The sequence below is a fragment of the Clostridium sp. LS genome (assembly GCF_002760435.1).
GTDB lineage: Bacteria > Bacillota > Clostridia > Clostridiales > Clostridiaceae > Clostridium.
In genome coordinates this window covers 1-89307 of the sequence record NZ_AUUU01000073.1, presented here as the reverse complement: position 1 = coordinate 89307, position 89307 = coordinate 1, and the positions used below count along the sequence as shown (strand labels likewise).

At 30.4% G+C, this 89307-nt stretch carries 63 protein-coding genes; 62 read left to right on the top strand and 1 reads right to left on the bottom strand.

The features are described 5' to 3' along the window. Positions 1-355: 355 nt before the first annotated feature. The 3 genes from COL3_RS17175 (at position 356) to rsmI (ending at position 3368) form a co-directional block, all read left to right on the top strand. Positions 356-1594: a C40 family peptidase gene (locus COL3_RS17175; protein ID WP_008429460.1), complete on the top strand. Its 1239-nt coding sequence runs from the start codon at positions 356-358 to the stop codon at positions 1592-1594. A gap of 177 nt (positions 1595-1771) precedes the next feature. Then, a complete protein-coding gene (locus COL3_RS17170; RefSeq protein ID WP_008429459.1) occupies positions 1772-2521 on the top strand; it encodes a tRNA1(Val) (adenine(37)-N6)-methyltransferase in 750 nt (249 codons plus the stop codon). 1 nt (position 2522) lies between these two features. Further along, positions 2523-3368: a 16S rRNA (cytidine(1402)-2'-O)-methyltransferase gene (rsmI, locus tag COL3_RS17165; protein WP_008429458.1), complete on the top strand. Its 846-nt coding sequence runs from the start codon at positions 2523-2525 to the stop codon at positions 3366-3368. 148 nt (positions 3369-3516) lie between these two features. Here the strand turns inward: rsmI and COL3_RS17160 are convergent, their stop codons facing one another. Further along, the gene (locus tag COL3_RS17160) at positions 3517-3762 is read right to left on the bottom strand and encodes an AbrB/MazE/SpoVT family DNA-binding domain-containing protein (RefSeq protein WP_008429457.1); all 246 of its coding nucleotides are present in this window, start codon (positions 3760-3762) and stop codon (positions 3517-3519) included. A 558-nt stretch (positions 3763-4320) separates the two neighbouring features. Here COL3_RS17160 and COL3_RS17155 point away from each other — a divergent pair. The 59 genes from COL3_RS17155 to COL3_RS16865 all read left to right on the top strand — a co-directional run bounded on the left by COL3_RS17155 (position 4321) and on the right by COL3_RS16865 (position 89237). Beyond that, entirely contained in the window at positions 4321-4911 is a 591-nt protein-coding gene (locus COL3_RS17155; protein WP_008429456.1) for a DUF1836 domain-containing protein, read from the top strand. 159 nt (positions 4912-5070) lie between these two features. Further along, entirely contained in the window at positions 5071-7356 is a 2286-nt protein-coding gene (locus COL3_RS17150; protein ID WP_008429454.1) for an ATP-dependent DNA helicase, read from the top strand. Positions 7357-7577: 221 nt separating this feature from the next. Then, positions 7578-8759 carry a DegT/DnrJ/EryC1/StrS family aminotransferase gene (locus COL3_RS17145; protein ID WP_008429453.1) on the top strand — a complete coding sequence of 394 codons (1182 nt, stop codon included), beginning with the start codon at positions 7578-7580 and terminating at the stop codon, positions 8757-8759. A 71-nt stretch (positions 8760-8830) separates the two neighbouring features. Then, positions 8831-9403: an acyltransferase gene (locus COL3_RS17140; RefSeq protein WP_008429452.1), complete on the top strand. Its 573-nt coding sequence runs from the start codon at positions 8831-8833 to the stop codon at positions 9401-9403. Positions 9404-9589: 186 nt separating this feature from the next. Next, entirely contained in the window at positions 9590-10906 is a 1317-nt protein-coding gene (locus tag COL3_RS17135) for a nucleotide sugar dehydrogenase (protein ID WP_008429451.1), read from the top strand. Positions 10907-11144: 238 nt separating this feature from the next. Then, positions 11145-12329 (top strand): D-alanyl-lipoteichoic acid biosynthesis protein DltD, encoded by a 1185-nt coding sequence (gene dltD, locus COL3_RS17130; protein ID WP_008429450.1) that lies wholly within the window; start codon positions 11145-11147, stop codon positions 12327-12329. 170 nt (positions 12330-12499) lie between these two features. After that, positions 12500-13666: a D-alanyl-lipoteichoic acid biosynthesis protein DltB gene (gene dltB / locus COL3_RS17125; protein ID WP_008429448.1), complete on the top strand. Its 1167-nt coding sequence runs from the start codon at positions 12500-12502 to the stop codon at positions 13664-13666. A gap of 218 nt (positions 13667-13884) precedes the next feature. After that, positions 13885-14730, top strand: coding sequence for a YihY/virulence factor BrkB family protein (locus COL3_RS17120; RefSeq protein WP_008429447.1), 846 nt, complete (start codon positions 13885-13887; stop codon positions 14728-14730). Between the two features lie 95 nt (positions 14731-14825). Further along, positions 14826-15173: a single-stranded DNA-binding protein gene (locus COL3_RS17115; RefSeq protein WP_008429446.1), complete on the top strand. Its 348-nt coding sequence runs from the start codon at positions 14826-14828 to the stop codon at positions 15171-15173. A gap of 698 nt (positions 15174-15871) precedes the next feature. Next, the gene (locus COL3_RS17110; RefSeq protein ID WP_008429445.1) at positions 15872-16201 is read left to right on the top strand and encodes a DUF6514 family protein; all 330 of its coding nucleotides are present in this window, start codon (positions 15872-15874) and stop codon (positions 16199-16201) included. 77 nt (positions 16202-16278) lie between these two features. Continuing rightward, the gene (gene acpS / locus COL3_RS17105) at positions 16279-16650 is read left to right on the top strand and encodes a holo-ACP synthase (protein ID WP_008429444.1); all 372 of its coding nucleotides are present in this window, start codon (positions 16279-16281) and stop codon (positions 16648-16650) included. Then, on the top strand, positions 16650-18155 hold the full coding sequence (locus COL3_RS17100; RefSeq protein ID WP_008429443.1) for a bifunctional ADP-dependent NAD(P)H-hydrate dehydratase/NAD(P)H-hydrate epimerase: 1506 nt from the start codon (positions 16650-16652) through the stop codon (positions 18153-18155). Before acpS ends, COL3_RS17100 begins: the two co-directional genes overlap by 1 nt. A 65-nt stretch (positions 18156-18220) precedes the next feature. Beyond that, on the top strand, positions 18221-18850 hold the full coding sequence (locus COL3_RS17095; protein ID WP_008429442.1) for a germination lipoprotein GerS-related protein: 630 nt from the start codon (positions 18221-18223) through the stop codon (positions 18848-18850). A gap of 239 nt (positions 18851-19089) precedes the next feature. Next, a complete protein-coding gene (locus COL3_RS17090; RefSeq protein WP_008429440.1) occupies positions 19090-19347 on the top strand; it encodes a hypothetical protein in 258 nt (85 codons plus the stop codon). A 10-nt stretch (positions 19348-19357) separates the two neighbouring features. Then, positions 19358-19711: a type II toxin-antitoxin system PemK/MazF family toxin gene (locus COL3_RS17085; RefSeq protein WP_035284546.1), complete on the top strand. Its 354-nt coding sequence runs from the start codon at positions 19358-19360 to the stop codon at positions 19709-19711. Between the two features lie 268 nt (positions 19712-19979). After that, entirely contained in the window at positions 19980-20801 is an 822-nt protein-coding gene (locus COL3_RS17080) for a transketolase (RefSeq protein ID WP_008429435.1), read from the top strand. Continuing rightward, positions 20801-21745 carry a transketolase family protein gene (locus tag COL3_RS17075; RefSeq protein WP_008429431.1) on the top strand — a complete coding sequence of 315 codons (945 nt, stop codon included), beginning with the start codon at positions 20801-20803 and terminating at the stop codon, positions 21743-21745. Before COL3_RS17080 ends, COL3_RS17075 begins: the two co-directional genes overlap by 1 nt. A 183-nt stretch (positions 21746-21928) precedes the next feature. After that, positions 21929-22777 (top strand): YitT family protein, encoded by an 849-nt coding sequence (locus COL3_RS17070; RefSeq protein ID WP_008429429.1) that lies wholly within the window; start codon positions 21929-21931, stop codon positions 22775-22777. 131 nt (positions 22778-22908) lie between these two features. After that, positions 22909-23595 carry a cell division ATP-binding protein FtsE gene (gene ftsE, locus COL3_RS17065; protein ID WP_008429427.1) on the top strand — a complete coding sequence of 229 codons (687 nt, stop codon included), beginning with the start codon at positions 22909-22911 and terminating at the stop codon, positions 23593-23595. After that, positions 23585-24475, top strand: coding sequence for a permease-like cell division protein FtsX (ftsX, locus tag COL3_RS17060; protein ID WP_008429425.1), 891 nt, complete (start codon positions 23585-23587; stop codon positions 24473-24475). Before ftsE ends, ftsX begins: the two co-directional genes overlap by 11 nt. A 158-nt stretch (positions 24476-24633) precedes the next feature. Continuing rightward, complete coding sequence (locus COL3_RS17055) at positions 24634-25899, top strand: S41 family peptidase (protein WP_008429424.1); 1266 nt, start codon at positions 24634-24636, stop codon at positions 25897-25899. A gap of 11 nt (positions 25900-25910) precedes the next feature. Beyond that, positions 25911-27230, top strand: a complete 1320-nt coding sequence (locus COL3_RS17050) for a hypothetical protein (protein WP_008429421.1) — start codon at positions 25911-25913, stop codon at positions 27228-27230. Between the two features lie 296 nt (positions 27231-27526). Continuing rightward, positions 27527-29494, top strand: coding sequence for an excinuclease ABC subunit UvrB (uvrB, locus tag COL3_RS17045; protein WP_008429420.1), 1968 nt, complete (start codon positions 27527-27529; stop codon positions 29492-29494). Positions 29495-29844: 350 nt separating this feature from the next. Beyond that, positions 29845-32670: an excinuclease ABC subunit UvrA gene (gene uvrA / locus COL3_RS17040; protein WP_008429418.1), complete on the top strand. Its 2826-nt coding sequence runs from the start codon at positions 29845-29847 to the stop codon at positions 32668-32670. Positions 32671-32983: 313 nt separating this feature from the next. Beyond that, positions 32984-33427 carry an FHA domain-containing protein gene (locus tag COL3_RS17035; RefSeq protein ID WP_008429416.1) on the top strand — a complete coding sequence of 148 codons (444 nt, stop codon included), beginning with the start codon at positions 32984-32986 and terminating at the stop codon, positions 33425-33427. A 247-nt stretch (positions 33428-33674) separates the two neighbouring features. After that, positions 33675-34895: an FtsW/RodA/SpoVE family cell cycle protein gene (locus COL3_RS17030; RefSeq protein WP_008429415.1), complete on the top strand. Its 1221-nt coding sequence runs from the start codon at positions 33675-33677 to the stop codon at positions 34893-34895. Positions 34896-34898: 3 nt separating this feature from the next. Further along, positions 34899-36374, top strand: a complete 1476-nt coding sequence (locus COL3_RS17025; protein WP_008429412.1) for a penicillin-binding protein 2 — start codon at positions 34899-34901, stop codon at positions 36372-36374. Positions 36375-36500: 126 nt separating this feature from the next. Continuing rightward, complete coding sequence (gene uvrC, locus COL3_RS17020; RefSeq protein WP_008429411.1) at positions 36501-38375, top strand: excinuclease ABC subunit UvrC; 1875 nt, start codon at positions 36501-36503, stop codon at positions 38373-38375. A 142-nt stretch (positions 38376-38517) separates the two neighbouring features. Further along, positions 38518-39432, top strand: a complete 915-nt coding sequence (murB, locus tag COL3_RS17015; RefSeq protein ID WP_008429409.1) for a UDP-N-acetylmuramate dehydrogenase — start codon at positions 38518-38520, stop codon at positions 39430-39432. Positions 39433-39622: 190 nt separating this feature from the next. After that, positions 39623-40507, top strand: a complete 885-nt coding sequence (rapZ, locus tag COL3_RS17010; protein ID WP_008429406.1) for an RNase adapter RapZ — start codon at positions 39623-39625, stop codon at positions 40505-40507. Continuing rightward, a complete protein-coding gene (locus COL3_RS17005) occupies positions 40504-41856 on the top strand; it encodes a YvcK family protein (protein ID WP_008429404.1) in 1353 nt (450 codons plus the stop codon). The genes rapZ and COL3_RS17005 overlap by 4 nt, the downstream gene beginning before the upstream one ends. Positions 41857-41891: 35 nt before the next feature. Continuing rightward, positions 41892-42839 (top strand): DNA-binding protein WhiA, encoded by a 948-nt coding sequence (gene whiA / locus COL3_RS17000; RefSeq protein ID WP_008429402.1) that lies wholly within the window; start codon positions 41892-41894, stop codon positions 42837-42839. Between the two features lie 173 nt (positions 42840-43012). Beyond that, positions 43013-43297 (top strand): Dabb family protein, encoded by a 285-nt coding sequence (locus COL3_RS16995; protein WP_008429400.1) that lies wholly within the window; start codon positions 43013-43015, stop codon positions 43295-43297. 158 nt (positions 43298-43455) lie between these two features. Further along, complete coding sequence (locus COL3_RS16990; protein ID WP_008429399.1) at positions 43456-47031, top strand: DNA polymerase III subunit alpha; 3576 nt, start codon at positions 43456-43458, stop codon at positions 47029-47031. 439 nt (positions 47032-47470) lie between these two features. Then, positions 47471-48427, top strand: a complete 957-nt coding sequence (gene pfkA, locus COL3_RS16985; protein WP_008429397.1) for a 6-phosphofructokinase — start codon at positions 47471-47473, stop codon at positions 48425-48427. 67 nt (positions 48428-48494) lie between these two features. Further along, the gene (pyk, locus tag COL3_RS16980; protein ID WP_008429395.1) at positions 48495-49916 is read left to right on the top strand and encodes a pyruvate kinase; all 1422 of its coding nucleotides are present in this window, start codon (positions 48495-48497) and stop codon (positions 49914-49916) included. Between the two features lie 296 nt (positions 49917-50212). Beyond that, positions 50213-51586, top strand: a complete 1374-nt coding sequence (gene rlmD / locus COL3_RS16975; protein WP_008429393.1) for a 23S rRNA (uracil(1939)-C(5))-methyltransferase RlmD — start codon at positions 50213-50215, stop codon at positions 51584-51586. Between the two features lie 495 nt (positions 51587-52081). Further along, the gene (locus COL3_RS16970; RefSeq protein WP_008429390.1) at positions 52082-53716 is read left to right on the top strand and encodes an extracellular solute-binding protein; all 1635 of its coding nucleotides are present in this window, start codon (positions 52082-52084) and stop codon (positions 53714-53716) included. Positions 53717-53737: 21 nt separating this feature from the next. Further along, on the top strand, positions 53738-55618 hold the full coding sequence (locus COL3_RS16965) for a histidine kinase (RefSeq protein ID WP_008429388.1): 1881 nt from the start codon (positions 53738-53740) through the stop codon (positions 55616-55618). Positions 55619-55639: 21 nt separating this feature from the next. Then, on the top strand, positions 55640-57241 hold the full coding sequence (locus COL3_RS16960; RefSeq protein WP_035284541.1) for a response regulator: 1602 nt from the start codon (positions 55640-55642) through the stop codon (positions 57239-57241). A gap of 157 nt (positions 57242-57398) precedes the next feature. After that, positions 57399-58127: a glycoside hydrolase family 16 protein gene (locus tag COL3_RS16955; protein WP_008429384.1), complete on the top strand. Its 729-nt coding sequence runs from the start codon at positions 57399-57401 to the stop codon at positions 58125-58127. 489 nt (positions 58128-58616) lie between these two features. Beyond that, the gene (locus COL3_RS16950; protein ID WP_008429382.1) at positions 58617-59969 is read left to right on the top strand and encodes an ABC transporter substrate-binding protein; all 1353 of its coding nucleotides are present in this window, start codon (positions 58617-58619) and stop codon (positions 59967-59969) included. A gap of 302 nt (positions 59970-60271) precedes the next feature. Next, positions 60272-61177: a sugar ABC transporter permease gene (locus tag COL3_RS16945; RefSeq protein ID WP_008429381.1), complete on the top strand. Its 906-nt coding sequence runs from the start codon at positions 60272-60274 to the stop codon at positions 61175-61177. 16 nt (positions 61178-61193) lie between these two features. Continuing rightward, positions 61194-62045 carry a carbohydrate ABC transporter permease gene (locus COL3_RS16940; RefSeq protein ID WP_008429379.1) on the top strand — a complete coding sequence of 284 codons (852 nt, stop codon included), beginning with the start codon at positions 61194-61196 and terminating at the stop codon, positions 62043-62045. A gap of 53 nt (positions 62046-62098) precedes the next feature. Beyond that, a complete protein-coding gene (locus COL3_RS16935; RefSeq protein WP_008429376.1) occupies positions 62099-63916 on the top strand; it encodes a methyl-accepting chemotaxis protein in 1818 nt (605 codons plus the stop codon). Positions 63917-64009: 93 nt separating this feature from the next. Then, positions 64010-64720: a DUF624 domain-containing protein gene (locus COL3_RS16930; protein WP_008429375.1), complete on the top strand. Its 711-nt coding sequence runs from the start codon at positions 64010-64012 to the stop codon at positions 64718-64720. Positions 64721-64785: 65 nt separating this feature from the next. After that, entirely contained in the window at positions 64786-67755 is a 2970-nt protein-coding gene (locus COL3_RS16925; protein ID WP_008429373.1) for an amylo-alpha-1,6-glucosidase, read from the top strand. 140 nt (positions 67756-67895) lie between these two features. Continuing rightward, positions 67896-71054, top strand: coding sequence for a hypothetical protein (locus COL3_RS16920; protein ID WP_008429370.1), 3159 nt, complete (start codon positions 67896-67898; stop codon positions 71052-71054). Positions 71055-71144: 90 nt separating this feature from the next. Beyond that, positions 71145-72182 (top strand): LacI family DNA-binding transcriptional regulator, encoded by a 1038-nt coding sequence (locus tag COL3_RS16915; protein WP_008429369.1) that lies wholly within the window; start codon positions 71145-71147, stop codon positions 72180-72182. Positions 72183-72223: 41 nt separating this feature from the next. Further along, entirely contained in the window at positions 72224-74926 is a 2703-nt protein-coding gene (locus tag COL3_RS16910) for a cellobiose phosphorylase (RefSeq protein WP_008429367.1), read from the top strand. A 106-nt stretch (positions 74927-75032) separates the two neighbouring features. Beyond that, positions 75033-78467: a carbohydrate binding domain-containing protein gene (locus COL3_RS16905; RefSeq protein WP_008429364.1), complete on the top strand. Its 3435-nt coding sequence runs from the start codon at positions 75033-75035 to the stop codon at positions 78465-78467. Positions 78468-78759: 292 nt separating this feature from the next. Beyond that, complete coding sequence (locus COL3_RS16900; protein WP_008429363.1) at positions 78760-79446, top strand: manganese catalase family protein; 687 nt, start codon at positions 78760-78762, stop codon at positions 79444-79446. Between the two features lie 369 nt (positions 79447-79815). Then, positions 79816-81258: a glycoside hydrolase family 1 protein gene (locus tag COL3_RS16895; RefSeq protein WP_008429360.1), complete on the top strand. Its 1443-nt coding sequence runs from the start codon at positions 79816-79818 to the stop codon at positions 81256-81258. Positions 81259-81544: 286 nt separating this feature from the next. Continuing rightward, positions 81545-82330, top strand: a complete 786-nt coding sequence (gene motA, locus COL3_RS16890; RefSeq protein ID WP_008429358.1) for a flagellar motor stator protein MotA — start codon at positions 81545-81547, stop codon at positions 82328-82330. A gap of 17 nt (positions 82331-82347) precedes the next feature. Beyond that, positions 82348-83100 (top strand): flagellar motor protein MotB, encoded by a 753-nt coding sequence (locus COL3_RS16885; RefSeq protein WP_008429357.1) that lies wholly within the window; start codon positions 82348-82350, stop codon positions 83098-83100. A gap of 391 nt (positions 83101-83491) precedes the next feature. Then, positions 83492-85552, top strand: coding sequence for a chemotaxis protein CheA (locus COL3_RS16880; protein ID WP_008429354.1), 2061 nt, complete (start codon positions 83492-83494; stop codon positions 85550-85552). A gap of 56 nt (positions 85553-85608) precedes the next feature. After that, positions 85609-87330 (top strand): methyl-accepting chemotaxis protein, encoded by a 1722-nt coding sequence (locus COL3_RS16875; RefSeq protein ID WP_008429352.1) that lies wholly within the window; start codon positions 85609-85611, stop codon positions 87328-87330. 17 nt (positions 87331-87347) lie between these two features. Continuing rightward, complete coding sequence (locus COL3_RS16870; protein WP_008429349.1) at positions 87348-88163, top strand: protein-glutamate O-methyltransferase CheR; 816 nt, start codon at positions 87348-87350, stop codon at positions 88161-88163. A gap of 42 nt (positions 88164-88205) precedes the next feature. Continuing rightward, positions 88206-89237, top strand: coding sequence for a chemotaxis response regulator protein-glutamate methylesterase (locus COL3_RS16865; RefSeq protein ID WP_008429347.1), 1032 nt, complete (start codon positions 88206-88208; stop codon positions 89235-89237). Positions 89238-89307: the final 70 nt, after the last annotated feature.

Below are 89307 nucleotides of genomic sequence, written 5' to 3'. Positions count from 1 at the left end.
GAACCTGCGACCTCATGGTCCCAAACCACGCGCGCTCCCATCTGCGCCACACCCCGAGAACATATTTAATTATATATATAAGTGCAATGAATGTCAATATTTTTTGATATACGATAGTTCAAATAATATTATGATTAGGAGGTTAATACAATGTGTGTAAAGGTTTAAAATGGCTAAAATAAGAAATTTAAAGAATAAGTTAGAAAAAGAGGGGATTTTGGACGATATATATAGATTATTAGGATAAATTAAATATTCGCCCAATAACCGAATTGTCCATATTTACTTAAAGTGATATAATTATGTAGTAATTTAGAATAATGGAGGAGGGAAGGTTTTCAAAGACCGATTATTAATGAGAAGTAGAATTCTAGCTGTTACATTAGCAACAGTAATCGTTATAGGTAGTTCAGTACCAGCGTTTGCCACGCCAGATAATCAGCAATTAAGTGATTCGAGACAGAAATATGCAGAAATTGAAAACAAGATATCAGACATCCAGAGTAAAATTTACGATTTAGATATGCAGATAGAGCCGTTACAAACAACAGTAGATAAAAATAAAAAAGAAATAACAAATATTAATAAGGTTATTGATAGCACTACTAAAGATATTGAACAATGCAAAAAAGATATTAATACATTAGATTTGGCTTTAGGACAAAGAGTTAAGTCAATGTATCAATCAGGTGATTTAGAATTCAAATATTTAGATTTTTTACTTGAATCAGAGTCAACAAGTGATTTCTTTTCTAGGGCAGAGGCAGTAAGTAAAATTGTTGGAAAAGATAAATCTGCTATAGAAGATATTGTGAATAAAAAAGATGAATTAAATAATAAGATTCAATCCTTACAAGACAAAAAATCTGACATAGACAAGCTTAATCAAGAAATAAAAACTAGTTTGGATGAATTAGATGGAAAGAAAAAAGAAGAAGAGGCATTAATAAGCCAAGTTAAGGATGAAAAGAAGAACTTTGACACACAATATTTATCGCAACTAGAAAGACAAACTGTACAATCTCAGTTTGATATTATTAGTAATTCTAATAGTTCAACTACAGATCTTCAATCAGCAATTACTCAATTAAGAAGTATTAGAGATAATCAAATTAAGAGTGATATTGTTACCGCAGAAATTAATGATAAAATTGAGAAAGCTAAAGCAATTATATCTTCAAGGAAAGCAGCTGAAGCTAGAGCGGCAACACCAAGTAGAGGTAGAACAGGCTCAGTAGCCGTACCATCAGCTGGAAATGCACAAGCTATTTTAAATGAAGCATATGCACAATTAGGAAAGCCTTACGTATGGGGTGCAACAGGCTCAGACAGCTTTGATTGCTCAGGATTTACTCAATATGTATATTCACACGCAGCAGGAATTGATATATCAAGAACAACATATTCACAAATAAATGTTGGACAACCAGTTAGCCAAGATCAACTTCAACCAGGAGATTTAGTGTTTACACATCCAGGCCATGTTGGAATATATGTTGGTAATGGTCAAATGATTAATGCACCACAAACAGGTGATGTGGTTAAGGTAGCGCCGGTATATAGTTTTTATGCAGCAAGAAGAGTTCTTAATTAGTAAACATAAGAAATTAGTTGTTAATATCTGATTCGAATTTTAGTCCTTTTGTACTCATACAGAAGGGCTTTTTTTATTTAATTTGTGATGTTATAATGTGAAATATGTGATTAAGGATAAAATTTATTGAATTATAAGGAATGTTGTTTAATACATTAAAAGTAAAGGAAGAATAATATGAGTAGCGGACTGGAATATATAAAAGAAGATGAAACATTAGATGATTTGCAACTTAAAGGCTTGAACTTGATTCAAAAAAAGGATGGATTCAAGTTTGGAATAGATGCTGTTTTATTATCTGATTTTGCTTCTATAAAAAATAAACATAAAGTAATAGATTTATGCACAGGAACAGGAATAATTCCATTTCTTATCTATGGTAAATATGAGCCTCAAAGCATATATGGATTAGAAATACAAGAGGATATGGTCGATATGGCTAAAAGGAGCGCAAAATTAAATTCATTAGAAGAAAGAATTCATTTTTTGCATGAAGACCTAAAAAATAAAGATTTTTTAAAACAACTCGATAAATTTGATGTAGTTACGGTAAATCCTCCATATAAGCTAAATAGTTCTGGAATTATTAATCCAAATGACAAGCTGGCTATAGCTAGGCATGAAATATTATGCAATCTAGAGGATGTAATATCTGCTTCGAGAATTTTGCTAAAAGACAATGGGAGGATTTTTATGGTACACAGACCCGAGCGGCTAGCAGATATAATTACTTTAATGAGAAAATATAGAATAGAACCTAAAAGGATAAGAATGATTCACCCTAAGGTGGGAAAGGCTCCTAATATTGTGTTGGTCGAAGGCCAGCGAGATGGCGGGGCTTATTTAAAATGGGAGGCGCCATTATATGTTTATGATGATAATGGACAGTATACCAGGGAAATAGACTCAATATATTGGAGGATATAATATGAATAGTGGAAAATTATATTTAGTACCAACTCCTATTGGAAACCTAAAAGATATTACATTAAGAGCATTAGAGACATTAGAGGAAGTTGATATTATAGCAGCTGAAGATACCAGACAAACACTGAAATTACTAAATCATTTTGGAATAAAAAAGCCTCTATTAAGTTACCATAAATTTAATGAACAAATTAGAAGTGATAAAATTATAGATTTACTCATGGAGGGAAAAAATATTGCGTTGGTATCTGATGCTGGAACACCCGGAATTTCGGATCCTGGAAGTATCATAGTACAAAGATGTATCGAACAAATGATTGACTTTGAAGTATTGCCTGGAGCAACGGCAATAACTACAGCTTTAGTTTATTCAGGCTTAGATACTACAAAGTTTTTATTTAGAGGATTTTTGCCTAGAGAAAATAAAGAAAGAAAAATTATAATAAATGATCTTATGATGAGTCAAGAAACTATTATAATATATGAAGCACCGCATAGGTTATTAGATACTTTAACATTTTTGATGGAATCTTTTGGTGACAGAAAAATAGCCGTGTGCAGGGAATTAACTAAGATGTATCAGGAAATATATAGAGGAACGCTGAAGGAGGCAATAGGATATTTTCTGAAAAATAAGCCAAGAGGTGAATTTGTACTTGTATTGGAAGGAAAAAACATTGAAGAAATAAAAGAAGAACAAAAGGAAATATGGGTTAATTTATCTATTGAAGAGCATATATTGAAGTATATAAATGATGGTATTAATAAGAAAGAAGCAATAAAACTTGTAGCTAAAGATAGAGAATTACCGAAGAGTGAAATTTATAAGTTTTCAACAAACATTTAGCTAACATAAAATCGTGAAAGTTGTTTCTGAGAAACAACTGATATGCATGGGATGCAATAGAGCTTATTTTAAATAGACTATCTCAAATTAACTCTTGAGATAGTCTATTTAAATTTATTTGATAATAGGGAATTTAAGTGTGTAAATTCTATTTATTAGTCTTAATTTCGTCTAGACACTTAGTGCAAATGTTTTTACCTTTGTAGTTTATTACGTCTCTTGCATCTCCACAGAAAATACAAGCTGGTTCATATTTCTTTAAAATTATTTGCTCGCCGTCTACATAAATTTCTAATGCATCCTTCTCAGCAATATCTAAAGTTCTTCTAAGTTCTATAGGAATAACAATTCTTCCTAATTCGTCTACTCTTCTAACTACACCTGTTGATTTCATAAAAAATTCCTCCTAATTCCATGATTCGACATTCTACTATGATATATTACCAAGTATGTAATATAAAGTCAATGGATATTTCGCTTTTATTTATAAGAAATTACAAATTTCAACTTTAATAAACATCTTACATAAAATATACTACCATATTTTAGAAAAGTCAAGAGGATTTATTTTTAAAAGTATAATATTAACTTAAATAAATTAATTAATAAATTATTACTAATCTCAAGGGTTACGTAAGGATATATCAATTTTTAATTTCAAAATGTATTCAATATTTTGAAATTAAATTTACAAGAATAAGAATATAAGTAAATTTTGAACTTTTAAAAAAATAGAGATAATGTAAGTGATAATGTCGACCAATTACATAAATTAGATATTTTTTTATGAGAATTATTTTTTGTAATTAAATATATCGTATAATTTTAGTAACTTTAGGAGAGCTTAAAATTACAAAAGACAAATTTTATGTAATGGTGTTTAAAATAACTTGTAACCAGTTGCTAGTTACTATATAATTTATTTAAAATGGGAAAGTATAGGTGCATAGAAATGGAAAAGAGTTTTGATTCAAATTATATAAAAGAATTAGCAGAGGAAATGTCTAAGAATAGTTCAATATCTTATGAAGATTTTCCAAAGTATGATTTGTTTTTATCTCAAGTAATTGATTATTTGAATGATAAATTTATAGATGAAAAGTTCACTAATAATATAGTTCAAAATTATACCAAAAGTGAAGTTATAACTAAGCCAGAGGACGGTAAAAAAAGAGGATATACTAAGATGCACTTAATACAACTAGTGTTGCTTAGTTATATGAGACCTCTTTTAACTACGGAAGAAATTAAAAAGGTTTTCAGGCTTGCGTTTAATGAAATCAATGATAGAAGCGATGATATTTTATCATGGGAGGAAACATATAAAACCTTTATACAAATTCAAAAAGAAAGTTTTGATGATTATTTAGCTACATCATTGGCTCATGAAAACAAGTTAGAGGAATTAATAAAGAATTTTGATTTAAAAGAAAAAGATAAAGAAAGAATAAAAATATTCCTATTAGTTTTATCCTTAATAGCAGAAGCTAGTGTTATAAAAAAACTAGTTCAAAGGATAGTTAATGAGTATGAGACTGAATAAAAAATAAATCCTATAGATGAATGTAGAATTAAAAACACTTACTTTGTAAGCAATTGAGTTTTCGATGCTTGCTAAGGTAAGTGTTTTAAGGTATAAAGAATTAAAGAATACTAATATACTAAAATGATTGTTAAGATTGATTACAGAGAGGAATAAATTATGGATAAGATTGTTATAAAAGAATCTGTAAGAAATTTAGTAGAATTCTGTTTAAAAAATGGTGATATAGATAATGGGTTTTCAGGAAGTGCAAGAGCAGTAGAGGGCATTAAGGCCCATCAAAAGCTCCAAGATGATAATGATAGAATTTATGAGAACTATGAAAGAGAAGTATATTTAACTTATGAATTTGAACTAGATAAAAGTTTGATTAGCATAGAAGGTCGAGCAGATGGAATAATAATTCAGGCGGATAGAATTATTATTGAGGAAATAAAATCTACATATAAGAGTTTTACATACATAGATGATAGTAATGAAGTGCATTGGGCACAGGCGAAAGTATATGCGTTAATTTATGGGAAGCAGAATGGGTTTCAGGAAATTTATATAAGATTATCTTACATGCAGCTTGAAACCAGTGAAGTGAAAAGTTTTGAAAGGAAATTTACTATAGAGGAATTAGAAGTGTTTACGCTAGGTATATTAAAGGAATACGAGGAATTTAGTATTTTGCTTTTGGAACAAAAGAATATGAGAGATGATTCTATAAGGAAGCTTCAATTTCCTTTTGAAAGTTATAGAGAAGGGCAGAGAAAATTAATTAATATATCGTATCAAACTATAAGAGAAAAAGAAATGTTATTTACCCAAGCTCCTACGGGAATAGGAAAGACTATATCGACGATATTCCCATCAGTAAAAGCTTTAGGAGAAGAAATGGGAAATAGAATACTATATCTTACTGCTAAGACTGTAAATAGAGAAGTAGCTGAAGAAACTTTTAATAAGTTAAGAGAAAGTGGATTGAAGTTTAGGAGCATTGTAATTACTGCAAAAGAAAAAATATGCACTAATAATACTTTTGATTGCAATCCTGAGAAATGTATATATGCCCAAAAGTATTATAGTAAAGTGAAAGATGCAATATTATGTATTATTAAAAATGAAGATAGGATTTCCTCGGAAATATTGCAAAAATATGCTGAAAGATATAAAGTATGTCCATTTGAACTTTCTTTAGATCTAAGCCTTTATTGTGACGGGATTATAGGTGATTATAATTATATGTTTGATCCTAGAGTTTCATTGGGTAGGATTTTAGATAGTAAAGGAAATATTGTATTAATTGATGAGGCTCATAATTTAATAGATAGGGCAAGAAAGATGTATTCTGCATCTATTTCTAAAGATCAAATACTGAAATGTAAGAAGTTAACTAAAGGTAAAATTAATAAGATACATTCTATATTAGGAAAGATTAATAATTATCTTATTGACTTGAGAAATGAATGTGATCATAAAGGTGTGGAATGGTTTTATGAGGAAGAAGCGCCTAAAGAATTAAATAAGTATTTACAACTTTACTTAAAAGAAAGCGAAGAAATACTAGTAAGGGGAAACAAGTTTGATGGATATGAAGATATACTGCAATTATATTTTGATATAAATACGTTTACGTCTACAATGCAATTATATGATGAAAATTACCGAACCTGCATAGAAAAAGAATTACAAGAGCTTAAAGTAACATTATATTGTGTAAATCCGGCAAAGAATCTAAAAGAATATTTAGAAAAATGTTATTCGGTGATTTTCTTTTCGGCGACTATATCACCAATAAAATATTATATAAATATGCTTGGAGGACATGATGAAACATATAGATTAAGGCTTGCATCTCCATTTTCAAAAGAAAATCTAAAAGTTTATATGAGTCCAATTAATATTAGGTATTCTTACAGACAAAAAACATTAAATATAGTGAAGAATAAAATCTGCGAGTTTGTGAGAGAGAGGATTGGAAATTATATAATTTTTTCTCCTTCCTATGCATATTTGGAATCTTTATATGAAGAAATAAATAATTCCAATATAAAAGATTTTGAGATCGTTAAACAAAAATCCAATATGAGTGAAGAAGAAAAAAGTGAATTTTTGAGCAAGTTTAAAGTTAGCAATAATTTATTAATGTTTTGCGTTTTGGGAGGTATGTTTTCAGAAGGGATAGATCTGCCAGGAGAACAATTGATAGGTAGTATAATAATAGGCGTAGGATATCCTATGATAGATATGAAAAACGAAATTATTAAAGAATTCTATGAAGAAAATGGCTATGATTATGCATATGTTTTTCCAGGTATAAATAAAGTCCAGCAAGCAGTAGGAAGAGTTATAAGAACCGAAACTGATGTAGGAAGGGTTTTACTTATTGATGATCGATATTCAACAAATAAGTACAAAATGCTATTACCCAATGAATGGTTGCCTATAAGCAAATATTAATATATTTCGTGTGCTTAAAACAAAAAGTTTATTTATCCATTTAAGTATGTTAAAATATTCATGTTAGTTTTTAGAATAAGGAATATCTAAGTTAATAAATATATAATAATTCTTAGGCTTAACTTGATTAAAAGAATCAATATTCAATCGATAACGTGAAAAAGTAATTATTATGTATAAATAAAAATAATATTTTTAAGTAGAATTAAGGAGCGAGGAAAATGAATATTCCATTAATTGATTTAAAAGCTCAATATAAGTCTATTGCTGAAGATTTAGATAGAGTAACTAAAGAGGTATTGTCTTCTGCAAATTATATTATGGGTAAGAATGTAATAGAGTTCGAAAAAGAATTTGCGGAATATATAGGAGTTAAGCATGCAGTTTCAGTAGGAAATGGAACTGATGCATTGGTTATTGCATTAAAATCTTTAGGCATAGGAATTGGAGATGAAGTAATAACTTCAACATTTACTTATTTTGCTTCAGCAGAAGCTATTTCAGCAGTGGGTGCTACTCCTGTTTTTGTCGATGTTGAAAAAGAAACATTTAATATAGATGCAACTAAAATAGAAGAGAAAATTACTAGCAAAACTAAAGCTATTATACCAGTTCACATATTTGGTCAAAGTGCTAGAATGGATGAGATAAATGAAATTGCAAAAAAATACGATTTAAAAGTAGTAGAAGATGCAGCTCAGGCGGTGGGTTCTAAGTATAAAGGAAGAATGGTTGGAACTTTAGGAAATGCGGCTTGTTTCTCGTTTTTTCCAACAAAAAATCTTTCGTGTGCGGGCGATGGTGGTATGATAGTAACAAATGATGATAATATTGCAACTATAGCGAAGGCACTAAGAACACATGGAAGTGGAGAAACAGGGCAAAAAGCTTATAATCTATTAAATAATATAACAGAAGAAATAGAAACCTTTAAAGGTGGGGATGATACTGTATATAACCCTTTAAAGTATTATAATTATTTAATAGGATTTAATTCAAGATTAGATGCTATTCAAGCAGCAATTTTGAGAGTTAAGCTTCCACATTTAGATAAATGGAATTCAAGAAGAAGAGAAATAGCGGAGATATATGATGAAGAATTAAAAAATTCTAATGTAGTGGTACCTGCTATTGATTCGGAAAACGAGACTATATATCATCAATATGTTCTGCAATGTGATGATAGAGAAGCTATGTTAACTAAACTTAAGGAAAAAGGGGTAGCAACAGGAGTATATTATCCAATTCCGTTACATTTACAAAAGGTATATAAGAATCTTGGATATAAAGAAGGTGATATGCCGGTTGCGGAATATTTATCACATAGAACATTTGCGATCCCAGTTTATCCAGAATTAACAAGAAGTGAAATAAATTATATAGTTGAAAGTATAAAAGCATAATATTAAGATTGTAGTATAAGAGATATTATTTTTAATAAATAAAAAATGCTGAAAAGTGTGAGGATTAATTTATGGATAGAAATTATTTTGTGCATGAGTCAAGTTATGTAGATGATAATGTTAAAGTAGGTGATGGAACGAAGATATGGCATTTTTCTCATGTAATGAGCAATAGTGAGATTGGAGAAAAGTGCAATATTGGACAAAATGTCGTAATATCGCCTGGTGTAAAGATTGGAAACAGAGTTAAAATACAAAACAATGTATCTGTCTATACTGGAGTTATTTGCGAAGATGATGTTTTTTTAGGTCCTTCGTGTGTATTTACTAACGTAGTGAACCCAAGAAGTTTTATTGAAAGAAAAAATGAGTATAAGGATACTATAATTGGTAAAGGTGCATCTATTGGTGCTAATGTAACCATAGTATGTGGTCATAATATAGGTAAATATGCATTAGTAGGAGCTGGAGCAGTAGTTACTAAACATATACCTGATTATGCTTTAGTAGTAGGAAATCCAGCAAGTATGTTAGGATATGTATGCCAATGTGGGGAAAAACTAAGATTTAAAGATGGTCATGCAACTTGTAGTATTTGTGGGAAAAATTATAGTAAAGACAAAGACAAAGTTGAACGTATTTAAATCAGTTAAGAGTTAAGAGTTAAGAGTTAAGAGTTAAGAGTTAAGAGTTGTAGATAAAAATTCTAGAGAATTTTTAAAATTAATTTTGATAAATAACAACATATTTAAAGAAATTCTGTAAGAATTTCATCATTAACTGTTAACTATGCACTGTTACCTGTTAACTGAAAAAAGTGGAGGTATAAGATGTCAATATTAAAACAACAATTATTGGATAAGATAAATAATAAGACAGCAAAGGTTGGTGTAGTTGGATTAGGATATGTTGGATTGCCATTAGCTGTAGAGAAAGCCAATGCCGGTTACCAAACTACGGGATTCGATGTTCAGGAACAAAAAGTAAAGATGGTTAATGAAGGCAAGAATTATATTGGTGATGTTGTAGATGAGAATTTAAAAAAGATAGTAGAAGGAAAAATGTTAAGAGCTACTACAGATTTTAGCTTTGTTAAAGATGTAGATACTATTTGTATTTGTGTACCTACGCCGCTAGATTTATATAAGCAGCCAGACTTATCATATGTTGTAGATTCAACAAAAAGTGTTGCACAATATCTACATAAGGGTATGCTTATAATTCTTGAAAGTACAACATATCCAGGAACAACTGAAGAAGTTCTTAAGCCAATTTTAGAAGAGAGCGGACTCAAGTGCGGTGAAGACTTTTTCTTAGCATTCTCGCCTGAAAGAGTTGATCCAGGTAACAAAGAGTTCAATACTAAAAACACTCCAAAGGTAGTTGGAGGGTGTACAGAAGAATGTACTGAAGTTGCAGCGGCATTATATAGAAATATATTAGAAGGAGATATACATACTGTATCATCACCAGCTGTAGCGGAAATGGAAAAAATATTAGAAAATACTTTTAGAAATATAAATATTGGATTGGCTAATGAAATGGCTATTCTTTGCAATAGAATGGGAATAGATGTGTGGGAAGTTATAGATGCAGCAAAAACTAAGCCGTATGGTTTCATGCCGTTTTATCCAGGACCAGGATTAGGTGGTCACTGTATTCCACTTGATCCATTCTATTTAGAGTGGAAAGCAAAAGAATATGATTATCATACAAGATTAATTGAGACTTCAGGTGAAATTAATGATTCTATGCCTGAATTTGTATTAGATAATGTGATGAAAATTCTAAATAAGAATAAAAAAGCATTAAATGGAGCTAAAGTTCTTTTACTAGGTGTTGCATATAAAAATGATATAGATGATTATAGAGAATCACCAGCGTTCAAAGTAATAGAGTTGTTAGAAAAGAATGGTGCGGATCTTATAGTAAATGATCCTTATTGTCCAATATCTAAATATAAAGGAAAAGTTTATAATTCTGTAGATTGGACGGAAGTTATAGACGATGCGGATATAGTAATTATAACAACAAATCATAGCTGTTATGATTATGAGTCTATTGTTGCTAGGGCGAAGGTGGTATATGATACGAGAAATGCCACTAAAAATGTAGTTAATAATAGGGAAAGAATCTACAAGTTATAGAATAATTAATTTGTTCTGCAAAAGAAGGTATATTACGATGTTTTATTCAAAAATATGCCTTCTTTATTTTTATGGGGAAAATTATATATAATTAGAGGTTTATACAAATTGATGAATGCTTTTATTGACACATATAATAATGAATAATATTATAAGTATAGGACAATTTGCTTTATTGTGAAATTGATTCATAATATAGCGACAATAAGTAATTTAACGACAAAGAGGTTGTTACGTGATGAAAAAAATAATTAGTATATTAACACCAGTAATAATTACTGTTTTTGTAATAGTTGTATTAAATTCGCTTTTGGATAGTAAAATACAGCAATTAACTAATGAAAAAGATATAAGTATGATGGGGAAGCTACCTTTCGATACAGTAAAAGATAAAAGCTCATTAGCTAAAAAAATGTTATCTGATAAGGGAGATATGTTTTTGCTTGGTTCTTCTGAAATTGGGATAAGCGTTCCACAGAATCCATTGGGATTTTTCCCTTTTAAAGGCGGGGAGTATAATTTTAGCTGCTTTGGAAGACCATTTACTCAAGATTTGCAGCAAGCTGCGTATTTAGGTGGTGGAAATGTAAAAGATAATCAAAAAGTGGTTTACATTCTTTCCATTCAGTGGTTTGAAGATGCAAATGGACTTGAACCAGATCAGTATGCAGCTAACTTTTCGGAAGTGCAGTTTTATAACTTTTTTAAAAATCCTAAGATAAGTGAAGAAAATAAACGGTATTATGCAGAAAGAGTGTATGACTTTTTAACAAAAGCTAAAAAAAATCAACCAGAAGCTTATTATGCAAAACTCTATTTAGATTCAAGTGCATTCTCAAATGCACAGAAGATCGTGCTTAAGCCATACTATGAAATTAAACAGTATTTATTAAGTATTCAAGATAAAGCGTTGATTTATGAAAAATTAAAGGGGTTACCAAATAAAAGTTCTGGACAATCATTAAGTGTTATAAATTGGAATGATGAGTATGCCAAAGTTGAAAAAGATAATGAAGCAATTGTATCAACAAACCAATTTAACTTAGATGATAAAAAATATAATCTTAGTCTAAAAAATGAGCTTAATAAACATGAGGGAGAATCAAAAAATGAAAACCTCATTGAATCCAAGGAAATGGGTGATTATAAGTTTTTCTTAAGTGTATGTAAGGATATAGGTATAAAACCATATATAGTTATACCGCCAGTTAATGGATGGTATTACGATTTTGCAGGTCTCGCTAAAAATCAAAGAGATGAATGGAATGAGCAAGTAAAAAAAATTGCAGAAGATAATGGTCTTGAGTTTTTAGACTTGCATGATTATGATTACAAAAAGTATTTTCTAATAGATACGAAACATTTGGGAGAAGAGGGGTGGCTTAAAGTAGATGAAGGAATTTATACACATTTTAATAAGTAATAAAGATTTAAAGAGGGGTGCAATGTTAACAATTGCATTGATAGTAATATTAATAGTATATTTTTTTGAGTCATCATCAGATTTGCCATTTGTTTATAGTCAATTTTAAGTAGCTAAGATTGAAATAAATATATTATATAAGATTGTCAGAAACTTATGGAGGAATTAGAATGACATTAGTTGAATATGGGGATTACTTTTACTTATATATACTTGCGATTGCATTGATACCGGCTATTATTTTAGGTATTCTAGAAAAGAATATTAAATATTATGGGATTTTTATATCGATTTTAATGGCGTTAGCAATAATTGGAGCTGGGTGGGAGTTCCCACTATTTCTGGTTGGTGAGATTACTTTAATTAAGATATATTCTATTTTAAGAACAAAAACGGATAATAAATATTTATATTGTATAATTTTATTTTGTTCGGTTCTACCATTAATTATTCTTAAAGTTAGTGGTGTTCTTACTTTAAAAAGTATTGGATTTATAGGGCTTTCATATATGAATTTTAAGGCAATTCAAATGATTATTGAAATATATGATGAAAATATAAAAGAAGTTAGTATATTAAATACAATATATTTCTTTATATTTTTTACAACATTAACCTCTGGCCCCATAGATAGATCTAGAAGATTTGAAAGGGATTTGGATAAAAAAATAAGTAGAAGTGAATACATAAATGACTATTTAGGCTTTGGTGTAAAAAGAATAATTGTAGGTATAATATATAAATTTGTTATAGCAAATCTAATTAATTCGTTATGGATGAGCCAAATTCCATCACTTGAATTGATTCATGCGAAATCAGTAATTCTTAAGTATTCTATAAACTATATGTATTCATATAGCTTATATTTATTTTTTGATTTTGCAGGATACACAGCTTTTGCCGTGGGGACAAGCTATATTTTGGGAATTAAAATGCCAGAAAACTTTAATAAGCCATTTTTGAGCAAAGACATGAAAGAATTCTGGACCAGATGGCATATATCTTTATCTAAATGGTTTGGGGATTACATATACTCGAGATTTGTATTAAATAGTATGAGAAAGAAAATATTTAAAAATAGATTTATTGCTTCTCATCTAGGGCAATTATTAACTATGTTTATTATGGGGTTGTGGCATGGTCTAAAATGGTACTATATAATATATGGAGTATATCAAGGATTAGCATTAGTAGGTACTGATATATATCAGAGAAAATCAAAATTTTATAAAGCTCATAAAAAGGAAAAATGGTTTCAATATGCTCAAGTTATTGTAACGTTTCACGTAGCGTGTTTTGGACTGCTGTTATTTTCAGGATATTTGTTCAATACCTAGTTTTTAAACAGTTTGTTTTAAGACATAGGTTATATATATAATTTATTTTAATTTCTAAATTTGATTGTAGAATATGATATTACTAATGGTTATCTTGAAATATTAAGATAATCATTTTTTATTGCCGCTTGTAAATTACATATAATTTTTATAAAGGGAATAAATATTAATATAATAAAAATAATAAGTAAAGATAATAAATAGGAAATGGTGATAATATGATAGCTACAAGTTTAAAACAGAAGTTAAAATTATTAATACATCTTATAGTGAAGGTTAAGAAAGATGATGTATTTGCATTAGCATCTCAATTAGCATACTATTTAGTATTATCTTTTTTTCCTTTTATGTTGTTTCTAATGACATTAGTAGGATTTAGTAAGCTAAGTTCAAGAGACATATTGGAACAACTAAATGTCATGCTGCCTAAAAGCGTAATAGAGCTAACACAATCTACTATTAAAGAAGTATTTGATAATCAATATACAGGGTTATTAGGTATATCAGTATTATTAATGGTATGGACAGCTTCATCTGCTTTCAAGGCTGTAATTAAAAGTGTAAATAAGGCTTATAACTTTAGAGAAGATAGATCATTTATTAAGCTTTCACTCATTTCAATGATTGGAATACTGGCTCTTGCCGTAATTATTATATTAACTTTAACAATGCTTGTGTTTGGAAATGTAATAGGTGACCATATTAAGCGTACTTATACATTTTATAAATTAATATTAATTTTTTGGAATGTATTTAGGTACGCATTTATAGTTGTTATCATGGCTATTATTTTTATTTCTATATATAAACTGACTCCAGCAAAGAAGCTTACATGGAGGGAAGTTGTTCCGGGATCTATATTTAGTACAATTGGCTGGATAGTAGTATCTTTTGGATTTTCCTTTTACATTGATAATTTTAGTAATTACTCTAGATTTTATGGAAGTCTTGGGGCGGTATTTATACTTATGACATGGCTGTTTCTTATATCTATTATATTCATTGTAGGTATAGAAATAAACTGTGTGTTAACTGGGATTAAGATTAAAAATCGTAATTATTAATCGAAGGTTATAATTTAAAAGTATTTTTTGTTTTCATGAATATAAATCACTGAAGTGGGTATAACTTTAGAAGAAAAATATTCAGGAGGTAAGATATGAATAAAATAATATTATTAGGAAGATTAGTTAAGGACCCTGAACTTAGGCACACTGAAAATGGGGATAAGATTTACACTAAATTTACAATTGCTGTACAAAGAAATTTTAGATTGCCTGATGGGATTAGAGAAGCTGATTTTATACCAATAAAGGTTTGGGGTAAAAAAGCTGAAGTTATAGTTAAATATGTTAAAAAGGGAAGTCTTATTACTTTAAGTGGAAGACTTAGAACAGGTAGTTATGAAGATAAGGAGGGAAATAGAAAATATATAGCAGAAGTTGTAGCGGAAGACTTTAAATTCCTAGAAAATAAGAAAAATCAAACTCAAGTGCTAGAAAATTAATAAGCTATACATTGGGGTATGTTAGTTTGTTCTAAAAAAATTGTAATTTTATATATTATCAGAGGGTTTATCTAATATGGAATTAATTTTAATTATTAGATAAGCTTTCTATTTGTTAAAAATACATTTTAAGAGCTAAGGGTTTAATAACTTTTATTTAGTAATAGCATGTGCAAAACATTTGATATACAACTAGTAATTTTATAATATTAAATCAATATTACTGGTACAAGTGTATAAGTAGCCATTTGATAAATAAAAAAATATTTATATAAAAAGTGTTGTATTTATATGAGAATGTGTTATAATAATAATGTAAACGATATCTATAATATATTTTTCAATTATGGTGAAACAAAAAAAGAGATTATGAGGTAAAAAAAGAGCGGGTAGCTCTTTTTTTATTTATAAAATAATAATGAATTGTTTCTGTAAAAAAATACCATATTATATGATGCTAATAATGTTTAGATGAATAACAATTAAGCATTAAATTTCTAGGTTTCGACAAAACATGTTTATAATAAGAAGAAATTGAAGCATCTATATGTTGTAAAAACGCATCGAAGAAGTTTTATTGTCAATAAAAAAGTTTTAATTTTTTAAAACATGGACAGGCTTTGACAATTTATTAATATATTATGTGATAGTATTAGGTATGTAAATAAGAATTATTATTTGAGGGAGCTGAAGTGATTATGAATTTAGTTGAGGAATACACATCTATTAATAGCGATTCAGAGGTGGAATTTCGATATGCCTATAGACTTACAAAAAAGAATTATAAAGGAATAACTGCTTATGGAATTGAAATAGAAAGAAAAGACTATGTGGGACTAAAAAATGTTAATTTGGAGAGAGAAAGTATAGATATTATTTCAATTCATAGACACAAAGTAAAACAATTACTTATGAAATTATATAATAATCAAGTATCTCCAATACATTTAATTGATATTGCAGGAAGTTATGCTGATGAACATGTTTATGAATTTGATATTGCAGAGGAAGAAAAAGTAATAAATTAGAGAAAAGTGTAGCAATAATTATACTTTTGCGCTAGTATCATGGTATGAGGTTACTAAGAAAGGCGCGTGATTGGATTATGATTATTGGAATAGGCACAGATATAATTGAAATCAGTAGAATAGAAAAAGTAATGAAGAGAACAAATAATTTTATTGAAAAGGCATTCACACGTAATGAAATTGAGTACTTTAAGTCAAAAGGGTTAAAGGGAAATGTAGTAGCTGGGAATTTTGCTGCAAAGGAAGCTATAAGTAAAGCCATAGGTACGGGATTTAAAGGCTTTGGATTAAATGATATTGAGGTATTGAGAGATGAACTAGGAAAACCGGTTGTGAATTTAAGTGAAAAAATTTATGAATTCTTAGGAGAAAAAGAATTCAAAATGCATGTTAGTATTTCACATAATAAAGAAAATGCAATAGCTTATGCAGTAATGGAGGTAATATAATGTTTGAAATTTTTTCGGCTGCTCAGTGTAGAGAAATGGATAAACAGAGTATTAATGATGTGGGTATTCCTGGGATTGTACTAATGGAGAATGCTGCAATACGCATATTTAGAGAATTAGTGGATAAAGGTGAATCTTTTTTGATATTGTGTGGAAAAGGTAATAATGGAGGGGATGCCTTAGCATTATGCAGGCATCTAATAGCAGAAGGTAAAAAGGTAAAGGTTTATATCGTAAGCAAGGATGAAAATTATACAGACGATTTTAGGGTTAACTATAACATTCTGAAAAAGTTAATTAATATAAAGGATTTTTTGTTCATTAGGTCGGAAAATGATATAAACGAGAGCATTATTTATGATTTAGAAAGTTATGATATTGTAGTAGACGGATTATTTGGTGTTGGGCTCAACAAGGATTTAACGGGGACGTTCGTTAAAATAATAAAATATGTAAACCTCTACTCGAAATTCATAGTATCAATAGATGTTCCTTCGGGTTTGGATTGCGATTTGGGTATTGAGAGAGGAATTGCAGTGCATGCCGATGTTACTTATACATTTGAGGTTATTAAGAAAGGATTTTTGAATTATGGGGCAATCGATTGTGTTGGTAATTTAAAAGTATTAAAAATAGGAATTCCTCAATGTATAAAAAAGAAGAATAGCGGGAAGTTTTACATTCTTGAAAAGGAAGAATATAAAACACTACTTTCTAAAAGAAAGGTTTATGGTCATAAAGGAAACTATGGGAGAGCATTAGTTTTAGCGGGAAGAATAGGGTTTACTGGAGCAGCTTTCATTACTACGGAATGCACAGTTCGATCAGGCGCAGGTCTAACTACATTAATATGTAATGAAGAAGTTCAAAAAGTATTATCAGGCAAGTTTATAGAAGCTATGACGGTAACTTGTAATGATAGTAATGCGATAGAACTTATAAAAAATGCGAGTTCTATTGCTTTTGGTCCTGGAATTGGAATTGGAGAGAGCGAAAAAAAATTATTAGAGAAAGTTATTTATAACAGTAAATGTCCAGTTGTAATTGATGCTGATGGGATAACTTTATTAGGTAAAAATAAAAGCCTATTTGAAAAAATAAAGGGAAGAGCAATAATTACACCGCATCCAGGGGAAATGGCACATTTTTTGGGAATAACTGTTGAAGAGGTGGAATCAGATAGAGTCAATATAACAAAGGAAGTTGCTAGGAAGTATGGAGTAGTAGTTTTATTAAAGGGTTATAATACTGTAATTTCAAATGGGAAAGATATTTATATTAATCCAACTGGGAACAGCAAGATGGCTTCAGGAGGCATGGGGGATGCGCTGACAGGAATAATAAATGCATTTCTTTCCCAAGGAGTTAATTTAGAAGATGCTGCTCTTTTGGGGGCATATGTTCATGGGAATATAGCTGATAGATTAAGCAAACAAGTTTACATAGTAAATGCAAGAGATATTATTAATGAATTACCTAAAGAAATTAACAGCATTATTATTTAATTAAGAATAAAATTCCTAAGATTTTCATAAATAGTATTAAGTATCAATAAATCTTGGGAGGACTTATGAATATAGAAAGAAGTTTATTTAATAAAATGTTATTAATGGGTATTATAATACTAATTCCGATATTAGTAATTTCATTAGTAATCTTATGTAGGCATGCGATTACCCCCTCAAACGAAGACATAGTGAAAGAATTAAAGAATACAAAATGTTATAGCAGTGAAGTTGAATATGTATTCAAAAATTTAAAATCTCAATTTCAGGAAAATACAATGCAATACTACAGTTTTGACAAAGGATCAAGAATAGAATTTCAAGATTCAAGTAATCGGGTTAAGGTTTATAAAGGTGGAGAAATTAAGGTAGAAGGAGATGACAATGAAGATTATACTCTTGATAAAAATATAGATGTGATTTATCCATTAGCATTTATAGAAAATATATTATCAAATTATCAGGTTGATGATGTTAAAGAAGTAAAATCTGAATGGGGAGAAGGAGTGTATTTACAAGTAAATATAGAATATAATAGCAAAAATAAACATTTAAATAAAGCTGAATTCTATATAGATAAAAGTAAAAGAGTACCAGTTCTTCTGAAAATCTTAGATGATAATGATAAAGAAAGAATAGTAATAACTTATAAAAATTTTAAGGAAGAAAAAAATTTGAGTAATGATTTATTTTAAATTAAAACTATTAAATTAAAATCAGGCCAACATTAACATTAGAAAACGATATACTAAAATTTAAGAGATATAGGTAAAGTACATATTTACATTGTGGAAGATTATAGCTAAAGTTAAGATAAAAAATGAGCGGTTTATCTATAACGTGGCAAATAAGTAATACAAATCCTTTGACAAATTGACATAATTTGCAATATAATCATAGTAACAAAATCTTTTTACTGCTATGGAGGAAAAGTATGTCAATGATTAATCTAAACAATATGAGAAACAAAAAAATTAAAGATATTAAAATAAATAAATTTAAAAAAAGTAGTGGAATTATGGAGAAATCGTTAATACAATATATTAACGAGGGATTTTCAGCTGATTTTGAAAGGTTAATGAAAGCTGGTTATGAAGAAATGGCTGAAATAAACTTGGAATATTCCAAATTAGGTTTTGAATATATGTTAGATGATGTTAATGAGTATGAGGCATGGATTTGCGGAGTGTGATTATTTAAAAATGGCGAACATTGTGGTAAAAAGAGGGGAAATTTTCTATGCGGATTTAAGTCCAGTTATAGGATCTGAACAGGGAGGTATACGACCTGTTATTATAATACAAAATGATATTGGTAATAGATATAGTCCTACTGTTATTGTTGCGGCAATAACATCTCAAATAAATAAAGCTAAGCTTCCTATTCATGTTGAAATTTCATCAGAAGAGTATGGATTAAATAGAGACTCTGTTGTCTTATTAGAACAAATAAGAACTTTAGATAAGAGAAGGTTGAAAGAAAAAATTGGACATATGACTGAATCGGACATGAAAAAGGTTGATAAGGCTTTAGCGGTGAGTTTAAATTTAAGTTAGTTAGAAAGACAAAATTAATATAGACATCTAGGTTATGATGACTCAAAAAAGTGAGTATTTTGTATTAATATAAAAGAGTAGCATAAGTATAATAATATTTATGCTACTCTTTTTGTGTTGATATGTATTCTATATAGAAAATCGCAATACAAAAGTATAGCACATTTAGAAATAGTATATACAAATAATATTTTCTATGTTAGAATAATTATGTAAAAAATAAAACATACTATAAAGGAATAATTGAATAAATATAGGGGGTTGTATAATGAATAATGAATACAAACTTGAAGAAGTTTCAAAGCTGATAAGAAAAGATATAGTTTCTATGTTAACAGAATCAGCATCAGGCCATCCAGGAGGCTCTTTGTCAATAGCTGATATTATGGCAGTATTATTTTTTAAAGAAATGAATATAGATGTATCTAGGGCAAATGACCCTAATAGAGATAGATTTGTTTTATCAAAAGGTCATGCAGCACCAGCACTTTATAGTGCTTTAGCTAGAAAAGGATATTTTGAAGTTGAAGAATTAAATACATTAAGAAAAACTGGTTCAAGATTACAAGGTCATCCTAATATGAATGATTTGCCAGGGATTGATATGTCAACAGGATCTTTAGGTCAAGGGATTTCGGCAGCTGTAGGAATGGCTTTAGCAGGAAAACTTGATAAAAAAGATTATAGAGTTTACACAATTTTAGGAGATGGCGAACTTGAAGAAGGTCAAGTTTGGGAAGCATCAATGTCAGCAGCCCACTATAAATTAGATAATTTAACTGCATTTGTAGATAATAATGGATTACAAATTGATGGTAATATAGCAGACGTAATGAATCCAGGCCCTATAGATAAAAAATTTGAAGCTTTCGGCTGGAATGTTTTAGCTATTAATGGTCATGATTATGATGAAATTATAGATGCAATAGCTAAAGCAAAAGAATTTAAAGGAAGACCAACTGTAATTATATGCAACACAATAAAAGGTAAGGGTGTTTCATTTATGGAAAACAACGCAGGATGGCATGGAACAGCTCCAAATAAAGAGCAATGTGAGCAAGCATTAAAGGAAATTGGAGGGGAAAACTAATGGGGAATAAAATTGCAACTAGAGAGGCTTATGGTAAAGCGTTAGTAAAACTTTCAAATTTAAATAATGATGTTGTTGTGCTGGATGCGGATTTATCAAAATCTACTAAAACAGCGGACTTTAAAGCTGTTTCACCAGAAAGATTTATAAATATGGGAATCGCAGAATCAAATATGATGGGAGTTGCAGCAGGTCTTTCGACTTGTGGAAAAATTCCATTTGCTAGTACTTTTGCAATGTTTGCAGCAGGAAGAGCTTTTGAGCAAATTAGAAATTCAATATGTTATCCGAATTTAAATGTTAAAATCTGTGCGACTCATGCAGGACTAACCGTTGGAGAAGATGGAGCTACTCATCAGTCTATTGAAGATATCTCGTTAATGAGAAGTATTCCTAATATGACAGTAATTAATCCAGCAGATGCGGTAGAAACAGAAGCTGCAATATTAGCAATAGCGGAATATAACGGACCTTGTTATGTAAGATTAGGAAGATTAGCAGTAAGCGTAATAAATGATTCAGATAACTATAAATTTGAAATCGGTAAAGGTGTAACATTGGCTCAAGGAAATGACGTTACTATAGTCGCGACAGGAATGATGGTTGAATTAGCATTAGAAGCTAAAGATGAACTAGCTAAAGAAGGCATTAATGCTAGAGTAATAAATATTCACACAATTAAACCAATTGATAAAGAACTTTTAGTAGATGCTGCTAAAGAAACTGGAGCAATAGTTACTGCTGAAGAGCATAGTGTAATTGGAGGTCTGGGTTCAGCAGTCGCAGAAGTTGTAACAGAAGAATATCCAGTGCCAGTATTAAAGGTTGGAATAAAGGATACTTTTGGTGAGAGTGGTAAACCAAATGAACTTTTAAAAGCTTACGGCTTGACAGTTGAATCAATAGTGGAGAATAGTAAAAAGGCTGTTTCATTAAAGAAGTAAATAATATCTTAAATTTATAGCAAAAGTGAAATGATTTAAGATTTAGTGGTAAAATACGGGGTATAGAGCATATAAAACGCTTAATATCCCGTATTTTTTATTTCTGAATAATGAAAAGTAAAGAGAGAAAACTATTAAGGCATAATAAAAGAAATATAATGTAAGTAAAGAGGAGATGATAGCATGAAAGCTGCTAGATTAAAGGAATACGTCATAATAACATTTGGGATAGTTTTAGTTGCACTTGCAATAGAATATTTTTTTGCTCCTAACAATATTGCTGCAGGTGGCGTGACAGGAATAGCGATCATATTAAACGCTCTTGTACCTAGTTTATCTATAGGTATCGTTAGTCTTGTATTAAATATCCTATTATTTATAGTAGCTCTTATTTTCATAGATGGAAAATTTGGTGTGAAAACAATTTATGCGAGTTTAGGGCTATCTGCAATAATATGGGGGATAGAAAAGTTCATGAAGCCTGTAGCAATTACTGATGATTTAATTATAGCAACAATTTTTGGAGCGTTACTATCGGCTTTGGGGCTAGCTCTTGTGTTTAATGAAAATGCATCAACTGGTGGGACAGATATACTGGCTAAGATGTTAAATATATTTTTTCATTTGGAAATGGGAAAATCTTTATTAACAGTTGATTTTGTTATAACATTAGCAAGTGTATTTGTTTTTGGTATAAATGTAGCACTGTATTCTCTTCTTAGTATAATCTTGCTTGGATTAATAGTAGATAGAGTAATAGAAGGGTTTAATGTATGTAAAAGTGTATTTATTGTTAGTAAAAATAATGAAGAAATAAGTAAATATATAATAGATACATTAGATCGTGGCTGCACATTTTTAAAAGGTGTAGGGGCATATTCAGGTGAAGAGAGCGATATACTCTATGCAGTTCTGAGCAGGAATCAATTTATTAAATTGAAAAAATATATTAAAGAAATTGATCCTAAAGCATTTATAACAGTAGGGGAAGTTCATGAAGTGCTAGGTGAAGGTTTTGGTGACATTAAATAACATTATTGTATATTATATTCATAATATTTAATAAATTTGTATAACATTAAGATGTATTCTTATGTTATAATTAATTCTGTAGGTTTTGCAAACAATTTGTAAAATATACAATAATAAAGGAGTGTTTGAGTATGATCGAATTTAGAGGAATATCTAAAATTTATGATAATAATGTAAAAGCCTTGTCAGATATTAATGTTGAAATAGAATCAGGGGAGTTTGTTTTCTTAGTTGGACCAAGTGGTTCTGGTAAATCTACTTTTATAAAGATGCTTTTAAAAGAAATTGAACCTACTAATGGTAAGGTTTTAGTTGGAGATAAAGATTTATCTTCTATTACCAGAAAACAAGTACCTTATTATAGAAGGAAGATAGGAATGGTATTCCAAGACTTTAGGTTAATACCAACTCTTAATGTTTATGAAAATGTTGCTTTCGCAATGAGAGTTGTAGAAGCACCTCCAAAGGAAATAAGAAGAAGGGTTCCAATGGTACTGTCTTTGGTTGGTTTATCACATAAATATAAGATGTTTCCGAATGAATTATCAGGGGGAGAGCAGCAAAGAGTTTCTTTAGCAAGAGCATTGGTTAATAATCCATCTGTTTTAATTGCGGACGAGCCTACCGGAAATTTAGATCCAGATACAGCAAGAGAAATAATGTCATTACTTGAAGATATAAATAAATCGGGAACTACTATATTAATGGCTACTCATGCTAAAGAAATTGTTGATTACATGAAAAAGAGAGTTATAGCTATAGAAAAAGGAGAAATCGTCAGAGACGAGAAAAGAGGTAAGTACCAAGATGAAAATTAATACTATTACACATTTTATTAAGGATGCGTTTACAAGTTTAAGAAGAAATAAAACTATTAGTATTGCTTCAATAATTACTGTTCTTATTACTTTTTTTGTTCTAGGAATCTTTTTGCTAGTTGCCACTAATATAAATAAAGGAATTAATACTGTTCAAAGTAAGGTTGAACTTAAGATATTTCTTAAAGATGATATAAAACTCATTGACCAGAGAGAAATTGAAATAAAATTAAGAGAGATGGACGGAGTTAAGGATGTAGTATATCAATCAAAGGAAGATGAATTTAAGAACTTTCAAAATACAACAAATGAAAATGAAGGATTACTAAAAGGCTATACATTACAAAATAATCCGTTCAATGCATCGTTTACAGTAAAGTTAGAATCGCCTGAATACGCGGCTGCTGTAACCGAAGGAGTTAAAGAACTTGATGGCATAGAAACTATTGGTGGTCAACAAGAATTAGTTGACAGAATAATAGGTATTGTGAATGGCATAAAAGTAGTTGGTGGCGTATTATTTGTAATATTGGTAGGAGTCTCTGTTTTCTTAATAATGAATACAACTAAATTAACTGTATATTCAAGAAGAAGAGAAATTGGAATTATGAAATTTGTAGGGGCTACGGATTGGTTTATTAGATGGCCATTTGTTATAGAGGGAATGGTTATAGGATTGGTAGGAGCAATGTTGGCTTGCGGTGCATTATTCTTTGCATATAATGGATTAGTTGGATGGATTACTGGGCAGTTAGTATTTATCAGTCTTGTTCCGGCAACTTATATTTTAACAACGCTGTTATGGCAATTTATGATTGGTGGGATTTTTGTAGGTGGAATTGCTAGTATAATTGCACTAAGAAAGTTTTTAGTGGTATAATTTTTGCAAATAAGTATAAATATAATTACAGTAAGAATTAAGGCATAATCTAACACCATAGAATCTTGAAAGAGCTTACATAATAATCCATTTTGATCTATAAAGATATTATTTTAGGATTATGTGTATAATGCATATATGAAAGGAAGTCTTTATAGGTGAAGGAATCAAGAAAATATATATTTGCAAATAAAAAAGAAAAGAGAAAAGTATTTTTAATATTACCTTTAATTTGTTTTACACTCATTATTGCTTGTGTGGGAATATTAGCTGGAAATTATATGGCGACAAAAGGTATATTTTTGATGAAAACATCTCCCGAAGTTGCTAATACAGCAGAGCAAATTAACGATACTAGTAAGTATTCAGCGCTTTTTACAGTAAGAAATAAACTAATAGAAAAATTTGATGGTGATATTGATGATAACGCACTTTTGGAAGGTGCAATTAAAGGGATGACTAATGCGTTAGATGATAAATACACCGTGTTTATGAATGAAAAAGAATTTGATGATTTAATGAAACAAAGTAGTGGGAGTATTACAGGTATAGGTGTTACTGTAACATTAAAAGATCAAAAGGTAACAATAATAGAAACGATTAAAGGAGCGCCTGCGGATAGAGCTGGACTTCAAGAAAATGATATAATAGAAAAGATTAATGATGTAGATGTATCGGGTGATGATTTAAAGAAGGCAACATCAATGATAGCTGAAGCAAATGGCTCAGAATTAAAATTAACAATTAAAAGAGCTGGAACTGAAGATTTTGATGTGAAAGTTGTTCCTGAGAAAGTTAAGGTTGAGTCGGTAAAAGGTAGTATGTTAAATTCTTCTATAGGATATATTCGCATTACAACTTTTATGAATGAAAATACTACAGAGGATTTTAAAGCAGCTATAGGAACACTTAAGGATCAAGGCATGAAGGGGCTTGTGCTAGATTTAAGAGAAAATCCTGGCGGGCTGTTAACGGAAGCAGTAGGAGTTGCATCTCAGTTTATACCAAAGGGAAATATAGTAACATATACTATTGATAAATATAATAATAGAAATGACTCATTATCGGTTGGTGGGGTGGCAGAAGGAATGCCACTAGTTATTTTAGTTAATGAAAATAGTGCTAGTGCGTCAGAGGTTGTTACTGGGGCGTTAAGAGACTATGGTGTGGCTACAATTGTAGGTAAAACCACTTTCGGAAAAGGAATAGTTCAACAATCAATCAAGTTTAATGATGGCATCGGCGGTCTTAAAGTAACAATTTCTAAGTATTACACACCAAATGGTGAAAATATTCATAAAAAAGGTATAACACCAGATTTTGAAGTTGCCACACCTGTAGGAATAGATCAAAATGGATATGACAAAAATACAGATGAGCAGTTAAAAACAGCGATACAGAAAATAGAGGGAAAAGTTCAGTAGGGGGAAATAAAATGAGTTTGTTTATATATACACTAAGGAATGTTGCAGGTGCAATAGTAACACCCCCACTAACATTCTTATTGATTACTCTAGGGATAATATTATATTTCAAAAATAAAAAAGTAATGATAATGCAGAAAATAATCGTAGGAGGTAGTGTGAATTCGTCTATTGAACTCACTCTATCTCAACTTGTTTTAGGGATTATAGGGGGGAGCATAGGTAGTTTAATCCTTACTAGTTTAGGTGTGGTCTTTAGTGAGAATTCAGGTATTGTATATTTATTTATCATATCTATATTATTAATGTTCATTAAACCCAGATTAATATGTTTTGCATATTCAGGAGCTATATTAGGTGCTGTTAGTATTATTATTAGATTTATCAGCAAATTCATGCCACAAATTTTAAATAGTACAATCTTAGATGTTGATATACTTTATCTAATAGTTTTTATAGGTGTCTTTCATATCATTGAGGGTTTTTTGGTGATAATCGATGGTGATAGAGGAGCGGTTCCAGTATTCACTAATAGGGACAGAAAAATTTTAGGTGGATATGCCTTAAAAAGATATTGGGTATTACCAATAGCTATTATGCTAGCCTTAAATATAAATAATACAGATACAAGCTATTCAACAGCATTTATACAGAGCCCGGATTGGTGGCCATTAATTAGTTCACTTTCAGGACTTAGTTTAATAGGTAGCAGTATAATTTCCATTTTTCCGTTTTATACAATTTTAGGCTATTCCTCGATTACTTTTACGAGAACTAAAAGAGAAAAAGCTATCTCGTCAGGATGTCATATACTTGTTTATGGAATTACTCTAATTATAGCAGCTCAAATTGCTAGACTTGGAACTTTAGGTGAATTATTTGCTGTAGGATTTATGCCTCTTTGTCACGAATTTATGTTGAAAATTCAAGCAAAGGGTGAAGAAAAAAGAATGCCTAAGTTTGTTAGTGATGAAGAAGGATTAGCCATTTTGGAAGTTTCGCCAAATTCAAAGGTAAGAGAATTTAATGTAAGAATTAAAGATAAACTTGTATCAGTTAATAATAAAAGTGTTAATTCAGAAGCAGAAGTATATTCAATTCTAAAAGAAAACTTGTACAATGCTGTTTTAAAAATTAAGGATTCAAAAGGAAATATTAAAGACATTGAGTTTAGACATAATAAAAGTACTAGGCTTGGCCTTCTATTAGTACCTAGAAACGTAAATGAGGAAGACATAATACCTGTTGAAGATAACAATTTTAAAAGTGTTTTGAATACACTTAGAAACTCAGGATCCAAAGAAGAAGACAATAAGAATAATAAATTGTAATTTATAGAAGGTGGCATAGCCACTTTTTTCTTTAAGTTAAAGAGAAAAGCAGCTTGTTGAAGCTAGCTTCTTCGAATATTTGAGAAATCTCCTCTGTGATCTATTGTGTATGCTTGGTTTATAGTTTTTATAAAAGATTCTAAATTGTTGGATTATAAACTATGGATTTATTGGAAAGTATTAATAAGATAATAGTTAATTGGAAAAATTAAATAAGATAATTTATTGACTTAACTCTTAATGAAAAGTAAAATATACATATAATGCGAATGTCTGTTCGGAATGGAGGTAGTATAATGGGAGAATTTAAAATACGTTCTAAATTTAAGCCTACTGGTGATCAGCCAAAAGCTATAAGCAAGTTGGTTGATTCAATAAAACATAATAATAAAGGGCAAACTTTGCTTGGGGTAACTGGCTCGGGAAAAACATTTACTATGGCAAATATTATAGAGAAATTACAAAGGCCAACTTTGATTTTGGCTCATAATAAAACACTGGCAGCACAATTATGTTCAGAATTTAAGGAGTTTTTTCCTGATAATATAGTTGAATATTTTGTATCATACTATGACTATTACCAACCAGAAGCATATGTGCCCCAAACGGATACATTCATAGAAAAAGATGCATCTATTAACGATGAAATAGATAAATTAAGGCATTCAGCCACTTCAGCTCTTTTCGAAAGAAGAGATGTGATAATTGTTGCATCTGTTTCCTGCATATATGGTCTTGGTAATCCAGATGAATATAAAAAGCTAACTATAAGCTTAAGAACTGGTATGGAAAAAGAAAGAGATGAAATTATAAAAAAACTCATAGAAATTCAATATGAGAGAAATGATATAGATTTTTCAAGGGGAACCTTTAGAGTTCGCGGGGATTCTTTAGATATAATTCCAGCTTCATATTCTAATAAGGGAATTAGAATTGAATTCTTTGGTGATGAAATTGATAGAATAAGAGAATTTGATGTACTAACAGGAACAATACTTGGTGAAAGAAATCATGTGGCAATTACACCTGCATCTCACTTTGCAACTTCCAGAGAAACTGTTGATAAGGCAATTGGCATTATAGAAGGCGAATTAGAGGAGAGATTAAAAGAGCTTAATGCTCAAGATAAGCTTCTTGAAGCTCAGAGATTAAGACAAAGAACAAATTTTGACATTGAAATGATAAAAGAGATGGGATATTGCAGTGGAATAGAAAATTATTCAAGAATATTAGACGGTAGAGATCCTGGAACACCACCTAAAACATTAATTGACTATTTTCCAGAAGACTTTTTAATGTTTATTGATGAAAGCCATGTGACTTTGCCACAGGTTAGAGCAATGTACGCAGGAGATAGATCTAGAAAAAATACATTAGTTGATTATGGTTTTAGATTGCCATGCGCATATGATAATAGACCTTTAAGATTTGAAGAATTTGAGAAAAAAATTAATCAAATAGTTTTCGTAAGCGCGACTCCAGCTGCTTATGAAATAGATAATTCAGAGGTAATAGCAGAGCAAATTATAAGGCCAACAGGATTATTAGATCCCGAGATTATTATAAGGCCAATTAAAGGGCAAATAGATGATTTATATGGAGAAATTAATAAAACTATAGAACGTGGATTTAGGACATTAATAACAACATTAACCAAGCGTATGGCAGAAGATTTAACAAAGTATTTGACTGAACTTGGAATTAAAGTGACCTATATGCATTCAGATATTGATACAATTGAGAGAATGAAAATTATAAGAGATTTAAGACTTGGAGAGTATGATGTATTAGTAGGAATAAACCTTTTAAGAGAAGGTTTAGATATACCAGAAGTTGCATTAGTTGCAATTTTAGATGCAGATAAAGAAGGCTTTTTAAGATCAGAAACATCATTAATCCAAACAATAGGAAGAGCAGCTAGAAATTCAGAGAGTAAGGTTATAATGTATGCAGATAATATAACAAAATCAATGGATAAAGCAATAAAAGAAACCGAAAGAAGACGAACTGTTCAAAAGGAGTATAACGAAAAAAATGGAATAGTACCAACAACGATAATTAAGGATGTAAGAGAAGTAATAGAAGCTACAAAGGTTGCGGAAGAGATTGAAGAATATAAAACTTCTGATAAGAAAAAGCTTACTAAGAAAGAAAAAGATAAGTTAATTAAAGACCTTACAGAAGAAATGCTTTTAGCTGCTAAAAACCTGCAATTTGAAAGAGCTGCAGAACTTAGAGACATTATTAAATCAGTCAACAGTTAACGATGCACAATTAACAGTTAAGGAGGAAAAGTTCTGGCGAATTTTTCTTATGATTATATTATGCATAGAAGAATTTATGCGACTTAATATAAGTAATATGTATGAAATAGTGAGAAATTTTTGTGAATTTTATTACAGTTTTTTTGAAAGCTGCTAGCAAGTGGAGGGTGATAATTTATTAAAGTATATAGATTGTATGTTAGAATATTAGAATCAATAAATGTAAAAAATTAAGAATAAAAAGGCTAAAACTTTAAAATATAATTTTTAGAAATTTCGTAAGAAATTTCATCATAAAACTGTTAACTGTTACCTGCTAACTGTTAACTGAGTTGATCGGGGGTAATGTAATGAACGATAAAATAGTAATCAGAGGTGCGAAAGTAAATAATTTAAAAAATGTTAGTTTGGAAATACCAAGAGATAAATTAGTTATACTTACAGGTCTATCAGGTTCAGGTAAGTCATCTTTGGCCTTTGATACATTATATGCAGAAGGGCAAAGAAGGTACGTAGAATCTTTATCTTCTTATGCACGACAATTTTTAGGACAAATGGATAAGCCAAATGTTGAGTATATTGAAGGTTTGTCACCAGCTATATCAATAGACCAGAAAACAACAAGTAAGAATCCAAGATCTACAGTTGGTACAATAACTGAAATATATGATTATTTAAGATTGCTATATGCAAGAGTTGGAGTTCCGCATTGCCCAAAGTGTGGAAAAGAAATTACTCAACAATCTGTCGATCAAATTGTTGATAAGATTATGGGCTATGGGGATAAAACTAAGCTTCAAATATTATCTCCTGTGATTAAGGGGCGAAAAGGAACTCATGAAAAGATATTAGAAAACATAAAGAAGAATGGGTACGTTAGGGCTAGAATTGACGGAGAAATTTATGATTTAACAGAAGAAGAAGTGAAATTAGATAAAAATAAAAAACATAATATTGAAGCTGTTATAGATAGAATTGTTATAAAAGAGGGAATAGAAGGAAGACTTACAGAATCCATAGAAGCATCTCTAAAAATGGGGGAAGGATTAGTAATAGCTAGTGTTATAGGAGGAGAAGAGACTCTATTTAGTGAAAATTTTGCTTGTGCTGATTGTGGTATAAGCATTGATGAATTATCACCAAGATTATTTTCATTTAATGCTCCGTATGGAAAATGTGATCATTGCGATGGCCTTGGAAGCTTGATGGAAATTGATGAGAAACTAGTTATACCTAACAAAGAATTAAGTGTTATGGATGGAGCTATAGCAAGCTGGGGCAGTGGAAGACTTAAAGAGGACTCTTGGACATATGCAATACTTCAAGCGTTAACTAAAGAATATGGACTGGATTTAAATACTCCTATAAAAGATTTAGATAAAAAACACGTTGATTTATTATTATATGGAACAGAAGGAAAAAAACTTAAAGTTGAATATGTTAAAGATGGAATCAAAGCTACATATAACTATGCATTTGAAGGAGAAATCAACGCGCTAGGGAGAAGGTATAGAGAAAGTAATTCGGATCTTATTAAAGGTGAAATAGAACAGTATATGAGTAATGATTTCTGTCCTAAGTGCAAGGGTGCTAGATTGAAAAAGGAAGTGTTAGGAGTTACTGTCGGTGGAAAAAACATATATGAATTTACAAGTATGTCAATAAAAGAAGAACTTGAATTTATAAATGGAATAGAATTTTCAGAAAAGAATAGAATTATTAGTGAGCAAATTGTAAAGGAAATTAAAAATAGATTACAATTTTTATTGGATGTTGGTCTTGATTACTTAAGCCTATCCAGAAATTCAGGAACTTTATCGGGAGGGGAATCTCAAAGAATAAGACTTGCGACTCAAATAGGTTCAGCATTAATGGGAGTTTTATATATTTTGGATGAACCTAGTATTGGTCTGCATCAAAGAGATAATGATAGATTAATACATACATTAAAAAACTTAAGAGATGTTGGAAATACTGTAGTTGTTGTTGAGCACGATGAGGATACTATGAGAGAAGCGGATTTTATTGTTGATATTGGACCAGGTGCAGGTGAACATGGAGGAGAAGTAGTAATTGCGGGAACTCTTGATGAGGTTAAGGCTTGTGAACAGTCTATAACTGGGCAATATTTAACTGGGAAAAAATCAATACCTATTCCAAGTATAAGAAGAAAAGGAAACGGGCAAAACATAAAAATTATAGGTGCTAAGGAAAATAATTTAAAGAACATAAACATAACAATTCCACTTGGTACTCTAACAATGGTTACAGGGGTTTCTGGGTCCGGTAAGAGTACTTTAGTAAATGAAATACTTTATAAGGGTTTAAATAGACTGGTAAATAGGAGTAAAAATCCTGTAGGAAATCATAAAGAGATAGTTGGATACGAGAATATTGATAAAATAATAGATATAAACCAAAGTCCAATAGGAAGAACTCCTCGATCTAATCCAGCTACTTACACAGGTACATTTGATATGATAAGAGAACTCTTCTCACAAACTACAGAAGCTAAAATGAGAGGATACAAGCAAGGGCGCTTCAGTTTTAATGTTAAAGGTGGAAGATGTGAAGCTTGCTCTGGAGATGGAATAATTAAAATCGAAATGCAATTTTTATCAGATGTGTATGTACCATGTGAAGTTTGTAAAGGAAAGAGATATAATAGAGAAACGTTAGAAGTTAAGTACAAAGGTAAGAATATAGATGATGTATTAAACATGACAGTTGAAGAAGCATTGAAGTTCTTTGAGAATATCCCAAGAATTGAAAACAAACTAAGAACATTAAATGATGTAGGTCTTGGGTATATAAGATTAGGTCAGCCATCAACTCAATTGTCAGGAGGAGAAGCTCAAAGAATTAAATTGGCATATGAATTGTCTAAGAGAAGTACAGGAAAGACATTGTATATATTAGATGAGCCAACTACAGGGTTACATGTAGATGATGTTAGCAGGTTGATAGAGATACTTCAAAGTTTAGTTGAAGCAGGAAATACTGTTGTTGTAATCGAGCATAATTTAGATATGATAAAATGTGCTGATCATCTAATTGATTTAGGGCCAGAAGGCGGAGATAAGGGAGGAACCATTATTAAAACAGGAACTCCAGAAGAACTGTGTAAAGTTGAAGAATCATATACGGGAAAATATTTAAAGAATATTCTTAAATAAAAATAAGTGTATAAGGTTTGTTATATTAATAAATTAGATTAAAAATATATATAACTTAGTGAAATTGCCCAATTGTCAATAATTGAAAATTGACAATTGGGGTGTTATATAACAAAATATAAAAAGCAGATATTTTAAAATTAATTAAATAAATATTAATTAATAATTAATAAGTAGCACTTTTATATGTAATACTTGTTTTTTTGTTGTATAATCATAATTAATGAGATGTACACGAATATAGTTAATAAATCTTTTAGAAATTTTGTTTTCATATTGATTATAATACGGGAATAAATATTGAGGTGAAAATATGAGTTTTTCAAAAATAATTGCTGGAGTTTTTGGTGTTGTATTTATTATTATTCTATATGTAATAATATATTATGCACTTAAGATAATGTATAGAGATGTTAAAAATGGCGGGAAAAAGAGAAGACCATCTACCCCAAAAGGAAATTTGGGATTAGAAATTATTAATTCAGGTGAAGGTAAAGACTTAAAAGATGGATCAATTATTCCAATAAGATCAGATCTCACAATAGGTAGAAAAGATGGTAATTCAATTGTTTTAAGTGATCCTCACGTATCTGGGAATCACGCAAAAATTATTGTGAGAAATGATTCACTGTATATAGAGGACTTAAATAGCACAAATGGTACTTATGTAAATGGAAATAAAATAAATAATAAAACGAAATTAGCCAATAAAGATGAAATAAAGATTGGAACTTCAGTTTTTAAAATATTAAAATAAAGAATACAGCACATGATGAATGATTATTATAACTACTATAAATATAGTTAATCAGGTATTATAAATTAAGGATTTAAATCAATTAGGCTCAGTAGGAGGTAAAAATAGAAATACCTTCAGCTGAGCCTTACAATAAGCTGTTCAATGCAAATGCAATTAATATTAAATTCATTTAAAAAATTAGTTCTAACATAATTATAATAGTTAGTTACTAGAAGACGAAATGAGAACAATGAGGTGGTACAGATTGAAGATTAAAATGGATGAGGTAAAATTGTTAATTTTAACTTATCTTTTATGTATAGTTCTTTTTGCAGATTTAGCTATTTTAAAGGATCCCATGGATATGGGAGCAATATATATGGGACTAATAGTGTGCGTATTAATAACATTAACGCAAATTCTAATTAGAAAATTTTATCCTCATGGAGATAAGTTTCTAATTACTTTTGCGTGCATATTATCAGTTATTGGAATGGCGGTCTTATATAGATTGGATACTGCTGTTGCTATAAAACAATTAATCTGGTTTACAGCGGGAATAGTTATTTTTATTGTTTTAGTAGCAGCTATTCCAGATTTACGAGACTATGCAAAATATAAAAAGGTGTATTTGGTTATTACCTTAATTTTTATGCCAATGGCATTAGTATTTGGTACAGAAGTTTATGGAGCAACCAACTGGGTAATGATAGGGGGAATGGGATTTCAACCATCTGAATTTGGTAAAGTAGCTTTTGTGATATATCTTGCATCTGCATTAAAAGATTATGAAGATAAAAGTAATATTAAAGAAGATTTTAATCAACTTTGGCAACCAGCATTAGTAGTTATGTTTTCGTTAGGATGTTTGGTCTTACAAAAAGATTTAGGATCTGCTTTAATATTCTTTGGTATAGCCATAACAATGCTTTATGTTGCTACAGGAAAGAAAAAGTATGTAGCAATTACATTTGTATTATTTATAGTTGGTTCATTTCTTGCATTTAAACTATTTCCACATGTAAGGCAAAGAATAGTAATTTGGCAAAACCCATGGGAGTATAAGGATACAGGTGGATATCAAATTATTCAAGGATTATATTCTATTTCATCAGGTGGTATGTTTGGTTCAGGATTGGGTCAAGGATATCCTGGTTTTGTTCCTGTAAATACATCAGATTTAATTTTTGCAGTAATTTGTGAAGAATTAGGGATGGTTTTTGGGCTTGGGATTATGATAATATATTTCTTGTTTTTCTATAGAGGTATGCGAGCCGCTTTTAGGGTCCAAGATAAATTTTCACAGCTTGGAACTATAGGAATGAGCGCTATGATAGCCTGCCAGGTTTTAGTTATAATCGGAGGTGTTTTTGCTGTGATACCACTTACAGGAATTACATTACCACTTATAAGCGCTGGTGGATCATCTATAATAAGTATGTTCTTTGCGCTAGCAGTACTTCAGAAGATATCAGAGGAGGGCTAAAAATTGAAAAATGTTTCTAATAGTATAAAACAAGTAATGGTAGTTTTTCTATTTTGCTTTGTAGCTCTTATCTCATACATTGCATATTTTCAGGTTTTCTCAGCACCAACACTAGCTGAGCAGCAAGGAAATCAAAGACTTTGGGCAAAAAGAAATGAAGTTTTAAGAGGAACTATCTACGATAGGAATAAAAATCCACTTACAACAAGTGCAAGAGTAAATGCTCTTACACAAAAAAGAACCTATGTTAATGGAGACTTGTATGTTCATGCATTAGGATATGTGGATCCTAAATATGGGCTTACAGGATTAGAAGCTGATTATGATAGTGAATTAAGGTCTTATAATAAGATTACTAATGATTTTCTTAACTTAACCAAGGATTTTAGTTTAGATAAGTTAAAAGCTATGTTTCAAAATAGAAAAGAAGATGACGTTAAAATTGGTAATGGAGTCATAACAACGTTAGATCCAACACTTCAAAAGATAGCATATGATGCACTTGGAAATAATAAAGGTGCTGTAGTTGCTTTAAATCCTAAAACAGGAGAGGTATTAGCGATGGTTTCTAAGCCGACTTATAATCCAAATGATTTAGATGCTTCAATGAAGGCGGCAAATGAAGGAACATCAGAAGATAGTCCATTAATAAATAGAGCGGTATCAGGATTGTATCCACCAGGATCAACCTTTAAAACAGTTACGCTTAGCAGTGCTTTAGAAAATATGCCAGGTGTTACAAGCAGAACATTCGATGATACAGGAAAAATTGTATTTAATGATAAGCAATCTCTAAGTAATGATAACGGAGAAGTTAATGGAACAATAAATTTAAAAGATGCATTTAAATTATCAAGTAATTTTGTATTTGGTACACTTGCCATGGAGCTTGGAAATGATAAATTGAAAGAGACTGCTGAAAGATACGGATTTAATAATAGTATTGATTCAGAAGGATTTAAGATAACTAAAAGTCAATTTCCAAAGCTTTCAAAAGCTGAAATAGGAAGTATAGCACAGTCAGGTATTGGTCAAAGCAGTATCTTAGCAACTCCAATGCAAATGGCTTTAGTAGCAAGCACCATAGCAAATGACGGAAAGATGATGGAACCTAGGCTTGTTAATCAAGTAATTGATAAAGATAATAATGTAGTTAAGACAGTAGATCCTAAAGTATATAAACAGGTAATTAGTGCATCTAATGCAGCTATCATAAAAGATTATATGAAGTATTTGGTTGATTCAAAAGTAGATTCGTCATGGGGATATTTCCAAGGAACTGAGGCAGCAGGTAAAACGGGTACAGCTGATTATAATTTAGCTAATGGTCAAAGTGCAAAACCACATTCATGGTTTATTGGGTTTGCACCAGCAAGTAATCCTAAGATTGCAGTTGCAGTTATTGTTGAAAATGGTGGATATGGGGCAAGTGCGGCAGCACCAATAGCAGGCAGTGTAATTAAGCAAGCGTTAAATTAGTTATAAGTTAAGGAAGAAAACCTTGCAGGTTTTCCAAATTTAAAGAGCTAAGAAATCATTTCATGATTTCCTCCTTAACTGTAAATTGTAAACTGTTAACTGTAAACTGAATAAAGGGGGGATATTATGTTTGATTTTAAGGCTCAATTAAAAATTTTACCTGATAAACCAGGGGTTTATTTAATGAAAAATTCTCTTGGGGAGATAATATATGTAGGTAAAGCAAAGATATTGAAAAATAGAGTAAGGCAATATTTTCAAAATTCAAAAAATCATTCAGAGAAAGTAAGAGCAATGGTTAAAAATATTTCAGAATTTGAATATATAGTTACTGACTCTGAAATGGAAGCATTAATTTTAGAATGCAACCTAATAAAGAAATATAGTCCTAAGTATAATATTTCATTGAAAGATGATAAATTCTATCCTTTTATAAAAGTAACCACTAATGAGGATTTTCCTAAAGTATTTATAACAAGAAATCATGCGAGGGATGGTAATAAATACTTTGGGCCATATCCAAATGCAGGAGCTGTACACGAAACAATAAACTTAATTAGAAAAATTTTTCCACTAAGAACCTGCAAAAAGCTAATTGTTGAGGGAGGCAAGCCAACAAGAGCATGTTTGAATTATCATATAAAGAAATGTAATGCTCCATGTGAAGGGCATATTTCAAAGGCTGAGTATGGTGTTATGATAAGTGAGATTATGGATGTCCTAAGTGGTCGGGATAAAACTATTGTAAATAAGTTAAAAAAAGAAATGCAGGAAGCTTCATCAAATTTAGAGTTTGAGGAGGCGGCATCATTAAGAGATAAGATTTTATCAATAGAAAATATAGCTGAAAAGCAGAAAGTATTTAAATCCCAAGAAAGTGATGAAGATTTCATAAATATATATAAGGACGAGAAAGATTGTTGTATTCAAATATTCTTTTTGAGAGATGGGAAAATAACCGGAAGAGAGCATTTTATGATTGAGGATAGTGCTCATGAAGATGATAAAACAATAGTTTCACAATTTATGATCTCATTTTATAGAGGGACACCTAAAGTACCTAAAAATATTTATATTCCTGAAAGCGATGAAATAGAAGCTCTCGAGGAATTTTTGAGTATAAAACGAGGCTCGAAGGTTTATGTTAAAGTTCCAATAAAAGGTGAGAAAAAAGAAATGTTAGAATTGGTAAAAAATAATGCAAAGATTACTTTAGATCAATTTAAGGATAAAATGTTAAAAGACAAAGAAATAAATAGAATATCTCTAGAAAATATACAAGAGTTATTGGAACTTGATACCTTACCATATAGAATAGAGGCCTATGATATATCTAATATACAAGGGGTGGATTCTGTAGGGTCTATGATTGTATTTGAAGATGGCAAAGCCAAAAATAGTGATTATAGAAGATTTCGCATAAAAACCGTAAAAAATGCCAATGATTATGATAGCATGAGAGAAATATTGGAAAGAAGATTTACTCATGGGTTAAGAGAAATAGAAGAAATTCAAGAGAAAAAAATAAATTTCTCTAATGGAAAGTTTTCTAATTTTCCAGATTTGATAATGATGGATGGTGGAAAAGGGCAAGTAAATATAGCTCTTGAGGTATTAGATAAGTTAGGCATAGATATACCTGTATGCGGATTAGTCAAAGATGATCATCATGCAACTCGTGGAATAATCTATAATAATAATGAGTTAATAATAAATAGAAATTCTAATCTGATGCAGTTAATTAGACGGATTCAAGATGAAGTTCATAGATTTGCAATTACTTATCATAGGAGTTTAAGAGATAAGAGAACATTACATTCAATATTAGATGATATACCTAATATAGGACAGAAAAGGAGAATGGCACTTCTTGTGAAATTTGGAAGCATTGAGAATATTAAAAGAGCCACATTGGATGAACTTCTAGAAACTGAGTCAATTGATAATAAGGCTGCAAATAGTATTCTTGCATATTTCAAAAAACATGAACAAAATACATAAATTATGCTATAATAATACGGAATAAAAATTTACTTGATTAAATCTAGTGTGAATAAAAATTTACTTGTTTTCGATTAGCATATGGATTATTCTATATCATGTAAGTTTATGTGATTAATAAAAATATTTGAGGAGTTTTGGCATGAAGCATTATAAAGAATATAAGAATTTGTTCAGTACAATATACGAAGAGTCACAAATTCAATTAGATGCGAGAATGAGCGAACATATATACTTTAAGGTTGGGGGACCTGTTGATATACTTTTAATTCCAAATAGTGTAAAGCAGATTAGGGAAACTATAACCGTTTGTAAAGAAAATGAAATTCCATATTATGTAATAGGTAATGGGTCAAATCTTTTGGTTAAAGATGGCGGCATTAGAGGCGTAGTTATAAAGTTATGTGAGCTTAATAAAATAGAGCGAGTAGGAAATAAAATTATTGCAGAATGTGGTGTATTGCTTAAAGATGTTTCCAAAGAAGCAACGGCAGGGTCTTTAGCAGGTTTCCAGTTTGCATGTGGTATTCCAGGTAGTGTAGGTGGAGCTGTTTTTATGAATGCGGGAGCTTATGACGGAGAAATATCATTTGTTATTGAGAGTGCGGAAGTATTGGACGATAAACAAGAAGTTAAAGTGCTTTCTAAAGAAGAACTGAATTTAGGTTACAGGCAGTCTGTAGTTATGCAAAAGGGATATATAGTACTAAGTGCAACATTTGCGTTAACGCCTGGAGATAAAGAGAAGATTCAAGCTAGAGTTGATGAGTTGACTAAAAGGAGGGAGGAAAGACAGCCTTTAGAATATCCTTCAGCAGGAAGTACTTTTAAAAGACCTGAGGGTTATTTTGCTGGAAAATTAATTGAAGATGCAGGATTAAAAGGCTTTACTATTGGCGGGGCCTGTGTTTCAGAGAAACATGCTGGATTTGTTATTAATAAGGATAATGGAACAGCGAAAGATGTATTAGGTGTAATATGTTATGTTAAGGAAGAAGTAAAAAAGCAATATGGAGTAGATTTATATCCAGAAGTTAGAATACTAGGGGAAGATTAGGTGAGTGAAAATAATAACTATATCATAGTATGCAATAGATAATTTAAATTTATAAAACTCAAGAGTTTTGAGACTTTTGGGTTTTTTATGATTTAATCATAATAGTATGATATAATTTTAATATTAATGAACATAAAAAAAGCAGCTTATGTGTTTTAAAAGTATCTTTGGCAAAAGGGGAGTGTGTAATATGAGATTTGTTATAGTTACAGGATTATCAGGAGCAGGAAAAACACAAGCAACAAGAACACTAGAAGATTTAGGGTATTTTTGTGTAGATAACCTTCCACCAAAGTTAATATCAAAGTTTGCAGAAGTGTGTACCCAAAGTGGTGGGAATATTGAAAAAGTTGCATTGGTTATAGATATTAGAGGTGGAGTTTTTTTTGATGATTTTTTTGAAGCTTTAAATTATTTAAAGCAAAATGAATTTAAATATGAAATATTATTTTTGGAGGCAACAGATGAAGTCCTTATAAAGAGATTTAAAGAAACAAGAAGAAGTCATCCATTGTCACCAGATGGAAGAGTTTTAACTGGGATTACTCAAGAACGTGAAAGATTAAGAGAAGTTAAGAATGTAGCAGACATTATTATCGATACATCAAAATATGAAATAAGGCACTTAAGAGAAAAAATAAATACGGCTTATGGAGATCATACTTATCCAGAAAAGCAATTATCAGTTACAGTATTAAGTTTTGGATTTAAATACGGAATACCTGTAGATTCAGATTTGGTTTTTGATGTTAGATTCATTCCAAATCCGTTTTATATACCAGAATTAAAGCAATATTCAGGTAACGATGAACCAGTTAGAGAATATGTACTAAAACAAGAAGAAACAGTTAATTTCATAGAGAAATTAGTGGATATGTTAAAATATTTAATTCCTAATTACATTAAAGAAGGAAAAAGACAATTAATTATATCTATAGGATGTACAGGTGGTAGACATCGATCTGTTGCAATTGCGAATGAAGTATATGAGAGATTAAATAAGGAAAATTATAATTCTAAAATAGAGCATAGAGATGTAGCAGAAGATCTTCATAAAGGGGAAAAGAAACTATGAGGATACGAGATTGGCTTAAAGCAGGAATTAAGGTGAAAAGGTGGCTATCTTTTGGAGTCTTCGGAATTTTACTAATAGCCTTTGGTTTTACAGAACTTGTAAATCATAGAGTATATAATTGGTATTACCTAATTTTTTATGTATCTTTAAATATTACTGGAATATTTGTTTTATATATATCAGTAACTGAGACTATGAAATCTATAATTGCACTAGTCAATAGAGGTTATATTAAGGTTTCATTAGATAGTAGAAAAATGGAAAGCTTAATATATGAAAAAAGGCTACTTGTAAAAGGTCCTAAAATAGTTGTAATTGGTGGAGGAACTGGTCTCTCAACAATGCTTAGAGGATTAAAGTATTATACATCCAATATTACTGCAATTGTAACAGTTGGAGATGATGGCGGCGGTTCTGGTGATTTAAGAGAAGATTTAGGCATGCTTCCGCCAGGAGATATAAGAAACTGTATCTTAGCATTAGCTGATACAGAGCCTATAATGGAAGATTTACTTCAATATAGATTCCCAGATGGAAGATTAAAGAATCAAAGTTTTGGAAATTTATTTTTGGCAGCTATGGCTGGAATTTCTGATAATTTCGAAGAAGCTGTTCAGAAAATGAGTTCAGTACTTGCAGTAACAGGTAAGGTGATTCCAGTTACCCTAGATAATATGCAGTTAGTTGCAAAACTTCAAAACGGCAATATAGTAGAAGGGGAATCTCAAATCCCTGAAGAAGCAGTTAAACAAAATTCTCGAATAGAAGAATTAAAAATAGTTCCAGAGAGTGCAAAAGCATTACCTGAAGCATTAGAGGCTATAAAAGAGGCGGATGCTATAGTAATGGGGCCAGGAAGTTTATATACAAGTATAACTTCAAATCTGCTTGTTAAGGAGATTTCAAAAGAAGTTAGAAAAAGTGATGCTGTTAAAATCTATATATCAAATATAATGACTCAGCCTGGTGAAACCACAGGATTTAAGGTATCAGATCACCTAAAAGTTTTATTTAAGTATGGTGGAAAAGATATAGTTGATTATGTAATTGCAAACACGGGTGAAATTACCGATGAGTTAAAAGAAAAATATAAAAAAGATGGCGCAGAACTTGTAAAGTTGGATAGAGAAGTTATAAATAGTTTAGGTGTAAAGATAGTAGGAGAAGATTTAGTTAAAATTAAAAATGGATTAGTAAAGCATGACTCAGATAAATTAGCGGAAGTATTAGCAGATACAATAATGGAGAAGAAGCTTTTATATGATAAGAAAAAAATTATAGAATATATGTATTTATCACAACGTATAAAGAAAAGAGTAATAGAAGAAAAAGGTCAAGTAATTGATTAAACAATTATATTATTTAAAGTAAGGAAGGAAACAAAATGTCATTTTCATCTAAAGTTAAAGGAGAAATATGCAGGTATATAGATATTTCAAAGGAAGAAGCATTGGCAGAAATATCAGCAATAATGAAGGTTAGTGGCACATTAGCTTTTAGTGGAAGTGGACTTAGTTTTAAAATGACTACAGAAAATCCAGCTAGTGCTAGATTGATTTTCACACTTCTAAAGGATCACTTTGGCATTCATTCAAAATTAATGGTAAAAAAAAGTAATTCCCTAAAAAAGAATAATATTTACATGGTAGTGATATCGGAGGAAATGGGCGTTAGAGGTTTGTTAAGTGAAACGGGAATACTTAAAGAAATAGATGGAATAATGAGCTTAGACTATAGGATTGAAAAACATATTTTTAAAGAGGATAACCTTAAAAAAGCATATATAAGAGGTGCCTTTATTGGTGGAGGGAGCATAAGTAATCCTGAAAAAACCTATCACCTAGAATTTGTAACTCATAGTGAGGAGTATGCTAAAGATTTGTCTAATCTTGTTAATACATTTAAATTAAACTCTAAAGTGATACAGAGGAAAAATAGTTTTATAGTATATATTAAAGAAGGCGAACAAATCGTAGATTTACTAAATGTAATTGGAGCACATGCATCCTTGCTAGAGATTGAAAACATACGAATAATGAAGGAAATGAGAAATAATGTTAATAGGCTTGTAAATTGTGAGACTGCAAACCTTTCTAAAACGGTAAATGCTGCAGTTAGGCAGGTTGAAAGCATAAAACTCATACAATCTCAAATAGGCTTGCAAAGATTACCAGATAATTTGAGAGAAATTGCTGAACTAAGATTGAATTATCCAGATGAATCATTGAAAGAGTTAGGCGAAATGTTAGATCCGCCTGTAGGAAAATCAGGAATAAATCATAGATTAAGAAAGATAGAGAAAATAGCAGAAGAGCTGAGAACAAGCAAGTAAAACAGTGCACAGTTCATGCCCTTTAGGGTATCCTGTGGACAATTTACAGTTAGCAGTTTAAGGAACAAACTCCAACGGAGTTTGAAAAATATATTAAAAAGATCCCGAAGGGATTTTATCCATAACTGTTAACTGTGCACTGTAAACTGTCAACTGAAAGAAGGGATGGTATTATGTTTACACATATTGTACTTTTTAAGTTAAAAGAGCCAACAGAAGAAAATTTAAAATTAGTAAAAGAAACTTTATTATCTATGAATGGAAATGTTGAAGAATTAAAACAATTAGAAGTCGGAGTAGACGTAATAAAAAGTGATAGAAGTTATGATATAGGAATTATAACTAGATTTGAAAATAAAGAGGACTATCTTGCATACGACATAAATGAATTTCATGTGGAAAAAGTAAAAAAAGTTATAGGACCATATATGGAAGGCAGTAAAACACTAGACTTTTAATCAGTTAGGAGTTAACAGTTAACAGGTAACAGTTAAGGAGAAAACTCCTGCGGAGTTTTTAAATAAATATAAATAAAAAAAATCCCGAAGGGATTTTATCCATAATTGTTAACTGTGCACTGTAAACTGTTAACTGAAGAAAGGGTGGTGAGGAAATCATGGAAGAAAAGCAATTTTGCCATTTACACTTACATACAGAATATAGTTTATTAGATGGCTCCGGAAAAATAGGGAAACTTATGAAACAGGCTAAAGAGCTAGGGATGAAGAGTATAGCTATAACTGATCATGGAGTTTTATATGGACTTGTAGATTTTTATAAAGCTGCAAGAGAAAATGAGATAAAACCTATTTTAGGCTGTGAAGTGTATGTAGTGCCAAAGTCTAGACATATTAAACAACCTGATAAAGAGAATTCAACATATCATTTAGTTTTATTAGTTAAAAATGAAATAGGATATGAGAATTTAATGAAGATAGTATCTGTAGCTTCAATCGAAGGGTTTTACTATAAACCAAGGATTGATTATGAATACTTAAAGAAACATAGTGAAGGATTAATAGCTTTAAGTGCATGCTTAGGAGGAGAGGTACAATCCTACCACCTGAAGGGAAATTATGAGAAGGCTAAAGAAGCAGCGCTAATATATAAGGAAATATTTAACGGAGATTTCTACCTTGAATTGCAAAACCATGGAATGGAAGAGCAAATAAAGGTGAATGAAGAGAATATAAAATTATCAAAAGAAGTGGGAATTCCATTAATAGCTACTAATGACGTCCATTATATAAGCAAAGAAGACTCCAAATCTCACGATGTTTTAATGTGTATACAAACAGCTAAAACAATAGATGATCCTCATAGAAGAAGATATCCTTCAGATCAATTTTACTTAAAATCAGGGGAAGAAATGTGGGATATGTTTTCTTATGTTCCTGAAGCAATAGAAAATACCATTAATATTGCAGAACAATGTAACTACGAATATAAATTCCATGAATCTAAACTTCCTAAATTTCCTTTAGAAGAAGGGCAAGACCCTTTTGAATACCTTAGAGATACTTGTTATAAAGGACTTATAGACAGGTATGATATATTTGAGCAGTTGAGGGATATAAAATTAGACTACAGTAAGATTAGCGACATAGCAATAGAAAGTGAAGAAGCCAAAGAATATGTAGATAGGCTTGAATATGAGCTTGAAGTAATAAAGCAAATGGGCTATGTAGACTATTTTTTAATTGTTTGGGATTTTATTAGATTCTCATACGAAAGTGGAATACCTACTGGCCCAGGTAGGGGATCTGCTGCAGGTTCCATAGTGGCATATACATTAGGTATTACTAAGATAGATCCTATTAAGTATAGCTTAATCTTTGAACGTTTTTTAAATCCGGAAAGAGTATCTATGCCCGATATCGATAGTGATTTTTGCTATGAAAGAAGACAAGAAGTTATTGATTATGTTGTTGAGAAATACGGTGTAGATAATGTTTCACAAATAATAACATTTGGTACAATGGCTGCAAGACTATGTATAAGAGATGTTGGAAGAGCAATGAATTACAGCTATGCAGAAGTCGATAGAATTGCTAAGATGATACCAACTATGTTAGGTATTACAATAGAGAAGGCACTAGATTTAAATCCAGAGCTTAAGTCAGCGTATGACAGCGATGAAAGAGTAAAAACACTAATAGATGTATCAAAGGACTTGGAAGGGCTGCCAAGGCATTCCTCGACCCATGCAGCTGGGGTTGTTATAGCATCAAGACCTCTAGTAGAATATGTTCCATTACAAAAAAATGATGAAATGATAGTAACTCAATTTGGTATGAATACCTTAGAAGAACTTGGGCTACTTAAAATGGATTTCTTGGGACTTAGAACTTTAACGGTTATGAGTGATGCCTTAAAAATGATTAAGGACAATAGAGGAATAGATATAGATTTAGATAAAATAGACTTTGAGGATAAAGAAGTTTATAAGATGATAGGTGAAGGTAGAACAGCGGGTGTATTCCAATTAGAATCTGCAGGAATGGTTTCATTCATGAAGGAATTAAAACCTGATTCACTAGAAGATATAATTGCAGGAATATCGCTATATAGACCAGGTCCTATGGCAGAAATTCCTAGATACATAGAATGTAAAAGAAATCCTGAAAAAGTTCAATATGAAACAAAAGAATTAGAAGATATACTTAATGTAACGTATGGAGTAATGGTATATCAGGAACAAGTAATGGAAATTGTTAGAAAGCTTGCAGGATATTCAATGGGACGAAGCGATATGGTTAGAAGAGCCATGTCAAAGAAAAAGCATAAGGTAATGGAAGAGGAAAGAAAAAATTTCATTTATGGTATTATTGAAAATGATGAAGTAGTAGTGCCAGGGTGTATAAGAAATGGAATTTCTGAGGAAGTAGCCAATAAAATTTTTGATTCTATGATGGATTTTGCATCTTATGCATTTAATAAATCCCATGCTGCTGCTTATGCAGTTGTAGGGTATCAGACAGCATATCTTATGAAGTATTATCCAGTGGAAATGATAGCAGCTATGCTCAACTCTATTATGGGAATTAATGAAAAGGTAGCATATTATATTGGTATTGCAGAGGAATTAGGAATACAAGTTTTACCACCGAATATAAATGAAAGTTTTTCGAAATTTACTGTTAAAGGCGATAAAATAAGATTTGGATTAGCCGCAGTAAAAAATGTTGGGGCTAATGTTGTAGAGGGCATAGTTAAAGCTAGAGAAGAAAAAGGGAAATTTGAATCTTTGGTTGATTTTATTAATAAAATGGATCCATCAACAATAAATAAACGTGCTGTGGAATGTTTAATAAAAGCTGGTGCCTTAGATGATTTTAAAGTTTTTAGATCAAAAATGTTAGCTGTCCATGAAAAATTAATAGATAATATTTCAAGTGATAAAAGAAGGAATATAGACGGCCAGATAAGCTTATTCGCAAGTGAAGAATTAAAGAATCCAGAAGTTAACTATCCAAATATCAAAGAATTCAATAAAAGAAATTTATTAGCAATGGAAAAAGAAATGACTGGACTATATATTACGGGACATCCTTTAGATGATTACGCTCAAAGTTTAAAAATGCAGACGACTAATGAAATATCTAAAATATTCTTAGTTCAAGAAACACTGGATGAAACCATGGAAAACGATATGGGTGATATTACCATGTTTAATAGACAAGATAGTTTGCAAGATAATGACAGAGTAATTCTTGGAGGAATACTCACAGGTGTTAATCAAAAGGTAACTAGAAATAATTCTATAATGGCATTCTTAAAACTTGAAGATTTATCAGGAACAATTGAGGTAATAGTTTTCCCTAAGATTTTAGATAAAGTTAAAGATTTATGCGTAACAGACAGCTTGGTACTGGTAAAGGGAAGGCTTAGCCTAAAGGAAGATGAACCACCTAAGCTTATATGTGAGAGTATTGAACCTTTGGAAAAAATAAATTCTTCGAAAGTATATTTAAGAGTAGATGATACTGTGGCAGCCAAAGAACTTAATAAAAAACTTAAAGAGCTGTTAATAAAAGAATATCTTGGAGATACACCTATATATATATTTGCAAGTAAAGAAAAACAAAAATTCAGAGTACCTAGAGATAGATGGATTTCATTAGAAAGCGATGTTATAAGTTTGTTAAAAGATGATTTAGGGGAAGAAAATATTAAGGTTCAAGATATATAATTAAATTATAGATAGCAAATGTATAAATGGAAAATATTATAGAAATTAATATGACAAAATTTATATTATTTTATATTAATTTATCGTTTTTTGGTTATAATAGAGAAGATGAGTTAATATTAAATGAGAAATAAAAATAATATTATATTTAGATACAATAAGTACCTTGATTAAAATAAATATATTTTATACAAAAATATGTTAATTTTGAAGTGCTTGGGTATGAAACCAGTTGATTAATTAAGAGTACATGCGAGCTCTAAAACTTTTCATAAAATTAAGATATTTATTTTAGAATAATATCAGAAATTAGTCAAATATGATTGATAATTGCAAGAATTTTATGTACAATAATTCTTGATTAATAAATTATGGTTATATTATGTACACAAGGGTCTTTAAAGGTCCCTTAACGGTATTTAAGGAGGAAATATATATTATGAAAAAGATAGCTGTGTTAACAAGTGGTGGAGATGCACCAGGAATGAATGCTGCAATTAGAGCAGTAGTAAGAACTGCGCTTCATAACGGAATTGAAGTTATGGGTGTGCAAAGAGGATATAGTGGATTAATCAATGGAGAACTATTCAGTATGGATAGAAATTCAGTATCTGATATAATTCAAAGAGGTGGAACAATCCTAAGAACTGCTAGATGCCCTGAGTTTAAAAATGAAGAAGTAAGAAAAAAAGCTGCTAAAATTCTACAAGCTTATGGCGTAGAAGCTTTAGTAGTAATCGGTGGAGATGGATCATTTACTGGAGCAAAATTATTATCAAAACTTGGAATAAAAACAATAGGAATTCCAGGAACAATAGATAATGATTTAGCTTATACAGATTTTACTTTAGGGTTTGATACAGCCTTAAATACTGTTGTAGATGCAATTAATAAAATCAGAGATACTTCAACTTCACATGAAAGAGTTTCAATTGTAGAAGTTATGGGTAGAGATTGTGGAGATTTGTCTCTATACGCAGGTATATGTGGTGGAGCAGAAGCAATAATAATCCCAGAAATAGACTTTGATAAAGATGCACTTTGTAGAACTATTTTAGAAGGTAAAAACAAAGGAAAGATGCACAATTTAATTATCCTTGCAGAAGGAATTGGAGGAGCATTTGATCTTGCAAAATATGTAGAAGAAGTAACAGGAATAGAAACAAGAGCAACAATTTTAGGTCATATTCAAAGAGGCGGAAGTCCAAGTGCTACAGATAGAGTATTAGCTTCAAGAATGGGTGCTAAAGCAGTAGAAGTATTATTAGAAGGATTAACTTCAAGAGTAATTGGGATTAGAGATAATAAGATTATTGACCAAGATATAGATGAAGCTTTAGATATGGAAAGCAAATTTGATAAAGAATTATATGATATTGCTCAAGTATTATCATAGTTATTAAGCTTATAGTTTATTTATATAAATGCTATATATTAATCCAAGAAAGAGGAGTGTTAGTTTAATGAGAAAAACTAAAATGATTTGTACTATTGGTCCAGCAAGTGAAGATATGGAAATACTAGAAAAAGTTATGCTTGCAGGCATGAATGCATCAAGACATAATTTTTCACATGGTGATCATGAAGAACATGGTGGAAGAATTGCAAAGGTTAAAGAATTATCTAAGAAATTAAACAGAGAAATTGCTATAATTCTTGATACTAAAGGGCCAGAAATTAGAACAGGTAAATTTGAACCAAATAAGGTTGAATTGACTAAAGGTACAGAATTTACAGTATATGCTGGAGATATGTCAGTAGTTGGTGATACTACTAAATGTGCTGTTACATATGAAGGACTAGCAAATGATGTTAAACCAGGAAATACTATTTTAATAGACGATGGTTTAGTTGGATTAACTGTTAAATCAATTGAAGGAAATGCTATAAAGTGTGAAGTTCAAAACACTGGAGTAGTTGGAACACATAAAGGTGTTAACGTACCAGGAGTATCTATTAAATTACCAGCTCTTACTGAAAAAGATAAAAGCGATTTAATCTTTGGATGTCAAGTTGGAGTTACTATGATTGCAGCTTCATTTATAAGAAAAGCAGCTGACGTAGAAACTATCAGAAAGATACTTGATGAAAATGGCGGAGAAAGAATATTAATTTGTTCAAAGATTGAGAACCAAGAAGGTGTTGATAACATCGATTCAATCTTAGAAGTTTCTGACCTTATAATGGTAGCTAGAGGAGATCTTGGAGTTGAAATTCCAATAGAACAAGTTCCTGCAGTTCAAAAGATGATTATTCAAAAATGTAATGCTGCTGGAAAACCAGTTGTAACTGCAACTCAAATGTTAGATTCTATGATGAGAAATCCAAGACCAACAAGAGCTGAAGTTTCAGACGTTGCTAATGCTATATTAGATGGTACTGATGCAATCATGTTATCAGGAGAAAGTGCTAATGGAGATTACCCAGTAGAAGCTGTATCTACAATGGCTAAAATTGCTGAAGAAACTGAAAAGCAATTAACTTACAAGGTAGCAGTTTCAGCTGCTAAATCTCATACACCTGCTATTTCTGGAGTTATTTCAAGAGCAGCTAGTAATGCAGCTAATGAATTACAAGCAAATGCTATAATTTCTTCAACTCAAACTGGTGCTACAGCAAAGAGAATATCTCAATGCAGACCAGAATGTCCAATTATAGCTGTTACTCCAGACGAAGTAGTTGCTAGACAATTAGCTTTCTCATGGGGAGTATATCCTATAGTTGCTGATAAAATGGTATCAACTGATGAAATGTTAGAAAAATCAGTAGAAATAGCTAAGACTTATGAATTTGTTAAAGAAGGAGATACAGTTGTTTTAGCAGCTGGAGTTCCTGTTAATGAAGTTGGAGCAACTAACCTATTAAAAGTTAGCATTGTTAAATAATTTCTAAAACATAATTTTTCATATATAAAAAAGGCTTTGGTATATTTTACTCAAGGCCTTTTTTGTAATTTGTAAGATTTATACGACAATTTTAAGTAAGTCATAGGAATTTATTACTCGTTATAAAAAGTTAACAAAAAATTAACAATTATCTAGATGGTATTTAATATATAATGTATATTATTGCTCATAAAGAGAAATAATAATTTATGATTATGGAATTAAATGGCAACTGATTCTGTATTGGCACCGAAAGGTGCTCTTTTTTTGTAAAATATAATTAAGGACGTGTTTATGTGATAGAAAATAATAAAGAATATATTGTAAAAATTGATTCTCTCGGTTATGAAGGAGAAGGTGTCGCAAAAATAAATAGATATCCTATTTTTATACCTGGAGCGTTAAAAGGTGAAACTGTAAAGGTTGAGATAACTAAAAGTAAGAAAAACTATGCTCATGGAAGACTTCTAGAAGTATTAGAAAAATCCAATGAAAGAAAGTCACCTGAATGTATTGATTATGAAAAATGTGGTGGCTGTACTTTAATGCATTTAAGTTATGAAGGACAGTTAGACTTTAAATATAATAGAGTAAAAGACTGTATAGAAAGAATTGCTGGACTGGACGGAAAAATTGTTAAATATCCAATAGGAATGAAAAATCCGTATAGATATAGGAATAAAGCAATATTTTCAGTGGGGTCAAAAGAAAATGAACTTTCTATAGGATTTTTTAGTGAAAAAACCCATGAGATAGTTAATGTGAATAGTTGTCAGATCCAAGATAAAGCAAGCGATAGAATTATAGAAATAATAAGGTCTTGGATGATGAAAAATGCAATAGCTTCAGCTAAAAAGGACGGAGTATTTTTTGAGCAAGGTTTAATTAGAAACATAATGATTAGAAAAGGTTTTAAGACTAATGAAGTTATGGTAGTATTAGTTACTACAGATAAGGAGATTCCTTATAAGGAGGAACTGATAAGTAAGTTAAAGAATGAAATTATAAATTTAAAGAGTTTGATCCAAAATATTAATAATAAAGACACAAACGTAGTTCTTGGAGATAAGAATATTACTTTATGGGGCCAAGACTATATTTCCGATTATATTGGGCAATATAAGTTTAATATATCACCCTTATCTTTCTTTCAAGTGAATCCAATTCAAACAGAAATTCTTTATGGAAAAGCACTGGAGTATGCTGATCTAAATGGAGATGAAATTGTATTTGATGCTTATTGCGGTACTGGTACAATAACATTATTTCTATCTCAAAAAGCAAAAAAGGTTTATGGAGTAGAAATTGTAGACCAAGCAATCGAAGATGCTGTGAATAATGCTAGAGCTAATACAATAAATAACTCTAAATTTTATGTAGGTAAATCCGAGGAAGTAATTCCACGGTTGATAAAGGAAGGAATTAAGCCAGATGTAATAGTTGTAGATCCACCAAGAAAAGGCTGCGATGTTAGGCTACTGGAGGCTATAGGGAGAGCAAAGCCAGAAAGAATAGTATATGTTTCTTGTGATCCTGGAACTTTAGCAAGGGATTTGAAGCATTTAGAAGAAATGGAATACAAAACATTAGAGGTTCAGCCAGTAGACATGTTTCCAAATACAAAACATGTTGAATGTGTAGTAGTAATGCATCGCAAGAACTCATTATAAGGATCTACTTTATTCACTGTGTAAGCTTTTATATTTAACATAAATAATGATGATTTTAGAACTAAAGAAACTATTTGTTGAGAAAGTTAGAGTGGAAATTTGATATAATGAAAGTAGATATATAATAATGAAAATAAATGTGTGAAAAAAAGAACTATGAAGTAAATTAGTTTTTAATTATACTTCATAGTTCTTTTGTTTATAATTATTTTCTTTAAATTGGGTTGAAAATGTTTTGATGTAAAACATGAAATATTATATTGTAATTATTGTTATGTTATTACTATAAGTGTTATAATGATTGCAAACATATCCAAATTAATAATGATAAAACTTTTTTTTAGTTTATAACTTTAAAGTTGTAACAATAAAATATCTCAACTTTTTGGGGGTGGCAAGTTATTTATATAAAAGAATTAGAAAAATCAAAGAGTTGCTGTCTTAGAGAGATAAAAAACTTTGACAGCACCTTACTATTATAATGGGGGATTATTTATGAAAAGCCCAAATGTAAAGGTTTATAGAGGGATTATGATTTTAACTGTACTTTCTGTATTTTTTACAGTATATGCCCTATTCGATAAGAAAATAGATAATACAGTTAATAATAACTATGATGAAGAAGGGTGGAAAGCAGATACAACACCAATAACATTTGATTGGTACATTGATTTTTCATGGTTTCAAACTAAGTGGGGCACTAATCCTGTTTCAAAATATGTTACTGATAAGACTGGTGTTAGTTTAAATTTAATAACTCCAAGCGGTGATGAGGCAGAGAAACTAAATTCTATGATTGAAACAGGTAAATTGCCGGATTTTATTACACTAAGTTCACAAGATGATGGATATAAAAGAGTTATAGAAAACGGTTTAGCACTACCTCTTGATAAATTATCAGAACAATACGATGCATACTTTATTAAAGTAGCAGATAAACAAAAATTGGACTGGTATAGGCAAAGTGATGGACATATTTATTGTTATCCGAATTTTTCCAGTCCGGTGACTGATTTTAATAGTTATAAAGAAGAAAAACCATCTAATCAAACATTTTTAGTAAGGAAAGATATTTATGAAGCTTTAGGAAAACCAGATATGAGTACACCAGAGGGATTTTTGAATGCACTTGAAAGAGCAAAAAAACAATTTCCGATGGTTGATGGTCAAGAATTGATACCTTTAGGATTTCATGAGTTTAATGACGACGGAAATCTTTCATTAGATAGCATTTTACCAAATTTTTTAGCAGTTCCACGAGAAGAAAACGGTAAAGTATATGATAAAATTGCAGATAAAGACTACATAAGATGGTTAAAAACATTACGAACAGCTAATGAGAAAGGACTGCTTTCAAAGGAAATATTTATAGATAAAAGAGCTCAGATAGAAGAAAATATTACAGAAGGAAGATATTTTGCAATGCTTTATCAAAGCTCTGATATGTCTGCTCAGCAACTAGAGTTATATTCTAAGGATAAAAATAAAATATATATGGCAATTGATGGGCCTTCAAACTCTAAAGGTGACCCACCTAAACTTGCAGGAGACAGTATTTCAGGATGGACAGTTACTCTGATTTCAAAAACATGCAAAGACCCAAAGAGAGCTATTAGGTTTTTAAGTTATTTAATTAGTGAAGAGGGCAATAAGGATTTATATTTAGGAATAAAAGGTTTTACTTGGGATGAAATTAATGGAAAAGAACAGTTTAAACCTGAAGTTGTAGATTTGCTGAATAAGGATAGAATAGCTTTTGATAACAAATATGGTGCGGCAAGCACTTATTGGATGTTGGAAGACGGGGATTTGGTACAGAAATGGACACCGGCCAGTGAAGAAGCGATAAGGATGATAAGTGATTGGGCAAAGGGAAAGACATATAATTATTCTTTATTTGATAACATATATCCATATGGAGATAGTGAGGAAGGAGTAGCGTTCTCTAGAATAAATATCAGATGGGGAAGCACTTTGAAAAATTTGCTTATAGCTAAGAATGAGGATGAATTTAATAGAATATTAAATGAATTTACTACATATAGAAAAGAACAGGGTTGGGATAATATACAAAGATATGTTCAGCGAAAATATGAAGAAAATAAGAAAAAGCTAAATGTAGTTAAATGAATGGAAATAGGAGCTGCTTAAATGAGAAATAATATTGTGATTTTGTGGGGAAAAATTAAGCAAGTACTAACTAATGAAAGTTTAATAAAGAAATTAATTACTACGTATATATTCATTATCGGTATTCCAATACTAATATTTTCTTTATATATATTTCATTCACTTTCAGATAATGCGAAGCATGATGCAATAAGTAGAGCTAATTATGATCTTAGTACTGAATATGATAGCGTTGAAAAGAATGTGTACATAATGCGAAATATAATTAACTCTATAGAATCCGATAATAAAGTAATGGGATATTTACAAGGCGATAATAATCAAGAAGCAAAAGAACTAATTGATTTTAGAGAAACAACATATAAACAGTTAATTAATTTGCAAAATAATAATCCAACAATTAAACAAATAAACATATTTACTAGCAATTCAGAAGTTAACGAAATTTGGCCTACGTTTTATAAAATAGATAGAATCATCGATAATGGCTGGTATAAAAAAATTATTGAAAAAAATGGTGCGGAATATTGGAACGTTAATCATTATGATAATGATATAGCAGTTAAGTCAACCTTAAATGATGAATCAAAAGATGTAGTAGTCTCACTTAATAAGAAAATTAATTATCCGAGTGATAAATATTTAGGGATCAGTAGAGTTACTATGAGATCTAAAGATTTCTTTCCTAAAATGTATGAAGATGATGAGTTGAAAAGTGGACAAATATTGTTAGTAAATAAGGAAAATATGGATATAGAAACAGATGAAAGTAGTGCACTACTTAGAAGTTTTAACTTTGATAAAAAAAAGTTTCAGGAATTTATTAAAGATAAGTTAGAATATGAAAAAGGAGAAGTGGATTATAATCAAGGGAATGAGGGCTATATCATATTATACAAAGAATCACCGATTCCGAACAATTATTTGGTAAATGTTATACCATTAAACAATATTTCGCAAGAAATCAAAAACTCTAGACACGTGGTTATTTGGGGCTCTGTTTGTTTACTGCTGCTTTTATCTGTAGTTGTATATTATGCAACTAAAACTATTCTCAAAAGATTATATAAGATAATTTCTGCAGTTAAGCAAGTGAGAACTGGAGATTTAATGCCGAGTATAGAAGTATATGGTAATGATGAAGTAGGAGTACTTGCTCATAACTTTAGGCAGATGATGAAAACTATAGATACACTGATTAAGGATAGCATAAATAAAGAAATAATAACCAAGGAAGCAGAGTTGAAAGCATTAAAAACTCAAATAGATTCACACTTTTTATATAATACTCTTGAAAATATTAGGATGATGGCACTAGTTGAAGAGAATTATATGGTATCGGATTGTTTGGCAGCCTTAGGTGATATGATGAGGTATAACATGAAATGGAACAATGAGTTTGTGCCACTAAGTGAAGAAATAAGCCATATTAAGAATTATATATCATTAATGACTCTTAGATATGACTTTGAAATAATTTTAAAGATTGATATTGATGTTGAATTTTTTGATAGAGAAATATTAAAATTAACTATTCAACCTTTAGTAGAAAATGCAGTGAAGCATGGTCTTTCAGAAAAATTAATGAGTGAAAATGGAAGCATTTCTATATCTGTTGAAACAGATGAATCATATTTATATCTAAATGTGAAGGATGATGGAAGAGGAATGGATATAAACAAAGTACAGGAACTGCAGAGCCATATAAATGGAAAGGTAGACAAAAGATATGGACTTGGACTTAAAAACGTTAGTGACAGAATAAAGCTTTTTTACGGAAAACAATATGGTGTTATGATTGAAGCTAAAGATGGATGTTATACTCAAATAATACTTAAGTTGCCTAATGTGGCAAATGAAGCGTTAATTAGCAACACTAACAAGAAACTTGAAATTAAATAAAGGTTTTATGGGGTGATAAATTTGTATTCAGTAATGATAGTAGATGATGAACCAATTATTAGAAGAGGATTAAAAAAAATAATCAGCTGGGAAGAATATGGTTTTAATATAATTTGTGAAGCACGTAATGGAGAAGAAGCGCTAGAATTACTTAAAAAGCATAATATAGATTTTATTGTATCAGATATTAAGATGCACAGAATGACTGGAATTGAGCTATTAAGGGAAATTAGGAAAAAGGAATTAGATACTTTAGTGTTATTATTAAGTGGGTATGATGAATTTTCATATGCGCAGGAGGGTATAAGACTGGGCGCCTTTGATTATATATTAAAGCCACTGGATTCTCAAAAGCTGAAAAACATATTAATTAATGCTTATGATAAATTAACAGCGAAAGAAAAAAAAGATCATGAATATAATGTAAATAAAATTATCTCTGGAGAGAAGATACTATATGATTTATTAAGAGGGAAAAATCTGATGATGATGGAGGAGTATATTTCACAGTATAATCTTCCTCTTATTAAAGGCAAAGTACAGGTGGCAATTATTGAAATTAATGAAATTGTTATTAGTAGTGAGGATTTAACAGAAAATGATGAATGTAACTACTTGAATAATAATGTTAATGAGTTAATAGAAAAGGAATTAAAAAATAGTGATATAGAATATTTCTCTGTATTAGATGGAGAGTTTGGAAGAAAAATTATTATTGTACAAGCTGATAATGATGCAGAAATATTAGATTTAAATCAAAGTTTTATTATAGTGCTAAAAAGAATACTTGAAATTAGCAGCGGAGACTTTCAAACAAAATTAAATATAGGGGTTGGAAATGCCTATAATCAAGTATATAGTATTTACAAAAGTTATTTAAATGCTAAAGAAGCACTAAAATATAAATATGTGTTAGGCACAAATAAGCTAATTCACGTAAATGAGTTGACAGAGCTTAGTCAGAAGAATTTTGTTTATCCAATTGAGAAAGAAAAAGCACTAATAAATTCAATACTTATTGGAAAAGATGATTCGTTAAGTATGCTTCAAGATCTAATAAAAGAAATAGCGGATATATTGAATTTCGATATTTTTAGTATTAACATTGCATTTACACAAGTGATATATAATATTTATAATAATGTGCTTAAAAAATATAGTTTTTTAAAAGATATATATGATTTAAGTCAAATAATTAAGATTGGTTTTGTAGGAGTTGAAACTCTTGACAATATCGAGAAACAACTGATGGATAACATAGCGAAACTTATAGATATTATAAAGGAATACAACTTAAACCAAAGCGATAATATAGTTCAAAAAGCTTGTGAATATGTACTTAATCATATAGATGAAGATATCACATTAACGTCTATAGCTAATAACTTGAATATAAGTAAGAACTATTTATGTTCAATATTTAAGCAGCAAACTGGGGAAAATTTTTTGGAGTATGCAACAAAAGCAAAGATGGAAAGAGCAAGAATATTATTAAAGAAGCATGATTATAAAGTTTATGAGGTTAGTGATTTGTTAGGGTATAAGGAGACTTCATACTTTAGTAAGCTTTTTAAAAAACATACTGGTTATACTCCGGCTGAGTATAAAAAAAATAGCATATAAAAGCAAAAAGAGATTCTATATAAAGAGTCTCTTTTTGTTTTTATGTAAATGTTTAAATTAAGTAATTTTTTGATATATTATTGTAATATTATATGATTCTAGTAAGTTCTCTTTTAATATATCATAAAGAAGTAATAAGAATTTAGGAGGCATATATATGAATAAAAGAAAATTAAAAAATGCAACATTAGGAATGTTATTAGGAACTTTTTTAGTAGGAGCATTAATACCAATGCAAGCTTCTGCATTAACTACAACACACATGGGTGAGAGTTTTAGCTCTTACAATACATCAGTTTGGTCAAAATCAGACGGATGGACAAATGGTGGCATGTTTAACTGCACGTGGAGAGCTAGTAACGTTAATTTTAGCAATGGACTTATGACTCTTACTCTTAATAAAGATACTCAAGGAGGTACTAAGCCATATGCAGGTGGAGAATATCGCTCAAATGATACTTACAATTATGGACTTTATCAAGTAAATATGAAACCAGCAAAAAATCCTGGTATAGTTTCTTCCTTCTTCACTTATCAAAGTAATCCTTGGGATGAAATTGATATAGAGTTTTTAGGTAAAGATACTACAAAGGTACAATTCAATTATTATACAAATGGTGTAGGTAATCATGAGTACATTTATAATTTAGGATTTGATGCTTCAACAAGTTACCATACTTATGCTTTTAATTGGCAACCAACTTATATTGCATGGTTAGTAGATGGAAAGGAAGTTTACAGGGCAACTAGTAATATTCCATCACACCCAGGTAAAATTATGATGAATTTATGGCCTGGAACAGGTGTAGATTCATGGCTAAATGCTTATGATGGTAAAACTCCACTTTATGCAAATTACGACTGGGTAGCTTACGATCCAACTTAATAAGTATAGATGTTGGATTATGTAAATCAGATTTAAGTGAATAGACTAGAAAACAAAAATATGTAGTATATAGATATAAGGGATTCTGTAAAGAGTCTCTTTTTTTGGTTGGCTAGAATGTTTTATGATAGGAGAACTTTGGAAAATTATTTCTGAGATTTACATATTTCATTTTTTGTGTAAATGTTTAAATTAGTAATTTTTTGATACTTTATCGTAATTTTATACCGTTCTGGTAAACGTTATTTTAATGTATCATAAAGATGTACTAAGAGTTGAGGAGGGAATATATAAGTAAATGGAAATTTAATTTATTAATTTTCGAAACTGGTTTTGAAATATTCGATAAGGAAAAATATTAGTAAATATTTTTTTATAAATTATCGAAATGGGTTTCTGAAAATGAGTTTTTAAAAAATTTTAAAAACTAACCTAACCTTGTTAGGCTATACATTTAGTAGAAATTAATCATAAGGGGGAAATTATAATATGAAAAAAAATTATTTAAAAAAAGTATTAATATTTGCAATGTCAGTTGCAATAGTGGGATCTGTTTTCACAGGTTGTGGCAGCTCACAAAGTGCAAATGGATCAAAACCAACCACTTTTACAGAGAAGGATCCAAAGGAGTACAAAGGAACAATCAATATGTGGTCCTTTACAGATGAATTTCAATCATCACACTTTATCGAAAAATTTAATGAAGTATATCCAAACATTGAGGTTAAGTTGACAGTTATACCAACTGATAACAATGCATACTCAACAAAACTTTCATCAGTATTAGCTTCAGGATCAGGTGTACCTGATGTTTTCACTTCAGAAGTCGCAAATGTAAATAAATATGTTAATACTGATTACTATGACAATCTTTCACAAGCTCCATATAATGCAGAAGAAATTGCAAAAACTGAGGCTCCATATGTTGTGGATCTTGGAAGAAATGCTCAAGATAAGAGCATTAGAGCACTTTCTTGGCAAGCAACTCCAGGTGGATTGTTCTACAAGAGAAGTGTAGCTAAACAATATCTTGGAACAGATGATCCAGACGAAATTTCTAAGAAATTTAGTACATGGGATTCATTAATTGCAACTGGTAAAGAATTAAACGAAAAAAGTGGTGGTACAGTTAAGTTACTTCCAAACTATTCCGAAGGATTTGTTATTGCAACTGGTAGTAGATCACATGGCTGGGTAGAAGACAATAAACTAGTAATCGATGATAAGATGATGGAATATGCTGATAATGCAAAGAAAATCAGAGATGCAGGTATAGACGCTAAGTTTAATACATGGTCAGCACCATGGTCAGCATCAATGGCTGGTGCAGTAGATGGGACAAACGTATTAGCTTATGCACTTCCAACTTGGGGATTACCATATGTAATAGCTACTAATGCTAAAGACACAAAGGGAGATTGGGGAGTTGCTAAAGCACCAGCAGCTTACTACAATGGTGGTACTTGGTTAGGTATCTACGCTAAGAGTGAAAAGAAGGAACTTGCATGGCAATTTGTTAAATTCTTTAATTCTAAAGAATTCCAAACATGGGATATGAAAACAAATGGTGATTTCTCATCTATGACAGACGTAAGTAAGCAATTTGCAACTACTGATGATGGAAAAAATGCTTTTGCTGGTGGACAAAATTTAGCTAAGACATATAGTGAGATAGTTCCATCTATCACTGGTAAGTTAGTTACTAAGTACGATGAAACTATCAATAGTAAATTTCAAGCTGATTTAGACTTATATGTAACTGGAGAAAAAACAAAAGAAGAATTTTTACAACAATTTAAAGCAGATATTAAGGCTGCATTCCCAGATATAACTGTAGAATAACCTTATAAGAACTTATTAGCTGTTTATTATATTTTAAACAGCTAAGGCACAATCAAGAAAATAATGGACCAGTATGCTAGCCTATTTCACGTCATAGAGGAAGCTCGACTCGCATACGCTCGCTGAGTAAGCGATTCACACAAAATCATAGATTTTGGTTCTCTGCTTATCAGTAAATTCTACTAATAGGCCCGCTATGAGCAGAATTTACTTCCTTGTCTGACGCAAAATATGCGTCGCATCTTTGGTCAATTATTTTCTTTCATGTGCCTAATAAGGAATTTAAATTAGGAGGCGGTTTGATGCCAAAGAAAAAAAACAAAGTAGATAAAGGGAAATATGGAATATACTTTGTTATTCCATATTTTGTTGTATTCTTATTATTTTCATTATACCCTGTTATATATACTTTAATTATAAGTCTTGAAAAGTGGGATGGAATGTCACTAAATCCGGCATTTGTAGGAATTAAGAACTATGTTACTCTTATACATGATGCTTTATTTTATCAGGCTATAGCAAATACATTCATAATGTGGATTTGCGCTGTAATTCCACAGATGGTTTTTGCGCTTTTACTTGCAGTAATGTTTAATAGTGCAAAAAAAATTAAGGGAAAAGAATTTTTTAGAGCAGCTATGTATCTTCCTAACCTTATTACGCCAGCAGCAGTAGCAGTGTTATTTGTATTCTTATTTGACTGGCAAACTGGTGCAATTAACAAGATTCTTTTAGATTTGCATGTGATTAACAAACCTTTTAACTGGTTTTTGAGTGAATATTTTTCTAGAGGAATAATGTCACTTATATCATGGTGGATGTGGTTTGGATATAGTACGATAATTTTTGGAGCTGGTTTGAATAATATACCAGCAGAATTATATGAGTCTGCAAGCATAGATGGAGCAACTCCTTGGCAGAGTTTCAAGAGCATAACAATTCCAATGTTAAAACCAACTGTATTATATGCTGCTATAACATCACTTATCGGTGGTATGCAGACATTTGATATTCCTTATGTTATGACTGGTGGACAAGGAAATCCTAATAATAAGACATTGACTGTAGTTATGTATCTATATAACACTGCTTTCCAAAATTCAAACTATGGATATGGTTCTGCTATTGGATATGGTTTATTTATATTGATACTCATATTTTCTATAATAACTTTCAAGTTTATTAATAGAAATGTTGAGAATGATTAGGGGTGGGTGATATTACATGGAAGAAAAAGTTAAAAGAACTAATAGTATGAAGACAAATAGTAAATCAGTGGCTTGGTACATCTTATTAATTATACTTACTCTAATATGTTTAGTACCCTTTTATATAATGTTAATAGATTGTACTCATACCAATGGGGAAATAGCATCAAAATTGTGGATTTTACCAGGAACAGCATTATTAGATAATTACCATAGGTTAATAGAAAGTGTTCCTATATGGAAAGGATTTGGAAACAGTTTATTCATTGCAGTTGCTGTTACAGTAGTAAGTGGATATTTTAGTGCTCTAACTGCATATGGATTTTCAAGATATAAATTTAAGGGTAATAAAATGCTTTACGCAATTGTATTAGGTTCAATGATGATTCCTATGCAGTTAGGATTCATAGGATTTTATCAATTAATAAGCAAAATGCATTTGCTTAACAGCTATATTCCTTTAATTATTCCGTCAATAGCTAATGCAAGTTCTGTTTTCTTTATTAAAGGTTATACAGATGGTGCGGTTCATGAATCGTTAATTGAAGCAGCCAGAATAGATGGTTCTAGCGAATTTGCAATATTTAACAAAATAGGATTGCCTCTTATTATGCCTTCTATTGCAACTATGTCTATATTTACATTTATAGGAACATGGAATAACTACTTAACACCTCTTATTCTAATATCTGATATGGATAAATATACACTTCCAATTATGCAGGTTGTTGCAAAAGGTGTTTACAAGACTGAATTTGGTGCAATATATACATGTATTGCAATTTCTGTTGTTCCAATAATGATAGCATTTGCATTCTTGTCAAAGAAGATAATTGGTGGATTGACAATCGGAGGAGTAAAAGGTTAAAGGGAAATATTTTAATGGGGTTTTAGTATTAATAACTTAGAGGTGATATGAGAATGAAGAGAAAAGACAAAAGACAAAATATATTGAGGAAAAATACTGAAGATTTAAAAAAACAATATTTAAAGAGTAGAGTATTGAAAAAGTTTTTTTCAATATTATCAACTAAAAATATAACTATAATTAGAAGTTTTACAGTTATAATGGCTATTTCCCTTTTAACTACTTTGGTTATTGGAATATCATCCTTTGTTACTATTAATAGGACTTATAGCAATCTTAAGTTAATGTATACAAGCTGTCTTCAAAGAGAAATTATATTTAGCTCTATTAATGTACACTTAAATGTATTGAGGGAAAATGTTTCGCTTCACATAGAATATCCACAAGACCAATATAGGAATAACATTAACAAGGAAATGGATAGTATTTATGAGGAATTAAATCAATTTAAATCACTAGAATTTTCAGATGATAATAATCAAATGAATAAGATTACAGATGAACAATTTCTTATTTTAAAAAATCGCTGTGACACTATAGCTCAGCTTAAAAATACTGACCCTCTTAATAAGGACTCAAAGGATAAGCATAAGCTTAATTTTCAAGGAGATGAGTCTAATTTTTCAAGTGCAATTTCTGCAGCTGTTACTAAAAATAAAGCTGATGCAGAGAAATTGTTTAATCAAACTAAAGAGGCTTATGTAAATGGAAGCATTATTTTGGTTGTATTGTTTATTATTTCAATTATATTGATATTCTTAATTGCAACTGTGGTTATTAAATCATTAAAGAAATCTATCCGTTCATTTAATAGTATTTTAAATACTTTAGCTAAGGGAGATTTTGCCGTTCATATTGAAACAGATGAAAAGTCTGAAATAGGAATAATGAAAAAGGAATTAGCATCTACAGTAAGATCAATTTCTAAAATTTTAAAAGTAATTAAAGACGGAAGCATATTAACTTTGGAAAAGTCTAAATCATTAGCAGCTATATCAAAAGAAATGGATTGTACAATGCATGAAGTTGATGTCGCCATACATGGAATTGCTGACGGGGCCTCGGTTCAATCAAATGAATTAATGGCAATAAATGATACTTTTTCTAAATTAGGAGATGAAATTGGAAGTATTGTTATATCCATTAAAGACGTTGAGGAAAATACCCAATCTGTTAATAATAAGGCACAAAGCAGTAATATTCAATTATCTCATCTTATTGAAGCAATAAATACAATTAGTAACTCATTTGATAATGCTAGTGGAAAAATTCAAGGTCTAGGTATAAAAATTTCAAAAATTAATAAAATAACACATGTTATAAAGAGCATTGCAGAACAAACTAATTTATTGTCCTTAAATGCATCTATTGAAGCTGCTAGAGCAGGTGAAGCTGGAAAAGGATTTGCAGTTGTGGCTAATGAAATAAAAAAATTAGCAGAGCAATCAAAAAGCTCATCTGATGATATCAATAGACTAATTCAAGATATTTCTAAGGAAACAGATACTGTAGTAAGTACTACCAATGAAGTTAATGAAGATTTGAAACAGCAAATAAATGTTATTGAAAATTCAGTTCATGATTTTAAGGAAATTATTGAAGCTATTAACACTATTCTTCCACAAATGGAAGAAATAAATAATACAGTTGAGGAAATTAATGATAAGAAAGATAAGATTGTTGAAACAATACATTCTACAGCTAGCATATCAGAAGAGAACTCAGCTTCTTCAGAAGAAATAGCTGCATCAACGCAAGAAGTTACAGAATCAACTGAAAGTTTAGCTAATACTGCACGATTACTTGAAGATAATTCTAATAATCTTATAAAACAAGTTAATAATTTCAAATTAAAAGAAGATATAAGATAAAGTGAATGTATATATTTTTTAGAAAGTAATTTTATATTATGAAAATAGTTGTAGAAAATAGAAATATAGTTGTGAAAGAGATAGGAAAAAATTATGAGTAAAAAAAGAGAATTCAATGATGGTGTTATTGTTAAATTTTTTAATTATGTATGGTGGTTTTTATTAGCAAACTTTTATTTTTGGATTTTAAATATTCCTTTTATATTTGTAGTATTAGGACTGACCAATTATGGGACTATTGATGTGTATATGATTATTATTTTAATGTTGTCATCAATACCTATTGGACCTGCACTAACGGCATTGTTGAGTTTAATGGGTAAGCTCACGAGAGAGGGCGATATTGATGTTACAAAAGACTTTTTTAAAGCTTATAAGGTAAATTTTCTTGATTCAGTATTTTTTTGGACATTAGGGATAATTATTTTAACTTTAGCTTGGATTGAATTATTATACTTTAATAATAATTTGAGTTTGACTCTAGTGAAAATTATACCTATGAGTATAATTTCTATATGTATAGCTATGTGGTTTCATATATTTCCTATAATATCAAGGTTTTATTTGAAGAAAAAAGAGATTTTTGCATTATCATTAATGTACCTAGCTAAGAAAATTTATGTATGTATAATATCGATTGCAGCAGCTTTTATAATATGGAATATATTCATTAAAATTAAACTTATAGTGATACTTCCATTATTTTTTGTAAGTACTATATGTTATTTAATAATGCTTATGGAAAAAAGTATGCTCCTAGATATTGAAAAAAAATACAATAATAAGGACGCTGAAGTTCAATAAAAATAGACATATTTAAATAATGAAAATAAAAGAATAAAAATTAATATATATTTGGGAGGCAAATAATGAGAGAAGTTGTAGCTAGAAAAGTTGAACAGTCTGCAGAGCAGATCTTAAGAGAAATATTTAATGAAAGGATTGAAAAGCAAGCTATTATAGATGGTATATTCTATGATAGCACATATAAGAAGGTAGTGGGTGTTGCTAATTTACCAATTAAAATTCCTGTTACCTTAGAAATGTTTAAGAATCGAGAAATAGCTGTACTGCTAGATAGAATTTTAGAAGACAATGAATTTGTAATCATTAGGCTTACTAAAAATATAGGTGATACTACTTTATTAACATGTAATAAAGGATTAATTACTGAAATGACCTTAGACCTTGAGGTTAGCAATAAGATAAACAGAATAGTAGAAAAGATAACCTATGGTGTGGGGATTATCAATGAAGATGGAGAGCACGAAATAGACTTATTAGCTCCAGCTCCTGGTCCACATTTTTATACAAATTTATTGTTAGGCAATAGAATTAAATTTTCTCATCCATTACAGACTACCCCAAAGAGTGTAGTGGATAAACTAGGAAGAGGAAGCTTCAGATCTCATGCTGCTACTCAAGTATTGGCTACAAGATGGGATATGCTTCAAGAAGAAAATGGTTTTCCCGCAAGCCGTCAGTTCTATTTAGTAGAAGATGGGAAACAAATATTCTACTCAGCAAATGTCACAGATGAAAATATAGAAGCTGGTAAATGTATTCATTCTCAAAATCACACTAAGATTATTTATAAGACTAAGTGTGGATTAGAGATTGAAAGATTAATTTTCTTACTTCCTCAAGAAGAGAACATGCCTATAGCTGTTGAGGCACAACAAATTAAAATAAAGAATAATACAAATAGAGTAAGGAATATTAAAATGGTCTATACCGGTATGTTTGGAAGTGCTGCTCCAAGTGCATTGATGGAAGATGTTTTATATAGCAATGTAATTATGCAGGCAAAGGTATTGGTTGACGATGAAGGCTCTGTAATGGCTATATCTTCAGACTATTACCCAATGTATACAAGTGGTGACTACAGATTTCATACTATGATTACCCATAATGAAAAAGGATCAATACTTCCTAAGGAATTTTGTACAAGTTATAGTGAATTCGTGGGAAGTGGTTCATTGGAAAGACCGGAGGGGTTATACAAACTTAGCAGCAATTTAAATAGAAAAGGACCAGGTTTCTTCGCTGTTAGCAGTGAGACTACAATGCAACCGTTAGCTGAAATTTCTATTGATAACTTAACAGGATTAGTTTCAACTAAGACAAATGATAATTTTGATGAAAATACCTTTAAAACTGAGGTGCAAAATCTAATTATTAAGTATAGCAATGAAAAAGAGATTCAAAATGCTTTTAATAAAAGTATGAGCTTTATTAATGAATACAGTAGTTACCTACAAGTTATTTCAGGGGACAAGCAATTTGATACTTATGTTAATAAAAATCTACCTTTCCAAGTGCTGTATCAAACCTTTGTATCACGTTCTTTTGATCAAACACAAAAGGGCTATAGAGAAATTGGATTTAGAGAAATTCAAGACATCTATGCATCTATGTACTACTTTATAGGAATGGGTGAAAAAGAGCTAGCAAAAAATTTGATAAAGGAATGGGCTGAAAAGGTATTTGAATTTGGTTATGCTTACCACAACTTCTTCTGGGTTGGTAAAGAACCTGGAAAATGGTCTGATGATGGCTTGTGGTTAATTCAAGCTGTATATAGATATATAAATATTACTGGCGATATTGCATTCCTGGATGAAGAGTTAAGTATAGGAGGAAGCAATCCAATAAAGAAAAGAAGCTTATATGATACAATTAAAGCTATTTTAAGATATTCTGGAGAAATTTCAATAGGAAAACATGGAATACCTCTACTTGATTTTGCGGATTGGAATGATTGTCTAAAACTCGATACTGATTTTATTAATGGTGTTGAAAAAGAAAGAAGATATAAGGAACAGATAGCTAGAACAGGAAGAGATGGAGAGCCGTTTGAAAGTGATTATTCTGAAAGTGTTATGAATGGGTTCCTATTAAAGGTTGCTATGGACGAAATGATTGAAATTGGAAAACAGAAAGAAGATACATTATATTTCAGTAACCTTGAAAAGGCTTCTAATAAACTTTATGATAATCTGCAAAAATATGCTTGGAAAGAGGATTTCTTTGCAAGGGTTTTATTTAATAGATACAAAGATGGAGAATTCACTTATCTTGGTGCTAAAGGTGATAAGCTTTCAGCAGATCCTAATAAAGAAGGCACATATTTCTTAAATTCTTTCAGTTGGGCAATTTTATCTAATTCTGCAACTGAAGAACAAATTAAAATAATGCTTGAATCAATAGAAGAGCATTTAAAAACTCCTTATGGATTAAAACTTATTAGTCCAACAGACTTAGAGAAGGTTGCAACTGGAACTGCCACAGGAGAATATTTCCCAGGGGATAGAGAAAATGGTGGAATATTTAAGCATGCTACAATGATGGCTACTAGCGCTATGCTAAAAGCTGCTAAGATAGTTGAAAGTGATGAATTAGCAAGAAATCTAACTAGTACAGCATATTGGATGATGAACCTAGTTTTACCGTACAACACAATGAAACATCCATATGAAACATGTGGTAACCCAAGATTCTGCACTCAATATAACAATAGTGATACAGGTGAAAATATAGGGCCTACACTTAGCGGTACTTCTACTTGGCTTACACTATCATTATTTGATGCCTTTGGTGTTGAATATACAGTAAGAGGTATAGAGATAAATCCAATACTTGCAGAAGAACAAGAATCATTAAACTTGATTCTTAATACTGGTAAGGCTAGCTATAATATTACGATTTCAAAACCTGAGGGTTTTTATAGAATGAAAGATTCTTTGTATTCTATAAAAGTTGATGGCGAAAAAATTGAAGGTAATATTCTAAAGAATTTTGAAGATGGTAAAGAACACAATGTAGAGATAATCTTCTAAATATAAGAAGTGCTAAGGTGTGAAAAGTAAAAGTTTTTTCGAGGACTTAAATATTGCTAATTATCACCTTAGCAGTAGCTATTAGAACTAAATTTATCCGAGAAAGATAGCAGTATGACCTAGAGATAAGAGGTGTTTTTATGAAGAAAAAAAATGAAATTAAGATGGATTATATAGATGAACTAGGATTTTATGTTATAGAAGATTATGATAAAAAAGCTCCATTTGCTAGTTTTTTATCGGGTATTGCGGGTGTAGAAGGAATACCCATGTGGTCATTTTACGTTAATAGGGGACAAGGGATAAGCAGTATTGGAATAAGGGATAAAAGTAATTGTATAATGGAGTTTTTTCCAGCTAATGAAGCTTATAAAATGGTGTTTAGTAATGGATTTAGAACTTTCATAAAAGTTATCAATAATGAAGAAGAATTTGTTTTTGAACCATTTTCTATGACTACAAATGAGAATATAAAAAGAATAATAAAAATAAAAAATAATGAATTAAGATTAATTGAAATAAATAGTGAATTAAACTTAAATACTGAAATAACTTATTTTACAATTCCTAATGAAGAATTTTCAGCACTAGGAAGAAAAGTAGAAGTTATAAATACATCTAATAAGAAAATTAAAATTGAAATATTAGATGGATTAACTGCTATATTACCATATGGTTCTGATAATGGAACATATAAAGCAATTGGAAATACGTTAAGAAGTTACATGCAAGGAGAAATTAAAGAAGATGGGACTGCTATGTATAAGTTAAGATCTTCTACTGAAGACTCAACTCAAATGGGTACAGTAGAAAATAGTTATTTTTATGTAGCTTTTGATGAAAATGAAGATATATTGAATCCAATAGTTGATTCGGAAAAGATATTTGGATATGATACATCTTTAAAAGAGCCAGTAGAATTTAAAAATAATACTATTGGAGTATTACTCAATACGAATAAGACTTCTTATAATAAAGTTCCTTGTGGGTTCACCGGAAAAGCAATGTGCTTAGAAGGAAATAATACAACATGTATATATAGTTATATAGGATATATGAATAATAGTGATGATGTTAAGAAATCCTTGAAGAAAATATGCAATAAAAATTATTTTCATATGAAAATAAATGAAAGTAATGAACTAATAGATGCTATTAGCAAGCATGTGGATACTAAAACCACATATCCACTATTTGATGAATATGTAAAACAATGCTATATAGATAATGTTTTAAGGGGCGGATATCCGCTAGAGTTTGGTAATGTAGATAAAAAGATATATTATGTATATTCTAGAAAGCATGGAGATTTAGAAAGAGACTATAATTTCTTTAGTATAGAACCTAATTTCTATTCTCAAGGAAATGGGAATTTTAGAGATGTAAATCAAAATAGAAGAATGGATGCATATATTCACCCATTTACAGGAGTAGAAAATATAAAACTATTCAATGACTTAATTCAGCTTGATGGTTACAATCCATTGGTAATTAAAGGAAAGAAATTTTATGTAGTTGAAAGTAAAAAAGAAAATTTACTCAATTTAGTTAATGTATATGAAAATAAAAAATTGATAGAAACTTTAGACGGTAAATTTACTATAGGGGAATTGTATTCTTCTTTAAGAAATATAAAAGAAATTGGAAGTAAAAAAATCAATGAAATCATGAATGATATTATAGAAATGTGTAGTGAAGCTGTAGAAGTAGATTTTGGCGAAGGATTCTGGAGTGACCACTGGACTTACAACCTCGATTTAATAGAAGAATACTTAGACGTTTACCCGGATAAGATAAAAGAATTATTAATCAAGGATGAAAGTTATAAATTTTATAATTCTCCAGAATACGTATTACCTAGAAAGGGTAAATATAGTATTCAAGATGGAAAAGTTAGACAATATGCTGCTTTAGCAAAAAAGGAGAATATAAGTGATAATTGGATTTTTGATAGTCAGGGTAATTTATATAAAACAAATTTATTTGCAAAATTATTAATTCTTGCAGGAATTAAATTTATGACTTTAGACCCTATGGGCTTTGGAATAGAGATGGAAGCTGGAAAACCAGGTTGGAATGATGCTATGAATGGACTTCCAGGACTATTGGGTTCAAGTTTTTCGGAAACCGCAGAGTTAAAAAGATTATTATTATTTGTAAGAGAAAACTTAGATGTTGTAGAAGATTCAATAAAATTGCCGGAAGAATTTTATAAAGCTATATATGAAGTAGAAAAGATTCTTTCATTAAATTTAAATGAGGAATTAAGTCAATTAGAATATTGGGATAAGATTTCAACTATAAGAGAAGAATATAGGGAAAAAATCCAATATTCAATAAGTGGAAATAATTCAAATTTAGAAGTAGCAGCTATTGAAAGTATAATTAATAAGATGATTTCTAAGATTGATTTAGGAATTGAGAAAGCAAAAAACATGAATGAAGGTAACATTCCTACATTTATGTATTATGATGTAGCTAAATATGAAATAGATGATAAAGAAGAAATAAAACCGTTAGAGTTCCAAATTAATTTCTTACCATCATTTTTAGAAGGACCTACTAGATATTTCAAGACAAAATTAGAAAATGATGAAAAGCACCAAGTATACAAAGCTGTTAAAGAAAGTAATGTTTATGATAAAAAATTAAAAATGTACAAAACTTCAGAATCCTTAGAAGATGTATCTTTTGAAATAGGAAGAGCAAGAAGTTTTACCGCTGGCTGGCTTGAAAGAGAATCAGTGTTTATGCACATGGAATTTAAGTACATTCTAGAATTAATAAAAAATGGATTATACGAAGAATTCTTTGAGGATATAAAAACTGCAATGCCACCATTTATGAATCCAGAAGTATATGGAAGAAGTATATTAGAAAATTCATCATTTATTGCAAGTAGCAGCAATCCAGATGAAAGAACCCATGGAAGAGGATTTGTAGCAAGATTAAGCGGTACAACTGTGGAAATGCTTAATATTTGGAAATTAATGATGGTAGGAGAAAAGTTATTTGCATATGAAGATGGAATTTTGAAATTTAGGCTAAATCCTATTTTAACAAAAGATTTCTTTAAAGATAGTGCTTTGATCACTACAATATTAGGTAATATAAAACTTATTTATACAAATATAAATAATAAAAATACTTTTGGACAAGAAAAAGGGATTATAGAAGAAATTAATTTAGTTCATGTAGATAATAGTATAACTAAAATTAAAGGAAATGAAGTATGTGGAGAATTTGCTGAAAAAATTAGAAATGGTGAAATAGTAGAAATTCAAGCTACTATTTTATAAGCAAGGAGGCAAATTCTATTTACACTATTGTAGAGATAATCTAATGGGCAACGGAAAGCTTATATAAGAGAAGAAGGGAAAATATACAGAATGGGTACAATTTATGAAATAGCAAAAATAGCAGGAGTTTCTCCAACTACAGTTTCAAAAGTAATAAACAATTATCCTGATGTAAGTGATAAGACTAGAGCTAAAATACAAAAAATTCTGAGTGAGGAAAAATTTTTGCCAAATGCACAAGCTCAGTTCTTATCAACCAAGAAAACATGGACATTAGGTATTGTATATTTTGAAAATCTTGGAGTTGGACTTAATCATTCTTTCTTTTCAGGCGTAATAGAAGCTTTTAAAAATCAAGCAGATAAACAAGGATACTCATTATTATTTGGTTCTAAAAATGATAGATTAAAGAATGATACTTTTTTAGAATATTTTAAATATAGGTGTGTAGATGGAATCGCTATAATTTGTACGGACCCATATGATAAAGAAACTTTAGAGCTTATAGAAAGTGATTTCCCTATTGTAGTAATAGATATGATTAATAAAAATACATCAACGGTAACTTCAGATAACTTAGAAGGTTGTTATTTGGCTATTAAGTATTTATATGATTTAGGACATAGAAAAATTGCACATATAACTGGTGCAAACAAATTAGATAACTGGCCAAGCATAATAAGAAGAAAAGGCTATGAAAAAGCTATGGAGAAATTTAATTTAGAAATAATTGATGGATATATTGCAGATGGAGTAAATTTTGATGTTAGTGGTGGTTATAGTGCAATGAAAGATTTACTAAAGCTTAAAGAAATACCAACAGCAGTCTTTGTATCCGCAGATAAGATAGCAATTGGAGCAATTGATGCATTGAAAGAGGAAGGTTTAAGTGTGCCAGATGATATTTCAATAATAGGATATGATGATATAGAGTTAGCGAGATATATTACACCTAAATTAACAACTATAAGACAAGATCGTAAAGAAATTGGGAAAACTGCAGTTGATTTATTAGTAAAGCAAATTAATGAAAAAGCTAAACTCAAAATTAATAAAATTATACCAGTACAACTTATTGAAAGAGATTCTTGTAAGAAAATAGATTTAGTAGAAATAGATAAAAAATAATAATATATTTAATAAAATATTATAAAGGTGGTTTTCGTGGCATGGCAAATTGTAAATTTGTAGATAATAAAGGAACGTTTAAGCTTAAAAATCCAGAGAATAATAGTTATTTGTATTTTCCACTTGCAAATGAGGCTGGAGTTATGTCTAGTATAACTCCAACTTTAAATGGAGATTGTAAGATGGGGCAAAACACATTTTTACTTGCACCAGTAAGTAGTGAAGAGCTTCATAATAATAAGTCATCAAGAAATTTTTGGGTATATGTTGATGGATTAGGAGCTTGGTCAGCAACTGGAGTTTCAGCAACTCAACAAGCAGAAGCTTTTAGTGAGGATAAAGAAGAAACTGAATTAGAAGCCGGAATCATGTGCCATAAGATAACTAGAAAGTCAAAGAAGTTTGGAATCAAAAGTGAAATAATATCCTTTGTTCCAGCTACTGATGAAAAAGTAGAATTAATGAAGGTTACAATAACCAATATAAGTAATGAACCTAAAAAAATAACACCAACTGTTGCAATACCATTATATTGTCGCTCAGCAGATAATATCAGAGATCATAGACATGTAACTTCACTTTTAAATAGAGTAGAAACTACTGAATATGGAGTTATAGTAAATCCAACATTGACATTTGATGAAAGAGGACATAAAAAGAATACAGTAGTTTATGGAGTTGTTGCTGCAACAGGAAATGGGGAAAAACCAATAAGTTTTTGTCCAATAGTTGAAGAATACATTGGTGAAGGTGGATCTTTTGAGATTCCAAAGAGCGTTTTATTAAACGAAGAATTTAAGATTAAGGCTGATACAAAATTAGAAGGTTATGAAGCAATAGGTGCTATACGCTTTGAAGATGTAATAATTGAAGCAAATTCATCTAAGACTTATATTGTGGCAATTGGATTTGGAGATTCAAAATGTGATTTTGATAGTGTTGTAGTAAACGACTTGAACGAAACTAGTTTCGATAAGGTTCTTGAGGAAACTAAAGCATATTGGGATAAAAAAATTAATATTTCATATGAAACAAATAATAATCAATTTGATAATTGGATGTATTGGGTTAATTTCCAACCAATGCTTAGAAGAATTTATGGCTGCTCATTTTTACCTCACCATGATTATGGTAAAGGCGGACGAGGCTGGAGAGATTTATGGCAAGACTGCTTAGCACTGTTAGCTATGGATCCAAGTAATGTTAGAGGAATGCTATTAGATAACTTTGGTGGAGTTCGTATTGATGGGACAAATGCTACTATTATAGGAACAAAGCAAGGTGAATTTATAGCAGATAGAAATAATATAGTTCGTGTTTGGATGGATCATGGAGCATGGCCTTTCTTAACAACTAAATTATATATTGAACAAACAGGAGATATAGATTTCCTTTTAGAAAAGCAAAATTATTTTAAGGATCTTCAAGTAGTAAGAGGTACAGAAAAAGATAATTTATGGGACTTAAGTCAAGGTAATAAAGTTCGCACAGAAAATTCTGAAGAATATAAAGGAACTATTTTAGAACATCTTTTAGTACAACATCTAACAGCCTTTTATGATGTTGGAGAGCATAATAATTTAAAATTACATGGTGCTGACTGGAATGATGGTCTTGACATGGCAGAGGAAAAAGGTGAAAGTGTTGCCTTTAGCGCACTTTATGGGGGAAATCTTGCAGATATTGCTGAGCTATTAAAATACTTCAGAGATGTAAAGGGAGTAAAAAATATAGACTTAGCCGAAGAATTACAGGTACTTTTAACTGGTAATAATGAAGTTTACGATAATGTAGAAGAAAAACAAAATATATTAAAAGATTATTGTGATAAATGTAAACACAATATTAGTGGAAATGTAGCTAGCATAGATTGTGATGCATTAATTTCTAATATTGAAGGAAAGGCAAAATGGCTTAAAGAACACATTCAAAAAAATGAGTGGATAGGCAATAAGGATGGCTATAGCTGGTATAATGGCTACTATGATAATAATGCTCGAAGAGTTGAAGGCGATGGAGAAACAGGAACTCGCATGATGCTTACAGGACAAGTGTTTACTATTATGAGCAATACTGCAACAGAAGAACAGGTTGAAAGTATTATTAAAGCAGCTGATAAATATCTTTATGATAAAGCTGTTGGTGGCTACAGATTAAATACTAACTTTAATGAAGTAAAAACCGATTTAGGAAGGATGTTTGGCTTTGCATATGGACACAAAGAAAATGGAGCAGTATTTAGCCATATGGCAATTATGTATGCAAATGCACTTTATCAAAGAGGTTTTGCAAAAGAAGGATTTAAGGTTATTGATACACTTTATAGTCATTGCAATAACTTTGATATCAGCAGAATATATCCAGGTGTGCCTGAATATATAAGTGAACGTGGAAGAGGAATGTATCATTATTTAACTGGATCGGCAAGCTGGCTCATATTAACAGTATTATCTGAAATGTTTGGCGTAAAAGGTAAAATGGGTGATTTAGCATTTGAGCCTAAGATATTAGCAAAGCAGTTTGATGATGAAAAAAAGGTAGCTATCGAAATGAATTTTGCAGAAAGACAGTTAAAAGTTGAATATTTAAATAAAAATAATAAGGAATATGGTGACTATAGAGTAGAAGAAATTTATATAAATGGTGAAGAATATAAATTTGATGGACAACCTGTTATTGATAGAAATGTAATAATTTCACTTGATGAAAATATTAAACATAAAATAAAAGTTGTTCTAAAATAAGATATTACTAATTAAAATTCTATTATTTATAGATACAAAAGTATCTATAAATAATAGTAAAAGTAAAAAAGTGTAAACGGTTAATTAACAAGGAGGATTATTAATAATGAAAAGTATAAAATTGAAGAAAATTATAGCTGGAGCAATTGCAGCAAGCATGATACCGGTAATGCTTCAAAGTGGAGTAAATGCTGAATGGAAACAATCAACAGATAATGGTAGTTGGAGTTATGTAGATGATAGTGGATTAGCTACAAATTGGAAGCTAATAGATGGTAAATGGTACAATTTTGATGAATCAGGAGTAATGAAGACCGGGTGGATAAATGATAACGGAATCTGGTACTTTGCAGATGCATCTGGAGCAATGCAAACTGGATGGGTAAATGATAAAGGTATCTGGTACTTTACTGATGCATCAGGAGCAATGCAAACTGGATGGATAAATGATAGAGGAACTTGGTATTTTACCGATACAACTGGAGGAATGAAAACAGGTTGGGTAAATGATAAAGGAACCTGGTACTTTACAGATACATCGGGGGCAATGCAAACAGGTGTAATCGAAGTAGCTGGAAAGGTATATTCCCTTGCATCGTCAGGAGCAATGCAAACTGGTAAAGTTATAATAGACAATAAGGAATATAACTTTAGTAGTGAGGGAGATGCTGTTGGAGAAATACCAAAGGTTGTTAAAGCTTTTGATAATAAAGGTGCAGGTGTTACGAAACAAGCCGATAAGCCAGCAACTACTGAAGTTTCTCCAAGTAGTACAACATCTAAAAATTCATCATCAAACCACAGCTCATCATCTAGTAATTCTGGCACAAATAGTGGAAATAATGGAAATGGAAATCCAGAACAAAACAAATGGAAGCTCATATGGCAAGATGATTTTAATGGAAATGAATTAAATCAAAATGATTGGAGTTACGAAAAACATGATCCAGGTTGGGTTAATAATGAATTACAAGAATATACTGACTCTAAGGAAAATATTTTTGTTAAGGATGGAAATTTAGTTCTTAAGGCTATAAAAACTCAAAAGGACGGTAAGGATTACTATACTTCTGGAAAGATAAATACCAAAGATAAAAAAACATTTAAATATGGAAAATTTGAAATAAGAGCAAAAGCTCCAAAGGGACAAGGGTTATGGCCTGCATTATGGATGATGCCTAATAATGAAAGTTTATATGGGCAATGGCCAAAATGTGGTGAAATTGACATGATGGAAGTATTGGGAAATGAACCTAATAAATTATATGGAACAATACATTACGGAGATCCACATGAACAAAAACAAGGTACGTATGTACTAGATAAGGGTACATTTGCAGATGATTATCATATATATGGAATTGAATGGGTCCCAGGAGAAATTAGATGGTATATTGATGGAAAATTATATTATACAGCTAATGACTGGTTTACAAAGGTTGAAGGTGGAGATGAAGTAACTTTTCCAGCACCATTTGATCAACCATTTTATATGCAATTTAACTTAGCTGTAGGTGGAAGCTGGCCAGGAAATCCTGATGAAACTACAGATTTTGATAATGCAGAGTTTAAAGTTGATTATATAAAGGCATATCAATTAGATAGTTATGATGAAAATGTTAAAAAGCCTGAAGCAGAAGTTATCCTAAGAGATCCTGATATAAATGGGAACTATATAATAAATGGAGATTTTTCGAAAGATGATGGAAGTTGGAAATTTCTTACAGCTCTTAATGGTATAGGAAATTATAATATTGCCAATAATAAAATGACAATTAGCACTAAAAATGCAGGAACAGCAGATTATTCAATACAATTAGTACAACCAGGAGTACCATTAAAAGAAGGCGGTAAATATAGAGTTACATTTGATGCTAAAGCAAATGAAGATAGAACTATGATTGCGGATGTTTCAGGACCAGATAGATCATATGTAAGATATTTTAATGATACTAAGGTGGATTTAACAACTGATGTTAAGACTTACTCATATGAATTTACTATGGATAAAGAAGATGATGCCAATGGTAGATTAGAGTTTAACTTAGGTAATCAAGGATCTTTAGCAGATGTTGAATTAAGTAATGTTAAGATTGAAAAAATTGGACAAATTGAAAAAGATGAAAATGAATCAAAGAAAATTATGCCTGATGGAAACTATGTAAATAATGGTACTTTTGATGTTGGTGAAGATCGTATGAAGTACTGGGAAGTTAAATCAAAATCTACGAATACACAAATTAATGTAACAAACAGCAATAATTCAAGAGAATTAAAAGTAGATACAAAAGATAATAATTCATTATTAGAAGATGTATCAGTTAAACAAACTAATCTTGCATTAACAAAAAATGATAATTATGCACTTTATTTTGATGCATATGCAGATAAAGATAAGACTATAAAAGCTTGTATTAATGGTGAAGAGTTTAGTGCTGATCTTACTAATAATAAGAAAACTTTCAAATTTGAATTTTCAACAGGAGAAGAATTAAGTAGCAAGGATTTAGAATTATTATTAGGTGGACAAGGCATAACATACATTGATAATGTAAGAATTGAAGAAAATTCACTTATAAGAAATGGTGCTTTTGATAGTGGTTTAACTGGATGGAATGTATATGTAGATGGAAGCAGTCAAGCTTCAGGTTCAGTTGATAGTTTAAAGGAAAAAAATGCAGCTCAATTAGAAATCGCTGATACTGGAGATCAAGATTGGAAGATTCAATTAAAACAAAATAATGTTAAATTAGAAGAAGGTCAAAAGTATAGATTAAGCTTTGATGCTAAGAGTACAACTGATAGAGATATTATGTATGCAATCCAAAGAGATGGAAGTAAAGATAATAATTGGGATCCTTATTCAGGATCAAAAGTTATAGAAGTAGGTAATGATTTTAAAACATATACTAATGAATTTGAAATGAAGAAGCCTACTGATGAAAATGCAATATTTACAATATCAATGGGAGCTGTAAATGGAAAACAAATTAAAGATAAGCATACTGTTACAGTAGATAATGTTAAATTAGAAAAAATCGATGAATTGACTACTTCGCCAGAAAATAAACCAGAAGCAGGAACAGTAAATAATGATAATCTTATTACTAATGGAGATTTCTCTTCTGAATTTAGCAATTGGGGATATTTTGCTACAACTCCAGCGGCAGCAACCTTTAGCATAACAAATGATACAGATAAAGCAGCAGCTATTGATGTTACAGGATTAGGTACAAATGCTTGGGATGCAATGTTATATAGTGATGATATAAATTTATCGAATGGTGTTAAGTATATTTTAGAATTTGATGCTTGGGCTGATGAAGATAGAGATATAGTAGCTGAGATTCAACAAAATAGTGGTGCGTATAATACTTATGCAGCAAAAACAGTGGCACTTGATGGTACTAAGAAACATGTAACTTTGGAATTCACAATGCCAAATGATGATGCACCACAAGTAAAATTCTGTTTTGGTAACACAAGCAACCCTACATTAACAAAAGTATATATTGATAATGTTTCACTTAAAGCAGAGTAAATATAATTAATGAAGGCATATTCATTTGGCTGATGCTGTAAAACCGTAAAACGAAATTTAGGAAAAAGAACTCTTATTTTAGATAACTTTGAACGTGGAGTGTGTTGTTAAGATAAAAGAAAGATAAGAATATAGATATATGTACTGGTGGAAGAAACGTTTTCTTCTCCTGGTACATTTTCTGTTATAAAAGATTGTTGCTCTTATATTTCCTAAATATTGAATAATAATTGAAAAAATAATTAATACTAATCTTATAATTGATTCAATTAATACAAAGGGAGGCAACAGAATGTTTAAACACGAAAAACCATTACTTAGAGAAGTTAAAGTAGAAAGACCTAATGCTCAATATGCTGTATTAATGCAAGAACAACTTGGTGGTGCTAATGGTGAACTTAAAGCCGCACTCCAATATCTTTCACAGAGCTTTAGAATAAAGGATCCTGCAATTCATGATCTGTTCTTAGACATTGCTGCTGAAGAATTAAGTCATATGGAAATGGTAGCGCAAACTGTAAATTTATTAAATGGCCATAAAGTAGATTATACTCAAGTTGATGCAGGTGAAATAGAAACTCATACATTAACAGGCCTTTCACCATACCTTGCAAATTCATCAGGTCATCCTTGGAATGCTGATTACGTTAATGTTACAGGGGACATAGCAGCAGATTTATTATCTGATATAGCAGCAGAACAGAGAGCAAAAGTGGTTTATGAATATTTGTATCGTCAAATTGACGATAAATACGTAAAGGAAACTATAGATTTTCTATTAAATAGAGAAGAAGCCCACAATGCACTTTTTAGAGAGGCATTAAATAAAGTTCAAGATAGGGCATCAAATAAAGATTTCGGAGTTACAAAGGATTCTAAACTGTATTTTGATTTATCTACGCCGGGAAGATTTTTTGCTGATCCTGAACCAACACCACCTAGTTTTGAAAATCCACGTAGAGAGACTACAAAATCTTAGTAGAGAATGATAATAAGTGGTTGATATGCTTTTATACTTAGGTTCATCTAATATTGCTTAAGTATAAGGGCATTTTTATATTGAATTTAATAAATTTTATTAATGATAAGTTATACGTTCAGAAAATAATAGAGTATATTAGGTATGGCGTAAAAGGTGAATTATAATTATATTATTTTGAAATGATCATTATAATAGAAATAATAAGAATAAACATTGTATATTAAAAGTTATAAATTATATGGACAAGATCGTTAATTATGTGGTAGTCTAGAGTTATAAAAGATTGTTAATAGTAGGGGTTAGAATTTGTTAGAAATAGTTTTTAACAAAAAGGGAAAAGAAAAAGTATTGTTAGGAGGATAAGAAATGTATTTTAAAGAAAAACATGGTTTCCCAGATAATTTCCTATGGGGAAGTGCATCAGCTGCATATCAAGTAGAAGGTGCTGCAGAAGAAGATGGTAAGGGTAGAAGCAATTGGGATGAATTTGTAAGGATTCCAGGGAAAACATTTAAAGGGACTAATGGTGATGTAGCAGTTGATCATTATCATCGTTATAAAGAAGATATTGCTTTAATGGCAGAAATGGGATTAAAGACATATAGATTTTCTATCTCTTGGCCAAGAATTTATCCAAAGGGTAAGGGAGAAATTAATGAAAAAGGATTACAATTTTATGACAATGTAATTGATGAATGTTTAAAATATGGAATTGAACCAATGGTTACAATATATCACTGGGATTTACCATTAGCTCTTCAAGAAGAATATAATGGATGGGAAAGCAGAAAGATAATTGATGATTTCGAAAATTATGCAGTTACTTTATTTAAGCGTTACAAAGATAAAGTTAAGTATTGGATAACATTAAATGAACAAAATATATTTACATCAATGGGCTGGATATTGGCAACACACCCACCAGGCAAAAAGAACGATTCAAAAACTTTCTATCAAGTAAACCATCATGCTAATTTAGCTCATGCTAAGGCAATACTTGCATTTAGAGAAATAGTTCCAAATGGTAAAATAGGAGCAAGCTTTGCATTTGGACCAAGTTATGCGATTGACTGTAATCCTATAAATAATATAGCAAAAGCAGATTATGATGATTTACAAACTTTCTGGTGGATGGATGTTTATGCATTTGGAAGATATCCAAAACCTGCGCTTAAATATTTACAAAGTCAAGGAGTTGCACCTACCTTTGAAGAAGGTGATGAAGAGCTTATGAAAGCAGCGGCACAAGTGGATTTCATGGGCGTAAATTACTACCAGACTGCAGTTGTTGAGTACAACCCAATAGATGGTGTAGGTATGGCTGAAATGAATACTACAGGTAAAAAGGGAACATCACAAGTCAGTGGAACTCCAGGATTATATAAGAACCCACTGAATCCATTCCTAAAAACTACAGATTGGGATTGGACAATAGATCCTATGGGTATAAGAATGTGCTGCAGAATTATTTCAAGCAGATACGATTTACCAATAGTTATTTCTGAAAATGGATTAGGGGCATTTGATAAGAAGACTGAAGACAACAAGATTCATGATGATTATCGTATAGCATATTTAAAGGCTCATGTGGAAGAATTAAAGGAAGCTATTAATGAAGGCTGTGAAGTACTTGCATATTGCACATGGTCAATAACAGATTTATTAAGCTGGTTAAATGGATATCAAAAGCGTTATGGTTTCATTTACGTAGACCGTGAAGAAGAAGAAGGAGCTTCAATGAACCGTTATAAAAAAGATAGTTACTATTGGTATCAAAATGTTATAAAGACTAATGGTGAAGAATTATAAAAAAGTTTCATACCCAAAATAGATAAACACTTGCTGTTTCATGTGCAAGTGTTTATTTTTTACTTAAAAATTAATAAGCAAGTATTTGTCAAAAGAAGTAGAATTTATATAGGATAATATGTCAAAATATAGTTTTCCAATATTTAATATTATGGTATTATATTATTATTGAGATATTTTTATAGCATTAAGAAAGACGGTATTGAGAAGAAAATCGTAGAATTATACCTAGAAACATAATTTTAAAATTAGTTGTATATGCGCAGATATAAAAAGGGGGACAAACATGGATATATTTTTGGTTATTGGTCTTATTGGAGGCCTTATAGTTGTAGTTACAGCAATGCTTTTAAAAGGAGCTAGTATAAGTATACTACTCAGTGGTGAAGCGATAATGGTAATTCTTGTAGGTACTGTAATAGCTTTACTGAATTCTTTTCCAAGGGGTGAGTTTCTTAAGCTTCCTAAAATTTTTGGTGTTCTTTTTAGTGATAAAAATAAACAAGATCCTGCTGAAATTATAGTACAGCTTGTAGAAATGTCTCAAACTACTAGAAGAGATGGGTTATTATCGCTTGAAAGCACTATACAAGGGCTAGAGAATAAGTTCATGAAAAAAGGATTAGAGATGGTAGTAGATGGTTTAGAACCAGATCTTATTAAAGAAGTGCTAGAAATAGAAATTGAGAGTATGGAAGAGAGACATAAACTTGGTGCTACAGCATTTTCAACAGCAGGTGGTACAGCTCCAACTCTAGGAGTTTTAGGAGCCGTTATAGGACTAATTGGTGCTCTTGGAAATCTTGATGATATTGCAAAACTTGGAGAAAGTATATGTTCAGCCTTCGTTGCAACTGTTTATGGTATTTTTACTGGATATTTGATTTGGCATCCATTTTCAAACAGATTAAAAAGAAAATCTCAAGAAGAAATAAAAAACATGAATATCATGCTTGAAGGAATTTTAGCCATTCAAGCCGGAAATAACCCAAAGAGTATTGAAAGAAAGCTAGTAGGTATGTTAGAACCAAAACAAAGAATTAGATTCGAAGAAAATAATAATGATAAATAGTTTAAAGGAGAATAGTCATGAGTAGAAAAAAACAACATCATGAAGAACATGTTGATGAAGCATGGCTTCTTCCATATTCAGATATGTTAACACTCCTATTAGCACTATTTATTGTTATGTTTGCGATGGGCCAAACAGATAAGAACAAGCTTGCAGCAATGGCTAAAGAATTTAATGTGATTTTTTCTGGTGGTCCTGGACAGATGAGTAAGGATGGAAATGCAGCTATTCCCATGGAGGAAGCAGGTACATCTGATTCCCTAGGAGCAAGTGACAGTCAAATTGAGGAACAAAAGATGAACCAAATTAAAAATATGCTGGATAAAGAAATTAAAGAAGAAGGTTATTCAGATAAAATAAAGGTTGATGTTAATGGTGAAGGGCTTGAAATTGCCATACAAGATGTTGTTCTCTTTAATTCAGGGGAAGCGGATGTATTAAAAGAAGTATCACCGCTACTATTAAAAATTTCTAATATGCTTAAGAGCTTAGATAATCAAATTAGAGTCGCAGGATATACTGATAATGTTCCAATAAGTAATAGTAAGTTCCGTTCTAACTGGGATTTAAGTGCAATGCGTGCGATTAATGTTATGAATTTTATGGTTACTTCAGGCGGAATTAAGCAAGATAATGTTTCAATCCAAGCTTACGGTGAGTATAAACCTAAAACTACTAACAGCACAGATGAAGGAAAAGCTCAAAATAGAAGAGTAGAAATTTACGTGGTTCGTAATTTCCCAGTAGCTGCAGATGGAAAGTCTAACTAATAGCTTATATATACATAAAAAATAATTATAAAATTGAATATACCATACCGGAAAGAAAGACTAACTATTTTGCGTAGTGTTGTATTGAGAAAGCTAAAATCTTTTCTCTAGCAACCGAGCAACATGGTTAGTCTTTTTTTCGATTGGTTATATTCATAAATCTAATCAACTTACAGTTTGTTTATCTATATGTGCGATTTGCATTTACGCTCCAGATAGTAGTGCAATTTGCATTTAAATCAATGACCTGTGGTACTTAAAAGATGTCCGCAAAGAATTTAATATATAATTACGAGGGAGATTGATTAAATTCAGTTAATGTATAAATTTATATATTGAAATATTTATTTTGTATTTTTAGCTGAAAATATGTATAAGGGAGGTAATTGAAATGTCAGATAATATTATAAATGAATCCATGTTAGATATGTACATTTTTGAAACCACTCAGCTTATAGAGCAATTGGAACAGTTAGTAATCGATGGAGAAAAAGAAGATGGATTTATTAATTCCATAAATGAAATATTTAGAATCATGCATACAGTTAAAGGATCATCAGCTATGATGCTTTTTAATAATATTGCAGAACTTTCACATTCTGTGGAGGACTTATTTTATTACCTTAGAGAGAATAAGCCTAAGGAAGTAGATAATAATATTCTAAGTGATATTGTTTTAGATGCTATAGATTTTATTAAGATTGAGGTGTCAAAGATTCAAGATGGAAAAACAGCAGATGGTGATGCTTCTGACAAAATAAGCGAAATAAAGGAATTTTTAAATAAAATTAAAAAAGGAAGCGGAAATGTTGAAGTAGCAGAAAATATAAATATAGAGCCACAAAAGTTTTTCGTAACCAGCGGTAAAAGTAAGAGTGAAGAATTAAAAAATAAATTTAAGGTTAATTTATCATTTGTTGAAGGATGCGGAATGGAGAATATAAGATGTTTTGGTGTTCTTCATAAATTATCAGAGGTGGCAGAAGTAACCAGCAGCAAACCAGAGAATGTAATTGATGATGATGAAAAGGCCAGTGAAGAAATTAGGAAAAATGGATTTGAGATATGTATTTCTTCGGACTTAGATATTAATACAATTAAATCAATAGTAAATGAAACAGTATTTTTAGATAAGCTAGATATTAGCGAATTAAATAGTGAAGGAAATTCAGTCATCAATAAAGACATAATTGAGGAAGTGGCATTAGAAAAAGAACATAAAGTAAAGGAAGCAGAAAAGAAAACTATTACTGAAGAAAAGAGAAATGAAAAAGCTTCTTCTCATCAAGGAATTATAAGTTTAAGTGTATCTAAGGCGGATAGACTTATGGATCTTATTGGGGAGCTAGTTATCGCAGAATCCATGGTTACGCAAAATCCTGATTTGGCAGGATTAGAATTAGATAACTTTCAAAAATCAGCAAGACAGCTTCGTAAGATAATATCAGAAATGCAAGATACTGTAATGTCAATAAGAATGGTGCCACTTTCTGCAACCTTCCAAAAAATGAATAGAATTGTTCGGGATATGAGCAAAAAAATGAATAAGGAAGTTAAATTAACGATTATTGGTGAGGAAACAGAAGTTGATAAAAACATAATTGAACATATATCAGATCCATTAATGCATTTAGTTAGAAATTCTATTGACCATGGTATAGAAACCGGTGAAGAGAGGATAGATAAAGGTAAAGAATCAACTGGTAATTTAATTTTAGAAGCTAAAAATGCGGGAAGCGATGTACTTGTTATAGTTAGAGACGATGGGAAAGGTCTTAATGAGAAAAAAATATTAGAAAAAGCAAGAGAAAATGGATTAATAGATAAGAATGAAAATGAAATGACAAAGAAAGAGATATTTAATTTAATATTCCTACCTGGATTCTCTACAAAGGAGGCTGTATCTGAATATAGCGGCAGAGGTGTAGGTATGGATGTGGTTATGAAAAATATAGAAAAGATAGGTGGATCAGTTAGTGTAGACAGTGTTGAAGATTTTGGGACTAGCATGACGATTAAAATACCATTAACTCTTGCAATTATAGATGGTATGAATGTAAGAGTTGGTATTTCAAGGTATACTCTGCCTACAAGTTCCATAAAAGAGTTTTTTAGACCTAGAGAAAGTGATATTATAAGAGATCCAGACAATAATGAAATGATTATGGTTAGAGGCCAATGTTATCCGATAGTTAGACTTAATGAACATTTTTGTGTAGATACTAATACAAATAATCTTTCTGATGGAATTCTAATTATGGTGGAGCAAGATGAAAAGTGGATGTGTATTTTAGTCGATGAACTTTTAGGACAACAACAAGTTGTTGTAAAAGCTCTGCCAAGTTATATAAAAAACATTAGAAATATAAAGGATTTAGCAGGATGCACACTTCTTGGGGATGGCAATATAAGTTTGATAATTGATATGGCAGGATTAATGGCAAGAATATAGAGTAAATGACATAAGATTAGACGTTGCTTTAATTTGATGGGAAATGGGGGAGTAGTATGAAATGGTTTAATGACATAAAAATCAGAGTAAAAATATTAGCTGGATTCATAATAGTTGCATTTATAGCTGGAATTGTTGGGATTGTTGGAATTAGCAAGATTAAAGAAGTAAATAAGAACTATTCTGACTTATATATAAATTATGGTGTAGCTATAGGTGATATTGCTGATGTATCTATTTCATACCAAAGGCTTAAGATTAATTTAGATAATATTATTCTATATAATGATGCTAGTAAAATAATTAATTATAAAGATAAAATAAATAATTATGAAAAAGAACTAAAAGCTAGTTTGCTTTTAGTTGAAAAGTCTATTCAGACGGAAGAAGGCAAAAAAGAACTAGCTAATCTTGAAATGCTATTAGATAAGTATATTTCTATAAAAGATAATATTATGGAATTGGCTGATTCCGGTAAAAAGGATGAAGCACTTAAATTAATGGGTTCAGATGAAACACAAGAAGTATCAGATGCAATTAATGCTTCAGTAGATAATCTTTTAAAATTAAAATCATCTGGTGGTATCAATAAATCAAATGAGTATACGGCAGAAGTAAATTATTCAGTAATAACTATGGTCATTACAATTGCTATAGCTGCTATTATTGCAATATTTTTTGGAATAATAATCTCCAGATTAATAAGCAAGCCTATATCAGAGCTTATGAATGTAACAAATGAAATAAGTAAAGGGAATTTAGATGTAAAAATTACTAATAATTCAAAGGATGAAATAGGAGTATTGTCTAAATCCATGAAAAAAATGCAATATAAATTAAATGAAGTAATTGAACATATTAGCTTTGCAGCAGAACAAGTTACGGTTGGCTCAAGACAAATTTCAGATTCCACAATAGCATTATCACAAGGAGCAACAGAACAGGCTAGTGCTGTCGAGGAATTAACTGCATCTATTGAAGAGATTTCCGCTCAAATAAATGTAAATGCTGAAAATGCGAAGGAAGCTAATAATATAGCAAATAGTACAAAGATTAGTGCAGTGAAGAGAAATAATGAGATGAAGCTAATGCTTAGTGCAATGGATGAAATCAATAATTCCTCCAATAATGTATCAAAAATCATAAAGGTAATTGATGAAATTGCATTTCAAACTAACATACTTGCTTTAAATGCTGCAGTAGAAGCAGCTAGAGCAGGACAATATGGTAAGGGGTTTACAGTTGTAGCAGAAGAAGTTAGAAATTTAGCTGCAAGGTCGGCTAATGCTGCTAAAGAAACTACAAATATAATAGAAGAGTCCCTTATTAAAATTCAAGATGGAACAGGTATAGCCAATCAAACTGCTGATGCCCTCGAAAATATCGTGAAAGATATAGAAAAGGTTGCTGGAATAGTTAATGGAATAACTGAAGCGTGTGATGAACAGGCTACGGGAATTTCACAAATCTCTCAAGGAGTAATACAAATTTCGCAAGTTGTACAAAGTAATTCGGCTACTGCTGAGGAAAGCGCAGCTTCAAGCGAAGAATTAGCAGGTCAAGCAGAAGTTTTAAGGGAGCAAGTTCAAATGTTCAATATAAAATCTAATAAGATTACACCACTTTATGAGGAAGAAGATCATTTGCACGTTGATAGTGTTATTGAAGGTACGTATTTGAATAACAAAAAGTTTATAAGCAAAGAAGCACCTAGAAGTAAAAAAGAAAATTATCCTAAGAAAATATTACTTAGTGATAATGAATTTGGAAAGTATTAAAGATAAGGTGTGATGTTATGGTTACAATTACAGAAAATGAATTTATTAAATTATCAAAGTATATAAAAGAGAATTATGGTATTAATCTTAAAGAAGAAAAAAAGATGCTAGTGATTGGGAGATTGCATAATGTATTAGCGGAACTTAATTTTGATAGTTTTTCTAAGTATTATGATTATATAATTGCAGATAAGACTGGAAAAGCAGTTAGTACATTAATTAATAAAATAACTACTAATCATACATATTTTATGCGTGAAAAGAACCATTTTAATTTCTTAAGAGAAAAAGTTCTTCCCTATTTAGTGAGTTCAGCAAAGGATAGAGATTTGAGAATATGGTCTGCTGGTTGTTCATCAGGTGAGGAAGCATATACAATTGCTATGATATTAGATGAATTTTTTAAGGAAGAAAAATTATGGTGGGATAAAAAATTGCTAGCAACAGATATATCAGAAAAAGTTTTAAATATCGCAAAAAGTGGTATATATCATAGGGAACAAATTTCTCCATTACCGGAGGATTGGAAGAGGGATTATTTAAAAAGATATGACGAGGAAAATTTTGTGTTTTCAGAGATGATAAAAAATGAAATTATATATAGAAAGTTTAATTTAATGGATAATGTGTTTCCGTTTAAAAAGAAATTTCATGTTATTTTTTGTAGAAACGTAATGATTTATTTTGATAATAACACTAAAAATGAATTAATACGCAAATTTTATAATAGTATGGAGCATGGAGGATATCTTTTTATAGGTCACTCAGAATCTTTAAATGGTGAAACTATGGGGTTTAATTATGTAATGCCATCTGTATATAGAAAGGGATAAGTTTATTTGTAGTAATATAATTAGGTTTAGAAGGTGAAAGTTATGAGAAAAATTAGAGTTTTAGTAGTTGATGACAGTTTGGTATTTAGGGAAGCAATATCGAGAGGATTATCTAGGGATCCAAGTATAGAAGTAGTTGGAAAGGCTACAGATCCTTACGATGCAAGAGATAAACTTCTTGAACTAAACCCTGATGTAATGACCTGTGATGTGCAGATGCCTAAATTAAATGGAGTGGAGTTCATAAGAAGGCTTCTTCCACAATATAAAATTCCTATAGTTGTTGTAAGCTCAGTAAGTGATATTGTATTCGACGCTATGGATGCAGGAGCAGTAGATTTTTTAAGTAAACCTGATGCAAGAATTCCAAATGCATTTGAAAACTTTGTAAATGAACTGATTCTAAAAATTAAGGGAGCAGTAAATGCAAATTTATCAACAAGTTTAGATAAGCTATCAAAAAATAATATATATAGTGTGGCACAAAAAAATAGTATGACTGTATCAAATAATAAAATAATTGCAATAGGAGCCTCAACTGGAGGCACGGAAGCAATCTATAATTTGTTAAAAATGCTGCCTAAAGCAATGCCTGGAATAGTAATAGTACAGCATATACCGCCGGTATTTTCTAAAATGTTCGCTGATAGGCTTAATTTACAGACACATTTTGAAGTTAAAGAAGCACAAAGTGGGGATGTAATAACACCTGGAAAAGTTTTAATAGCTCCAGGTGATAAACACATGAAAGTAAAGAAAGCAGTTGATAAGTATATAGTTGATGTTTCTCCAGGAAGTAAAGTTAATGGACATTGCCCGTCAGTAGATGTACTTTTTGAATCTGTTGCAAAAGTTGTGGCAAGAAATGCAGTAGGTATAATATTAACCGGTATGGGGCATGATGGTGCTGTTGGACTCATGTCTATGAAAAGAGCAGGTGCAAGAACTATTGGACAAGATGAACAATCTTCAGTTGTATATGGTATGCCAAAGGTAGCTTTTGATATAGGAGCAGTTGAAAAACAAGTTCCTATATCAAAAATTCCAAGTATTTTATGCGATATGCTAAAATAAAGAAATGGACTATTAGGCACAATCAAAAAAATAACAAGTCCATCTGCCAAGCCTATTTTCCATCATACTG

Coding starts and splice junctions, on each gene's coding strand:
- COL3_RS17175 (WP_008429460.1), top strand. CDS start 356: ATGAGAAGTAGAATTCTAGCTGTTACATTAGCAACAGTAATCGTTATA.
- COL3_RS17170 (WP_008429459.1), top strand. CDS start 1,772: ATGAGTAGCGGACTGGAATATATAAAAGAAGATGAAACATTAGATGAT.
- rsmI (WP_008429458.1), top strand. CDS start 2,523: ATGAATAGTGGAAAATTATATTTAGTACCAACTCCTATTGGAAACCTA.
- COL3_RS17160 (WP_008429457.1), bottom strand. CDS start 3,762: ATGAAATCAACAGGTGTAGTTAGAAGAGTAGACGAATTAGGAAGAATT.
- COL3_RS17155 (WP_008429456.1), top strand. CDS start 4,321: ATGGAAAAGAGTTTTGATTCAAATTATATAAAAGAATTAGCAGAGGAA.
- COL3_RS17150 (WP_008429454.1), top strand. CDS start 5,071: ATGGATAAGATTGTTATAAAAGAATCTGTAAGAAATTTAGTAGAATTC.
- COL3_RS17145 (WP_008429453.1), top strand. CDS start 7,578: ATGAATATTCCATTAATTGATTTAAAAGCTCAATATAAGTCTATTGCT.
- COL3_RS17140 (WP_008429452.1), top strand. CDS start 8,831: ATGGATAGAAATTATTTTGTGCATGAGTCAAGTTATGTAGATGATAAT.
- COL3_RS17135 (WP_008429451.1), top strand. CDS start 9,590: ATGTCAATATTAAAACAACAATTATTGGATAAGATAAATAATAAGACA.
- dltD (WP_008429450.1), top strand. CDS start 11,145: ATGAAAAAAATAATTAGTATATTAACACCAGTAATAATTACTGTTTTT.
- dltB (WP_008429448.1), top strand. CDS start 12,500: ATGACATTAGTTGAATATGGGGATTACTTTTACTTATATATACTTGCG.
- COL3_RS17120 (WP_008429447.1), top strand. CDS start 13,885: ATGATAGCTACAAGTTTAAAACAGAAGTTAAAATTATTAATACATCTT.
- COL3_RS17115 (WP_008429446.1), top strand. CDS start 14,826: ATGAATAAAATAATATTATTAGGAAGATTAGTTAAGGACCCTGAACTT.
- COL3_RS17110 (WP_008429445.1), top strand. CDS start 15,872: ATGAATTTAGTTGAGGAATACACATCTATTAATAGCGATTCAGAGGTG.
- acpS (WP_008429444.1), top strand. CDS start 16,279: ATGATTATTGGAATAGGCACAGATATAATTGAAATCAGTAGAATAGAA.
- COL3_RS17100 (WP_008429443.1), top strand. CDS start 16,650: ATGTTTGAAATTTTTTCGGCTGCTCAGTGTAGAGAAATGGATAAACAG.
- COL3_RS17095 (WP_008429442.1), top strand. CDS start 18,221: ATGAATATAGAAAGAAGTTTATTTAATAAAATGTTATTAATGGGTATT.
- COL3_RS17090 (WP_008429440.1), top strand. CDS start 19,090: ATGTCAATGATTAATCTAAACAATATGAGAAACAAAAAAATTAAAGAT.
- COL3_RS17085 (WP_035284546.1), top strand. CDS start 19,358: ATGGCGAACATTGTGGTAAAAAGAGGGGAAATTTTCTATGCGGATTTA.
- COL3_RS17080 (WP_008429435.1), top strand. CDS start 19,980: ATGAATAATGAATACAAACTTGAAGAAGTTTCAAAGCTGATAAGAAAA.
- COL3_RS17075 (WP_008429431.1), top strand. CDS start 20,801: ATGGGGAATAAAATTGCAACTAGAGAGGCTTATGGTAAAGCGTTAGTA.
- COL3_RS17070 (WP_008429429.1), top strand. CDS start 21,929: ATGAAAGCTGCTAGATTAAAGGAATACGTCATAATAACATTTGGGATA.
- ftsE (WP_008429427.1), top strand. CDS start 22,909: ATGATCGAATTTAGAGGAATATCTAAAATTTATGATAATAATGTAAAA.
- ftsX (WP_008429425.1), top strand. CDS start 23,585: ATGAAAATTAATACTATTACACATTTTATTAAGGATGCGTTTACAAGT.
- COL3_RS17050 (WP_008429421.1), top strand. CDS start 25,911: ATGAGTTTGTTTATATATACACTAAGGAATGTTGCAGGTGCAATAGTA.
- uvrB (WP_008429420.1), top strand. CDS start 27,527: ATGGGAGAATTTAAAATACGTTCTAAATTTAAGCCTACTGGTGATCAG.
- uvrA (WP_008429418.1), top strand. CDS start 29,845: ATGAACGATAAAATAGTAATCAGAGGTGCGAAAGTAAATAATTTAAAA.
- COL3_RS17035 (WP_008429416.1), top strand. CDS start 32,984: ATGAGTTTTTCAAAAATAATTGCTGGAGTTTTTGGTGTTGTATTTATT.
- uvrC (WP_008429411.1), top strand. CDS start 36,501: ATGTTTGATTTTAAGGCTCAATTAAAAATTTTACCTGATAAACCAGGG.
- murB (WP_008429409.1), top strand. CDS start 38,518: ATGAAGCATTATAAAGAATATAAGAATTTGTTCAGTACAATATACGAA.
- rapZ (WP_008429406.1), top strand. CDS start 39,623: ATGAGATTTGTTATAGTTACAGGATTATCAGGAGCAGGAAAAACACAA.
- COL3_RS17005 (WP_008429404.1), top strand. CDS start 40,504: ATGAGGATACGAGATTGGCTTAAAGCAGGAATTAAGGTGAAAAGGTGG.
- whiA (WP_008429402.1), top strand. CDS start 41,892: ATGTCATTTTCATCTAAAGTTAAAGGAGAAATATGCAGGTATATAGAT.
- COL3_RS16995 (WP_008429400.1), top strand. CDS start 43,013: ATGTTTACACATATTGTACTTTTTAAGTTAAAAGAGCCAACAGAAGAA.
- COL3_RS16990 (WP_008429399.1), top strand. CDS start 43,456: ATGGAAGAAAAGCAATTTTGCCATTTACACTTACATACAGAATATAGT.
- pfkA (WP_008429397.1), top strand. CDS start 47,471: ATGAAAAAGATAGCTGTGTTAACAAGTGGTGGAGATGCACCAGGAATG.
- pyk (WP_008429395.1), top strand. CDS start 48,495: ATGAGAAAAACTAAAATGATTTGTACTATTGGTCCAGCAAGTGAAGAT.
- COL3_RS16970 (WP_008429390.1), top strand. CDS start 52,082: ATGAAAAGCCCAAATGTAAAGGTTTATAGAGGGATTATGATTTTAACT.
- COL3_RS16965 (WP_008429388.1), top strand. CDS start 53,738: ATGAGAAATAATATTGTGATTTTGTGGGGAAAAATTAAGCAAGTACTA.
- COL3_RS16955 (WP_008429384.1), top strand. CDS start 57,399: ATGAATAAAAGAAAATTAAAAAATGCAACATTAGGAATGTTATTAGGA.
- COL3_RS16950 (WP_008429382.1), top strand. CDS start 58,617: ATGAAAAAAAATTATTTAAAAAAAGTATTAATATTTGCAATGTCAGTT.
- COL3_RS16945 (WP_008429381.1), top strand. CDS start 60,272: ATGCCAAAGAAAAAAAACAAAGTAGATAAAGGGAAATATGGAATATAC.
- COL3_RS16940 (WP_008429379.1), top strand. CDS start 61,194: ATGGAAGAAAAAGTTAAAAGAACTAATAGTATGAAGACAAATAGTAAA.
- COL3_RS16935 (WP_008429376.1), top strand. CDS start 62,099: ATGAAGAGAAAAGACAAAAGACAAAATATATTGAGGAAAAATACTGAA.
- COL3_RS16930 (WP_008429375.1), top strand. CDS start 64,010: ATGAGTAAAAAAAGAGAATTCAATGATGGTGTTATTGTTAAATTTTTT.
- COL3_RS16925 (WP_008429373.1), top strand. CDS start 64,786: ATGAGAGAAGTTGTAGCTAGAAAAGTTGAACAGTCTGCAGAGCAGATC.
- COL3_RS16920 (WP_008429370.1), top strand. CDS start 67,896: ATGAAGAAAAAAAATGAAATTAAGATGGATTATATAGATGAACTAGGA.
- COL3_RS16915 (WP_008429369.1), top strand. CDS start 71,145: ATGGGTACAATTTATGAAATAGCAAAAATAGCAGGAGTTTCTCCAACT.
- COL3_RS16910 (WP_008429367.1), top strand. CDS start 72,224: ATGGCAAATTGTAAATTTGTAGATAATAAAGGAACGTTTAAGCTTAAA.
- COL3_RS16905 (WP_008429364.1), top strand. CDS start 75,033: ATGAAAAGTATAAAATTGAAGAAAATTATAGCTGGAGCAATTGCAGCA.
- COL3_RS16900 (WP_008429363.1), top strand. CDS start 78,760: ATGTTTAAACACGAAAAACCATTACTTAGAGAAGTTAAAGTAGAAAGA.
- COL3_RS16895 (WP_008429360.1), top strand. CDS start 79,816: ATGTATTTTAAAGAAAAACATGGTTTCCCAGATAATTTCCTATGGGGA.
- motA (WP_008429358.1), top strand. CDS start 81,545: ATGGATATATTTTTGGTTATTGGTCTTATTGGAGGCCTTATAGTTGTA.
- COL3_RS16885 (WP_008429357.1), top strand. CDS start 82,348: ATGAGTAGAAAAAAACAACATCATGAAGAACATGTTGATGAAGCATGG.
- COL3_RS16880 (WP_008429354.1), top strand. CDS start 83,492: ATGTCAGATAATATTATAAATGAATCCATGTTAGATATGTACATTTTT.
- COL3_RS16875 (WP_008429352.1), top strand. CDS start 85,609: ATGAAATGGTTTAATGACATAAAAATCAGAGTAAAAATATTAGCTGGA.
- COL3_RS16870 (WP_008429349.1), top strand. CDS start 87,348: ATGGTTACAATTACAGAAAATGAATTTATTAAATTATCAAAGTATATA.
- COL3_RS16865 (WP_008429347.1), top strand. CDS start 88,206: ATGAGAAAAATTAGAGTTTTAGTAGTTGATGACAGTTTGGTATTTAGG.